We start from the raw sequence: 81703 nt of genomic DNA, 5'->3' as shown, positions 1-81703 counted from the left end.
GCCCTGGGCCCTGCTGCGCCTGCCGGTGTGGCGGGCCCGCTGGGTGCGCGGTGACCGTGGCGCCAGCCCCGCCACGGCCGCCCGGTGGCCGTCCTGCAGCGGCTGCGGGGTGGCGCTGTTGGCCGGTGTGTACGCCGCCGTGCTGCTGGCGCTGGGTGTGGGCAGTGTGTTCGGAAACTGGCCCTTTCCGGCCCTGTGGCCGCAGAGCTGGACCGGCAATGCCTGGCGCTCGGTGTGGGAGAGCCGTGGCACCGTGCTCACCACTGTGTGGCTGGGTGGGGGCAGTGCGCTGGCGGCACTACTGTGGGCAGTGGCCTGGCTGGAGATGGCCCCTGCGCGCTGGCACGCGAGCCTGCGCGGCGTGCTGCTGGTGCCGCTGGTGTTGCCTGCCGTGCTGTGGGTGGTGGGCCTGCACCACCTGACGCTGGCCTGGGGCCTGGACAGCCAGGGACCGGGGCTGTGGCTGGCGCACACGCTGGCCACGTTGCCCTACGTGCTGATGGCGCTGCACGGCCCCTACGCCGGCTTTGACCCGCGCCTGCGCCACGTGGCCGCCAGCCTGGGGCACGGACGCGGGGTGTTTCTGCTGCGTGTCAAATGGCCGCTGCTGCGCGCCGCGCTGGCGGCCAGCTTCGCCGTCGGCTTTGCCGTGAGCGTGGCGCAGTACCTGCCCACGCTCTACGTGGGCGGCGGGCGCTTTGCCACCGTGACCACCGAAGCCGTGACCCTGGCCGCTGGCGCGCAACGCTCGCTCACGGCCGCCTACGCCTGGCTGCAGTGGCTGTTGCCGGTGCTGGTGTTCGCGCTGGCAGCCCGCGCGGGACGGGCGCGGCGCTTCTGAAACCACGGCACCCGCGCCGGCAGGACGGCGGTTACCATCGCAACCCAGCCCGAACAAACCCATGCCAGCCCTGCCCCAAGCCCCCCTCTGGTCTGACCTGCCCCACGCGCCTGCACCTGGCGCATTGGTGGGCTCGCGTGACGCCCTGGCGGACGGCCAGGCCACCCTGCTGGCGCTGGACACCGGCGGTGGCGCCGAGCAACCATTTCGGCTGCTGCTGTTGCGCAGCGGGCTGGCGGTGCACGCCTTCGTCAACCGCTGCGCCCACTTTGGCGTGCCGCTGGCGGCCCGCCAGGAACACCTCATCCAGACACCGCTGGTTAGCCTCACCTGCAACGTGCACTACGCGCGCTACCGCTGGGCCGACGGCGTGTGCGAATGGGGCGACTGCGAGGGCGAGTCGCTCATCCCCGTGCCGCTGGACGTCGCCCGCGACGGCACCATCCGCATCGGCATGCACCCCACCGAGGCACCCCGCCCATGACACTGGCGATCGACCTGCACGCGCTCACCGCGCCCGGCACCACGCTGCTGCGTGCCCTGCAGCTGCAGGTGCCGCCCGGTGTGGTGCACACCGTGATGGGCGCCAGCGGCTCGGGCAAGTCCAGCCTGCTGTCGGCAGTGTGCGGCACGCTGCCCGAGGGGCTGGTGTTTGACGGCACGGTGCACCTGGACGGCCAGCGCATTGAAACGCTGCCCACACAGGCGCGCCGCGTGGGCATCCTGTTCCAGGAGGACCTGCTGTTTGCCCACATGACGGTGCGCGAGAACCTGCTGTTTGCCGTGCCCGCCGGTGTCCGCGCCGCGCGCGAGGCCCAGGTGGTGCAGGGTCTGGCCGACGTGGAGATGGACGCCTTCGCCCACGCCAACCCTGCCACACTCTCGGGCGGGCAGCGTGCCCGCGTGGCCCTGGTGCGCGCCCTGCTGGCGCAGCCGCACGCCCTGCTGCTGGACGAGCCGTTTTCCAAGCTCGATGCGGCCTTGCGCGCGCGCATGCGCGAGCTGGTGTTCGGCCTGGTGCGCCAGCGCCGGATTCCGGCCCTGCTGGTCACGCACGACCCCGGCGATGTCGCCGACCCGCAGCACCTGACGCAGCTGGATTGAACCGGACCGACCATGCTGGACCGCGTTGCCACCGCCCTCATCCGCCCCACTGTGGACGCCACGGCACGCGCCCTGGTACGGGCCGGCGTGCGGGCCAACACCATCACCGTATCCGGCTTTTCCATCGGCCTGGGTGCTGCTGTTTTGATAGCTATACACGCATATTCCATGGGTCTTGCAGCCATTTTCATATCCAGAATCTGCGATGCACTGGACGGCGCCGTGGCGCGCCAGACCCGCACCAGCGACGCCGGCGGCTTTCTGGACATTGCGCTGGATTTCGTGTTTTACGCCAGCGTTCCGCTGGCCTTCGCCGTGGCCGACCCCGCGGCCAACGCGCTGCCCGCCGCCGCGCTGCTGGCGGCGTTTGTGGGCACCAGTTCCAGCTTCCTGGCCTTTGCCGTGCTCGCGGCCAAGCGCGGCCTCGCCAGCCTGGCCTACCCCGACAAGTCGTTCTACTTTCTGGGCGGGCTGACCGAAGCCACCGAGACGCTGGCCTGCTTTTCCGCCATGTGCCTGTGGCCGCAGCACTTCGCACTCCTGGCCTGGGTGTTCACCGGCCTGTGCGCCGTCACCACCGTCACCCGCATCGGCTGGGGCTGGCGCACGTTCTCCTGAATCCGCGTCAACCGCGGGCTTAGATGTTTGGCCCATAAGCGCCATCGTTTTCTGTCGTTTGAATTTCGTGCCTCCGGAAATAGACTGCAAACCCTCTCGCGTTCATTCGCGTTGTTCCATTTTTTTAGGGGTCTGCATGCAATCCTATTTTTTGAAATTCATCCGCCGGATGTCGGCCGCTCTGGTGCTCGGCGCCGGCGCTTCTATGGCCGCCTTTGCACCGGCGGCACAGGCCACGACGGCAGCCGTCGACGGGGCATCCGTCGCGTTTTACCGGGACTGGATCGTCACCCCCCAAGCGGCCTTTGACCTGATCCAGCAAGGTGCGCTGGTCGTCGATGCACGGGGGCAGGATCTGAAGAAGAAGACGGGCGCCCTGGCCGGTGCCGTGGCGCTGGAATGGCAGGACCTGGCCGAGCCCAACCTGCCCACCAAAGGCCGTCCCCTGCCAGTGGAGCAGGCCAGCAAAAAGCTGCAGGCCCTGGGCATTTCCAGCAACCGTCCGATCGTCGTTGTCGCGGACTCGGTCAAGGGCTGGGGTGAAGACGGCCGGGTGACCTGGCTGCTGCGGGCGTGGGGCCACACGCGTGTCGTCCTGGTCGACGGCGGCCTGGGTGCGCTGGAACAGATCGGCAAGCTGGCCATCCAGCCGGCCGTTGCGCCAGGCAATTTTGTTGCCAGCGAACTCTCGCAGCTGGAAATCAAGAAGGAAGAAGTCAAGTCCAAACTGGAGCGCAAGGACGTGGCCTTCCTGGATGTGCGCGAGCCCCGCGAGTACCAGGGCCAGACCCCTTACGGTGAAAGGCGCGGCGGGCATCTGTCGCCTGCCCAGCACCTCTTCTTCAAGGATCTGCTGGACCGGAATGGCCGCCTGCTGCCCCGGGAAACCATCGAGAAGGTGTTGGCGTCCAAAGGCGTGACCCGGGACAAGGAAATCGTTTCATACTGCACGGGCGGCATCCGCTCCGGCTGGGTCACCACGGTTCTCAACGACATGGGTTACAAAGCCCGCAATTACGCCGGCTCCATGTGGGAGTGGTCGGCCCAGCCGGCGGAGCTGTATCCGCTGCAGAAATAATCCGTTCGAAGCCGTCCGGCGCGCACCCTGGTGCCGCCTCATGTGAAAGTTGGATATGAAATTGAAAAATACCCATGCGGGCGCCCTGGCCGTGCTGGCCATCCTGCTGGCGGCGGCTTTGCTCTACGCCCTGGTCACGCCCGTACGCTCGGCGGTCAACAACGCCGTGGCCATTCTGACCCTGCCTGACCCACAGGCGGCCATTGCCGCCTTTCGGGACTACCTGCTGGGCTTTGGGGCCTGGGCCGCCGTGGTGTCAGCAGCCCTGATGGTGTTCCAGGCGGTGGCTGCGCCGCTGCCGGCCTTTGTGGTGACCTTTGCCAATGGCCTGCTGTTCGGCTGGGCCTGGGGCGCGCTGCTGTCGTGGACGAGCGCCATGCTGGGCGCAGTCCTGTGTTTCTGGATTGCCCGCGCGCTGGGGCGACCAGCCGTGGAAAAGCTGGTCGGCGGCAGCCATGCGCTGGCGACATGGGACCTGTTCTTTGCGCGCTATGGCAACCGGGCCATTCTGGTGGCGCGCCTGCTGCCCTTTGTGTCGTTTGACATCGTGAGCTATGGCGCCGGCCTGACGTCCATCTCGCTGTGGAATTTTGTCTGGTCCACTGGCCTGGGGCAGCTGCCGGCCACCCTGCTGTATTCGTACCTGGGCCAGAACCTGACGGGTTCCATCCAGGTTCTGTTCTGGGTTTTCTCCATTACCGTTGCGCTGTTTGTCATTGGCTCGGCCCTTGGTCCCCGGGTACTGCGGAAAATCCGCGCGGCCCAGGCCTGCCGTGCGGGCGAAGGTGGGTGCGGGGTTGCCAAACCGGATGACCAGGCGGTGCAGCCATGATCACTAAAGAGAAAATTAGCTTGTGGGTCCGCATTGCCATCACGCTGGGTCTGCTGGCGACCTTGGCGTGGAAACTGGACTTTCAGCAGCTGCTCACCCGCCTGGCGGGGCTGAGCTGGCAGGGGTCGGTGCTGGCCTTTGCCGTGGTGCTGCTGGCCATTGCCATTTCGGCCGGGAAGTGGGGGCTGATCCTGCGGGCACGCCAGCACCCGCTGCCCTACCACGCACTGCTGCGTCTGTACTTCATCGGCCTGTTCTTCAACAATGTGCTGCCCACAGCCGTGGGGGGCGATGCCGTGCGGGCCTGGGAGACCACGAAGGAAACCGGCGAGGTGCCCGAAGCGATTGCCTCAGTGGTGTCCGAACGCCTGATTGCCGGCGTGGCCCTGGGTTTCACGGCGCTGCTGGGTCTGCCCTTCATGGATGCAGACGCCCGCACCGTGCAGATGGTGCTGGTCTTCCTGCTGGTGGATGTGGGCCTGGTGGCGCTGTTCCTGGTTCCCAGGGTGGCCGAAGGCATTGTCGGCAAGACGCTGCCCAACCGCTTTGCGCTGGTCCGGGACATGGTGACCCAGACCGTGCAGGTGGTGCGCGACACCCTGCGCCAACCGGGCTTGTTCCTGGTCATCCTGCTGCTGTCGGTCCTGTTCCAGATCTGCGTGGCCGGTGTCAACGCCGCCATTTTTTATGCGCTGGGAGCCCCTGTGTCGCTGGCGCAGTGCATCATCTTCACGCCCATGATTTTCACGGTGGCCATGCTGCCAATCTCCATCTCGGGCTTTGGCGTGCGGGAAGCCGCGTACTGGTACTTCTTTTCGCAGGTCGGCGTGACCCAGGGCGATGCCATTGCCACCTCGCTGCTGTTCTTTGTGGTGGTGGGTCTGTGCAGCCTGCCCGGTGCACCGCTGTTTGTCTTCTCCAAGAACAAGCTGCAGGCGGCTTGATGCGCTCAGGAGTTCCGCTGTGAATATTGCATTTTTACTTGTTGCTGCCGCCTTGGCCGGCTTTGCGTTTTGGCGCCTGACGCGCTATTTCTGGCTGAAGATCTACTACCGCTGGCGCGGTGTCCAGGACGTGGATGCTCTGAGCGCCCATGCACTGCGCCGCACCCGCAGCGTGCCCGTGCTGGACGTGCGCGAGCCGTTCGAGTTTGAAGCGGCCCACATTGAGGGGGTGATGCTCATCCCGCTGGGGGAACTGGCCAGCCGGGTCGGCGAGCTGGAGCACCTCCGGCAGGACACCTTGCTGGTGGTCTGCCGCGGTGGCGTGCGGTCGGCCCAGGCCTGCCTGATACTGGACCGGCTCGGTTTTTCCGCGCCCCGCAACCTGGCAGGCGGCATGAACGACTGGAAGCGGCACCGGCTTCCCTATATCGCACAGGCACAGCCCACGGCTTCATAGCCCCACGCGGGTGGGTGCGCCACTCATGGAACAATACGGCCCATGACTGCCGCAACCGCACCTGCGCCCCACAGCGCCCCGGACAGCACCCTACAGCGCCCCCGCCAGCTGGTTCTGCTGGGAGCCGGCCATGCCCATGTGCATGTGCTGTCCGCCCTGGCGGAGCACCCACTGGCCGGTGTGGAGGTCACGCTGGTGGCGCCCTACCCGCGCCAGATGTACTCGGGCATGGTGCCCGGTTTCGTGGCAGGGCACTACGCGCTGGAAGACTGCGTCATTCCGCTGGAGCCCCTGGTGCGGCGCGGCGGCGTGCGCTGGCTGCAGCGCAGCGTCCAGTCACTGGATGCGCAGGGCCAGACCGTGGAGCTCGATGACGGCAGCCGCCTGCCCTTCGACTGGGTGTCGGTCAACACCGGCCCCATCCAGGACCGCGAGCACATCGAGCGCGAGATTCCCGGTGCCCGCGAGCACGCGCTGTTCATCCGCCCGATCGAAGCCTTTGGCGCCCTGTGGCCCCAGGTGGCCGCGATGGGCGATGCCCGCCCGCTGCGCATCGCCGTGATCGGTGCGGGCGCCGCCGGGGTGGAAATGGCCCTGGCCGTACGCCACCGCCTGCCCCACGCAGCCGTCACGCTGCTGTGCGGCGACACCCCGCCCGGTGCCAACTACTCGCTGCGGGTGCAGCAGCGCCTGCTGCGGGTCCTGAAGGCGCGCAAGGTCGCGGTGCTGCAGGACCGGGCTGTGGCGCTCAAGCCCGGTGCCGTGCATCTGGGCTGCGGCGCCGACCTGGCCTGCGATGTGCCCCTGCTGACCACCGGCGCGCACGCGCCCGGCTGGCTGGCTGGCAGCGGGATGGCGCTGGACGAACAGGGCTTCATTGCCGTGGACATGTACCAGCGCTCCACCAGCCACAGCCGCGTATTTGCCGCCGGCGACGTCAGCACCCGCATGGACCAGCCCCTGGCCCGCAACGGCGCCTACGCGGTGCGGGCCGGCCCGGCCCTGCTGCACAACCTGACAGCAGCCATGGCCAGTGCCGCCCTCAAGCCGCACCAGCCCCCCACCGCCACCCTCAACCTGCTGGCGTGCGGCGACCGCTACGCCGTGGCCAGCTGGGGACGCACCAGCGCGCAGGGGCGCTGGGTGTGGTGGCTCAAGGACTGGATCGACCGCCGCTTCCTGGCGCGCTACACGCGCCTGGGCACCTGAACCGCGCCTAGACGATGTGCAGGTGCGCGCTGGCCGGCGCGCTGCCTGCCGGCAGCACCGAGCCGATTTCCGCGGCGTCGGCAAAGCCGTGGCGCCGGAAGGTTTCCAGCACGGCATCCACCGCCTCGGGCGCACAGCTCACCAGCAGGCCACCGCTGGTTTGCGGGTCGCTGAGCAGGGCCTGATTCACCGCGCCAAAGTCGGCTGGCAACGCAATCTCGTGCCCATAAGCCGCCCAGTTGCGCCCGGACGCACCCGTCACCATGCCGGCGCTGGCCAGGGCCTGCACACCGGTTATCAGTGGCACGCGTGACCAGTCCACCTGCACCACGCACTGCGCGCCGCGCGCAATTTCCAGCGCGTGGCCGGCCAGGCCAAAGCCGGTGACGTCGGTCAGCGCATGCACGCCCGCCAGCGCGGCCAGGTCGGGGCCCGGGGTGTTGAGCTGGGTGGTCACGGCCAGCATGCGGGCGTAGCCGGCATCGTCCAGCTTCTCTTTCTTCAGCGCGGCGGACAGGATGCCCACGCCCAGCGGCTTGCCCAGGATCAGCCGGTCGCCCACGCGGGCATCGGCGTTGCGTTTGACGCGCTGGGGGTGCACCAGCCCCATAGCCACCAAGCCGTAGATGGGCTCCACCGAATCAATGGTGTGGCCGCCGGCGATGGGGATGCCCGCAGCCTTGCAGACCGACGCACCGCCGGCCAGGATCTGGCCGATGGTCTCGGTGGAGAGCACGTTGATGGGCATGCCCACCAGCGCCAGCGCCATGATGGGCGTGCCGCCCATGGCATACACGTCGGAGATGGCGTTGGTGGCGGCGATGCGGCCAAAGTCGAACGCGTTGTCGACGATGGGCATGAAGAAATCGGTGGTGGCAATCAGCGCCTGCTCGGCATTGAGCTGGTACACGGCCGCGTCGTCCGCCGTCTCGATGCCCACCAGCAACTCGGGTGGCAGGGGCATGGCGGTGGTGGTCTTCAGGATCTGCGACAGCACACCGGGTGCAATCTTGCAGCCGCAACCGCCCCCGTGCGACAGGGAGGTCAGGCGAGGTTCGGGGCGGGCGCTGGAAGGGGTGGACATGGCGTTGGGGAAGGTGTTTCCAAAGGGCAGCAGGCTGCAAGTATCCCAAACTTCGGCCCACCCGGCGCTGCAGTGCGAGAATAGAGGGCTTTCTCCCTTCTCTTCGCTTCGGCGCCTCCCCTCCCGTGATCATTCGTCCCCGCCCCCACTGGGTGCATCTGCTTTTTGTCCGCCGTGGTTCTCTGATTCAGCGCATTCTGGGCCAGCAACTCTTCATCTTCATCCTGTCCAGCGCCGTCGTGGTGGCACACGGCCAGTTTTTCCACTGGAAAGTCACGCTCACGTCCAGCCCGTTCTCGCTCATGGGCGTGGCGCTGGCCATTTTTCTGGGCTTTCGCATCAACGCCAGCTACGACCGCTACTGGGAAGCCCGCAAGCAATGGGGCAGCATTCTGGTAGACACCCGCAACCTGGCGCGCCAGGCCCTGACCCTGATCGGCCCGGGCCGTGAGGCGCGTCCCTTTGTGCTGGGCCTGATCGGTTTTGCCACCACCCTGCGCAACCAGTTGCGCAACCAGCCGAGCGCCGCCCACACCGCCGGGCTCCTGCCCGAGACGCTGCGCACGCAGCTGCAGGACGCGCGCAGCGCCCCCACGCTGGTGCTGCTGTGGCTGGGCCAGTGGCTGCGCGAATGCCGGGAGACGGGAGCGCTGGAGCCGCTGCTGTCGCACAAGATGGAAGATTCGCTGAACGGCCTTTCGGCCGCGCTGGGCAGCTGCGAACGCATTGCCAACACGCCGCTGCCCTTCACCTACTCGGTCATCCTGCACCGCAGTGCCTACATCTACTGCATGCTGCTGCCCTTTGGCCTGGTGGACGATATCGGGCTCATGACGCCGCTGGTGGTGAGCTTTGTGTCCTACACCTTCTTTGCCCTGGAAGCCCTGAGCGACGAGATCGAGGAACCCTTTGGCACGGCTGCCAATGACCTGGCTCTGAACACTATGGTGGCGGGCATTGACGCCAGTCTGCGTGAAATGCTGGGGGAAACCCCGCCAGCGCCGCCGCAGCCCGACGCCAACTTCGTCCTGGACTGAGTCGCCCCCGGCCGGGCGGGCGCGGTATGCTTGTTGCATTGCCATCCTGGAAATTCCTCAGATGCCCGCCTCTGACGCCCTGACACCGGACCTGCTCTACACCGTCTGCGACCCCGCCACGCTGGGTTTCGGCAACACCCAGGAGCTGTCCGACCTGGACGCCTCCGCCATCCACTCCCGCGCCATCGAGGCCATGCACCTGGGGCTGGACATACGCCATGAGGGCTACAACCTCTTCGTGCTGGGGGACACCGGCAGTGGGCGCCACGCCATGGTGCGCCGCCTGCTGGAAGACGAGCGCCACCACGGCGATGCCGCTGCCGACTGGTGCTATGTGTACAACTTTGCCGACGCCACCCGGCCCCAGCTGTTGCGCCTGCCATGCGGACGCGGCCCGGCACTGCGCGACAGCATGCAGCACTTTGTGGAGCAGCTCACGCCGGCCATCAACGCGGTGTTCCAGAGCAACGAGTACCGGGACCGCATCTCCGCCCTGCAGGAAGAAGCCAAGCTGCGTGAGGAACAGGCCCTGAAGGCGTTGGGCGACGAGGCCGCCGCACTGGAGGTGGGGCTGGTGCGCACGCCGCAGGGCTTTGTGCTGGTGCCCATGAAGGACAAGGAAACGCCGCTGACGACGGACGAGTTCGCCGCGCTGCCGCCCGAGCGCCAGCAGACTTTCACCGACACCATCAGCACCCTGCACGAGCGCATGCAGAAATTGCTGAAAGAATTTCCACGCTGGCGCCAGGAGGCCGTGGGTCGCATGAAGCAAACCGGCAGCGACGCCCTGCACACGACGCTGGTGCAGTTGCTGGACGACATCAAGCCGAAATACGCCGATCTGCCGGAAGTGGCCGCCTACCTGGAAGCCGTGTTGCAGGACATCACCGAAACCGGCGAGTCGCTGCACGCTTCGTCCAAGAGCGAGGGCGACACCGAAACCACGACCTACACCGGTTCGATTTCCGTCCAGCGTTATCTGGTCAACCTGCTGGTGGAGAACTCCATCGGCGACGCGCGCCCGGTGGTCTACGAGGACCACCCCACCCTGCAAAACCTGGTGGGCCGCATCGAGCACCAGGTGCACATGGGCACGCTGGTCAGCGACTTCACCCTCATTCGCGCCGGTGCCCTGCACCGCGCCAACGGCGGTTTTCTCATCCTGGACGCGCTGAAGGTGCTGTCGCAGCCCTACGCCTGGGAAGGCATCAAGCGCTGCCTGCAGGCCGGGCAGGTCCGCATCGAGTCGCTGTCGGACCTGATCGGCCTGACCAGCACCGTGCAGCTGGAGCCTGAGCCTGTTCCGCTGGACCTCAAGATCGTGCTCATCGGCGAGCGGCTGGTGTACTACCTTTTGACCCAGTACGACCCGGACTTTGCCACGCTGTTCCGGATCAACGCCGACATGGAAAGCGACATCCGGCGCAACCCGGACAACACGCAGACCTACGCGCGCCTGGTGGCCACGCTGGCACGCAACGACGGCATGCGGCCCCTGACGGCTGCCGCCGTGGCCCGCGTCATCGAGCACGCGGCCCGGCTGGCCAATGACGCCCAGCGCCTGACCACGCAGACGCAACCGCTGGACAACCTGATCCGCGAGGCCGACCATTTCGCGCACGCGGCGCAGGCCCCGCTGGTGGACCGCGAACACATCGAGGCGGCGTTGGCAGCCCACCAGCGCCGCCATGCGCGCTTCCACGAGCGCTACCAGGAAGAAGTCCTGCGCGGCCAGCTGCTGGTGGACACGGCCGGCGTGCAGGTGGGGCAGATCAACGGCCTGGCCGTGGTGTCACTGGGCGACAGCACGTTCGCCCATCCGGTGCGCATCACCGCCACGGTGCGCGTGGGCGACGGCGAGGTGGTCGACATTGAACGCGAGGTCAAGCTGGGCGGCCCCATCCACTCCAAGGGGGTGTTGATCCTGTCGTCGTTCATTGCGTCACGGTTCGGTCGGCACATGCCGCTGTCGCTCAAGGCCAGTCTGGTGTTCGAACAGTCGTATGGCGGTGTCGAGGGCGACAGCGCCTCGCTGGCGGAGCTGGCGGCGCTGCTGTCGGCCATTGCCGGCGCACCGTTGCGCCAGTCGCTGGCGGTGACCGGCTCGGTCAACCAGTTTGGCGTGGTGCAGGCCGTGGGCGGCATCAACGAAAAGATCGAAGGCTTCTTCGACCTCTGCCAGGCCCGGGGACTGACGGGCGAACAGGGGGTGCTGATTCCGGCCAGCAACGTCTGCCACCTGATGCTGCGCCGCGACGTGGTGGAGGCCGTGCGGGCCGGACAGTTTTTTGTCTGGCCGGTAGCCACCATGGAAGAAGCCCTGGAACGGCTGACCGGGCTGCCCATGGGGACGCTGGACGCGCAGGGTCAGGCACCAGACGGCACCGTCTACGCCGCGGTGGCTGCTGGGTTGCGCCAGCTGGCCCGGCTGCGCCGGGAATTCAGCAAGCCGCCCGTGCAGGACGACGTGGGCGATTGATTCCGGTCCGGCCAGCGCGTCAGTTGCCGGCCTGCCGCAGAGTCTGCAGGATCATGCGGTACAGACTGTCCACGGCCTTGGAACCGCGCGACGCCGCGCTGCGGTAGACGGCGACCAGCATGGGCTCCAGCGGCCCGAGTCCCTGCTCCGCGCCCAGAATCTGCAAGTGCGCCGGCGCGCTGCACTGTGTGAGCGCCGCCACGGCCAGACCGCTTTCCACGGCCGCGATCTGGCCCGCTACGTTCGAACTGTTGTAGACCACCTTGTACGGCCGCCCCTGCAGGGTCAGGGACTCGATGGCACTGCGCCGCCCCAGGCTGGCTGCCTCGTACACGGCAATCGGCAGGGGGGAGCGGTTCCACACATCGAACCGCGCGGAGCCGACCCAGACCATGGGTTCATGGAACAGCGGCGTGCCACGACGGGCGTGGTCCTGTGAAATCAGGGCAAGGTCCAGGTCACCCCGGGCCACGCGGGGTATCAGTGAGGTGGATTGCTCGCAGTCCAGCTGGATTTCCACGCCGCTGTGCCGTGGGGCATAGCGCCTGAGGACCGGCGTCAGGTACTTGCCGGCGTAGTCGTCCGGCACGCCCAGGCGCACCAGGCCGGTAAGGGGTTGCTCGTGCAGCGCAGCCAGGGCCTCGGCCTGCAGGTCGAGCATGCGCCGGGCAAAGCCCAGCAGCACCTGGCCATCGTGCGTGAGGCTGAGGTGCCGGGGGCCGCGCTCGAGAAGCGTCCGCCCCACCGCCGCTTCCAGCTTCTTGATCTGCATGCTGATGGCGGACTGCGAGCGATGCACCTCCTGCGCCGCGCCCGACAGGGTGCCCGCGTCCACCGTAGCGACGAAGGCCTTGAGCCAGTCTGTCTGCAAGTCGCTCATAGATTCGATAATCGCATTGTATTCATGCGAATTATCCGCTTTTCTAAACATGGATGGACGGGCACAGTCAGTGCCTATGCCAAGCCTGTCCACACTCCCTGAGCATTCCACCCCACCGGTCCGGACCGCCCTGGCCCTGCAGCAGATCTCGCTCAAGGCCGCGGCACCTGCCATCAGCCCCATGCTGCTGGTCGCCCTACGTTCGCTGATGGCGCTGGCGCTGCTGGCCGTACTGATGCGGCGCACCGCCGAGGGACTGCACCGCAGGCATTGGCGGGCCGGGTCCGCCGTGGGGATTCTCTTTGCGCTGGAATACCTGCTGGTCTCGGAGGCGTTGCGCCTGACACAGGCTTCCCACGTCGTCGTGTTTCTCTACACCGCCCCCCTGTTTGCGGCCATCGGGTTGCACTGGCGCATTCCCGCCGAGCGTCTGGGCGCCGTGCCATGGGCGGGGATCTTGCTGGCGTTCATTGGCATTGCCATCGCCTTCGTCGGCGGCGACTCCCGGACTAGCGGCGTTGCCCTGCCGGGCGCGGTGATGGGCGATGCACTAGCTGTGCTGGCCGGCGCCATGTGGGGCGCCACCACCATCACCATCCGTTGCTCCACGCTGGCCACCGCGCCGGCGAAAGAGACACTGGCGTACCAACTAATGGGAGCCTTCGTGCTGCTGCTGCCGGCCGCGTGGCTCACGGGTCAGTGGCGCTTCGTGCCATCGCCACAACTGTGGCTGCACCTGGCCTTCCAGGGACTGGTGGTGTCCTTTGCCAGCTTTCTCCTCTGGTTCTCGCTGTTGCGCAGGTACCAGGCATCACGCCTGGGTGTCTATTCATTTTTGACACCCCTGTTTGGGGTGGTGCTGGGGGTCTGGCTGCTGGGCGAAGCCATCGAAACCGAGTTCGTCATCGGCAGCGCCCTGGTGCTGGCAGGCATTGGATTGGTCAACGCCGGGGCGGGGCTGCGCAGGCGCTAGACCACAAGGGGCACTGCACACTGCCCCGGCACGCCATGCGATCCGGGAGTACCATGCGGCCGATTGGGCTTTGGGGCAGGTCCGCCCCGATGTTCCCTCTGCAAGGAGGCACCAGATGACCCTGAGCAAAAACACCATCTGCCTGTGGTACGACGGCACCGCGCTGGACGCAGCCACGTTCTACGCGCAAACCTTTCCCGACAGCGCGGTGGTTGCCGTGCACCGCGCACCCAGCGACTACCCGGCAGGCAAGGAGGGCGATGTCATCACCGTGGAGTTCACGGTGATGGGTATCCCGTGCCTGGGCCTCAACGGCGGGCCGGGCATCCAGCACACCATCGCGTTCTCGTTCCAGGTGGCAACCGACGACCAAGCCGAGACCGACCGCCTGTGGAACGCCATCGTCCGCAACGGCGGACAGGAAAACGACTGCGGCTGGTGCCAGGACAAGTGGGGTGTGTCGTGGCAGATCACGCCGCGCGTGCTGACGGATGCGTACACCAGCCCCGACCGCGCCGCCGCCAAGCGCGCGTTCGCGGCCATGATGACCATGCGCAAGATTGATGTGGCCGCCATTGAGGCGGCGGTGCGCAGCGGAGACCAGCCATGACCCGCGTGCGTGTGGAGAGCTTCACCCTCTCGCTGGACGGCTACGGCGCCGGCCCCAACCAGAGCCTCAACAACCCGCTGGGCGAAGGCGGAACAGAGCTGCACCAGTGGCTGTTACCCACCCGCACCTTCCAGCGGGCCCTGTTCGGCAAGGACGACGGTACCACCGGTGTGGACAATGACTTTGCCGTCCGTGGCTTCCACAACGTGGGCGCCTGGATTCTGGGGCGCAACATGTTCAGCCCCCACCGTGGCCCCTGGCCGGACATGACCTGGAAAGGCTGGTGGGGCGACAACCCGCCGTACCACGTGCCGGTCTTCATCCTGACCCACTATGCGCGCCCTTCCATCGAGATGGAAGGCGGCACGACGTTTCACTTCGTTACCGGTGGCGTCCACGAGGCGCTAGCCCGCGCACGCGAGGCCGCCGCGGGCAAGGACGTGCGCATAGGCGGCGGGCCGGACACCATCCGGCAGTACCTGCGGGAGGGGCTGATTGATGAACTGCACATCGCCATCTCGCCGGTGTTGCTGGGGCGAGGTGAGGCCCTGTTCGCAGGGGTGGACTTGCGGGCGCTGGGGTATGCGTGCGTGGAGTCCGTGGGGACGGAGAAGGCTACGCATGTGGTGTTGCGGCGAGTTAGATGAAACAACCACAGCGTCAGATGAAACTCAACACCCCATTCCGGCATCGGCAAGCGCCACCCGAGCGCCCGACTTGAAATAGCCCAAAAAGGCTTTATCATTAGCACTCGTTGGGATGGAGTGCTAACAGCACCCGCCCCACAAGTTAATGAGCGCCCACTTAATCAGGTGGGCGTGCAGCAACCCCTGTTTCAACACCTAGGAGATTCCTCATGAAACTGCGTCCTTTGGCAGACCGCGTGATTGTTAAGCGCATCGAAAGCGAAACCAAAACTGCCTCTGGCATCGTCATTCCTGACAGCGCAACCGAAAAGCCCGATCAAGGCGAAGTGCTGGCCGTGGGCCCTGGCAAGAAGAACGACAAGGGTGAACTGATTGCCATGAACGTCAAGGTCGGTGACCGCGTTTTGTTTGGCAAGTACAGCGGCCAGACCGTCAAGGTGGCTGGCGACGAGCTGTTGGTCATGAAAGAAGACGACCTGTTCGCAGTCGTCGAAGGCAAGTAATTTCTCGCGCTATCGCGACCCATTTTTTTAACGAATTCGGAGAATACACATGGCAGCAAAAGACGTCATTTTCGGCGGCGAAGCCCGCGCACGCATGGTTGAAGGCGTGAACATCCTGGCCAACGCGGTCAAGGTTACCCTGGGCCCCAAGGGTCGTAACGTGGTGCTGGAGCGCTCGTTCGGCGCCCCCACCGTGACCAAGGACGGTGTGTCCGTGGCCAAGGAAATCGAACTGAAGGACAAGCTGCAGAACATGGGCGCCCAGATGGTCAAGGAAGTTGCTTCCAAGACGTCTGACAACGCTGGCGACGGCACCACCACCGCTACCGTGCTGGCCCAGGCCATCGTGCGCGAAGGCATGAAGTACGTGGCTGCCGGCATGAACCCCATGGATCTGAAGCGCGGTATCGACAAGGCCGTTGCCGCCCTGATCGAGCAGCTGAAGAAGGCTTCCAAGCCCACCACCACGTCCAAGGAAATCGCCCAGGTCGGCTCCATTTCCGCCAACTCCGATGCATCCATCGGTGAAATCATCGCCAACGCGATGGACAAGGTCGGCAAGGAAGGCGTGATCACCGTGGAAGACGGCAAGTCCCTGCAAAATGAACTCGACGTGGTCGAGGGCATGCAGTTCGACCGCGGCTACCTGTCGCCCTACTTCATCAACAACCCCGAAAAACAGGCTGCCCTGCTGGACAACCCCTTCGTGCTGCTGTTCGACAAGAAGATCAGCAACATCCGCGACCTGCTGCCCACGCTGGAGCAAGTGGCCAAGGCCGGCCGTCCCCTGCTGATCATTGCTGAAGATGTCGATGGCGAAGCCCTGGCAACTCTGGTGGTGAACACCCTGCGCGGCATCCTGAAGGTCGTGGCTGTGAAGGCCCCTGGCTTTGGTGACCGTCGCAAGGCCATGCTGGAAGACATCGCCATCCTGACCGGTGGCAAGGTCATCGCCGAGGAAATCGGTCTGAGCCTGGAAAAAGTGACGCTGGCCGACCTGGGCCAGGCCAAGCGCATCGAAGTGGGCAAGGAAAACACCATCATCATCGACGGTGCTGGCGCTGCTGCCGACATCGAAGCCCGCGTGAAGCAGATCCGCGTGCAGATCGAAGAAGCCACGTCCGACTACGACCGCGAGAAGCTGCAAGAGCGCGTGGCCAAGCTGGCCGGCGGTGTGGCCGTGATCAAGGTGGGCGCTGCCACCGAAGTCGAAATGAAGGAAAAGAAGGCCCGCGTGGAAGACGCCCTGCACGCCACCCGCGCTGCCGTGGAAGAAGGCATTGTGGCTGGTGGTGGCGTGGCTCTGCTGCGCGCCAAGCAAGCCGCTGGCGCCATCAAGGGTGACAACGCCGACCAGGACCACGGCATTGCCCTGGTGTTGAAGGCCATCGAAGCTCCCCTGCGCGAGATCGTGTACAACGCCGGCGGCGAAGCCTCGGTGGTGGTGAACGCGGTGCTGGCTGGCAAGGGCAACTACGGCTTCAACGCTGCCAACGACACCTACGGCGACATGATCGAAATGGGTATTCTGGACCCCACCAAGGTGACCCGCACGGCTCTGCAAAACGCAGCGTCGGTCGCGTCCCTGATGCTCACCACCGAGTGCATGGTGGCCGAGACGCCCAAGGCTGAAGGCGCTGCCGGCGGCGGCATGCCCGACATGGGTGGCATGGGCGGCATGGGTGGCATGGGCATGTAATTGCCTCCTGCCCTGGCAACCTGAAGCGCCGGTTAGCGCAAAAGCAAACCGGCGCCCACTTGCAAAAACCCGCACGGTGCAGACTGTGCGGGTTTTTTTATTGGGTATTTGCTCTGTTTTTGATAGCTGCCTGCGCAATATTTGCAAGGCTCACGGGGCTTTTTTATTCTCAAACCAGGCATCCAGCTCCGCCAGTGCCTGCGCCGCGGATGTGAAGTGAATGCCGTGCCAGCCCAGCGCCTGGGCGGCATGCACATTGCCTTTCAGGTCATCCAGGAACACGGTCTGCGCAGGCTCCAGGGCGTAGCGCGCCTCCAGCAGTTGGTAGATAGCAGGTTCGGGCTTGATGTGCTGCACGTCGCCGGAAAAAATACCGCCATCAAACCACTGCAGGAACGGGTGCAGGCGCTCCAGCGTGCGGGCGTAGGGCACCGGCATGTTGGACAGGTAGTACAGGCGCAGATCCGGTTGCCGGGCGCGCTGGCCATGCAAGTGCGCCAGCAGGTCCACGGACGGGGTGATGGGCGTCAACCGCACGCCAATGCTGTCGACCAGAGCGGTCAGCACCTGTGCATCCAGCCCCAGCCGCCCGGCGGTGCGCTCCACCACCGTGGCCATGGACAGGGTGCCGCGGTCAAAGGCATGCCAGTCGGCATGGCCAAACACCGCGTGGGCCAACTCCGCCGCGGCCTGGGGCGCGCCGGCCTCGTGGGGAAAACTCTGCGCCAGCAACTCGGCGGGCTTCCAGGTGAACAGCACGGCGCCGAAATCAAACACCACGTTCATGCGCTGCAGCCCGGTGTGGCTCACTCCTGCAGGCGGGCCAGCAAGCCCGCGGTGGAGCCGTCCAGCCCGGTGGCATCGCCACGCAGCAGGCGCGCCTCCACATCCTTGGCCAGCACCTTGCCCAGCTCGACGCCCCACTGGTCAAAACTGTTGATGCCCCAGACCGAGCCGCTGACGAACACACGATGCTCCTGCAGGGCAATCAGCGCCCCCAGGCTGGTGGGGGTGAGGTCGTCGAGCAGCAGGAAGGTGCTGGGCCGGTTGCCCGTGAAACGACGGTGGCCTTCCCCGCCGGTGTCGGGGTCGGTCTGGCCCAGCATCAGCGCCTGGGCCTGCGCCAGCGCGTTGGCCAGCAGCAGTGTGTGATGGCCTGTCAGGCCGTGGCGGGGCTTCTTGACGGCCACGAATTCAACCGGAACCACTTCGGTACCCTGGTGCAGCATCTGGAAGTAGGCATGCTGGCCGTTGGTGCCGGGCTCGCCCCACAGCACGGGTGCCGTGGCAAACGGCAAGGCCTTGCCACAGGTGTCCACGCGCTTGCCGTTGCTCTCCATCTCCAGTTGCTGCAGGTAGGCCGGCAGGCGGCGCAAGGCGCTGTGGTAGGGCGCAATGCTGCGGCTGGTGAAGCCGTGGAAGTTGCGGTACCAGACATCGAGCAGCGCCAGGCGCACCGGCAGATTGCGCTCCAGCGGCGCGGTGCGAAAGTGCTCGTCCATGTCGTACGCGCCAGCCAGAAAAGCCCGAAAGCCGTGTGCCCCGATGGCAATAGCCAGCGGCAGACCAATGGCGGACCACACCGAATAGCGTCCGCCCACCCAGTCCCAGAAACCGAACGTGGTGGTAATGCCAAAGGCATTGGCCGCCGCCACGTTGGTGGTCAGCGCGGCAAAGTGGCGGCCAATGTCTGTGCCACCCTGATTCTCGAACCAGCGCTTGGCCGACTGCGCGTTGGTCATGGTTTCGATGGTGGTGAAGGTCTTGCTGGCCACCAGGAACAGGGTGCTCTGGGGCTTGACGCGCGCCAGCGTGGCGGCCAGCTCGTGCCCATCCACGTTCGAGACAAAGTGAAAACGCTTGCCCGGCAGGGCAAAGGCATCGAGCGCCAGCACGGCCATCTGCGGCCCCAGGTCCGAACCGCCAATGCCGATGTTGACCACGTCGGTGATGGCGTCGTCGCTGCGCACACGCTCGGCAAACGCCAACATGGCGTCCAGCGTGGCGTGCACCTGCGCTTGCTCATCTGGTATGTTTTTGCTAGCGGGTTGCGCAGTATCTGCGTGCATCGGAGCCGGATTTCGCAACAACCAGTGCATCACCGCCCGCTGCTCGGTGCTGTTGATGGCCGCGCCCGCAAACAGGGCCTGGCGGTGCTCTTCCACACCGCACTGGCGCGCCAGTGCAAAGAGCAGGCACTCGATGTCCGCATCCAGCAGGTTCTTGGACAGATCGGCAAACACATGGGGGGCTTCCTGGCTGAAGCGCTCGAAACGCCCGGCGTCGCCCGCAAATGCGGCACGCACGTCCAGACGGTGGCCTTTGCCCTGAAAGACCGTCTGCAGCTCGCCCCAGGCAGCGGTACGGTCGCAACGGATGCGGGTCATGGTGGGCCGTACCGGGGTCAGGCTGCGAGCAGCAGGTGTTCGAGCTTGACGGCGTCGACGCAGAATGCGCGAATGCCTTCGGCCAGCTTCTCGGTGGCCATGGCGTCTTCGTTGAGGGCGAAGCGGAAGCCTGCCTCATCGAAGCTCACGTGGGCCAGGTCCATGGCCTGCGCCGCCTGGGCGTCCAGCGCCCGGGGCAGCGGGGCTTCGCTGACCGCCAGAGTGGCCAGCAGGTCGGGGCTGATGGTCAGCAGGTCGCAGCCGGCCAAGGCGGTGATTTGTCCGACGTTGCGAAAGCTCGCACCCATCACCTCGGTAGCGATACCGAACTTCTTGTAGTACTGGTAAATCTGGGCAACGGACTTCACGCCCGGGTCATTGGCACCGGCGTTGTCGGCCTCCACCCAGGCAGCGCCGGCGGATTTCTTGTACCAGTCGTAGATACGGCCCACAAACGGCGAGATCAGCTGCACCTTGGCCTGCCCGCAGGCTACCGCCTGGCAGAAGGAAAACAGCAAGGTCAGGTTGGTGTGAATGCCCTTGCGTTCGAGCTGCTGCGCAGCCGCAATGCCTTCCCAGGTGGCGGCCACCTTGATGAGCACGCGGTCCACGTGCACGCCCTGCGCCTGGTACAGCTCGATCAGCCGTTCCGCGCGGGCCACCGTGGCGCTGGTGTCAAAGCTCAGGCGGGCATCCACTTCTGTCGACACGCGCCCCGGAATGATGGACAGGATTTCGCAACCGAAGCGCACCAGCAGCCGGTCGACCAGCTCGTCCAGCGCGCGACCACGGAACTGGTTGACGGTGTCCTTGAGCAAAGGCGCGTAGTCGGGCTTTTGCACCGCCTTCAGGATCAGCGAGGGGTTGGTGGTGGCATCCTGCGGCTTGAAAGCGCTGAGTTGCTTGAAATCGCCCGTATCGGCCACCACGGTGGTGAATTGTTTGAGTGCATCGAGTTGGTTCATGGCTTGAATTATGAGTGAAACAAAGTTACATTACAACCTCCGTATTTATGTAACTCAAGAACCATGGGCTTTGATCTTGTCTTGTTTGGTGGCACCGGCGATCTGGCGTGGCGCAAGCTGATGCCAGCTCTGTTTCAGGCCTTTCGGCACGGCACCCTGCCCGAAGGCGGCCGCATCATCGGGGTGGGCCGCGACGACCTGAGCGACGACCAGTACCGGGCCCTCATGCAGTCCCGCTTTGACAAGGTCGAGCTGGCCAAGCGCCCCAGCGCGGAGGAGTTTGCGCGCTTTGCCGCACTGCTGGAATTCGTGCGCATGGACCTCTCCAAGCCCGAAGACTATGCACGCCTGGCCAGCACCCTGCAGGCCCGCAATGCCGACACCGTGGTGATGTACGTGGCGACGGCACCGGCACTGTTCACCACCGTGTGCGAGCAGCTGGCCGCCTCGGGCCTGAACACCGCCAAGACCCGCATCGTCCTGGAAAAACCGCTGGGCCATGACCTGGCCTCCAACCGTGCCATCAACCGTGCCGTGCGCCAGGTGTTTGAAGAGAAGCAGGTCTTTCGCATCGACCACTACCTGGGCAAGCCTGCGGTGCAGAACCTGTTTGCCCTGCGCTTTGGCAACGCCTTGTTCGAGCCACTGTGGCGGCGCGAGCACATTGCCAACATCCAAATCACGATTGCCGAAGACCTGGGCGTGGAAAGCCGTGGCGCGTTTTACGAGACCACCGGCGCCCTGCGTGACATGGTGCAAAACCACGCGCTGCAGCTGCTATGCGCCATTGGCATGGAGCCCCCCATCAATTCCCACGCCGACGCCATCCGCGATGAAAAACTCAAGGTGCTGCGCTCGCTCAAGCCCTGGACCCAGGAGTCTCTGGCGCAGGACGTCGTACGGGGGCAGTACGGCAGCGGAACCAGTGGGGGCGCCAAGGTGCCAGCCTACCGCGAGGAACCCGGCGTCAACCCACAGAGCAACACGGAGACCTTTGTGGCGCTGCGCACCGAAATCGCCAACTGGCGCTGGGCCGGTGTGCCGTTCTACATCCGCACCGGCAAGCGTCTGGCGGGGCGTGACGCGCGCATCGTGATCAACTTCCGCCCCACGCCGCACGCCATCTTCAATTCGCAAATGGGCATGGCCAATAGCCTAGTCATCAACCTGCAGCCCAAGGACGGGCTGGAGCTGCATTTGCTGGCGCAGGGGCAAAGCAACCGCCAGAGCCGCCATGCCGCCGCGCAGGCGCTGGCCCCCGTGCAACTGGATCTGGATTTTGACAAGCGCTTTGGCTCCGAGCGCGTGGGCGCCTACGAGCGCCTGCTGCTGGACGTGATTGACGGCCGCCTGAACCTGTTTGTGCGCAGCGACGAACAGGAAGAAGCCTGGCGCTGGGTGGAGCCCATACTGGACTTCTGGGCCAACGACGCCCAGGGACCACGCCCCTACGCCTCCGGCACCTGGGGACCCAGCGCGTCCAGCGCCATGATCGCGCGCGACAGTTTTTGCTGGTCGGAAGAAAGTTGAGCATGCTGGACCGCATCCTGGCCGCCCTCCCCTCGTTGGCTCCCGCCGAGCAGCGCGTTGGCAAGCTGTGCCTGGCCGACCCGCGTGCTTTTGCCCAGCTGCCCGTCACCGAGCTGGCCGACCGGGCCCATGTGAGCAAACCCACGGTCGTACGCTTTTGCCGCAGCGTGGGCTACGATGGCCTGTCGGATTTCAAACTGAAATTGGCCGGTACGGTGAACGAGGGCGTGCCCTTCATCCACCGCAGTGTGGACGCCGACGACAAGACCGGCGACGTCATGGTCAAGGTCATCGACAACACGGTGGCCGCCTTCCTGAAGTACCGCAACGATGCCAGCAGTGTCGCCATCGACAAGGCCGTTGGCGCCCTGGTCACGGCCTACCAGGCCCACAAGCAGATTCAGTTTTTTGGCGTGGGCAACTCGGGCATCGTGGCACAGGACGCACAGCACAAGTTCTTCCGTCTGGGGATCCATTCCGTGGCCTACAGCGACGGCCACATGCAGGTCATGAGCGCCTCCCTGCTGGGGCCGGGCGACTGCGTTGTGGTCATCAGCAACTCCGGGCGCACCCGGGACTTGATGGACGCCTGCGACATTGCCCGCAAAAACGGCGCCACCACCATCGTCATCACCGCCAGCGGCTCGCCGTTGGCCAGCGCCGGCCACATCCACCTCAGCGCCGACCACCCCGAGGGTTTCGACAAATACAGTCCCATGGTGTCGCGCCTGCTGCACCTGATGATCATCGACATCCTGGCCACCTGCGTGGCTCTGCGCATTGGGGGCAGCACACTGCAGCCCCTGCTGCGCGAGATGAAACACAATTTGCGCAGCAAACGGTATGCATGAAAAAGCCCCGGCAGTTTCCTGCCGGGGCTTGTCAGACGATCCGTGCCGGCCTACGCCGGCGGTGGATCAGAACGTGTGGGCCAGCAGAAGGCTGGTTTCGCTGGCTCTGTCAGAATATCCGAACTCGTTCAGGCCCGCAATGGAAGCGCCAGCCTTGGCTCTGGCACCCCAGGCTTCAAACTGCTCGTAGCCGCTACGGGTCCAGGTTGCGTACTTCAACGTCAGGCTCGTGCGCTTGCTCAGGTCGTATTTGGCACCAACGCTCACACTGTCAGCAGTTCCGTCCGCCCGCTGCATGGCAGACTTGAATAGCGCGTCAGCACCTGCACCGCCAGGGAAGACCGATACAGCCGCATCCGCAACGCCAGAAACTGTTGAGCGTCCGAAAGTCATGCCGAACGTCCAGGCGCGCACGGGGATCGACACGCCCAACATCATGTCAGACACCTTGGGCCCCACCGAAGCCGTGGTATTGACTATGCCAAAACCCAGCTTGGCTACCCCAAAATCGTAACCCGCCTGAATTGCAATCGCCTCGTTCTTGGTCAGCCCTTCAGCGGTAGCGACCGATACCGCGTTGCGGTTGTCATACGAGCGATAAACACCCACCAACTGCAGCGGGCCCTTGCCATAGACCACGGCAAAGTCACTGGTTCGCTGCCCCACGGTCACACCAGAGGTGCCGCTAGAGCCTGCGCCCAGACCCAGCCCTTTGGAGGACTCCGACAGCTTGTACTGGAAAATAACGGGGCCAATGGGCGCGGCGTAGCTGATGAAATCGCTGCTCGTACGGATCTCAAAGAGCTTGCCATCCATATCGATGACAGGCGCACCTGCAGAAGGGATGCCGCTGTTCACCGCGGCTTCCATCGTCGTACCCATCTGGATGCGGCCAAAAGCGTTGTTGGTGTAGGACAGCGTTGCATCACGGCCCGAAACCGCGTTGCCGGAACCGGCTGCAATGGAATTGGATTCGCCACTGCGGTCTGCTCCTGCAAGTGCCAACTTGGCTTCGACGCTTTGTCCCCCGCCCAGATTTTCGGTAGCAGTAATGTCAATTTCAGAAGTATCAACACCAAAGCCCGAAGCCTCTCCCCCAGCAACTGCGGCTGCATTAAGCCCTAAACCAGGAATACTAATGGCATTAGTTCCCGTAGATTTTGTGGCTTTGTAGCCCATGATCAGGCTACCGGAAATGGTGACTTCGGCAAAGGAAACGCCGCTCACCGCCAAGGCAGCCAGCGCAATCAGAGTTTTTTTCATGTCAGTTTTGTCTCTTCGTTGGATTTAAAAAGACCATGGCAAGGCAGCAACACCCCAATCCATGGCATCTTTGGCTCCGTGTCCCGGAGTTGACACTATTTGACCAAAAACTCAGAAAAAAAACACGATCGTGCTAAATAAAAACTAGGTTTTTTTAAGAAAACGATGGGATGTTGTCCCTATGCGACAAAAGCAATACGCAATAAAAAAACCCCGCTGTATTGCTACAGCGGGGTTTTGCATTCAACTACCCAGCTAGCTTACGCTAGCCGTGCAATTAGAACGAGTGCGACAGCAACAGGTTGAACTGGCTGGAAGTATCGTTACCGGCAACAGCAGTCCAACGAGCATAGTTACCAATCACGGCAGTACGCTTGCTCAGAGCATAGGTTGCTTGCAAGGAGGTACCAGTGATCGTGCCAACGCCTTGGCCGGTGAAGGCGACGTCGTCAATCTTGCGCTGAACGAATTCAGCACCCAGAGTCAGGGCACCCATAGGAGCGCTCAGGCCCAACAGCAGGTCAGTTGCCTTGCCGCCAGCGCCAGCGTCGGAAGCAGTAACCACACCACCCAGACCCAGCTTCACAGCACCGAAGTCATAGTTGCCAGACAGACGGGTTTGGCTCTTGGTTGCACCAACGTTGGAGTTGAAGTTCAAGTAGGTGAAGTTAGCATTGGCAGCGCCCTTGGCGTAGGTAGCACCCCACACAGTCAGGGATTGACCGGTCACGCCAGCAGTACCGGTGGTACCCAGGCCCAGACCTTGGTTTGCTTGAACCGAAGTTTCTTGGTACGAAGCGAACAGGGAAACAGCGCCCACGGGAACGATGTAAGTCACGGTATCGCGGTTGGTACGAGCGGACAGAACCTTGCCATCCCAGCCGTTGTAGTAAGCGCCAACGCCAGCGAAGCCAGCGGTCAGGCCTTGTGCGCCAGACAGGTAGTCAGCAGCGCGCACGGAACCCAGAACGATAGCACCAGCGTTGGTCGTCAGAGTTAGCGTTGCGTCACGGCCGGACACAGCGTTACCGACACCAGCGGCAACAGTGTTGGATTCGCCGCTGCGATCAGCACCAGCCAACGCCAGCTTGGCGGTAGCCTTCATGCCGCCGCCGAGGTCTTCGGTCGCTGCGAAATCGATTTCGGAAGTATCAACACCGAAACCAGCGGAATCGGAAGAAGTGCCAACAGCACCCGTGGTGGTGGCTTGGTAGCCCATGGCCAGGTTGCCGGAGATGGTGACTTGAGCGAAGGAAGCGCCGGAAGCAGCCAGAACGGCCAAGGCGATGAGGGTCTTTTTCATGTAGAAATACTCCAAGGTTAAACGAAGGGCTCCGGTCCGAGAGGTTCGGAACCCCGGGCCAACCTCCTAATTCAGGAAGTTGGATGTATTGCACCAGACGCTCCGGCTTTTGGCAAAGCAAAGCTCCCCAAAAAACCAAAAAAGCCCGGGTTAACCCCTTTTTCGTTGCTGGGGTGCAACAATTTGTCACACCCCGGCCCCAGTAGCCGGACCTGCCTCTTTAGGTCCGGCTAGACGTCGCTATCAGAACGTGTGGGAAAGCAGGAGCTGGAACTGGGTGGAGGCGTCGTTGCCCACCACCTGGGTCCAACGTGCGTAGTTGGCAATCAGCATGGTGCGCTTGCTCAAAGCGTAATCCGCCTCCAGGGCCGTACCCGAGATGGTTCCCAGTCCTTGGGCCGCCTTCACGCCTGCGCTGTTGGTATTGGAGATGAACGCGACATCGTCAATCTTGCGCGACGCGAACTGCGCACCCAGGGACAACGCACCCAGAGGGGCCTTGATGCCCAGCAGCAGGTCGGTGGCACGGCCACCCGCCGCATTGCCGGAGTTGCGTACGTTGGCGCCCAGGCCGACCTTGACGACGCCAAAGTCATACGAACCTGCCAGGCGAGATTCGTCCTTGTACGTGCTGCCTTGGTTGGCGTTGACGGAGTAGTAGGCGAAGTTGGCAGCAACCGGGCCTTGGGTGTAAGTCGCCGACACGCCGACCTGGGATTGGCCGGTGGTGGCGGCAGCCCCGGTGGTACCAGCGCCCAGACCCAGCAGGTTGGAAGCTTCCTGGTAGGTGGCCGACAGCGCGAACGCGCCAACGGGAACGGTGTAGGTCACGGAATCGCGGTTGGAGCGATCATTAAAGACCTTGCTGTCAAAACCTGCGTAGTAGGCACCAACGCCGGCAATGCCACCCGACAGATAGTCTGCACCGCGGGCGGTGCTCAACGAAATGACGCCTGCGCTGGTGGTCAGGGCCAAGGATGCGTCACGGCCTTGAACCGCGTTGCCGGAGCCTGCAGCCACGGCGTTGGATTCACCGCTGCGGTCTGCACCAGCCAAAGCCAGCTTGGCAACGGCCTTCATGCCGCCACCGAGGTCTTCGGTCGCTGCAAAGTCGATTTCGGACGTTTCAACACCGAAACCAGCGGAATCGGAAGAGGTACCAACCGCACCAATGGTGGTGGCCTGGTAGCCCATGGCCAGCTTGCCGGAGATGGTGACTTGTGCGAAAGAAGCGCCGGAAGCAGCCAGAACGGCCAGGGCGACAAGGGTTTTTTTCATGGGGAAATACTCCAAGGTTAAACAGAGGGCAGCGAATCACAGGACTCGGTACCCAGGGCCAACCTCCTGAATCAGGAAGTTGTATGGAGTACACCAGTGCACCCTGTTTTTTTTGATGTCAGTTTCGTGACGCGTGAAAGGTGAATCCGCACAAACCCGTATTCGTTGTTGGATTGCAACAATTGGCGCCTTCTAGCTCCTACGGCCAGGGCCTGCCCCATGCAGACCCTGGCTATGCCAACCGCTCAGAACGAATGGGACAACAGCAACTGGTACTGGCTGGAAGCGTCGTTACCCACGGTCTGGGTCCAGCGCGCGTAGTTGCCAATCAGGCTGGTGCGCTTGCTCAGGGCATAGCTGGCTTGCACCGCGGAACCGGAGATCGTGCCGACGCCCTGGGTCGTGAACGCGACGTCGTCAATCTTGCGCTGCACAAACTCAGCTCCCAGCGTCAAGGCCCCCATGGGAACACTCACCCCCAGGAGCAGATCCGTTGCACGCCCGGTCGCAGGTGCCGTGTTGGCATTGGTCACCACAGCCCCGAGCCCCAACTTGGCCACACCAAAGTCGTACGAACCGGACAGGCGCGTCTGGTCTTTCAGGCGCCCGACATTGCTGTTGAACGACAGGTAGGTCAGGTTGGCGGCAACTGCGCCACTGGTGTAGGTTGCCAGCAAGCCTGCCAGGCTTTGCCCGGTCGTCGCGGCAGTGCCCGTTGTGCCGGCACCCAGGCCTTGCAGGCCGGCCGCCTCCTGGTAGGTCGCCGCCAGCTCCAGTGCACCCACCGGAATCGAATAGGTCACGGTGTCGCGGTTCACGCGGGCATCGAACACCTTGCCGTTGAAGCCGCTGTAGTAGGCACCCACCCCCGCAATGCCGCCCGACAGGTAGTCAGGCGCCTGCTCCGAAGCCAATGTCAAGGTTCCTGCGCCAGTGGCCAAGGCCAGGGAAGCATCACGGCCGGACACCGCGTTGCCGGAGCCCGCCGCCACGGTGCTGGATTCCCCGCTGCGGTCGGCGCCGGCCAACGCCAGCTTGGCCGTGGCCTTCATGCCGCCGCCGAGGTCTTCGGTCGCCGTGAAATCGATTTCGGAGGTATCCACACCGAAGCCGGCGGAATCCGCAGAAGAGCCGACACCACCGGTGGTCGCCGCCTGATAGCCCATGGTCAGATTGCCCGTGACGGTGACTTGGGCAAAGGAAACGCCCGATGTGGCCAGAACAGCCAGGGCAACAAGATTTTTTTTCATGCAGGAGTACTCCAGGTTGGAACAAAGGACTTTCGTCCACAAGGGACAGTCCGTCTCCGCAAAAACCGTGCCACGCTAAACTAGCCGCTGGATTGATTCAAAGCCCCAAAATGGACGCGCTACTCACCTCGCTGGACACCGCCTTGCGCACCCTGTTTGCCAAACCGCACGCGTCGCAGGTCTGCCCCACGCTGGCGGACCAGGTCACCACCCTGACACCCGAAGAGCGCCGCCGCGCTGCGGGGCTGATGCGCGTGAACCACGTGGGCGAGGTATGCGCCCAGGCGCTCTACACCGCGCAGGCACTGGCCACACCCAACCCGGCGTTGCGCGCGCACTTCAAACGTGCCTGCACCGAAGAAACCGACCACCTGGCCTGGACCGCCGAGCGGCTGGAGGAACTGGGGGAACGCCCCTCCCTGCTCAACCCGCTGTGGTACGCCGGCGCCTTCGGACTGGGCCTGCTGGCCGGCCGCCTGGGGGACCCGGTCAGCCTGGGCTTCGTCGTGGAAACCGAACGCCAGGTCGGCGCCCATCTGCAGAGCCACCTCGACCTGCTGCCCGAAAACGACCACGCCTCACGTGCCATCGTGGTGCAGATGCACGACGATGAACTGCGCCACGCCCAGGACGCGCAGGACGCCGGCGCGGTGGAGCTGCCTCAGCCAGTGAAGGAACTGATGCGCACCGCCGCCAAGGTCATGACGACGGTGGCGCAGCGGATTTAGGCCTCGACCAGCTCGAAACTGGTGGTGATTTCCGCCGTCTTGGCCAGCATGATGCTGGCCGAGCAGTATTTCTCGTGGCTCATGGCGATGGCGCGCTCCACCGCCGCCGCCGGCAGCGCCTTGCCCGCCACCGTGAAATGCATGTTGATCCGGGTGAACACCTTGGGGTCGGTTTCGGCACGCTCGGCCGTGAGCTTGACCGTGCAGCCCTGCACCGCGTGGCGGCCGCGCTTGAGGATCAGCACCACGTCATAGGCCGTGCAGCCGCCGGTCCCCGCCAGCAGCAGCTCCAGGGGGCGGGGCGCCAGGTTCATGCCGCCGTTTTCCGGCTTGGCGGCATCGGGTGCACCATCCATCATGAGGGTGTGACCACTGCCGGTTTCGGCCACAAAACCCATGCCCGAGCGGGTGTTCAACCCGCCGGTCCAGCTGACTGTGCATTCCATTGTGTAACTCCTGCGCACCGGGCGCGCTGCCTGTTCAAAGTAGGACGGGGATTATCATCTGTAGATCACACCGTACCCGCCATGACGACCAAAGCCCCCAAATCCCCCCAGCCTCTGACACCCGCCGATTACCTCAAGAAAATTCTGACCGCCCGCGTCTACGACGTGGCCAGCGAGTCGACCCTGGAGCCGGCCCGTGCCCTGAGCAAACGGCTGCATAACACCGTGCTGCTCAAGCGGGAAGACCAGCAGGTGGTGCGCAGCTTCAAGCTGCGGGGGGCCTACAACAAGATGGCGCACCTGAGCGCCGAGCAGCTCAAGAAAGGCGTGATCTGCGCCTCGGCCGGCAACCACGCCCAGGGCGTGGCCCTGAGCGCGCGCAAGCTGGGCACCCGGGCGGTCATCGTCATGCCCACCACCACGCCCCAGCTCAAGATCGATGCGGTAAAAGGATTTGGCGGCGAGGTCGTGCTGTTTGGCGACAGCTACTCCGACGCCTATGCCCATTCCGTGACCCTGCAGAAGAAACAGGGGCTCACCTTCGTCCACCCCTTCGATGACCCGGACGTGATTGCCGGCCAGGGCACCATTGCCATGGAAATGCTGCGCCAGGTGCAGACCCTGGGCGGCACGCACAACGGCATGCGGCTGGACGCGGTGTTTGTGGCCATCGGCGGCGGCGGTCTGGTGGCGGGCGTGGCCAACTACATCAAGGCGGTGGACCCGCGCATCAAGGTCATTGGCGTGCAGATGAACGACTCCGACGCCATGATGCAGTCAGTCGCCGCCAAAAAACGCGTCACCCTGCCCGACGTCGGCCTGTTCTCCGACGGCACGGCCGTCAAGCTGGTGGGCGAGGAGACCTTCCGCATTTCCCGCGGTCTGGTCGATGAGTTCATCGCCGTGGACACCGACGCCGTGTGCGCCGCCATCAAGGACATCTTCGTGGACACCCGCTCCATCGTGGAGCCCGCCGGCGCACTGGCCGTGGCCGCCATCAAACAGTACGTGGCCCAGCACAAGACCAAGGGCGAGACCTACGCCGCCATCCTGTGCGGCGCCAACATGAACTTCGACCGCCTGCGCTTCGTGGCCGAGCGCGCCGAGGTGGGCGAGGAGCGCGAAGCCTTGTTCGCCGTCACCATCCCCGAAGAGCGCGGCAGCTTCAAGCGTTTCTGCGAACTGATCGACCAGCTGCCCGGCGGGCCGCGCAGCGTGACGGAATTCAACTACCGCATCAGCGATGGCGCCAAGGCCCATGTGTTCGTGGGCCTGACCACCCACGGCCAGGGCGAGTCGCAGAAAATTGCCAAGCACTTCAACAAGCACCGCTTCGCCACGCTGGACCTCACGCACGACGAACTGGCCAAGGAACACATCCGCCACATGGTGGGCGGCCACTCCACCCTGGCCCACGACGAGCGCCTCTTGCGCTTCATCTTCCCCGAGCGCCCGGGTGCCCTAATGAAATTCCTGAGCCTGATGCGCCCAGGCTGGAACATCAGCCTGTTCCACTACCGCAACCAGGGCGCCGACTACGGCCGCATCCTGGTCGGCCTGCAGGTGCCCAAGACCGACGACAAGGCCTTTGCCCAGTTCCTGCAGACGCTGGACTACCCTTATGTGGAAGAAACCGCCAACCCGGTGTACCGCATGTTCCTGCAGCAGTGAGCGCGCAGGCTCTGTCTGCTATGGAATGCATAGCAGTCTGCGCAGGATCTACGCCGCCTAGAACCCTTTTTTAGCACCAATCGGTGCTGACATGTCCAGCACTAGGACGGTGGCATCCGCCGAATCCTTCTGCGCCAGCACGGCGCGGCGCGCCTGCACCGCACGCAGCACCCAGCCATCGCCCACCGCAGCGCCCACCACAAAGGGTTTGGGTGGCTTGCCATCCACCGCAATCAACGCCGCGCCGGCCTGGCTCGCGCCCGCCACCACGCCGGTCAGGGCAAAGCGGCTGGACGCCAGGGCTGGCGCCGCCAGGGCCGGATTGCCCCCGCCAACGCCCGCACCACCGGGGGCTCCCAGCGCCCAGGCCACGGCCGCTGCAGGGGCCTGTACCGGCGGCTGCAAATCGGCAGCCGCCACGCCGGACGGTGCCGCCGGCGCTGGCCATTGCAGCACCCAATAAGCGGCACTGCCCGCCGCCACCGCCGCCAGAGCGAAGGCAACGATGCGGGGCAACCAGAGCGTGCGGGGTGACAGGGTCATGGGGCGCATTATCATGGAAGCCCCTAGCGTTTACCGGTCACCCCGCAACACACCATGCCACGAACCGCCCGATTGCTGTCCCGCCGCCTTGTCAAAGGCTTCACGCTGATTGAGTTGATGGTGGTGCTGGTCATCATCGGCGTGCTGGCTGCCCTGATCGTGCCCAACGTGCTGGACCGCGCCGACGACGCCCGCGTCACCGCTGCCAAGACCGATATTGCCAACCTGGTCCAGGCACTCAAGCTCTACAAGCTCGACAACCAGCGCTACCCCACGGCCGAGCAGGGCCTGCGCGCCCTGGTTGTCAAACCCGCCAGCGGCCCGGCCCCCACCAACTGGCGCCCCTACCTGGACAAGCTGCCCAACGATCCATGGGACCGCCCCTACCTCTACATGAACCCCGGCATCAAGGGCGAAATTGACGTGCTGTCCTTCGGCGCCGACGGCCAGGCCGGCGGCGAAGGCAAGAATGCCGATATTGGCAGCTGGCAGTAGGTGGCCCCGCAGGGCGCCGTCTCGCGGCTTCACCCTGCTGGAACTGCTGATCGTGGTGGCCATTGTGGCCCTGGCGTCGGCGGGCGTCAGCCTGGCACTGCGCGACTCGGCCCAGTCCCGCCTCGATACCCAGGCCCAGCGCCTGGCCGCCTTGCTGGAATCGGCCCGCGCCCAGTCCCGCACGCTGGGGGTACCGGTGCGCTGGCGTGCCACACCCAACGGCTTTGCGTGGGATGGCCTGCCCGCCACGGGCCCATCGCCGCTGCCCACCGGCTGGACGGAAGACGGCGTTTCCGCCAGCAGCGCCCAGCCCGTGCTGCTGGGACCCGAACCCCTGATTCCGCCGCAAAGCGTGCGCCTGTGGCTCCCCGACCAGCCCGAGCGCAGCCTGCAGGTGGGCACCGACGGCGTACGCCCCTTTGCCGTGCAGCCCCCCGGAGCCGCGCCACCATGACCCGTGCGCGCGGTTTCACGCTGATCGAGGTGCTGGTGGCGCTGGCCATCGTGGCCACGGCGCTGATCGCCGGCCTGCAGGCCACCAGCGCCCTGACCCGCAATACCGAGCGCCAGAGCGACCGCGTCCTGGCCCAGCTGTGCGCGGAGAACGCCCTGGCCCAGATCCGGCTATCGCGCCAGTTGCCCGATGTCGGCGACCGCACCGCACCCTGCGAGCAAGCGGGTCGCACGCTCGACCTGCAACTGGTGGTGCAACCCACCCCCAACCCCAACTTCCGCCGGGTCGAAGTCCGCTTGCTGCGCGCACAGCAACCTCTGCTGCAACTCAGCACCGTGGTGGGGCGCTACTGATGTTGAGCCGCACCCGCACCCCCCGCCCCGCGCAGGGCGGCTTCACCCTGATCGAGCTGCTGGTGGCCATCGGCATCCTGGCGTTGATGGCGGTCATGGGCTGGCGCGCCCTGGACGGCATGCAGGTCGCCAATGCCCGCACGCGCGACCACACCGATGCCGTGCTGACGCTGGAAGCCGGGCTGGCCCAATGGGGTGCCGATCTGGACGCCCTGCTGGAACTGCCCCAGACCACCCCCATCGACTGGGATGGCCGCGTGCTGCGCATCACCCGTCGCTCCAGCACGGATACCACCGAGGGGGTTCTGGTGGTTGCCTGGACACGCGCCAACCGCAACGGCACCGACCAGTGGCTGCGCTGGCAGTCCACCCCTGCACGCACCCGAGCCGACTGGCAGACGGCCTGGCAGGCCGCCGCGCAGTGGGCGCAAAGCCCCGGCGACACCGCCCGCCAGCGCGAAGTGGCTCTGGCGCCGCTGGCACAGTGGCAGCTGTATTACGCCCGGGGAGGCGCCTGGAGCAATCCGCTCTCCAGCGCCGGCGCGCCCGCTGCCGGGGCCAGCCCCGCCGGCAACGCCCCCGTGCCCGACGGCGTGCGCCTGGTCCTGCAACTACCCGCTACGCATCCCCTGGCCGGCACACTCACCCGCGACTGGGTGCGGCCCACCCTGAGCAGCAGCACGCCATGAGCCCCCGGCCCCTTGCCCGCACCCAACGCGGCGCCGCCATTCTGGTGGCCATGCTGCTGGTCACTCTGGTGGCCGTGCTGAGCACCACCGCGCTGTGGCGGCAATGGCGGGGCGTGGAGGTCGAGACCGCCGAACGCGCCCGGGTGCAATCCGGCTGGCTGCTGCAGGGCGCGCTGGACTGGGCCCGCCTCATCCTGCGCGAAGACGCCCGTGCCGGCAGCACCGACCACCTGGCCGAACCCTGGGCCGTGCCCCTGCAGGAAGCGCGGCTGTCTGCGTTTCTGGCCAGCGCCCAGGGCCACAGCGACACCACCGACACGCTGCAGGCGGCATTCCTCTCCGGCAGCATCACCGACCTGCAGGCCCGCCTCAACGTGACCAACCTGGTGCAGGACGGCCGCCCCTACGCTCCGTCGGTGCGGGCCTTTACCCGCCTGTTTGCCGCGCTACACCTGCCCGGCGCCGAACTGACAACCCTGGTTCAGAACCTGCAACGGGCACTGGAGCCCGACAGCCCCGCGCGCGGCCCGGCCCCAACAGGCGCGCCCAGCGCCACCTACACGCCCCTGCTGCCCCGCAGCACCGATCAGCTCACCTGGCTGGGCCTGTCGCCCCAGAGCCTTGCCGTGCTGCAACCCTACATCACCGTGCTGCCCGAGCGCACGCCCGTCAACCTCAACACGGCACCCGCGCTGGTGCTGCATGCCTGCATCAGCAGCCTGGACCTGGCCGGCGCGCAGGGGCTGGTCACCGCACGGGCGCAGTCCCATTTCCGCACCCTGGGCGATGCCACCCGCGCCATGGGCGCCGCCGACACCGCACTCGACGAGGGCGAACACAGCGTCAACTCCCGCTACTTCGAAGTGCGCGGGCAACTGCGCCTGGATGACCGGGTGGTGCAGGAACGCTCAGTGCTCCAGCGCGACGGTCTGGTGGTCCGGGTCCTGTGGCGCGAACGGGGTGCCCAGGCCCCGTTGGCCTCCGTACAATGAGCCGCAAAACGCCCCCCATGACCACGCTACTCATCACCCTTGCACCACCCAACGCCCCCGCCACGGCGCTGGACTACGTGCTGTCCCGGGACGGCCATGCGGTTACGGCCCACGCCAGCGGCACGGCGGCGCAACTGGCGGCGGTTGCGGGTACCGCCACCCAGACCATCGCCATGGTGCCGGGCAGCGCGCTGTCATGGCACCGGGTGCAACTGCCGACGGGAACCCTGCCCCGCGGCTTGGGGCCCCAGCGCCAGGCGCCGCGCCTGCGCGCCGTGCTCGAAGGCCTGCTGGAAGACCATTTGCTCGACGACCCGGCCCAGCTCCACTTTGCCTTGCAGGCCCCGGCGCAGGCCGATGGCGCGGTGTGGGTCGCCGTGTGCGACCGGCCCTGGTTGCGCAGCGCCTTGCAGGCCCTGCAGCAGGCCGGAATCACACCCGACCGTGTGGTGCCCGAATGGGCGCCCGGCAACCAGGCGACATCCGATCTCTGGGTTACCGGCTCGCCCGACGCCGCCCAGCTGGTCTGGATCGATTCCGACGGCGTGCACACCCTGCCAGTTGCGGCAGACCAGCCCCTGCCCCGCCAGCTCCCCGACACCCTGCGCGCCAACGCCACCCTGCGTGCCGAACCGGCTGTGGCCCAGCGCGCCGAACAGCTGCTGCACCGCCAGGCCACTATCGTCCCGCCGGCCCAGCGCCTGCTGGACGCCGCGCAGACCGACTGGAACCTGGCGCAGTTCGACCTGGCCCGCCAGAACCCCTGGCTCGCCCGTGTGGCCGCCGCCGCCACCAGCTTCTGGACCACTGCCGCCTGGCGGCCGGCCCGCTGGGCCGCGCTGACCCTGGCAGTAGTACAGGTGCTGGGCCTCAACGCCTTTGCCTGGCGCGCCCAGACCCAGCTGGAGCAGCAACGCGCCGCCATCCGCAACACGCTGCTCGCCACCTTCCCCCAGGTCACCGTGGTGGTGGACGCCCCCTTGCAAATGGCACGCGAGGTGGCGGCCCTGCAGCAGGCCGGCGGCATGGCCTCGCCCCGCGACCTGGAAGCCCTGCTCGGCGCCCTGGGCACTTCCGGCCCGCCCACCCTCCCTGCCCTGGCCCCCACCGCCCTGGAATTTTCCGCCGGTGAATTGCGCCTGAACGGCCTGCAAATCAACCCCGCGCAGGCTGACGCACTGGACCAAGCCCTGCAGGCCCAGGGCATGCGCAGCCACCTGGACGGCGCCACGCTGGTGCTGCAAACCCGGAGCACCCCATGAACACCCCTGCCCTGCACGCCTGGTGGAGCCAGCGCCCGCCCCGGGAAAAGACCCTGCTGCGCAGTGGCGGCGTGCTGCTGGGTCTGGCCCTGTTGTGGGCGGTGGCGCTGGCGCCGGCCCTGCGCACCCTGCGCGGCTACGAACCCCAGCGCGCCACCCAGCAAGCCCAGCTGCAAACCATGCTGCGCCTGCAGGCACAGGCGCAGGCCGCACAGGCCCTGCCCCGCCTGACACCGGCCGCCGCAACGCAGGCGCTGCAGGCCTCGGTCGCCCAAGCATTCGGTACGCGGGCGGAACTGGCCCTGGCCGGCGGCACCGCCACCGTCACCCTGCGCGGCGTGGACGCCACCGCTTTGGCCCAGTGGCTTGCCAGCGCCCGCACCAATGCGCGCTCGGCACCAGTGCAGGCCCGCCTGACCCACGCCGCCAACGGCTGGAGCGGCACCCTGCAAATGGCCCTGCCCCAACCGTAAACCCACCCCATGCGCCCACCACGCACCCTTGCCACTCCCCGCTCCCGCCACGGCCGCGCGCCCTGGGGCTGGGCTGCGGCGGGTGTGCTGCTGGGCGGCCTGCTGGGTACCGTTGCCTTTGCTCCGGCACGCTGGCTGGCCGCCAGCGTCGCGCAGGGCAGCGACGCCCGGGTCCAACTGCTGGCCTCCCAGGGTACGGTCTGGAACGGCTCCGCCGAGCTGGCGCTGGGCGCCGGTCCTGGCAGCCAGGACGCCACCGCCCTGCCCGGGCGCCTGGCCTGGCGCATCCGCCCCACGCTGAGCGGGCTGCAGCTGGCCCTGCAGGCGCCTTGCTGCCTGCCCGGCCCGTGGGTATGGACCGCCAGAGCGTCGTTGGCCGGCCTGCAACTGCAGCTGTCCGACCTGAGCGACGCCCAGCCGGCGCACTGGCCCAGCGCGCTGCTGGCTGGCCTGGGCACGCCCTGGAACACCCTGCAGCTGCAGGGCACACTGGCGCTTTCAAGCCAGCAGCTGGCGCTGCACTGGCAGCGCGCCGGCTGGAGCGTGAGCGGGCAGGCCCGGCTGGACGCCACCCGGATGTCCACCAGCCTGTCTACCCTCAAGCCCGTGGGCAGCTACCGCCTGACCCTGGTGGGCGGCCCCTCTCCCGTGCTGGACCTGCGCACGCTGGACGGCAGTCTGCAACTCAGCGGCAGCGGCCGCTGGAACGGCGGGCAGCTACAGTTCAGCGGCGAAGCCCGCGCCGCACCGGAGCGCGCCGACGCGCTGGCCAATCTCCTCAACATCATTGGTCGTCGCGACGGCGCGCGTTCCATCATCAAAGTGGGTTAGATCGCATGCATTACCACACACCACCAATGGCCACCTCCCGGACTTTTGCTATTGTTTCCATAGCTGTCTACGCAGCATTGACGGCATCCATCGGCACTTTTGGCACGGAATTGCGGGCACAGACAGTGGCCACACCCAAGCGCGGCGAACCGGTCACGCTGAACTTCAACAACGCCGAGATCGAGGCCGTGGCCCGCACCATGGCCACGCTCACCGGGCGCAACGTGGTGGTAGACCCGCGCGTCAAGGGCAGCATGACCCTGACCACCGACACGCCGGTATCCCCCACCGTGGCCTACAACCAGTTCCTGGCCCTGCTGCGCCTGCAGGGCTATGCCGTGGTGCAGACCGACGGGCTGGACAAGATCGTGCCCGAGGCCGACGCCAAGCTGCAAGGCGGCCTGGTGGCCTCCAGCGACACCAGCAGCAGCGGCGCCGTGGGCAACCAGCTGGTCACCCAGGTCATCCGCCTGCAGCATGAAAACGCCAACAACCTGGTGGCCGTGCTGCGCCCGCTGATCAACCCCAACAACCCCATCAACATCAACCCCGGCAACAACGCGCTCGTCATCACCGACTACGCCGACAACCTGCGCCGCCTGGCCCGCATCGTGGCGGCACTGGACGTGCCCAATGCCACCGACCTCGACGTCATCCCACTCAAGAACGCCAGTGCGCCCGATCTGGCGCCGCTGGTGCTGCGTCTGCTCGAATCCGGCGGCACCGGCGCCGCCGGCCAGGGCGACGCCAGCTACAAGACCACCATCCTGGCCGAGCCGCGCTCCAATGCCCTGATCGTGCGCGCCGCCAACCAGGCGCGCCTGGCCCTGGCCCGCTCGCTCATCGACAAGCTCGATCAGCCCCTGGGCAACAGCGCCAACGGTGCGGCCGGCAACATCTACGTGGTGTACCTGAAGAACGCCAGCGCCACGCAGCTGGCCACCACGCTGCGCGCGGCCCTCAGCGGCGAAGCCCGACCCGCTGCCACAGCCAGTGGCACCAGTGCCGCTCCGGCGGCGGCCGGGGCGACTGCCGCCACTGCGGCTGGCGGAGCCAACACCGGCGGCCAGATTCAGGCCGACCCGGCCACCAACTCGCTCATCATCACGGCCAGTGAACCGCAGTACCGCCAGTTGCGTGCCGTCATCGACAAGCTTGATGCCCGCCGCGCCCAGGTGTTTGTGGAGAGCCTGATTGCCGAAGTCAGCGCCGACAAGGCGGCAGAGTTCGGCATCCAGTGGCAAGGCGCTTCCGGCGGCACCGGCGACAGCGTGGTCGGCTTGATGGGCACCAACTTCGGCACCGGCGGCAGCAACATCGTGAACCTGGCCATCCAGGGGGCCAGCGGTACCGTCACCCCGTCGCACGGCCTGAACATCGGTGCCGCCCAGAAAACCAACGGCGTCTATGTGCTGGGCTTTCTGGCCCGTTTCCTGGAGCAAAGCGGCGCCGGCAACGTGCTGTCCACCCCGAACCTGCTGACGCTGGACAACGAGGAAGCCAAGATCGTGATCGGCCAGAACGTGCCGTTTGTCACCGGCCAGTTCACCAACTCGGGCGCCGCCAACGGCTCGGTCAACCCGTTCCAGACCATTGAGCGCAAGGACGTGGGCCTGACCCTGAAGGTGCGCCCGCAGATCAGCGAGAGCGGCACCGTCAAGCTCGCCATTTACCAGGAAGTCTCCAGCGTGCTGGCCTCCACCATCAATGCGCCCAACGGCCCCACCACCAACAAGCGCACCATCGAGTCCAACGTGCTGGTGGAGGATGGCGCCATCGTCGTGCTCGGCGGGCTGCTGCAGGACGAGTACGCGGGCAACCAGGAGAAGGTGCCCGGCCTGGGCGACGTGCCCTTCTTCGGCGCCCTGTTCAAGAGCGAAGGCCGTTCGCGCAAGAAGACCAATCTGATGGTGTTCCTGCGCCCGGTGGTCGTGCGTGACGCCACTGCCACCGACCGGCTCTCGGTCGACCGCTACGAGTCCATGCGCAGCGGCCTGCAGGCGGCGCAGCCTGAACCCAGCACCACCGTGCCCATCAACGAGGCCGCCACGCTGCCCCCGCTGCCGCGCAACGCGCCGGCACCGGCCAAGGCCCCCTGAGCCCGCACACCACCGCCATGCGCTACCCCCTGCCCTACGCCTTTGCCCGCACCCAGCAGCTGCTGCTGGAGGACCAGTCGGGGGCGCTCACGCTGTGGGTGCACGCCGCCACGTCTCCTTCCGCCCTGGGCGAGGTGATACGCAAATTTGCCCCGCACGCGGTGGAGACGCTGGATGCGCCCGTGCTCACACAGCGCATCAGCGCCGCCTACGCACAGGGCGAGTCCAGTGCCGCCACCGTGATGAGCGAGGTGCAGGGCGACGCCGATTTTTCCCGCATGATGCAGGAGCTGCCGGCCGTGGAAGACCTGCTGGAGACGGCCGACGACGCGCCCATCATCCGCATGCTCAATGCGCTGCTGACCCAGGCCGCGCGCGATGGCGCCAGCGACATCCATATCGAGCCCTACGAGCGCCATTCCAGCGTGCGCTTCCGGGTGGACGGCACGCTGCGCGAGGTGGTGCAGGCGCACCGTGCGCTGCATGCGGCACTGATCTCGCGTCTGAAGATCATGGCCGACCTGGACATCTCCGAAAAGCGCCTGCCGCAGGACGGCCGCATTTCGCTGCGCATCGGGACCCGCGCGGTGGATGTGCGGGTCAGCACCCTACCCAGCGCCCACGGCGAGCGTGCCGTGCTGCGCCTGCTGGACAAGAGCCAGGACCACCTCAGCCTGGAGGCCGTGGGCATGCAGGGCGATGTGCTCGCCCGTTTTGAAGGGCTGGTGGCCCAACCCCACGGCATCATCCTGGTGACAGGCCCCACCGGCTCGGGCAAGACCACCACGCTGTACGCGGCGCTGGGCCGCCTGGACGCCGCGCGCCAGAACATCATGACGGTTGAAGACCCCATCGAGTACGAGTTGCCCGGTGTCGGCCAGACCCAGGTCAACCCCAAGATCGACCTGACCTTTGCCAAGGCCCTGCGCGCGATCCTGCGCCAGGACCCGGACGTGATCATGATCGGCGAAATCCGCGATTTCGAGACCGCGCAGATCGCCATCCAGGCCTCGCTCACCGGCCACCTGGTGCTGGCCACACTGCACACCAACGACGCGGCCAGCGCCGTCACGCGCCTGACCGACATGGGCGTGGAGCCGTTCCTGCTGAGCTCGTCCCTGCTGGGCGTGCTGGCGCAGCGCCTGGTGCGCAAGGTCTGCCACGCCTGCGCCGGCAAGGGCTGCGGCACCTGCGGCCATACCGGTTACGCCGGCCGCACGGGGGTGTTCGAACTGCTGGTGACCAACGACGCCATCCGTGCCCAGATCCACAACCAGGCCTCCGAAGCCGACATCCGCACCGCCGCCCTGGCCAGTGGCATGGCGCTGATGCGCGAGGACGGTGAACGGCTGGTGCGTCAGGGCATCACCAGCCGCGAAGAACTGGTGCGCGTCACCCGCGACTAGCCCTACTCGTAGGCCGCCAGCCGGGGGCGTTCCTCGGCGCTGAACTGCGACTGCTGCAGCTGGCTGAGCGCCGCCTGGCGCTCGGACTCGCTCGCATTGGCCAGCGTTTTGAGCAACTTGCCGCGCTCGCTCTGGTACTGGGTGATACGGTTTTTCCAGGCCGCTTCCTCGCGGTCCAGATCGGCCAGGCGCGAGGCGGCTGCCGGGTCGAAGGCCTTGGCGCGCATGCGGAAGATGTCATCCTCGCTGGCGCCGTTGGCCCGCATCTCCTGGGCTTTCTGCTCGGTGCGCAGCACCACGCGCGGCGCTTCGCGATCGGCCCGCAAGGCCGCGGGCATGGCGGCGTCCAGCGCCGCCAGTTGCTCGCGCTTCTGCGCAGCGCTCAGGGCCGGGTTCTGGTCAATTTCCAGGCGCGCCAGGGCGTCGGCGTCGTACATGTCTTCAAAGGCGAACAGGCCCTGTTCCTCGGCCGCGTTGAAAAACCGGGCCCGCAGGTCCTGCATGGCGACAAAGCGCTTGCGCAGGGCCTGCACGCCAGTGGGGCCGGCGCCCAGTTCCTTCTCCAGTGTCACCAGTTCCCGCTTGAACGCAAGGTACTGGCCCAGCAGGCGCTTGGCCGCCGGCGCCTGGGCAGGCGACAGGCGCTGGTCCAGCACGGTGCGGATCTGCTGCGCGATAGTTTCGATGCTTTGCTCCCCCACCGCGCTCAGGTAGTAGTCGAACAGGCGTTTGAGTTCGGCGTAGGGCAGCGCCCCGGCCGCTGCGCCGGTACCAGGCGCAGCCAGCGCGGACAACAGATCACCATCGGGGGCGGTGCCCTCCATGGACCGCACAAAGGCGCCGCCCGGTGCCGTGCCGGACGCGACGCCGTCGGCCGGGCCCTCGCCCGGACCGGACGGCCACAGCCACCAGCCGGCACCCAGCAACGCCAGCCCCAGCAGGCCCGCGCCTGCCAGGGTTCTTCGCGACGCCATGGGGTTTACAGACCCGCGTTCTTCAGGCGGTTGGCCTGCTGGCGGAACAGGGTGACCGGGCTGGTCTCAAACAGGTTCACCAGGCCAATGGTCTGGTTGACCTCATCCATGTGGTTCATGGCGTAGTCGTCGCGGATCACGCGGCCCAGGCGCGAGGAGCAGCTGCTCACCAGGCCGTCGTTCTTGGCACCGCTGAATGCCAGCGAGGTCAGCGCCAGCGCCGGGTCCATCACGTCGAGCAGGTTGGTGTAGGGCTTGGCGCCACTCCAGGAGTAGTAGGCCACGCCGCGTGCGGTATAGGCACCCTCACCGCAGGCGGTGGTGGGCACGCCCTCGGGGTGGGCCGCATTGAACTGGGCCGAGCCGGCCGTGCTGAGCGACTGTGCCGCCGCCAGCGAGTTCTGTGTCTGGCCGGCACCGCCGGAGAGGAAGTCGATGATGGTACCCAGACCGTTGGTGATGGACACCAGTACGGTATTGGAGAACGAGCCAGCAGGCGCCACGCCCAGAATCAGGTCCGCCACCGCAGAGCCCTTGTTGACGCCGCCGATCGAGGTGACGGAAGCGACCAGATCCGGCCGCACCGACGCCACGTAGCGGGAGGTCGGGCCGCCGTGGCTGTGCCCCATCAGGTTCACCTTGGCGGCGCCCGTGGCAGCCAGGATCTGCTTGACCTGGGTGAGCAGCTGCTCGCCACGCACTTCGGTGCTGTTGGCGGCGGAAACCTGCACCACGAACACCTTGGCACCGTCGGCCCGCAGCGCCGAGGGAATGCCGTAGAAATACTCGACCGGACCAATGTTGTCAAAGCCGAACAGGCCATGCACCAGCACGATGGGATAGGCGGTTTGCGTGTAGCCCGCCGCCTGCGCCGACAGGGGCCACAGCGGCAGCGCCAGCAGGGCAGCAGCCAGCCAAGTCATCAACGTTTTCTTCATATGTGTCTCCTCGTGACCTCTGAGGGTCTGTGGTTGTGAAGGAATACCGACTGAATAACCGGTGCGACCTCTGGGGTGGGGGCGCTGTCGCGGGCTGACCCGCTGCCCACCGCGGGTACGGGCGGGCACGGATCAAACTAGCACGGTCGTGCTATTTTTGAAGCATAAGGATTCCGGCCGGTCCTGTCATGGTGGAAAACCCGCAGCAGGCGCGGCGCTACCATTGGGACCATGCCTGCCTACTCCTACGAAGCCCTGGACGCCAGTGGCAAGACCCGCACCGGCGTGCTGGAAGCCGACTCCGCCCGCGCGGCGCGCAGCCTGCTGCGCACCCAGGCGTTGGTGCCCCTGGCGGTGGCGGCGCTGGGCAGCGCCACGCCAGCGTCCCCGGCCCCGCGCTGGCAGCGCCGGGCCTTCACAGCCACCCAGCTGGCCATCTGGACCCGCCAGCTGGCCGGGCTGGTGACGGCCGGCCTGCCGCTGGAGCGGGCGCTGACTTCGCTGGCCGATGAGGCCGAATACCCGGCGCAGCGCGACCTGGTGGCCACCATCCGCGCCGAGGTCAACGCCGGCTCCGCCCTGGCGGCGGCGCTGGCACACCACCCGCGGGAGTTTTCCGGCATCTTCATTGCAGTGATTGGCGCGGGCGAGCACAGTGGCCAGCTCGGCCTGGTGCTGGAGCGCCTGGCCGACGAGCTGGAGGAGCAGCAGAACCTGCAGGCCAAGCTGCTGGGCGCAGCGCTCTACCCGGCCATCGTCAGTGCCGTGGCGCTGGCCATCGTGCTGTTCCTGCTGGCCTATGTGGTGCCGCAGATTGCCAATGTGTTTGCCAGTTCCAAACAGGCCTTGCCCCTGCTCACACGCATCATGCTGGGCATCAGCGGTTTTGTGCGCCACTACGGCTGGCTCCTGCTGGCTGCTCTGCTTTTCATAGCAGTTGGCGCACGTTTGGCCTGGTCCAGGGCCGTATTCCGTGAGCAATTTGACGCGACCTGGCTGCGCCTGCCGGTGCTGGGCCGCATGGCGCGCAGCTACAACGCGGCTCGGTTTGCCAGCACGCTGGCCATGCTGGGCGGCGCCGGTGTGCCGATTCTCAAGGCCCTGCAGGCGGCGGCCGAAACCCTGTCCAACCGCGCCATGCGCGCCGACGCGCTGCAGGCGCTGGCCCTGGTGCGCGAAGGCGCGCCGCTGGCCAGCGCCCTGGCGCACCGTGCACGCTTTCCGGCGCTGCTGGCCATGTTCGCCCGGCTGGGCGAGCAGACCGGGCAGCTGCCCGCCATGCTGGACCGCGCCGCCCTCCAGCTGCGCACCGAGGTGCAGCGCCGGGCCCTGCAACTGGCTACCCTGCTGGAGCCCCTGCTGATTGTGGCCATGGGCCTGGTGGTAATGCTGATCGTGCTGGCCGTGCTGATGCCCATCATCCAGCTCAACCAGCTCGTCAAGTGAATATGAATGTGCCTGCGCACGCGAAGGAAACCCCATGGCGATGACTCTGGACGACAAACTGGTGGTGGCCATCTCCAGCCGTGCCCTGTTTGATTTTGAAGAAGAAAACGAAGTCTTCGAGCAGGGCGACGACAGCACCTACATGGGCCTGCAGCTGGAACGGCTGGAAACGCCGGCCAAGGCCGGCGTGGCGTTTTCCATGGTCAGGAAGCTGCTGGCCTTCAACACCACGTCGTCCCAGCAGGTGGAGGTGGTCATCCTCTCGCGCAACGATCCGGTGAGTGGCCTACGCGTCATGAAGTCCGCCGAGCACTACACCCTGCCCATCATCCGCTGCGTATTCACCCGCGGCGCGCCCCCCTGGCGCTACCTCAAGCCGCTGCGGGCCAACCTGTTCCTGAGCACGCACCTGAGCGACGTACGCGCCGCGCTGGCCGCCGGCGTGCCGGCCGCACAGGTGTACCCGCGGTCAGCCCACGCCACGGACGCGCACCCCACCGAAGTGCGCATTGCCTTTGACGGCGACGCCGTGCTGTTCAGCGACGAGGCCGAACGGGTGTTCCACGCCCAGGGCCTCAACGCCTTCCAGCAGCACGAGACCGACAAGGCCGCCCTGCCGCTGCCGGATGGTCCATTCAAACCCCTGCTGGTGGCGCTGCACCGGCTGCAACAGGCGGCCACACCGCAGATGCGCATCCGCACCGTGCTGGTGACGGCCCGCAGCGCTCCGGCGCACGAGCGCGCCATCCGCACCCTGATGGACTGGAACATCGCCGTGGACGAAGCCATGTTCCTGGGCGGCCTGGACAAGGGCGAATTCCTGCGCGAATTCGAACCCGACTTTTTCTTCGATGACCAGACCGGCCACATCGAATCGGCCGCGCGCCATGTGCCCTCGGGCCATGTGGCCAGCGGCGTGCGCAATTTCTGACCCCCTCTTGCGAGCCTCCACGCCATGCCCCCTGTTTCCGTTACCGGCGCCAAATGGGCGTCGTTCCAGTTGCTGGTGCGCCGCGTGCTGGCGCTGTCGCGGCCCTACTTTTCTTCCGAGGAGAAATGGAAGGCGCGCGGCCTGCTGGCTGCCATCGTGCTGCTCAACCTGGGGGCGGTGTACATGCTGGTGCTGCTCAACGACTGGAACCGCCTGTTCTACGACGCCCTGCAGAACAAGGACGCCGGCGTGTTCTGGACCCAGCTGGGGCGCTTCACCTACCTGGCCTTTGCCTTCGTCCTCATTGCGGTCTACAAGTTCTACCTGACGCAGCTGCTGGAAATGCGCTGGCGGGCCTGGATGACCGGCCACTACCTGGAACGCTGGCTCGCCCACCAGGCCTTCTACAAGCTGGAACTGGCCCGCTTTGCGCCCAACCATGGCAACGGCGGCAGCCCGGACAACCCCGACCAGCGCATCCAGGAAGACGTGGGGCAGTTCACCAGCTACACGGTGTCGCTCACCATGGGCCTGCTCAATGCGGTGGTGACGCTGCTGAGCTTTGTCGGCATCCTGTGGAGCCTGAGCGGCAACTTCGCCTTCACGCTGGGCGGGCAGGCCTTCGACATTCCCGGCTTCATGGTCTGGGCAGCCGTGCTGTACAGCGTGGCGGGCAGCGTGGCGTCGCACTACATCGGGCGCCCGCAGATCCGGCTCAACTTTGAGCAGCAGCGCCGCGAAGCCGATTTCCGCCACCACATGGTCCGCGTGCGCGAATTCAGCGAGTCCATCGCCCTGGACCGCGGCGAGCCGGCCGAGCGCGTGCAGCTGGAGCGGCGCTTTGCCGGCGTGCTGCGCAACTTTCTGGCCCTGCTCAAGGCGCAGAAGAACCTGACCTGGTTTACCGTGGGCTTCGGCCAGGCGGCGGTGGTCTTCCCCTTCATCGTGGCGGCACCGCGCTTTTTCAGTGGCGCCATCCAGCTCGGCGAGCTGATGCAGATTGCCTCGGCCTTCGGCCAGGTGCAGGGTTCACTGAGCTGGTTTGTCGACAACTACAGCAGCTTGGCCACCTGGCGCGCCACGACCGACCGCCTGACCAGTTTTGAAGAAGCCATGACGACCGCAGCCACCGCAAATCCTGCGCTGACCGCTACGGATTCCATAGCAATTGACAGCACCGACCTGACCATTGCCCTGCCCACGGGCGACACCCTGCTGGCCGGCGCCGTGCTGCACGCCCGGGGCGGCGAGCGGATTCTGCTCAGTGGCCCCTCGGGCAGCGGCAAGTCCACGCTGTTTCGCACACTGGCCGGTATCTGGCCCTTTGCCCAAGGTCACCTGGAACGCCCGGCGGACGCCATGTTCATTCCCCAGCGCCCGTATTTCCCCAACGGCCCGCTGCGCGACGCCCTGGCCTATCCGGAGCCCGCCAGCCACTACGCCGACGCCGCCTTGCAACAGGCGCTGCACGAGGCCCTGCTGCCGCAGCTGGCCAGCCAGCTGGACCTGGCCGACGCGTGGAGCCAGAAGCTCTCCGGTGGGGAGCAGCAACGCCTGGCGATCGCCCGCGTGCTGCTGAAGAAACCACAATGGGTGTTTGCAGACGAAGCAACCAGCGCGCTGGACGCCGCGGCCGAAACAACGCTGTACCAGCGCCTGCTGGCCCTGGTAGCCGAACGCCAGGGCGGGCTGGTGTCTATCGCACACCGTCCCAGCGTGGCGGCATTCCACACCCGCCAGTGGGTGCTGGTGCCTCAGCCGCAGGGCGACGCGGCCCGGTTCACGCTCTGCGAAAAACCCGCGTAACCGTTGGCCCGCAACAGGCAGGCCGGGCACTCCCCGCAGCCGTAGCCCCAGGGGTGGCGGTGCGTGCGGTCGCCGAGGTAGCAGGTGTGGGTGTGCTCCACGATCAGGTCCACCAGCGGCTGGCCGCCCAGCGACTGCGCCAAGGCCCAGGTGGTGGCCTTGTCGATCCACATCAGTGGGGTTTCGATCAGGAAGCGCTTGTCCATGCCCAGCGAGAGCGCCAGCTGCATGGCTTTCATGGTGTCGTCACGGCAATCCGGGTAGCCCGAGAAATCGGTCTCGCACACGCCGGTGACCATGACCTGTAGGTCACGCCGGTAGGCCACGGCGGCCGCCAGCGTCAGGAACAGCAGATTGCGTCCGGGCACAAAGGTGTTGGGCAGGCCACTGGCCTCCATCTTGAAAGCCGTGTCGCGGGTCAGCGAGGTTTCGCTGACGGCCCCCAGCACGGCCAGGTCCAGCAAGTGGTCTTCGCCCAGCTTGGCCGCCCACTGCGGGAACCGGCTGCGGATTTCGCGCAGCACCGCCAAGCGGGCGTCGAGTTCCACGCTGTGCCGCTGGCGGTAGTCAAAGGCAATGGTTTCCACGCGTGCATAGCGTTCGAGCGCGTAGGCCAGACAGGTGGTGGAGTCCTGGCCACCGGAAAAGAGAACAAGGGCGGAGGTGTGCATGGCCGAAATGGTAGACCATGCGGGAGAACGGCTGCTTAGAGGTTCTCGGTCTTTTTGATCTTGCTGGGCGTGTACGTCAGTGCTTCCCGCGCCAGCTCGCCCGGCACGGCGGTGGGCGACGTCGGAATGGGCGGGGTCATCTGGTCTTTCACCTGCTCCAGTTGCGCGGCAGCGGCGCTGGCCGTCCACATGGCCCGCAGGTGCTCGATGAGCATCTGCGCGATCGGCTTCTTGGGCGGGTCTTCCACTTTCTCGGGGGCCGGGCGGTGGATGGTCCAGTCCTTGGGCGACGTGGCCGCCTCCGAGCCGCGCTGGGCGGGGTCCGAAACACTGGTGTACAACGCCTCGCCCTCGTTGGGCTTCTTCGCCATGTTCACCATGTTGACGACACTGGGGGTCGGTTCAAGGGACGGACTGGCGCTCACCGACGGGTTGACGGGCGCCACCGGGATCACCTTGTTTGCCGCGGGCGAAGCCAACTCTACGCCGGCAGGGCGCATGCTGGGGTTTCGATCGATAGAAGGCAATTGCATTGGGTGTAAGGCTCCAGGCCCCTCCGGTGTCTTTTCTGGCTAGACGTACGATTGGTAACGGCAGATTTAGGGGGTTATTTAGGGTTATTTTTAAAAATTCAGGCTTTTTTCGGAAAAAACAGGAAAAAGTACACAAAAACGCACCACGAAGGTGCGTTTTGACTGCAATTCCCGACGCGGTCGGAGCCGGTTCAGGCGCTCAGGAGGTGGTGCCGGGCACCCTGAGTGATAGCCACCACGCAGGGGTGGGTGATGCGGCGTTCGACCGAGATGGCAAAAAACTCCTCCACCAGCTCCGCGGTCCGGCCAATCACCTGCACGCCATATTGGGCGCAGATCTCGTCCTCCAGCGCGCTGGGCGACATGAACACCCCGCGTCCTTCACGGCCAAAGGCTTTCATCAGCGCGGCATCGTCAAACTCCCCCACCGGTTGGGGCCGCAGCCCCCGCTCGGAGAGCCACAAGTCCAGTCGCTGGCGCATGGCCGACGCCCGCCCCTGGATCAGCATGGGGGCTTGGTCCAGACACTGGGGAAACGTGCCCTGCAAGGTGGACGCCAACTGGGCTGTGGCAAAAAATGCCATGCTGGTGGTACCCAGCCGGTGGCTGAAGGCCTTGACGCTGGTGCGCTTGCTCATGGCCTCGTCGGCAATCACCAGGTCCAGCCGATGGACCGACAACTGCGCCAACAGGTCCTGCAGCTTGCCTTCATGGCAGATCAGCCGCACGGGCGTGCTCACCGTCAGCGCAGGTTCCAGCAAGCGGTAGGCGATGGCCTTGGGAATCGCGTCGGCCAGGCCCACGCGGAACGTCAGGCCCTGCGCCGCGTCACGGGAACGCCCCAGCGCTGCTTCCAGTTCGCTGCCCAGCGCAAAGATCTGGTCCGAGTACCGCAGGGCGATGCGGCCATCGTCGGTCAATTCCAGCCGGCGGCCGGTCTTGCGAAACAGGGCGCACCCCAGACGCGCTTCCAGCAACTTGATCTGGCCAGACAGGGTTTGCGGCGAGATGTGCAGTTGCTCGCCCGCCCGCACGATGCCCCCTGCCTTGGCGGTCGCCCAGAAGTAATACAGGTGCTTGAAGTTCATGCAACGGTCCTTGTGAAAGGTCTAACTATGCGGTTTTTTCGAATTGAATGCTATGTAAATTCGAATTTACCAAAATAGTGAATTCCATTACCTTCAACGCCTGACCCCATTACGGCCGGTGAACGGCCCCTATAGCCATGGAATTTCTTGTCGACCCGAATATCTGGCTTGCCTTCGGCATGCTGACCGCCCTGGAGATCGTCCTGGGCGTGGACAACATCATCTTCATCTCCATCCTGGTGGGCCGCCTGCCGCAAGAGCTGCGCGACAAGGCGCGCCGGCTGGGCCTGGGTTTTGCCATGGTCTCGCGCCTGCTGCTGCTGTTCTCACTGAGCTGGGTCATGGGCCTCAAGGCCGACCTGTTCACCGTGTTTGATCAAGGTTTCAGCGGCCGCGACCTGGTGCTGCTGGCTGGCGGCCTGTTCCTGCTCTACAAGGCCTCGCACGAGATTTTTGTGGAAGTGGAAGCGCGGGAGGAGGACGGCCCCCCCGCCACCGACCGCGCCGCCCTGCAATCGGCGGGGCGCAAGCTGTTCTGGACCATCATCGGGCAGATTGCCGTCATCGATGTCGTGTTCTCGCTGGACTCGGTGATCACCGCGGTGGGCATGGTGGACCAGCTCGGCGTCATGGTGGCCGCCGTCGTGACCGCCGTAGGCGTGATGCTGGTGGCCGCAAAGCCCATTGGCGACTTCGTCGACCGCCACCCTTCGGTCAAGGTGCTGGCGCTGGCCTTCCTCGTCATGGTGGGCATGGCGCTCACCGGCGAAGCCTTTGGCCTGCACATCCCCAAGGGCTATCTCTACGGCGCCATGGCGTTCTCGCTGGCGGTAGAAGCGCTCAACATCCGGGCCCGCGGCAAACGGCTGGCCCACCGGGCGCCCGGACCCCAAAGCGCCTGACCGCCCCCACAACCCCGCTTTTTCCCTGTTCCATCCACTAGAAAGGAAACACCATGAACACCTCCCTGCAAACCTACGGCACGGCCCCGCGAACCCTGGGCGCCTCCGCGGCCGAGCGCAACCGCGTACTGCGCAACACCTACTGGCTGCTGGCCCTCTCCATGGTGCCCACGGTGCTGGGCGCCTGGCTCGGCGTGAGCACCGGCATCACCCGAGCCCTGTCGCCCATGGTCAGCCTGGTGGTCTTCATGGCGGGCGCCTTTGGCCTCATGTTCGCCATTGAGAAAACCAAGAACTCCGCCGCGGGCGTGCCGGTGCTGCTGGCGTTCACTTTCTTCATGGGCCTGATGCTGTCGCATCTGGTGGGTACGGTACTGGGCCTGTCCAACGGCGCGGGCCTGATCATGACGGCCTTTGCCGGTACGGGCGCCATCTTCCTGGGCATGGCGTCGCTGTCCACGGTGATCAAGCGCGATCTATCCTCCATGGGCAAGTGGCTGTTTGTGGGCGTCATCGGCCTGCTGGCCGTGGGTATTGCCAACATCTTCATCCAGTCCAGCGCGCTGGTACTCACGCTGTCGGTCCTGTCGGTGGGCATTTTCTCGGCCTTTATCCTGCACGACCTCAAACGCGTCCAGGACGGCCACGAAACCAACTACATCACGGCCACGCTGGGCGTATACCTCAGTCTGTACAACGTGTTCCAGTCCCTGCTTGCGATCCTGGGCATCGTGGGCGGCAACAACGAATAACGGGGCCTGGGGGGCTCTCCCCCTGCCGGCCAGTCGCAACGCTGTTTGGTCCGCGGTCGGACATCAGATTCCCCCGCGTTGCGAATTATCAAAAAACAGACGGCGAACGCGGGGAAACAATGGGTGTACTTCAAGGAGCACACCATGCGGCGTCCCGCAATCATCCACAAGCGCCCTGCGGATTGGACCGTTCCGCCCAACCTGGTGGACCATGCGGCAACCTGCGCACACTTTTCCTGGGATGCGGCCCGGCGCGAGCTGGCAGGCCTGCCCGGTGGCGGCTTGAACATTGCCCATGAAGCAGTGGACCGGCATGCGCAAGGGCCCCGCGCCGACCATGTGGCCTTCCGCTTTCTGGGCAGCCAGGGACAGCGCGACATCACCTACAACGCGCTCGCCCGCCTCACCAACCGTTTTGCCAATGTACTGAAGACACTGGGCGTGCAACGCGGCGAGCGCGTATTTGTGCTGACCGGGCGCATTCCCGAGCTGTACACGGCCGTGCTGGGCAGCTTCAAGAACGGCTGCGTCGTCTCGCCCCTGTTCTCGGCTTTCGGCCCCGAGCCTTTGGCCACCCGGCTCACCCTGGGAGAAGGCGCCGTGCTGGTCACCACCGAAAGCCTGTACGAACGCAAGGTCGCCAAGATCCGCAACCAGCTGCCGGCCCTGCGCCACGTGCTGCTGGTGGGTGACGAAGGCGCGCCCACCAGCGTGCCCGGCACGCAGGATCTGGCCAGCCTCATGGCGCAGGCACCGGAGACATTTGACATCGTGGCCACCCAGCCCGAGGACCCGGCCTTGCTGCACTTCACCAGCGGCACCACCGGCGCACCCAAAGGCGCCATGCACGTGCACGGCGCCGTGGTGACGCACTGGGCCACCGGCCGCTACGCCCTGGACCTGCATGCAGACGACGTGTTCTGGTGTACCGCCGACCCAGGCTGGGTCACCGGAACGTCCTACGGCATCATTGCACCGCTGCTGCATGGCGTGACCTCCATCGTTGACGAGGCCGAATTCGATGCCGAACGCTGGTGGCGCATCCTGCAGGAGCAACAGGTCAGCGTCTGGTACACCGCGCCCACCGCCATCCGCATGCTCATGAAAGCTGGCGCCGACCTGGCCCGCCGCTACACCTACCCCAAGCTGCGCTTCATCGCCAGTGTGGGGGAACCCCTCAACCCCGAGGCCGTCTGGTGGGGCAAGGATGTGCTGGGGCGGCCGATTCACGACAACTGGTGGCAAACCGAGACGGGCGGCATCATGGTTGCCAATCTGCCGGCACTGGACATCAAGCCGGGCTCCATGGGGCTGCCGCTGCCGGGCGTGGAAGCGGCCATCGTGCACCAGCAACCCGACGGTTCGGTGCGGGTACTGACCGAACCGGGTCAGGAAGGTGAACTGGCGCTCAAACGCGGCTGGCCGTCCATGCTGCGCGGCTACCTCAACAATGCGGAACGCTACCGGAAGTGTTTCGCGGGCGACTGGTATCTCACCGGCGACCTGGCCCGGCGGGACGCCGACGGCTACTACTGGTTTGTGGGCCGCATGGACGATGTCATCAAGTCGGCCGGGCACCTGATTGGCCCCTTCGAAGTGGAAAGTGCGCTGATGGAACACCCCGCGGTGGCCGAGGCCGGCGTCATCGGCAAGCCCGACCCCATGGTGGGCGAAGTGGTCAAGGCCTTTGTCTCGCTGAAAGCGGGCTTCGAGCCCGGTGAAGCCCTGCGCATGGAACTGTTGGGGCATGCGCGCAAAAAACTGGGGGCCGCCGTGGCACCCAAGGAAATTGCCTTTTTGCCGACCTTGCCGCGCACGCGCAGCGGCAAGATCATGCGCCGCCTGCTCAAGGCGCGGGAACTGGGCCTGCCCGAAGGCGACACGTCAACGCTGGAGGCCGGAGCATGAACACCCGGAAAACCGCGCCGGACAGCACCACGCACGCGCGACAGCTGCTGGCGGACATGCTGCGCGTTCGCCGCATGGAAGAAAAATGTGCCGAGGTGTACGGCGCCGGCAAGATCCGCGGCTTCCTGCACCTCTACATCGGTGAGGAGGCCTGTGCCGTGGGGGCTGTGAGCGCACTGGCTGCCGACGACAACGTGCTGGCCACCTACCGCGAACATGCCCACGCCCTGATGCGCGCCATCCCCATGCGCGCCATCATGGCCGAGATGTATGGCAAGGCCGCAGGGTGCTGCCATGGCCACGGCGGCTCCATGCACCTGTTCGACGCCAAACGGCGTTTTTATGGCGGCAATGCCATTGTCGGCGGAGGTCTGCCACTGGCGGCAGGGCTGGCCCTGGCAGACAAATTGCAAGGCATCCAGCGTGTGACGGCCTGCTTCTTTGGCGAGGGCGCGATGGCCGAGGGTGCGTTCCACGAGTCCATGAATCTGGCAGCGCTGTGGCAACTGCCCGTGCTGTTCTGCTGCGAAAACAACCTGTATGCCATGGGCACCGCGCTGGACCACTCAGAGTCCCAGACCGACCTGTGCGCCAAGGCCGCCAGCTACAGGGTGCCCACCTTCAAGGTCGACGGCATGGATGTGCGCGCGGTGCACGCCACCACCCTGCAGGCTGCACAGCAGGTGCGCGCCGGGAACGGACCGGCCTTCGTGGAATACGCCACTTACCGCTTTCGCGCCCATTCCATGTTCGACCCCGACCTGTACCGCGACAAGGCAGAGGTGGAGCAGTGGAAACAACGGGGGCCCATCCACAGCTTCACGGCGCAACTCAAGGCGGCGGGCCAGCTGACCGAGGACGATTTTCTGGCGCTGGACGCGCAGGCCGAAGCGGAGGTGGCCGATGCCGTGGCCTTTGCCGAGGCCGCCGAGCCGGAACCAGTCAGCGCCCTGCTGCAGGATGTCCACACACCGCAGGAGGTAGCATGAAGATCACCTACCGTGAAGCCCTGCGGCAGGCATTGCAGGAAGCACTCGTCGCCGACCCCCGCGTCTTTCTGATGGGAGAGGACGTGGGCCGCTATGGCGGCAGCTACGCCGTCTCCAAGGGCCTGCTGGAGACGTTTGGGCCGGAGCGCATCCGCGACACGCCGCTGTCGGAGCTGGGCTTTGTCGGCGCCGGGGTAGGCGCTGCACTGGGGGGCATGCGGCCCATTGTGGAGGTCATGACGGTGAACTTCAGCCTGCTGGCCCTGGACGCCATCGTCAACACGGCCGCCACACTGCGCCACATGTCGGGGGGCCAGTTCTCCGTTCCGCTGGTCGTGCGCATGGCTACCGGCGCCGGCCGCCAGCTGGCGGCCCAGCATTCGCACAGTCTGGAGAACTGGTACGCGCATGTGCCCGGCATCCGCGTGCTGGCACCCGCAACGGTAGGCGATGCGCGAGGTATGCTGGGCGCGGCCCTGGCCGACCCCGACCCGGTGGTGATCTTTGAGCACGCCCAGCTCTACAACCTGGAAGGTGAACTGCCTGGCGACTGGCGCTGCGACATCCGCCATGCCGCGGTGCGGCGCGCCGGAACACAGCTCACCCTCGTGACCTACGGCGGCAGTCTGCCCAAGGCCTTGCAGGCCGCCGAACAGCTGGCAGGTGAGGGCATGGACGTGGAAGTACTCGACCTGCGCGTGCTGCGCCCGCTGGACACCGCAGCGCTCACTGCCTCGCTGCGCAAGACGCACCGCGCCGTGGTGGTGGACGAAGGCTGGAAGACTGGCAGCCTGGCCGGCGAGATCATGGCGCGCATCATGGAAGAGTGCTTCTATGAGCTGGATGCCCCTGTGGCCCGCGTCTGCAGCCAGGAAGTCCCCATCCCCTATGCCAAGCACCTGGAAGATGCGGCACTGCCCCAGGTTCCCGACATTGTGGCGGCCGTCAAAGGGGTGCTGCATGTTTGAATTCAAGCTGCCCTCGCTGGGGGCCGACATGGACGAGGGCACGCTGCTGGAATGGAAGGTGGCGCCCGGCGACAGCGTGCACAAGGGCGAGGTCGTGGCCGTCGTGGACACATCCAAGGCAGCCATCGACATCGAGATCTGGCAAGACGGCACCGTGCAGGAGTTGCGGGTGCAACCAGGCACCAAAGTGCCAGTGGGGGCCGTATTGGCAATGATGCGGGCCCCCGGCGAGCATGCCGGCCCGGAGCCGGTTCCGGCCGTGGCAGCCGCCCCACGCCAGCACGTCAGTCCCGCCGCGCGCCGGAAGGCGCAGGCCCTGGGCGTGGCCTTGTCCACATTGACCGGCAGCGGACCGGACGGCGCCATCACGCTGTCCGACGTGGAGCGGGCTGCAACTGCAACTGCAACTGAAGCCACAGCCGGAAAGCAGGCCACCACGCCAGATGACCGCACCCTGGCCATGCGCCAGACCATTGCGGCGGCCATGAGTCGGTCCAAACGCGAGATCCCCCATTACTACCTGCTGGAGACCATTCCCATGCAGCGGACCCAGCAATGGCTGGAAGAACACAACGCGGAGCGTCCCATCACCGAACGGGTATTGATGGCCGTGCTGCAACTGAAGGCCGTGGCGCTGACGCTCAAACAATACCCGGAATTCAACGGCCTGTTCCAGAACGGAGAGTTCAAGCCTGCCACCGCAGTGCACATCGGCGTGGCCATTGCCCTGCGACAGGGTGGCCTGATTGCCCCGGCCCTGCACGACGTCGACAGCAGGCCGCTGGGCGCGCTGATGCAGGATCTGGCCGACCTCGTCAAGCGCGCGCGCGCCGGGTCGCTGCGCAGTTCCGAAATGTCCGACGCCTGCATCACCGTGACCAACCTCGGGGACCAGGGCGTGGAAGCCGTAATGGGGGTTATCTACCCGCCCCAGGTAGCGCTGGTTGGCTTTGGCAACATCGCCCGACGGCCGTGGGTGGGGCCGGATGACACGCTCTGCGCCATGCCGACCGTCACCGCCAGTCTGGCCGCCGACCACCGCGTGTCCGATGGCCATCGCGGAGCCCTCTTCCTCGCAGAGCTGCGTGAGTGCCTGCGCCAGCCCGAAACCCTGTTACCCTGACCCCGCACATCCGTCACCCCACCCGAGACGCCTGCACATGAACGATTCCGAACTGCGCACCGTCGTGTGCGCCACGCTCCAGTCCATCGCACCGGAAGTGGATACAGCATCGCTGCGCGACAGCCGGCCCTTGCGCCTGCAGGTGGATCTGGATTCAATGGACTGGCTCAATTTCCTGATCGGGCTCAGTCAGCGGCTGAAGGTGGACATTGCAGAGTCGGACTACGGGCAACTCGTCACCCTGAACGATGTGATGGCCTACTTGCGGGCCCGACTGCCGGGCTGACCCCACCGCGGCACCCCGCGGGTCCGCAAGTCAATCCGCTTTGGTCTCCGGGATGTCAGCCCCGGGGAACCCCACCGTCTGTGACAGCAGAATTTGTTCATCCGGACCAAGGCCCATGGCCCGGGTCAGGGCGGTGCGATCAAACCAGGCCCGGACCACCCCCACCAGCCCTGCCGACGCACAGTAGAGCGCGATGTTCTGCGCCATCGCACCCGCCGCAACCGATGCGTAGGCCTCCCGCTTGGACGCGGGCACCAGCTTCATGCGCGCATGGTCCGCCACAAATATGAGATCCAGCGGTGCATCGTCCACAAAGTCCTGGTACCCGGTCGCCCGCCGGACGTCCTGTTCCACCCGGCGCTGCAAGCCATGGTGCCCGGGGTCGTAGCGGTACAGGCCCTGCGGCAGGGCCAGGTACACGTCCACCTCCTGGGCGTTCATGGCCGACGGCGCGGTCCGCCCGCCCACATCGCTGCGGTTGATGCCACACGCTGCCCACAGCAGGTTGGACAGCATCTGCGACTCCAACGCCCGCGGCAAAAAACGGCGCTCCGAGTGGCGCCTGCGCAAGGCCTCCATCAAGGGCAAGCCACCCGTCGTCTCCGCCGGCGGCAAGGCCACCACGGGTTGGGACTCTCCGGACGGAGGCTTCGGTGTGAGGTGCCCCATCAAACCCAGCGCCATTTTGGTCAACGTATCCACGGTGCCTCCCACTGCAAAACGCAAGTCAACGCACAAGGCTCGTCTTTGCACAAAGCGATGCATTGACAAAAATCAACGGCAGCTACAGGGCCTCCTTTGCGTTCTGTCAAGTTGCACCGGAACCGGGACCCCACCATGGACGGTCTGTGCACCTCTCCGAAAGGACGGATATGAAACGCTCACCTTTCTCCGTAGTTGCCTTGGTTGCCTTGGCGATCAGTTGCTCTGCATGCGACAGGTTCAAGCCTGCCTTGCCCGAGGTGGAGAAGCCCCCCGCGACGGCGGCGCAGGCCGACCCGTCCGCCAAGGAGCGCGCCGCGTTCACACAGGAAGCGCAAAAAGACCTCGATGAATTGCGCACCATGGTTGCGAATCTCAAGGTGCAGGCAGCCAAGGCCGGGCGCGAGACCAGCGCCAGCCTGCAGGCCGATATCGAGAAAATGGAAACCGAATTGCGTGACGCCCAGCAACGGCTGACCGCCTTGAAGGCTGCCACGGAAGACACCAGGCAACAACTCAAGGCCGCATTTGCCACCTCGCTGGAGCAGCTCAAGTACGCCATCGAGAAGGCACGCAAATCGGCGGAGTGAGGAATGGGAAAAAAGCCCACGGCGCCAGCCATCTTCGCGGTTGCGTATTGTCAAAACCGGCCCCGTCGATTGACCTAGCATTTGCACAAATCGAGTGGATATTCAGCCATGCCCGCCAAACAACTGGTCTTTCACGACTCCGCACGCGACCATATCCGCCGGGGTGTGGATGCATTGGCGGACGCCGTGCGGGTGACGCTGGGGCCACGGGGACGAACCGTCATTCTGGAGCGGGAGTTCGGTCCGCCACAGATTGTCAATTCCGGGGTGGTTGTCGCCCGGTCGGTGGAGCTTGAAAACCGGTTCGAGAACATGGGTGCGCAGCTGCTGCGCGAGGTGGCCGCCCGCACCAGCGAAATGGCCGGGGATGGAACCACCACGGCCACCGTGCTGGCCCACGGCATGATCCACGAAGGTTTGCGCTACCTGGCAGGCGGCATGAACCCGATGGACTTGAAGCGTGGCATCGAGCAGGCCATCCAGGCCGTGGTAACCGAGCTCAAGCACATGGCCAGACCCTGTGCGTCGTCCCAGGAAATAGCGCATGTGGCGGCCATTTCGGCCAACAATGACCGCTCCATCGGCGATCTCCTGGCCAATGCCATTGACAAGGTCGGCCGTGAGGGCGCCGTTTCCATCGAGGACGGGTCCGGACTGGTAAGTGTTCTGGAAATCGTGGAAGGCCTGCAGTTCGACCGCGGATTTCTTTCTCCCTATTTCATCAACAATGCGGAGCGCCAGAGCGCCGTGCTGCAAGACGTTGCCGTCCTGCTGTGCGATGGCCGGCTGTCGTCACTGAAAGACCTGTTGCCGTTGCTGGAAGAGGTCGTCAAGTCCGGACGCCCCCTGCTGGTGATCGCCGAGGAAATTGACAACGATTCACTGGCGGCACTCGTGATCAACACGATGCGGGGTTCGCTGAAGACCTGTGCCGTGAAGGCCCCCGGTTTCGGGGATCGCCGCAAAGCCATGCTGCAGGACATTGCCATACTGACCGGCGGTCGCGTCGTCAGCGAGGAAGTTGGCTTGCCGTTGGCCAAGGTTCAGTATGCCGACCTGGGCCGCGCAGCGCGCGCCGAAGTCGGCAAGGAAAACACCACGCTGATCGGCGGTGCCGGGTCGCCCGCAGCCATTCAGGAGCGCATCGCCACCATCCGCAAGGAGCGCGCATCGGCTACCAGCGACTACGACCGCGAAAAGTTGGACGAACGCGCCGCCAAGCTCGCTGGTGGAGTGGCCCTGATCAAGGTCGGCGCCGCAACCGAAACAGAACTCAAGGAGCGCAAGCTGCGGGTGGAAGATGCCTTGCACGCCACACGGGCAGCTGTCGAAGAGGGCATCGTTCCGGGCGGCGGCGTTGCTTTGCTGCGGGCCCGCCGTGTGCTGTCCGGATTGGCGGGCAGCAATCTGGACGAGACATCGGGCATCCGCTTGGTGGCACGCGCGCTGGAGGCGCCCCTGCGCTGCATTGTCGGCAATGCGGGAGATGAACCCTCTGTGATCCTGAACCGGGTAGATGAGTCGAGCGACCCGTCCTTTGGCTACAACGCAGCCACCCGCACGTATGGCGACCTGTTGCAAATGGGGGTGATAGACCCCGCCAAAGTCACGCGGCTTGCCCTACAGAATGCCGCATCCATTGCCAGCCTGATCCTCACCACCGACTGCATGATTGCCCTGCCTCCCAGGCAGGCAACTGGTGATTCCACCCTGGCGTCCGGGGGCGAAATGCCCATGCTTTGATGGAAACTACTGTGCCGACATACCTAAAAAAAACCCTGAAGCACGGGCTGGAAAATGTGCGCGTTGGAGACCTGGCCCTGCCCGGCGAGTTGGAAGTTCCGCAGAATCCCCTGGGCATTGTGGTATTTGCCCATGGCAGCGGCAGCAGCCGCCACAGCCCGCGCAACCAGTATGTTGCGCGGGTGATGCAGTCTTACGGCCTGAGTACCCTGCTGTTTGATTTGTTGACCGAAGCCGAGGCCCGGGATCGGGACAATGCCTTTGATATCGCGCTGCTGGGCGAGCGCGTCATGGGCGCACTGGCCTGGCTGGCGCAGCGTCCCGGACTGGAAAACATGCCCATCGGTCTCTTCGGCGCCAGCACCGGTGCCGCCGCCGCCTTGGTGGCAGCGGCCCGCACTCCCTCCATCTGCGCCGTCGTGTCACGCGGAGGACGCCCCGATCTCGCGGGGAAATACCTCTCCAACGTACAGGCGCCCACTTTGCTGATCGTGGGCGGCGAAGACCGCGAGGTGCTGGCCCTCAACCAGGCAGCCATGCGCATCTTGCCATTGCCATGCCCCAAGAAACTGGAAATCGTGCCGGGGGCCACCCACCTGTTCGAGGAGCCGGGCACACTGGAAATTGCGGCCAGCCTGGCAGGCCATTGGTTTGAGCACCATTTCTCAAGAAACCAGACGAACTGAATCAGGCCTTCCGCAAAGGTTAACCGGGAACCAGAACCGCCGCACCATCAATCGCACCCCGCCGGAGCGCCGTCAGGGCCTCATTGGCCTGCACGAGCGGATAGGTCTGCACGTGCGTGTGTATCGGGTGGCGCGCAATGCAGGCAAAAAAGGCCTCTCCATCCTCTCGGGTAAGGTTGGCAACCGATCGGACCGTGCGCTCCCCCCACAGCAAGGCGTAGGGAAAGGAGGGAATGTCACTCATGTGAATTCCGGCACAGACCACCACGCCGCCCTTGCGGGTTGCACGCAGCGCGGCCGGAACCAGCGCGCCGACAGGGGCGAAAATCAGGGCGGCGTCCAGTTCATGCGGAGGTCTCGACTCAGAAGACCCGGCCCAGCAGGCCCCCAATTGCAAGGCAAAGCGCTGGCTTTGCAGATCGCCCGCGCGCACAAAGGCATAGACATGCTGCCCCTGCGACACCGCAATCTGGCACATGATATGGGCCGCCGCGCCAAAGCCATACAGCCCCAGACGCATGCGACCCGTGACGCCCGAGAGCCGGTAGGCACGGTACCCAATCAGGCCCGCGCACAGCAAAGGCGCAGCATGCACATCGTCATAGGCGTCGGGCAGGGCAAAGCAAAAGCGTTCATCGGCTACTGCGAACTCGGCAAAACCACCGTCCCGGTCGTAACCGGTGAACACCGGTGTATCGCACAGGTTTTCCCGATGCCCGTCGCAGTAGGCACAGTGCCCGCAGGCCCCGCCCAGCCAGGGAATTCCGACCCGGGTCCCCAAGGGAAACCGGGTGGCCAGAGCCCCACGTGCCACCACCCGGCCAACGATCTCATGCCCCGGCACCAACCCCGGCGGCCTAGGCGGCAAATCCCCATCGACGATATGCAGATCGGTACGACACACACCGCAGGCCAGGACCTGGACCCGCACCTCGTAGTCCTCGGGCTCCGGCAGCGGAACCTGTGCCGCCACCAGCGGCTGCCCGGCACCGGTCCATTGCATGGCCAGCATGGTGACCACCCTGTCAGGTCCTCACACCTCACCCGACCACAGGCAAGGCGTTCCACCCGTATCAATCGCGACGTGGTCGCAACCCTGTTTCTTGGCATAGCTCAGTGCCTCGCTGGCACGCTTGAACAGGTCGGAAAACGAAGCGTCGTTCAACATGCTGCTGGCCCCGATGCTGACCGTGCAGACCTGGTCCTTGTCCCCCATGCCCGCCATGCTGGAAGTGACCACCTCCGCAATGCGCAAGGTCAGCGCCCGCCCGCCTTCCACGGTCGTATCCGGCAGCAGTACCGCAAACTCATCGTCACCAATGCGCCCGATCACGTCCGACGCGCGCAAAACCTTGTTGATCGATTTCACACAGGCAGCCAGCGCGGCATCCCCTGCTGCATGGCCATGCAAATCGTTGATCACCCTGAAGCGATCCAGGTCCAGCGCCAGGACCATGAGCGGCAGCCGGTTGCGGACGGAACGGGCCCATTCGCGTTCAGCCACATTGAAGAAGTTGCGCCGGCTCAATGCCCCGGTCAGATCGTCAAAATTGGCCAGCCTCAAGGTCTCCAGTTCCGAGGCCCTGAGCATCGTCACATCCTGGTGGCTGACCACCACGCGCCCCAGTCCGGCCCCAACGGGCGTCACCTTCAAGATGAACCAGTGGGTTTCATTGGCCGCGCGGCAGGAATACTCCATGGTGAAACCGGACGTTGAACCGGAGATCACGTCCGCAATACCTGCCAACGCGGTATCCACCGTGTTTTGCACCCCCCCCATCATGGCGGTCAGCGCATCTACATACTCGGCTCCGGCCTCGCAATAATGGCCAGGCACACCGTTGTTCCGAACGTAGGTGTCCCACGCCGAATTGGTTTGCACGATGCGTCCGTTGCGATCCAGAACCACCAGCTTCACGGGCAGGGCGTCGAAAACCACCTGATGCAAAGCACTGGTGGTCCGCAATGTTTCTTCCAGCGTCTTGCGATCGGTGATGTCCACCTGAGTGCCGAGAATCCGCACCGCCGAGCCGTCCCCGGCACGCGCGAATACGGCGCCCCGGGCCAGTATCCATTTCCAGCTACCGTCCTTGGTCAGCCCCCGGTGCTCGTTGGAATAACTGTCGGTCTGTCCCGTCAGACACTTTTGCAGCGATGCCATGACCTGCTGGCGGTCTTCCGGGTGAATGCGTGAACTCCAGTTTTCCAGACTGGCCCCAAGCTCCTGGACAGAAAATCCGTACAGCTGCTCGAACTGGGGTGAATAACTCACGGTACCGGCCTGCACATTCCAGTCCCATACACAATCCCCCGAAGCACCCAGCGCAAACTTCCACCGCGTCTCGTTCTCCAGCAGGCGTTGCTCCAGGAGACTGCGTTCCGTGATATCCAGCAGAACGACGTTGCAGCCCAACCCGTGCCCCAAGGGGCCAATCTCTGCGCGCACACGCTTGGCAGAGCCTCCCTTGCCCAACACCGACAGGTCACCATGCTGCACATCGCCCGATTTTTCCGCCGAATGGAGCATGGCATGCAGGCTTGCGCGATCGGCATCTGAAAAAAACTGGTCCAGCCGGCTGCCCAGAAGGTGCACACGCTCCTGCCCCAGCAATCGCGCACCGGCCAGGTTCAACTTGACAATGGTTCCGGCATGGTCAACGCTGAAACTGCCGACCGGCGAAAAATCATAGAGTTCACGGGCCTGGTTCAGCGCCAGTTCCAGCTGGGACCGGGCTTCGTTCAGGTGTGCGTTTTGTATCTCCAGCTCAATCTTGCTGACAGCCAAGTCTTCAAGCAGCTGCTGCACCTGCTCCGGCGAAAGTTCAGAAAAACCCTGCTCATTGGGGGGAGCAAACTGCTGGCGTGCAAGCCGATGCAACTCCCCGGAATCCAGTGGATTTTTCTTAAAACTCATGCCGTCCCGCTCTTTTGCTATCGTGCCCTCTACCCCTCATACGCATGCAGCGCCTCCCGGGAGAGGATCGTGATTTCCCGACTCGCCACCTCAATAATGCCAAGGTTATGCAATGCAGACAAGGCCCGGCTGACAGTTTCCAGCGTCACGCTCAGGTAACTGCCAATGTCCCGCCGTGTCATGGGCAAGGTAAAACGCCGGGGCGAATAGCCCAGCGCAGAGAAACAGTTCGATTGCATGAGCAGAAAACGGGCAACCCGGACTTCCGACTTGGATGCATGCGACAGCGTGTAAGACATCTGCTCCTTGACGACTTCCCGGCTGATGGCCCAATAAGCCATGCGCTCCAGTTCATTGCAGCCACGCCCAGGCATGAAGAGCTCCGATGCCGGTAGCCGGATCACTTCACAGTCGGTCAGGGCAACCGCTTCCGTGCAATATTGGTCCTTGCAAATGCCGTCGGTCCCCATCAGATCTCCTTTCATGGAAAAGGAGAGCACGTGCTCGCTGCCGTCGTCATGGATCACGACCGTCTTCAGGGCGCCCAGACGCACCACGTACAGACCGTCAAAAGGCTGGCCCATCAAAAACACGGACTGCCCCGCCTTGACACGGCGGCGGCGAAACAGCTGCCCATTGGCAGCCTCGCTGGCATGTCCGTCATACAGCAGCAGATCCATTACCTCCTGCAGGCTCGACCAGTCCCCTTCGCTGCGCCGGGGGCGCTCCGGCACCCGAATGGGCGAGTACGCCCGGGGCGCTGTTCCCGGTACTGCCTGTAGGTTCATCATGGTCGTCTCCCGCTGGATCGTGTGCCCGGCGGACACCTCCATCAACCCTGCAGAAGCACTGTAGGCGTGGCACGGCCCAACGTCTGTAGGGAGTTCTTGACAGAACGTGCCGGCAGGTATGAATACATCGCCCTATTTGCGGCGCGCCTGCGCACCGGTCAGAGCGTTCCGTCGTCGACCAGTTTGCAGCGGATGGCCAGCCGCACCAGCCCGGGTACGTCCCCCACGCCCAACTTGGCCATCAGGCGGCTGCGGTAGGTGGCAACCGTTTTGGGCGAGAGATGGAGTTCCGTGCCGATTTCAGCACTGGATCGCCCCCGAACCACCATTTCAATGATTTGCCGCTCACGCGGCGACAACGTCGCCAGGGGATCTGCGTCCTCGTGGTGGGTAAAAGACTGCACGGCAAGATCGGCCACATCGGCACCCAGGTGGCGTTTGCCCTGAACGGCGGCCTCAATCGCCTTGGCCAGCTCACTTCCCGCCGAACCCTTCAGCACATACCCGAGCGCTCCCATGCGCAACGCCTCCGCCACGTTGCGCGGTTGGGCCGACATCGTCAGCACAATGCAGCGTGTCGCCACATGGCGGCGCTGCATTTCCGCCAGCAGCTCAAAACCCGAGCGCCCCTCCAGGTTGAGGTCCAGCAGCAGAATCTCGGGTTTCAGACGCTGGATATCAGCCAGCGCCTGGGTAGGGTCGGCCGACTCGCCCACGATCGTATGTCCCCACGCCTGCAGCAAGGCCCGCAGCCCTTCCCGCATGATCTGGTGGTCGTCGACCAGATAAACCTGGGTCATGGCGAGGGCTTCCAGCGCAGACACACGCGTGTGCCGCCCCCGTCAGCGGGGCCCACCTCGACCGACGCACCCACCGACCGGGCCCGTTCCACCATACCCGCAATGCCCAGGTGCCCCGCACGCGGCTTGCCTCCCGACGAAAGCCCCACACCGTTATCGCGCACCACCAACTCCAGCGACAACGGCCCGCCCAACAACTGGACGGCCACAGAGGTGGCATCGGCGTGGCGCAACGCATTTTCGACCGCTTCCCGGGCGATCATGAACGCGGTGTATTCCACTGCACTGGGCCAACGCATGGCGGCGACGTTAGGCTCTACCTCCAGGGCAATGTGCATGCCCATGTGCGTCAGTGCGCGGTTGCGCAGTTCGTTGTCCAGCGCCGCTGCCAAACCATGTTCATCCAGCAACGGCGGATGCAGCTCAATCAGGACCTGCCGAACCTGCCGATTGGCCTGCTGGATCAGGGCACTAAGCTGCTGGTCAAGCCGGGCGATCTGCGGTGACACTTGGTCCTTCTGCAATACCGCGATGGTCTCGTGAACCATCCGCATGGCTGCCACGGTTTGCCCCAACTGGTCATGCATGGCCTGGGCGATGCGCTTGACGAGCTCCTTCTCCTGCGTCATCAACTTGTTGGCCAATTCGGAGAGTTGCGAGCGAGACTCCTGTCGCTCCACTTCGGCCCGCATATCGGCAGTGACATCCCGCAAGGTGGTGATGAGCAGTTGCGCATCTCCGATGTTGACCTGCGTGATCGTGCCTTCCAGATCCATCTCCTGCCCGTCGGCGCGCAGTCCCTTGACCAGTCGCAGCCCCATCATCCGCGAGGGAGACTTCGCCTCCGCAAAGTGGCGCCGGTGCTGCGCGTGCGCGGCCCGGAAACGCTCGGGCAGCAGCAGGTCCACACTCCGGCCTTCCATGTCTGCACGACCAACGCCAAACATGCGCTCGGCACCGGGACTGAATGTACGTATGCACCCCTGGACATCGGTGCTGATGATGGCATCGTGCGACGCATTCACTACCGCCGACAGCATTTCGTGCTCGGTACGGGCCTCCTGTTCGAGCAGGCGGCGCTGTGTCACATCACGCACCAGCACAATACGCGCCCGGGTGCCATCCAGATCCACGTCTTCGGTATCGATTTCAACATCAATCAGATTGCCGTCACGGTGCTGGTGGCGCCACAAGCGCTGCGCTGCGCGCTCATCCGCAGGAAGTTGCAGATGCACCTGCACCTGCGGCCAGTCGTCCTGGTGATGGAGATCCGACAGGTGCAGCTCCGCGAACGCCTCCGCGCTGTGGCCGTAGCAGGCCACTGCAGCCTGATTGGCGGCGAGCAGACGCAGCGTGTCCACGTCGTAGACCAGCATGGGCAGGGGGTTGCGCTCAAAGAGAAGCTGGTAGCTCGTCTGTAGCCGGTTCAACGCATCATCAAACTGGAGGTCCATATCAGCGACTCCGCGAAGTGGGTTGCAGACTGGAGGAAAACCAGGTCCGCGACGGTGCCTTGCTCAATTTCGTTGCGTGGTGATCAGGTTAGCACAAGCGCTTACCCGTCCATTGTATGCGGCACACACCCCCAGCAGAAGCCACGCGAGACAGACGCATGTCGTCCCAGGACGCCTTGGCCGCCCAGAGCGGCGCATTCAGCCAGCCAGAACGTCTATTCGATTTGCGCCCGGTGCGCACGAACCGCCGCCAGCACAATGTCCCGAATGCCGTTGGCGTCCGTACGGTCCACTTGCTGCAGCAGAGCCCGGCGCATGCGCGGATCCCAGAATTTCTTGAGGTGCATGGCAACACCATCCAACGCCTCCTGGCGATCAGGCATGCTCTCGAAAAAGATGCCGATCTGGTTGGCCATGCGGATCAAATTGTCGTCATAAGTCATTGCGCGTCCAGTTTCAAACGTTCGGGGTGGCTGTAAATGGACCCATCGTCGCCACGGGCGAATCCGACCAGGGTCAGCCCCGCATCCTGGGCAACTTCAACCGCCAGCGCGGTAACACCCGATACCGCCACCAGCAGAGAAACTCCCACCGAGGCGGTTTTCTGCACCATCTCGTAACTCGCACGGCTGGTGATGACCACAAACCCTTCGCCGGGCAGGCCACGGGACCGGACCAAGGCCCCCGCCAGCTTGTCCAGCGCATTGTGCCGCCCCACGTCTTCGCGGAGCAGCGCAATCTGCCCATCGGCCGTGCACCAGGCCGCCGCGTGCGTGGCTCCCGTTACTGCCAGCAGAAGTTGTCGCGTGCGCAGGCCGGCGACGGCCCTGGCCACGGATCGGGCATCAAACCTGCCCCCCCCGGTCAAGGCAAGCGGACCGCGCACGGCATGCGCCAGGCTTTCGGTCCCGCACAGGCCGCACCCCGTGCGCCCCGTGAGGTTGCGCCGCATTTCCTTCAGGCGATGGAAGCAGGACGCAGCGATGGTGAGATGCACGGTGTAGCCGCGCTCCGAAGACGTGCACTCGCAATCGTAGATCTGCGAAGCCGTGTCCACGATCCCCTCGGTCACCGAAAAGCCGCAGGCAAAGTCCTCCAGGTCGTCCGGTGTGGCCATCATCACGGCGTGGGCAACGCCATTGAATTCAAGGGCCACTGGGACCTCTTCCGCCACGCAATCCTGCACCTCGCGCCAGTGACCGGAACGCACCTCGCGAACCGGTAGCGCGCGATAAACCTGCGCAGCAGGCTGGGGCACGTCGGACATGTCCATGGCCGTCAATCAGCGCGCAGCCAAGGCGGCACCCTGGGACGACGGATGCGCAGCGTCCAGCAGCGCCAACTGCTCCGCATTGAACCGTGCATAGGTTTGCTGCCACTCCGACGGCTGCGCAACCGGCTTCACCTGCACGGCCGTCACCTTGTATTCCGGGCAGTTGGTGGCCCAGTCGGAGTTGTCGGTCGTGATCACATTGGCACCCGACTCCGGAAAATGGAAGGTGGTGTAGACAACGCCCGGTTGCACGCGCTCGGTTACCTCGGCACGCAGCACGGTCTGGCCGGCGCGGCTTTCAATGCCCACCCAATCATCCTGCCGGATGCCCCGTTCCTCGGCATCGTGCGGGTGGATTTCCAGTCGGTCTTCGCTGTGCCATTGCGTGTTCTCCGTGCGCCGGGTCTGCGCACCCACGTTGTACTGCGACAGGATGCGCCCCGTGGTGAGGATCAGGGGGAACTTGCGTGTCACCTTCTCATCCGTGGCCACGTATTGCGTGATGATGAAGCGGCCCTTGCCGCGCACAAAATGGTCGACGTGCATGATCTCGGTTCCCAACTCGCCTGTGCTCTCGTTGCAAGGCCACTGCACGCTACCATGTTTCTCTATCTTTTCATAGGTCACACCCTGGAAGGTCGGTGTCAGCCGCGCGATCTCCGCCATGATGTCCCGCGGATGGGCGTAGTGCATGGGGTAGCCCAGGGCATTGGCCAGCTTGACGGTCACCTCCCAGTCCGCCAGGCCGGCCTTGGGCGGCATGACCTTGCGGACGCGGGAAATCCGCCGCTCGGCATTGGTGAAGGTTCCGTCTTTCTCCAGGAACGAAGATCCGGGCAAGAAAACGTGGGCGTACTTCGCTGTTTCGTTCAGGAAAATGTCCTGCACCACGATGCATTCCATCGCACGCAGGGAGGCGGTCACGTGCTGGGTGTTGGGGTCTGACTGGACAATGTCTTCCCCTTCGCAGTACAGGCCCATGAAGGTGCCCGCCTGTGCAGCGTCGAACATGTTGGGGATGCGCAGACCCGGCTCAGGGTCCAGCGTTACACCCCAGGCGGCCTCGAACTGCGAGCGCACGGTGGTGTCTGAAATATGGCGATAGCCCGGCAGCTCGTGCGGGAACGATCCCATGTCGCACGAACCCTGCACATTGTTCTGGCCCCGCAACGGGTTGACGCCCACCCCTTCGCGCCCCACATTCCCCGTCGCCATGGCCAGGTTGGCAATGCCGATGACGGCGGTGGAGCCTTGGGCATGTTCCGTCACTCCCAGGCCATAGTAAATGGCGGCATTGCCGCCCGTGGCGTACAAGCGTGCGGCAGCGCGAACGGTGTCGGCCGGCACGCCAGTGACCAGCGCCACGGCTTCCGGCGCATTTTCCGGGCGCGCCACGAACTCACGCCATTCGCGGAAAGACTTCTCGTCGCAGCGGGCGTCAATGTAGTCCTGGTCCAGGAGCCCTTCCGTCACCACCACGTGGGCCAGCGCCGTGATGACCGCCACATTGGTCCCGGGCTTGAGTTGCAGGTGGTAGTCCGCCTGGATGTGGGGGGCGTCCACCAATTCGATCTGGCGCGGGTCGATCACGATCAGGCGCGCGCCCTCCCGCAGACGCCTCTTCATGCGCGATGCGAACACCGGATGCGCAGCCGATGGGTTGGCGCCCATGACCAGGATCACATCGGACTTCTCCACCGACTTGAAGGTCTGGGTGCCGGCCGAGGTGCCATAGGTCTGCCCCAGACCGTAGCCCGTAGGCGAATGGCAGACACGGGCACAGGTGTCCACGTTGTTGTTGCCAAACGCGGCACGCACCAGCTTCTGGACCAGATAGGTTTCCTCATTCGTGCAGCGCGAGGATGTGATGCCACCCACCGAATCCTTGCCGTATTTGGCCTGGATGCGCCGGAACTCGCTGGCAGCGTAATGGATGGCCTCATCCCAGCTCACTTCCTGCCACGGATCGTCGATGTGCTTGCGGATCATCGGCTGGGTCATGCGGTCCTTGTGGGTGGCATAGCCCCAAGCAAACCGGCCCTTGATGCACGCATGGCCTTCATTGGCTTTGCCGTCCTTCCATGGCACCATGCGCACCACTTCATTGCCTTTCATCTCGGCCTTGAAGGCGCACCCCACACCGCAGTAGGCGCAGGTGGTGATCTTACTGTGCTCGGGCTGGCCCAGCATGATGACCGTCTTCTCCTGCAGGGTCGCCGTGGGGCAGGCCTCCACGCAAGCGCCGCAGCTCACGCATTCGGAATCCATGAAGGGCTGGTCCTGCCCCGGCGACACGCGTGAGCCAAAGCCCCGACCACTGATCGTGAGGGCAAACGTCCCCTGGGTCTCCTCACACGCCCGCACACAGCGGTTGCACACAATGCATTTGGATGCGTCGTAGGTGAAATAGGGGTTGGACTCGTCCTTGTGGCAGTCCAGGTGGTGCGCGCCACCGTACTGGCCGCCCACGCCATACCGTACCTCGCGCAAGCCGGTCACGCCGGCCATGTCCTGCAACTCGCAATTGCCATTGGCCGAACAGGTCAGGCAGTCCAGCGGGTGGTCAGAAATGTACAGTTCCATCACGCCTTTGCGCAGGTCTTGCAGCTTGGGCGTCTGGGTTCTCACCTTCATGCCGGCTTCCGCCGGCGTGGTGCACGAGGCCGGGAAGCCCTTGCGGCCTTCAATTTCAACCAGGCACAAGCGGCAGGACCCAAACGGCTCCAGGCTGTCCGTTGCACACAGCTTGGGCACCTGGATGCCCGCATCCACTGCGGCCCGCATCAGCGAGGTGCCCGCGGGAACGGTCACGCTCTCGCCATCGATTTCCAGTGTAATTTCCTGCGTTGACTCACGACGCGGTGTACCAAAGTCGGTTTCCTTGAGATGCTCAAGCATGGGTTTCTCCTGCGGAAGATTTCTCAGGCGCTTTCGGTCGATGGCGCAGCCAGTCCGAAATCCTGCGGATAGTGGTTCAGCGCCGACAGCACGGGGTTGGGCGTCATGCCCCCCAACGCGCACAGGGAGCCGTGCAGCATGGTGTCGCAGAGATCACGCAGCAGCTTGACCTGCGGGAGCGGGTTTTCGCCCCGGGTGATGCGGTCTATGACCTCGACACCACGGGTCGAGCCAATGCGGCACGGCGTGCACTTGCCGCACGATTCGATGGCGCAAAAATCCATCGCATAACGGGCCAGCTGCGACAGGTCCGCCGTGTCGTCATGCACCACGATGCCGCCGTGCCCCACGGTCGCACCAATGGCCGCATAGGCTTCGTAGTCCAGGGGAACGTCCCAATGCGCCTCGGGCACGTAGGCCCCCAGCGGCCCGCCCACCTGCACCGCCTTGATGGGGCGGCCCGAAGCGCTGCCTCCGCCAAAGTCGAACAGGAGCTGGCGCAGCGTGACGCCAAAGGCCTTCTCCACCAGCCCGCCGTACTTGACGTTGCCCGCCAGCTGGATGGGCAAGGTGCCGTGCGAGCGTCCCACACCGTAATTTTTGTAGAAGGCGGCGCCGCGTGCCAGGATGATGGGTACCGAGGCAAAGGTAATCACGTTGTTGATGACCGTGGGCTGGCCAAACAGCCCCTGCAACGCGGGAATGGGCGGCTTGGCGCGAACCACGCCGCGCTTGCCTTCCATGCTCTCCAGCATGGCGGTTTCTTCACCGCAGACATAGGCGCCCGCCGCCTTGCGCACTTCCAGCTGGAAGCTGTGCCCTGAACCCAGAATGTCCGATCCCAGATACCCCGCGGTCGTGGCGATTGCAATGGCCTTCTGCAGTGTGGCCACCGCATGCGGGTACTCGGAGCGGATGTAGACATAGCCCTGCGTCGCGCCCGTGGCCAGTGCCGCAATGGTCATCCCCTCCACCAGCATGAAAGGGTCACCCTCCAGGGTCATGCGGTCTGAATAGGTACCGGAGTCGCCTTCATCGGCATTGCAGACCACATATTTCTGTGTGGCCTGCGCGGCCGCCACGGTCTTCCATTTGATGCCGGCCGGAAACGCCGCACCACCCCGCCCCCGCAAGCCGGCGTCCAGCACCTGTTGCACCACGTCGGCCGCAGGCAGCTCCAGCGCACGGCGCAGGCCGGCAAAACCGCCATGGGCTTCAAAATCGTTCAGCGACAGGGGGTCAATGACCCCCATGCGGGCAAAGGTCAGACGCTCCTGCTGGCGCAAGTAGGCGATGTCCTCCGTCGGCCCCAGGCGCAAGGCGTGGGCGGCACCGGTCTGGAACCCCGCATCGAAAAGACTGGCCACGACCTGCGGCGTCACCGGCCCGTAGGCGATGCGGCCTGCATCGGTCACGACCTCAACCAGGGGTTCCAGCCAGAACATGCCCCGCGAGCCATTGCGCACCAACTCAATATCCACGCCGCGCTGGTGCGCTTCCCGGACCATGGTTTGCGCCACATCGTTCGCCCCCAGTGCCAGTGCTGCGGAGTCGCACGGAACAAAAACCTTGATGCTCATGCCGCGCTCCTTGCGGTGCCCACTAGGCGATCGAATGTGTCGGCATCCACCCGGGCATGCACCTTCTCGTTCAGCGCCAAGGCCGGGGACGTGGCACACAGGCCCAGGCAATACACCGGCTTCAGGGTGACGGAGCCGTCCTCGGTGGTGGCGCCATGCGACGCCTGTTCCGGATCAACACCCAGCTGGGTGCAGGCGTGTGCCCACAAACGCTCCGCGCCCATGGACTGGCACGCCTCGGCGCGGCAGATCTGCACCACGTTGTGCCCCTGCGGTTCGGTCCGGAAGTGGTGGTAGAAAGTGACCACCCCATGCACCTCTGCCCGCGACAGGTTGAGCGCCTGGGCGATGGTGCCGACCGCCTGCTCCGGTATGTAACCCAGGGCGTCCTGGATGCCATGAAGAATGGGAAGCAGCGCCCCGGGCAGGTGCTTCTGGGCCTCCACCACATTCTGGATGGTCTGGTCGGTTGTATCTGTCGGCATATTCTCTTGTCTGGAAGGAAAGGGGCCCTACGTTGCCCGGCACCGGCCGGGCAACCGCAGCAGCCCGTTGTCAGAAGAACTTGGCGACGGTCAGGGAGGTTCGGTACACGCCCCAGGCCAGCGGAATACCCACTGCGGCCCAGGCCAGCACCAGGAACACCGGGCTGCTGGGTGCGTCGTGCACATGACTGCCATCACCTTGCACTTCGGAAGCCTTGACCTTTTCGTGAGCCAGGCGCTTCTCGGTCTCCAGTTCCTCTGGCGTCATGAACCACTTGGGGTTCAAGGGGCGCACCAGCAGATTGCAGATCAGGCCGACCACCAGCATGCCCACCAGGATGTACATGGTCTGGTTGTAGACCTGCTCACGCGGCAGCCCCAGGCCCAGTTGGTATTCCCGCATGTAGTTCACCACCACGGGGCCCACGATGCCCGCCGTGGCCCAGGCCGTCAGCAACCGGCCGTGAATGGCACCCACCATCTGCGTTCCGAAAATATCGGCCAGGTAGGCCGGAACGGTGGAAAAACTGCCCCCGTACATGCTCAGGATCACGCAGAATGCGGCGACAAACAGCACCTTGGAACCCGCTGCGGCGCTGCCCGGAATGCTGAAGTACAGAACACCGCCCAGCAGGAAGAACACCACATAGGTGAGCTTGCGGCCGAGCTTGTCGGAAATGGTGGCCCAGAAAAAACGCCCCCCGATGTTGAACAGGCTCAGCAGCGCGGTAAAGCCCGCGGCCACACCGGCAATGGCCGCCAGTTCGGTCTTGTCCAGCTCGCCAAACTTCTTGGCCACACCGATCAGGGAACCACCAAACACCTCCTGCAGCATGGGCGAGGCCATGCCGATGACGCCAATACCAGCGCTCACATTCATGCACAGGACCATCCAGATCAGCCAGAACTGCGGGATGCCCCAGACCTTGCTCACATGCACATGGTTCTGCGTGATCATGGCGTTGCTGACCTGGGCTGGCTTCGGTGTCCAGCCGGCCGGCTTCCAGCCGGTCTCCGGGATGCGGTAGCCGAAGGCGCCCGCCATCATGAACACGAAGTACACCAGGGCCATCACCAGAAAGGTCTGTGTCACGCCCACGCTGGTCGGGGTGGCAAAGTACTTCATCAGGTCCGAGGCCAGCGGCGAGCCAATCATGGCGCCGCCACCGAAGCCCATGATGGCCATGCCAGTCGCCATGCCGCGACGGTCCGGGAACCATTTGATCAGCGTGGACACGGGTGAGATGTATCCCAGCCCCAGCCCGATACCACCGATCACCCCCGAACCCAGCACCATCAGCCAGAACTGGTGGAGGTAGACGCCCAAGGCGGAGATCAGCATGCCGCCGCACCAGCACAAGGCCGACACAACGCCCACCTTGCGGGGACCCACGCGCTCCAGCCAGCCGCCCCAGATCGAGGCGGAAGAGCCGAGCAGCACAAAGAACAGCGTGAACATCCAGCCCAGGGTGGAAATTTTCCAGTCGCAGGAGGTGGTGAACAACTCCTGGAAGAAGCCCACCTCCGGGCCGCACTTGATGGATTCCTTGATCCCCAGCGCCTTGGACAGCGGCAGCCAGAACACCGAGAAGCCGTAGGCCATGCCGATGCACAGATGGATGGCCAGTGCCGCGGGGGGAACCAGCCAACGGTTGAACCCGGGGCCCGCAACGATGTGCTCCTTGTCGAGCACCCCTAATCGATCCTTCGGGAACGCGGACGTCCCATCCAGTACTGCTGACATGCTGTCTCCTTAGTAATTAATGCCCACTTGTTGCGAGCTGGCGGCAGTGTCACGGAGACGCCTCTCGCAAGCAAATTTATTCTGCACATGGCCCGATACAGGATCTGAATTTAGGTACAAACCCTGCCCCATTCAAACCCGCGGCAGCCACGGGGCGGGTGGCACCCTAGGGCTGCAGCAACCCGGTATGGGAGCGGACGTGGCGCTGCCAGTCGGCATCGGCCGCCATTTCCAGGGCCGCACGCAAGGTGTGCGAGGGGCGATCCGACGCGGGGAACATGAACCCGATGGGCGTGAGCACCTCGGGTCCGACCAGAGGAACGGCTTCCAGTTCCGGATACCCGCGCAAGGCGCCCACCAGCGCGCCGGGCAGGATGCTGCAGACCTCGCCCACGACAACACTCAGGCCCAGAGCCAGGATGGAGTTGGTTTCAATCACCGCCCTAGGGCTTGCCTTGGCCTCCCGGAACGCGCCGTCCACGATGCTGCGGTTGTGCATTTCGGGCGTCAGCAGGCTCAGCGGCAATTGCGCCGCGGCCTCCCAAGTCATGGCCTGCTCCACAATGCGCAGGCCCGACGGGCCCGGTTCGGCGGCACGGCGCAACAGGAAATACCGCTCGGTGTACTGGGCGATGGTCGCGACCTTTGCCCCACGGAACTTCAGCCGGTCGGTATACCCCAGCGCCAGGTCCAGCGAAAGGTTCTCCAGGCCCGCATCGATCTCCGGCGAACTCATGGACCGCAGGGAAAGGGAAATGCCCGGATGGCGCCCCTGCAGCAGGCCCACAAACCGGGCGGCAATGGGCATCACCGAGGGCACGGCCCCCAGCGCCAGCGTGCCCACCGGCTTGTCCGCGGCGCTTTTGAGCGCCTGCCGCAGCAACTCCTGCTCATGCAGCACCCGCTGGGCGGTGACAAAGATCTGCTCGCCTTCGGGCGTAAAGCTCTCAAAGGCGCGGCCCCGCTTGACGATAGCCGTTCCGAACTCCACCTCCAGCGCGCGAATCGCATTAGACAAGGCCGGCTGCGTGATATGGCAGGCCTCTGCCGCACGCCCGAAATGCTTGTGCTGATGCAGCGCCACCAGGTAATGGAGTGATGTGAACAAGCTCATGGGGGGCAATGATATCTTTGCCTCCCACATTACCATTGCGCTAGCCTGCACCCACCCGAAGGTCCCACGACGTGCCACAAGAATTCCCGATCCGTTACATCGCTCCCGTGTTTCGCCCGCCCAGCGAGGCCCAGTCACTGATCCTGCCGGTCACCAACGGCTGCTCCTGGAACCGGTGCACCTATTGCGAGATGTACACCGCGCCACAGAAGAAGTTCGCCGTGCGCGACGAGCAGGAAATGCTGGATGCCATCACCCGCAGCGGCGCGCTCTACGGCAGCCAGGTCCAGCGGGTCTTTCTGGGGGATGGCGACGCCATGGCGCTGTCCACGCGGCGGCTCATGACCCTGCTGACCGCGATCAAGGCGCAGCTGCCCGCCGTGCGACGCATTTCCAGCTACTGCCTGCCGCGCAACGTGCGCAGCAAGACGGTCCAGGAATTGACGGAGTTGCGCCAGACGGGGTTGACGCTGGCCTACATAGGCGCCGAGTCGGGCGATGACCAGGTTCTGCAGAAGGTCAACAAAGGGGAAACCTTCGAATCCACCCGCGAAGCGCTGGAGAAACTGAGCGCAGCCGGCATCAGCCGCTCCGTCATGCTGCTCAACGGCCTGGGCGGGCGGGTGCTGTCGCGGGAACACGCCGCCCACTCCGCCCGGCTCGCCAACCTGACCCAGCCCGAGTTCCTGGCTACCCTGGTGGTCAGCTTCCCGCAGGGCGAAGAACGGTTCCGCCAAGCCTTTCCCGAGTGGGAGCCGCTGGACCCGCATGGACTGTTCTGCGAAACCGAACAGCTCCTGCAGGCCCTGGAACTCCGGCGCACCGTGTTCCGCAGCGACCACGCGTCCAACTGGCTGGCACTCAAGGGCAACCTGGGTGCCGAAAAGGAACGGCTGCTGCGCGAGGTGCGCCAGGCCATCGACGCCCCGCAGTCCGCCCCGCTGCGTCCCGCCTGGCAGCGGGGGCTTTAGCCCGCAGGGCCCGGTTGCTCAGAGGCCGCGGCCAGGTCACGCAGGCGCTGGTGCGCGGCGTCGTCCCAATCCGGTGGCACTGCCCGCTTGGCATTCAGGTAGTGGTTGGTGAATACGTCCAGGTAGGCCTCCAGCGTGGCGGCGGCATGCTGCTCGCCCGCCAGGGCCAGGCACAGGGCGGCGACCTCCGAAGTGCACAGATGTTCATCGCGCGTGGAACGGCGCAGACGGTAACGCGAGAGCTGTTCGGGCTGCAGGCTGAGCACCGGCAGGGAGTCCAGATAGGGGCTTTTTCGAAACATCTTGCGGGCCTCCGACCAGGTGCCGTCCAGCAACACAAACAGCGGCCGCTTCCCGGGATGCACCGCCACCTCGGAGACCACGCGCTGTGGCGCCGCATACTCACCCGGAAAGACCACATAGGGGTCCCATTGCGGATCGGCCAAAAGCGCCGGCAAGGCCGGGTCCACCACCGTGCGCGCCCAGCCAAAGGCGGCCGTGTCCGGCACCACGTCGGCTATCAGCCACCCGGTGTTGGTGGGCTTGAGCGGCTCGGTTCCGCTCATCAGCAGGCACATGCCCGAGCGGGTGGACACCTGCGGCCGCAAGGCACACAGGCAGTGGCTGAAGATCACCCGGCAACCGGGGCAACGCGGCGCACGCGAATTCCGGGAAACGAAGGACGGATCACTGCCCACCAGCTGTGCTGCGCGCAACCGGGCTACGGCATGGCGCATGCGGCATCCCACGGGCAGGAAAAAATGGAAAACATCGTGGCGTCAATCGGTAGGTAAAAGGCGGGGCTGGCCTGCTGGGCTGCCGCGAACCGACCCAGTCTAAGCGAAACCCCAACCCGTATGCGCCGCGCAAGCCAGCGCATCTGCCCACCCGGCAGGGGTGAACCCCACACACGCCATCGATGCCGTCAGAAACCGTAGCGCAAAGTCATTCTCAGACTGTTGGCGCGATAGGCGTTGGCACCCATGGTCCCCAACCACGCAACGTTGGCCTGCAAGCCGCGACGGTTCCTGAAACTCAATCCCAGCCCCAAAGACTGCATATCGTTCGGCATACCTGTCACGATCGCGTTGTAAATCGATCCACCGGCACCCGAATCCGTGTAGTACATGGATTGAACGACATCACTGCTGGCACTGCTTGAGAACTGCAGCTTGAATGACGGCGTCAACTGGCCGCCAGCAAAGACATAGTCCCTGGAAATATCCAGGCCACCCGTGAAGCTGGTACTGGTAAAGCTGCTATCGTTGTAGGTCAACGCCAAGGCGCTGCCTTGCTCGGAGTAGCTGTCCAGCTTCACATTGACAACATCCGCGCGGCCAAATGGAGACACCCGAACCTTTTGCAGCGTCATTTCGCGTGTCAGGCTCAGGGAGCCGTATACAACCTTTCCTTTGCGGTCACCCGATAGCAACACCTTATTGGTGCTGTCCCAGCGGCGGTTGTCATATGCGACGTCACCGACTCCCAGTGCGCCGTCCACAAACCAGTGTTTCTCCGGTTTGTAGGACAGGTACAGCGAGCCCGACAACTGCTGCGCCTTGCTCTCACTGCCAACGTCATCAAAAGTGGCGTTGTCTCTGGCGTAGCCCACCGAGGCGCCGACAATCAATTTGGGACTGACCTTCACATCCATGCCAAACGTCAGCCCCCTGCTGGAGAACTTGGTCAGCAAGCCATCTAGTCCATCCACAGAGCCGACCTCAATGTTGCCTGCGGTCCAGAAGGCCGTGGGCATATCGGCAATGCGAGGCAGTGCGCTGTTCGTGACGGGCTCGTGATCCGCTTCTTCGTCTTCTGCAGGATTCTGCTCATTCTGCAAGGCCGCACCACCTTGCGCAAATGAGACCTTTTGAAGGCGTTGGTATTCCGTCGTCTTCAATTTCTGTTCTTCTGCCGGGAGAACATTCCGGTCTTGGGCTCCGCCCAAGTCGTCGAGGATTTTTGCACCGGCCATCCGCAGCGTGTCCAGGTTGGGTGCGGTAAAACTGGCACCAAAACGGTTACGGATGCTGAAGTCGCTGTGCAAGATTTGCACATGGTTGTAGATGTTGCTCATCTGGGCCACGGTAAAGCGTTGCGCGGTGGCCGCCTGGTAGACGACGTTTTGTGCCACAACAGGATTGTTGGCGGGGTCCGGTCGCACATTCACACTCACAACAACCACCCCACTGGTGGAGCCGGCTGTGCCTGCATCGCCTGAATACACCACGGTCAGATTGTGGCTGCCAACCGCAAGGGCAGAAGTCACGACGCTGGCAACGCCACCGCTGATACTGGCGCTTCCAATAACAGTCGCGCCATCCTTGAAACTGGCGGTTCCCGTTGCGGTGGAAGGAGTGAGCGTTGCTGTCAGATTGACACTCTGCCCCACCATGGGATTGAGCGAAGAACTCGCCAAGGTGACCGTTGACACAGCCTGGTTCAGGACCTGAACGCTGACCGTTGCGGTTGCTGCGCTGTAGCTCGCATCGGCGGCCTTGGTTGCCGTGACCACGCAGGTTTCGGCAATGCTGCCAGCACTGAGAACACTACCAGTGACCGAGCAACTTCCGGTTGTGACCGCATAGCTGATCGCACCGGTACCTGAGCCGCCTGCAGTGGTCAGCGTGGCGGTGCCTGTCACCTTGGTCACGCCGGTCTTATCACTGGTAACGGTGAGCGCCGCCTGGGCATTCTTGCCTACCGTCAACAGGTAGCTTTGCGTCGCCTGGGCATTGACACCGACCACTGCCGCTTGCGTCGCGGTGATTGTGCTGGTCCCTGCACTGACGGGCGTGACCACGCCACTGGCACTTACCGTTGCCACCGCGGTATTGGAACTGCTGTAACTGATGGCGCCGTAGCTGCCGCCAACCAGCGTCGAGGCCGCAACGTTTGTGAGACTGGATCCCATCGTTACGGATGCCGCACTGGGTGTTGCAAACGTCAGCACGCCAACGGCCTCGCTGACGGAGAACGTTTGCGTGACCGTTGTGGCCGCCAGATAGGTTACGTTACCCGACTGGTCGGCGTTGATGCTACATGTACCAGACGAAACAAAGGTCAATACACCCGCAGAGGTCACCGTGCAGACACCGGGAGTCACGGAGGTAAACGTCGGCACCAAGCCGGAACTGGCCATTGCCACCAAGGTCGGAGACGTGCCGTAAGTTTGCGCGCCAGGGTTGTTGAAGGTAATGGCTTGCGCTGACTTGGGCGTGACCGCTGCAGAAGCGGACGACGCACTGCCCGTACCGGCAGAGTTTGTCGCAGTCACCGTGAAGGTGTAGGCCGTACCGTTCGCAAGACCCGCTACCATAATCGGGCTGGCAGAACCGGAGCCGGTGAAGCCACCGGGGCTGGAAGTCACGGTATAGCCGGTAATGCTGCTGCCGCCGTTCGATACCGGAGCAGTGAATGCCACGCTGACCTGGCCGCTGCCTGCGGTGCCGACAGGACTGGTTGGTGCGCCTGGCACGACGGCATTCACGGCAAAAGTCTGCCCGACCGTAGTTGCTGCCAGGTAGGTTCCGTTGCCTGCCTGATCGGCAGTAATCGTACAGTTGCCCGCGGTGACAAACGTCAGCACCCCACCGGAAGTGATCGTACAGATGCCTGTCGTGACTGAGGTGAACGTGGGTGTCAGGCCAGACGAAGCTGTGGCCGTCAAGGTCGGGCTGGTGCCGAAATTTTTCGCGCCGGGATTCGTAAAGGTGATCGTTTGTGCAGATTTCGGCGTCACTGCAGCCGAGGCTGACGATGCGGAACTGGTACCCGCAGAATTTGTTGCAGTTACCGTGAAGGTGTAAGCCGTACCATTGGCAAGACCCGCTACGATAATCGGGCTGGCCGCACCAGAGCCAGTGAAGCCACCGGGGCTGGCCGTCACGGTATAGCCGGTAATGCTGCTGCCGCCATTCGATACCGGAGCAGTAAACGCCACGGTGACTTGGCCGCTACCAGCGGTACCAACCGGGCTGCTTGGTGCATCTGGCACGACAGCATTCACGGCAAAAGTCTGACCGACCGTCGTTGCGGCCTGATAGACGGCATTACCCGCCTGGTCGGCATTAATCGTACAGTTGCCCGTGGTGACAAACGTCAGGACGCCACCGGAAGTAATCGTACAGATGCCGGTTGTTGTTGAACTGAACGTTGGTGTCAGACCGGAGGACGCCGTTGCCGTGATGGTTGGGCTGGTGCCGAAATTTTTCGCACCGGGATTCGTAAAGGTAATGGTTTGCGGTGCTTTCGGTGTCACCGCATTCGACGCCGCAGAGGCGGTACCGGTACCAATCGCGTTAGTTGCGGTGACGGTGAAGGTATAAGACACACCATTTGTTAAACCTGTCACGCTTATTGGGCTGGATGTACCGGTGCCGGTGATGTTGCCGGGGCTGGACGTCACGGTATAACCAGTGATTGCGCTGCCGCCATCGGATGCGGGTGCCGTGAAGGCGACCGATGCCGTGGTGTTGCCGGCCGTGGCCGTGCCTATGGTTGGCGCGCCGGGTGCACTGGTCTGCGCAGGGATGGTGACCGTTACCGTACTGGTACCGGTAGCGTTGCCATCGACAAAGAAAAATGTGTCTGTTGTATTCGATAATCCGGTAGGAATGGTGTAGTAGAAACCACTGAAGTCATTTGAACCACTATTGTTCACCGAATGGATAATCACATTTCCCGAACCTTTGGTGCTGCTGATATATTTGCTGGTATTCGTGACCACACCTTCATCGTTCATCGCCGTTGCGATGCCATTCACGTCGTTTATCCCGAATAAATTCGCGTCCCCGCAAGCAGTATTGTCTGAGGGGGAAAATAAAAATTTATACCTTGCGGGCTGTCCGGCAAATTGCGAGTTTGCTGCTTCGAACGTTACCGTTCCGCCGGCTGCGGCGGTGAAACTGATGTTACAAGTCGCAGATGCTTGCCCGTAGGCCAGCAAGCAAAAAACCACCATGAGCAGCTTGCCCACGCCGCTACACACCCCTTTTTTGACACGCGACCGCACCGTTGCGCACGTTGACTGCATTGCATTGCTCCCTGAATTTGATGTTGCGCACGGCCGTGACAGTGGCCTGGATTCCTGGTCCGCCGCGTCCGTTTTGGGACGGGGGCGCCCTGCACTTGTATGCTTGCGCCCGTTGGCGGCCAGTTCCACCATTGCTGCCAGTCCATCGTATGAAGCGACCGTCACAAGAACGCAATAGACCAAGCAGCGCTGCGCCACTGCAACTCAGCCTGCTGGGCGGCTGGCGACTGGAGCTGCTCGGCCAGGCGGCACCGGGCCTGGCCTATGAGAAAGGACGCGCCCTGTTGGCGTACCTGGCCATGGAACGCCGCTGGCACCCGCGTGACCAACTGGCGACCCTGTTCTGGCCGGAGTCCGCCGGGCCGCGCGCCAATCTGCGCCAGGTTCTGGCCAATCTGCGTACCGTGCTGGGGGATGCCCAGGCGCCCACTCCCTGCCTCCTCGTCGAACGGGATGCCGTGCGCTTCAACCCGGACTGCGCGCTGGCCCTGGACGTCACCGCCTTCACCGCAGAAGAGCTGCACGACAGCGCCAACACCCCAGACCTGCCCACCCGGCTGGAGCAGCTTGAGCGCGCCATCGCGCTCTACCAGGGCGAGTTTCTGGCCGGCCTCACGCTGCCGGATTGCCCGGAATTTGAAGACTGGCGCCAGTTCCAGCGCGAGGCCCTGCACCGCCACGCCCTGTCGCTTCTGACACAGCTGGCCGAAGGCCATACGCAGACCGGCCATCCGCAACGCGCGCTGGCATTTGCCCGCCGCCATGTGGCGTTGGAACCCTGGGATGAACCCGCGCAACGCCGTGTCATGGAGCTGTACGTAGCTACCAACCAAAGCCTGGCCGCACTGCAACACTATGAAGCGTTTGCACAGCAGTTGCAGGCCGAGCTTGGCGTGCAACCGGAAGAAACCACGCGCGGGCTCTACCGGTCTTTGCGCGACCAGCGCCCCGGAGAGTCTCCCACGCCGGCGCCACTCCCGACGGCGGTGCCTGCGTCCAGGCCGATCCCGGACGCCCTCCCCGAGCGCCGCCAGGTGACGGTGCTGTACTGCGAGCTGACCGCTACCGCCAGCGATCCGGAAGACCGGGCGGAGCAGTTGCGCGAGCCCCAGCGATACACCATGGACCGCATTACCCGCGCCGGCGGCCATTTGGTGCAGGTGCACGGCGGCGGCTTCCTGGCCTATTTCGGCTACCCCATGGCCCAGGAAAATGCGGCCGTCCTGGCCGTGCGTACAGCCCTTGCCATTGCGCAGGACAGCGGACCCGCCGTGCGGGCACGATTGGGTGTGCACACCGGGATGATCGTCACCAGTGCAGACCCCCATGCCCCGGACACCGTGG

At 64.9% G+C, this 81703-nt stretch carries 76 protein-coding genes and 1 pseudogene (1 of these 77 only partly in view); 46 read left to right on the top strand and 31 right to left on the bottom strand.

Annotation, left to right across the window (positions count from 1 at the left end; translation table 11 throughout):
* The 9 genes from AC1Q5W_RS13970 to AC1Q5W_RS13930 all read left to right on the top strand — a co-directional run.
* Window positions 1–841: ABC transporter permease family protein (locus tag AC1Q5W_RS13970; RefSeq protein ID WP_492704217.1), on the top strand; the 841-nt coding region annotated here is incomplete at its 5' end.
* Between the two features lie 61 nt (window positions 842–902).
* A complete protein-coding gene (locus tag AC1Q5W_RS13965) occupies window positions 903–1325 on the top strand; it encodes a Rieske (2Fe-2S) protein (RefSeq protein WP_492645215.1) in 423 nt (140 codons plus the stop codon).
* A complete protein-coding gene (locus AC1Q5W_RS13960; RefSeq protein ID WP_492645214.1) occupies window positions 1322–1945 on the top strand; it encodes an ATP-binding cassette domain-containing protein in 624 nt (207 codons plus the stop codon). Before AC1Q5W_RS13965 ends, AC1Q5W_RS13960 begins: the two co-directional genes overlap by 4 nt.
* 12 nt (window positions 1946–1957) lie before the next feature.
* A complete protein-coding gene (locus tag AC1Q5W_RS13955; protein ID WP_492645213.1) occupies window positions 1958–2563 on the top strand; it encodes a CDP-alcohol phosphatidyltransferase family protein in 606 nt (201 codons plus the stop codon).
* 136 nt (window positions 2564–2699) lie between these two features.
* The gene (locus AC1Q5W_RS13950) at window positions 2700–3641 is read left to right on the top strand and encodes a sulfurtransferase (RefSeq protein ID WP_492645212.1); all 942 of its coding nucleotides are present in this window, start codon (window positions 2700–2702) and stop codon (window positions 3639–3641) included.
* 55 nt (window positions 3642–3696) lie between these two features.
* Window positions 3697–4473 carry a TVP38/TMEM64 family protein gene (locus AC1Q5W_RS13945; RefSeq protein ID WP_492645211.1) on the top strand — a complete coding sequence of 259 codons (777 nt, stop codon included), beginning with the start codon at window positions 3697–3699 and terminating at the stop codon, window positions 4471–4473.
* Window positions 4470–5417: a lysylphosphatidylglycerol synthase transmembrane domain-containing protein gene (locus AC1Q5W_RS13940; protein WP_492645210.1), complete on the top strand. Its 948-nt coding sequence runs from the start codon at window positions 4470–4472 to the stop codon at window positions 5415–5417. The genes AC1Q5W_RS13945 and AC1Q5W_RS13940 overlap by 4 nt, the downstream gene beginning before the upstream one ends.
* A gap of 19 nt (window positions 5418–5436) precedes the next feature.
* Window positions 5437–5874 carry a rhodanese-like domain-containing protein gene (locus tag AC1Q5W_RS13935; RefSeq protein WP_492645209.1) on the top strand — a complete coding sequence of 146 codons (438 nt, stop codon included), beginning with the start codon at window positions 5437–5439 and terminating at the stop codon, window positions 5872–5874.
* A 42-nt stretch (window positions 5875–5916) separates the two neighbouring features.
* Window positions 5917–7083 carry an FAD-dependent oxidoreductase gene (locus tag AC1Q5W_RS13930; RefSeq protein ID WP_492645208.1) on the top strand — a complete coding sequence of 389 codons (1167 nt, stop codon included), beginning with the start codon at window positions 5917–5919 and terminating at the stop codon, window positions 7081–7083.
* Between the two features lie 7 nt (window positions 7084–7090).
* Here the strand turns inward: AC1Q5W_RS13930 and selD are convergent, their stop codons facing one another.
* A complete protein-coding gene (gene selD / locus AC1Q5W_RS13925) occupies window positions 7091–8167 on the bottom strand; it encodes a selenide, water dikinase SelD (RefSeq protein ID WP_492645207.1) in 1077 nt (358 codons plus the stop codon).
* Window positions 8168–8292: 125 nt separating this feature from the next.
* Here selD and AC1Q5W_RS13920 point away from each other — a divergent pair, with 125 nt between their 5' ends.
* The 3 genes and pseudogenes from AC1Q5W_RS13920 (at window position 8293) to AC1Q5W_RS13910 (ending at window position 11683) form a co-directional block, all read left to right on the top strand.
* A complete protein-coding gene (locus tag AC1Q5W_RS13920) occupies window positions 8293–9204 on the top strand; it encodes a bestrophin family protein (protein ID WP_492645206.1) in 912 nt (303 codons plus the stop codon).
* A gap of 61 nt (window positions 9205–9265) precedes the next feature.
* Window positions 9266–10879: pseudogene (locus AC1Q5W_RS13915) on the top strand (AAA family ATPase); the annotation flags it as partial.
* 285 nt (window positions 10880–11164) lie between these two features.
* A complete protein-coding gene (locus AC1Q5W_RS13910) occupies window positions 11165–11683 on the top strand; it encodes a S16 family serine protease (protein WP_492646164.1) in 519 nt (172 codons plus the stop codon).
* 19 nt (window positions 11684–11702) lie between these two features.
* On the opposite strand, the gene AC1Q5W_RS13905 is transcribed toward AC1Q5W_RS13910, so the two are convergent.
* Window positions 11703–12563, bottom strand: a complete 861-nt coding sequence (locus AC1Q5W_RS13905; RefSeq protein WP_492645205.1) for a LysR family transcriptional regulator — start codon at window positions 12561–12563, stop codon at window positions 11703–11705.
* Window positions 12564–12639: 76 nt separating this feature from the next.
* Between AC1Q5W_RS13905 and AC1Q5W_RS13900 the strand changes: the two genes are divergently transcribed.
* The 5 genes from AC1Q5W_RS13900 to groL (AC1Q5W_RS13880) all read left to right on the top strand — a co-directional run bounded on the left by AC1Q5W_RS13900 (window position 12640) and on the right by groL (AC1Q5W_RS13880) (window position 16995).
* Window positions 12640–13536, top strand: coding sequence for a DMT family transporter (locus tag AC1Q5W_RS13900; protein ID WP_492645204.1), 897 nt, complete (start codon window positions 12640–12642; stop codon window positions 13534–13536).
* Between the two features lie 115 nt (window positions 13537–13651).
* Window positions 13652–14146: a VOC family protein gene (locus tag AC1Q5W_RS13895; protein WP_492645203.1), complete on the top strand. Its 495-nt coding sequence runs from the start codon at window positions 13652–13654 to the stop codon at window positions 14144–14146.
* Complete coding sequence (locus AC1Q5W_RS13890; RefSeq protein WP_492645202.1) at window positions 14143–14793, top strand: dihydrofolate reductase family protein; 651 nt, start codon at window positions 14143–14145, stop codon at window positions 14791–14793. Before AC1Q5W_RS13895 ends, AC1Q5W_RS13890 begins: the two co-directional genes overlap by 4 nt.
* Before the next feature lie 209 nt (window positions 14794–15002).
* The gene (gene groES, locus AC1Q5W_RS13885; protein WP_492645201.1) at window positions 15003–15296 is read left to right on the top strand and encodes a co-chaperone GroES; all 294 of its coding nucleotides are present in this window, start codon (window positions 15003–15005) and stop codon (window positions 15294–15296) included.
* A gap of 49 nt (window positions 15297–15345) precedes the next feature.
* Entirely contained in the window at window positions 15346–16995 is a 1650-nt protein-coding gene (gene groL, locus AC1Q5W_RS13880) for a chaperonin GroEL (RefSeq protein WP_492645200.1), read from the top strand.
* A 150-nt stretch (window positions 16996–17145) separates the two neighbouring features.
* On the opposite strand, the gene AC1Q5W_RS13875 is transcribed toward groL (AC1Q5W_RS13880), so the two are convergent.
* The 3 genes from AC1Q5W_RS13875 to tal are packed head-to-tail and all read right to left on the bottom strand — an operon-like array spanning window position 17146 to window position 20347.
* Window positions 17146–17805, bottom strand: coding sequence for an HAD family hydrolase (locus AC1Q5W_RS13875; protein ID WP_492645199.1), 660 nt, complete (start codon window positions 17803–17805; stop codon window positions 17146–17148).
* Window positions 17802–19382, bottom strand: coding sequence for a glucose-6-phosphate isomerase (gene pgi, locus AC1Q5W_RS13870; protein WP_492645198.1), 1581 nt, complete (start codon window positions 19380–19382; stop codon window positions 17802–17804). The genes AC1Q5W_RS13875 and pgi overlap by 4 nt, the downstream gene beginning before the upstream one ends.
* 17 nt (window positions 19383–19399) lie before the next feature.
* Window positions 19400–20347: a transaldolase gene (gene tal / locus AC1Q5W_RS13865; protein WP_492645197.1), complete on the bottom strand. Its 948-nt coding sequence runs from the start codon at window positions 20345–20347 to the stop codon at window positions 19400–19402.
* A 63-nt stretch (window positions 20348–20410) separates the two neighbouring features.
* On the opposite strand from tal, the gene zwf reads away from it, so the two are divergent.
* The gene (gene zwf, locus AC1Q5W_RS13860) at window positions 20411–21877 is read left to right on the top strand and encodes a glucose-6-phosphate dehydrogenase (protein ID WP_492645196.1); all 1467 of its coding nucleotides are present in this window, start codon (window positions 20411–20413) and stop codon (window positions 21875–21877) included.
* Window positions 21878–21879: 2 nt separating this feature from the next.
* Complete coding sequence (locus AC1Q5W_RS13855) at window positions 21880–22728, top strand: MurR/RpiR family transcriptional regulator (RefSeq protein ID WP_492645195.1); 849 nt, start codon at window positions 21880–21882, stop codon at window positions 22726–22728.
* Between the two features lie 66 nt (window positions 22729–22794).
* Here AC1Q5W_RS13855 and AC1Q5W_RS13850 read toward each other — a convergent pair whose 3' ends face one another.
* The 4 genes from AC1Q5W_RS13850 to AC1Q5W_RS13835 all read right to left on the bottom strand — a co-directional run bounded on the left by AC1Q5W_RS13850 (window position 22795) and on the right by AC1Q5W_RS13835 (window position 27822).
* Window positions 22795–23991 carry a porin gene (locus tag AC1Q5W_RS13850; protein ID WP_492645194.1) on the bottom strand — a complete coding sequence of 399 codons (1197 nt, stop codon included), beginning with the start codon at window positions 23989–23991 and terminating at the stop codon, window positions 22795–22797.
* Window positions 23992–24268: 277 nt separating this feature from the next.
* Window positions 24269–25294, bottom strand: coding sequence for a porin (locus AC1Q5W_RS13845; RefSeq protein WP_492645193.1), 1026 nt, complete (start codon window positions 25292–25294; stop codon window positions 24269–24271).
* A gap of 243 nt (window positions 25295–25537) precedes the next feature.
* Window positions 25538–26572: a porin gene (locus AC1Q5W_RS13840; RefSeq protein WP_492645192.1), complete on the bottom strand. Its 1035-nt coding sequence runs from the start codon at window positions 26570–26572 to the stop codon at window positions 25538–25540.
* 245 nt (window positions 26573–26817) lie between these two features.
* Window positions 26818–27822 carry a porin gene (locus tag AC1Q5W_RS13835; RefSeq protein ID WP_492645191.1) on the bottom strand — a complete coding sequence of 335 codons (1005 nt, stop codon included), beginning with the start codon at window positions 27820–27822 and terminating at the stop codon, window positions 26818–26820.
* Between the two features lie 110 nt (window positions 27823–27932).
* On the opposite strand from AC1Q5W_RS13835, the gene coq7 reads away from it, so the two are divergent.
* The gene (coq7, locus tag AC1Q5W_RS13830) at window positions 27933–28550 is read left to right on the top strand and encodes a 2-polyprenyl-3-methyl-6-methoxy-1,4-benzoquinone monooxygenase (protein ID WP_492645190.1); all 618 of its coding nucleotides are present in this window, start codon (window positions 27933–27935) and stop codon (window positions 28548–28550) included.
* Here coq7 and AC1Q5W_RS13825 read toward each other — a convergent pair.
* Window positions 28547–28996, bottom strand: a complete 450-nt coding sequence (locus tag AC1Q5W_RS13825; RefSeq protein ID WP_492645189.1) for an OsmC family protein — start codon at window positions 28994–28996, stop codon at window positions 28547–28549. The genes coq7 and AC1Q5W_RS13825 overlap by 4 nt on opposite strands.
* 81 nt (window positions 28997–29077) lie before the next feature.
* Here AC1Q5W_RS13825 and ilvA point away from each other — a divergent pair, with 81 nt between their 5' ends.
* Window positions 29078–30667, top strand: coding sequence for a threonine ammonia-lyase, biosynthetic (gene ilvA / locus AC1Q5W_RS13820; protein WP_492645188.1), 1590 nt, complete (start codon window positions 29078–29080; stop codon window positions 30665–30667).
* A gap of 57 nt (window positions 30668–30724) precedes the next feature.
* Here the strand turns inward: ilvA and AC1Q5W_RS13815 are convergent, their stop codons facing one another.
* Complete coding sequence (locus tag AC1Q5W_RS13815) at window positions 30725–31210, bottom strand: type II secretion system protein N (RefSeq protein ID WP_492645187.1); 486 nt, start codon at window positions 31208–31210, stop codon at window positions 30725–30727.
* 54 nt (window positions 31211–31264) lie between these two features.
* Here AC1Q5W_RS13815 and gspG point away from each other — a divergent pair, with 54 nt between their 5' ends.
* Genes gspG through AC1Q5W_RS13765 form a run of 10 tightly spaced genes read left to right on the top strand, consistent with a single transcriptional unit; the run spans window position 31265 to window position 40264 of the window.
* A complete protein-coding gene (gene gspG, locus AC1Q5W_RS13810; RefSeq protein WP_492645186.1) occupies window positions 31265–31705 on the top strand; it encodes a type II secretion system major pseudopilin GspG in 441 nt (146 codons plus the stop codon).
* A complete protein-coding gene (locus AC1Q5W_RS13805) occupies window positions 31680–32159 on the top strand; it encodes a pilus assembly FimT family protein (protein WP_492645185.1) in 480 nt (159 codons plus the stop codon). The genes gspG and AC1Q5W_RS13805 overlap by 26 nt, the downstream gene beginning before the upstream one ends.
* Window positions 32156–32512, top strand: a complete 357-nt coding sequence (gspI, locus tag AC1Q5W_RS13800; RefSeq protein ID WP_492645184.1) for a type II secretion system minor pseudopilin GspI — start codon at window positions 32156–32158, stop codon at window positions 32510–32512. Before AC1Q5W_RS13805 ends, gspI begins: the two co-directional genes overlap by 4 nt.
* Window positions 32512–33201 (top strand): PulJ/GspJ family protein, encoded by a 690-nt coding sequence (locus tag AC1Q5W_RS13795; RefSeq protein ID WP_492645183.1) that lies wholly within the window; start codon window positions 32512–32514, stop codon window positions 33199–33201. Before gspI ends, AC1Q5W_RS13795 begins: the two co-directional genes overlap by 1 nt.
* Entirely contained in the window at window positions 33198–34193 is a 996-nt protein-coding gene (gspK, locus tag AC1Q5W_RS13790) for a type II secretion system minor pseudopilin GspK (protein ID WP_492645182.1), read from the top strand. Before AC1Q5W_RS13795 ends, gspK begins: the two co-directional genes overlap by 4 nt.
* A 17-nt stretch (window positions 34194–34210) precedes the next feature.
* On the top strand, window positions 34211–35455 hold the full coding sequence (gene gspL, locus AC1Q5W_RS13785) for a type II secretion system protein GspL (protein ID WP_492645181.1): 1245 nt from the start codon (window positions 34211–34213) through the stop codon (window positions 35453–35455).
* A complete protein-coding gene (locus AC1Q5W_RS13780) occupies window positions 35452–35928 on the top strand; it encodes a type II secretion system protein M (RefSeq protein WP_492645180.1) in 477 nt (158 codons plus the stop codon). The genes gspL and AC1Q5W_RS13780 overlap by 4 nt, the downstream gene beginning before the upstream one ends.
* 9 nt (window positions 35929–35937) lie before the next feature.
* Window positions 35938–36759: a type II secretion system protein N gene (gspN, locus tag AC1Q5W_RS13775; RefSeq protein WP_492645179.1), complete on the top strand. Its 822-nt coding sequence runs from the start codon at window positions 35938–35940 to the stop codon at window positions 36757–36759.
* A 26-nt stretch (window positions 36760–36785) separates the two neighbouring features.
* Window positions 36786–38858, top strand: coding sequence for a type II secretion system secretin GspD (gspD, locus tag AC1Q5W_RS13770; protein WP_492645178.1), 2073 nt, complete (start codon window positions 36786–36788; stop codon window positions 38856–38858).
* 17 nt (window positions 38859–38875) lie between these two features.
* The gene (locus AC1Q5W_RS13765) at window positions 38876–40264 is read left to right on the top strand and encodes a GspE/PulE family protein (protein WP_492645177.1); all 1389 of its coding nucleotides are present in this window, start codon (window positions 38876–38878) and stop codon (window positions 40262–40264) included.
* A 2-nt stretch (window positions 40265–40266) separates the two neighbouring features.
* Here the strand turns inward: AC1Q5W_RS13765 and AC1Q5W_RS13760 are convergent, their stop codons facing one another.
* Both AC1Q5W_RS13760 and AC1Q5W_RS13755 read right to left on the bottom strand, forming a co-directional pair.
* Entirely contained in the window at window positions 40267–41238 is a 972-nt protein-coding gene (locus AC1Q5W_RS13760; protein ID WP_492645176.1) for a lipase secretion chaperone, read from the bottom strand.
* 5 nt (window positions 41239–41243) lie between these two features.
* Window positions 41244–42176, bottom strand: a complete 933-nt coding sequence (locus tag AC1Q5W_RS13755; RefSeq protein ID WP_492645175.1) for a lipase family alpha/beta hydrolase — start codon at window positions 42174–42176, stop codon at window positions 41244–41246.
* Window positions 42177–42407: 231 nt separating this feature from the next.
* Between AC1Q5W_RS13755 and gspF the strand changes: the two genes are divergently transcribed.
* From gspF to AC1Q5W_RS13740, 3 genes are read left to right on the top strand one after another with little or no spacing between them, the layout of a single operon-like run.
* On the top strand, window positions 42408–43622 hold the full coding sequence (gspF, locus tag AC1Q5W_RS13750; protein ID WP_492645174.1) for a type II secretion system inner membrane protein GspF: 1215 nt from the start codon (window positions 42408–42410) through the stop codon (window positions 43620–43622).
* 34 nt (window positions 43623–43656) lie between these two features.
* Window positions 43657–44553: a 5'-nucleotidase gene (locus tag AC1Q5W_RS13745; RefSeq protein WP_492645173.1), complete on the top strand. Its 897-nt coding sequence runs from the start codon at window positions 43657–43659 to the stop codon at window positions 44551–44553.
* Window positions 44554–44577: 24 nt separating this feature from the next.
* Window positions 44578–46359, top strand: coding sequence for an ABC transporter ATP-binding protein/permease (locus AC1Q5W_RS13740; protein WP_492645172.1), 1782 nt, complete (start codon window positions 44578–44580; stop codon window positions 46357–46359).
* On the opposite strand, the gene queC is transcribed toward AC1Q5W_RS13740, so the two are convergent.
* The 3 genes from queC to nhaR all read right to left on the bottom strand — a co-directional run bounded on the left by queC (window position 46308) and on the right by nhaR (window position 48651).
* Window positions 46308–47030, bottom strand: coding sequence for a 7-cyano-7-deazaguanine synthase QueC (queC, locus tag AC1Q5W_RS13735; protein ID WP_492645171.1), 723 nt, complete (start codon window positions 47028–47030; stop codon window positions 46308–46310). The two genes, AC1Q5W_RS13740 and queC, sit on opposite strands and share 52 nt — an antisense overlap.
* A gap of 35 nt (window positions 47031–47065) precedes the next feature.
* On the bottom strand, window positions 47066–47563 hold the full coding sequence (locus AC1Q5W_RS13730) for a hypothetical protein (protein ID WP_492645170.1): 498 nt from the start codon (window positions 47561–47563) through the stop codon (window positions 47066–47068).
* A 191-nt stretch (window positions 47564–47754) separates the two neighbouring features.
* Window positions 47755–48651: a transcriptional activator NhaR gene (nhaR, locus tag AC1Q5W_RS13725; protein ID WP_492645169.1), complete on the bottom strand. Its 897-nt coding sequence runs from the start codon at window positions 48649–48651 to the stop codon at window positions 47755–47757.
* Between the two features lie 137 nt (window positions 48652–48788).
* On the opposite strand from nhaR, the gene AC1Q5W_RS13720 reads away from it, so the two are divergent.
* The 7 genes from AC1Q5W_RS13720 to AC1Q5W_RS13690 all read left to right on the top strand — a co-directional run bounded on the left by AC1Q5W_RS13720 (window position 48789) and on the right by AC1Q5W_RS13690 (window position 55579).
* Entirely contained in the window at window positions 48789–49553 is a 765-nt protein-coding gene (locus tag AC1Q5W_RS13720) for a TerC family protein (protein WP_492645168.1), read from the top strand.
* Between the two features lie 53 nt (window positions 49554–49606).
* Complete coding sequence (locus tag AC1Q5W_RS13715) at window positions 49607–50305, top strand: Bax inhibitor-1/YccA family protein (RefSeq protein ID WP_492645167.1); 699 nt, start codon at window positions 49607–49609, stop codon at window positions 50303–50305.
* 144 nt (window positions 50306–50449) lie between these two features.
* The gene (gene acsA / locus AC1Q5W_RS13710) at window positions 50450–52213 is read left to right on the top strand and encodes an acetate--CoA ligase (RefSeq protein ID WP_492645166.1); all 1764 of its coding nucleotides are present in this window, start codon (window positions 50450–50452) and stop codon (window positions 52211–52213) included.
* On the top strand, window positions 52210–53202 hold the full coding sequence (gene pdhA, locus AC1Q5W_RS13705; protein WP_492645165.1) for a pyruvate dehydrogenase (acetyl-transferring) E1 component subunit alpha: 993 nt from the start codon (window positions 52210–52212) through the stop codon (window positions 53200–53202). Before acsA ends, pdhA begins: the two co-directional genes overlap by 4 nt.
* Complete coding sequence (locus AC1Q5W_RS13700) at window positions 53199–54170, top strand: alpha-ketoacid dehydrogenase subunit beta (RefSeq protein WP_492645164.1); 972 nt, start codon at window positions 53199–53201, stop codon at window positions 54168–54170. The genes pdhA and AC1Q5W_RS13700 overlap by 4 nt, the downstream gene beginning before the upstream one ends.
* Entirely contained in the window at window positions 54163–55293 is a 1131-nt protein-coding gene (locus AC1Q5W_RS13695) for a dihydrolipoamide acetyltransferase family protein (protein ID WP_492645163.1), read from the top strand. The genes AC1Q5W_RS13700 and AC1Q5W_RS13695 overlap by 8 nt, the downstream gene beginning before the upstream one ends.
* A gap of 37 nt (window positions 55294–55330) precedes the next feature.
* Complete coding sequence (locus tag AC1Q5W_RS13690; RefSeq protein WP_492645162.1) at window positions 55331–55579, top strand: acyl carrier protein; 249 nt, start codon at window positions 55331–55333, stop codon at window positions 55577–55579.
* Between the two features lie 30 nt (window positions 55580–55609).
* On the opposite strand, the gene AC1Q5W_RS13685 is transcribed toward AC1Q5W_RS13690, so the two are convergent.
* Entirely contained in the window at window positions 55610–56281 is a 672-nt protein-coding gene (locus AC1Q5W_RS13685) for a SagB/ThcOx family dehydrogenase (RefSeq protein WP_492645161.1), read from the bottom strand.
* A gap of 170 nt (window positions 56282–56451) precedes the next feature.
* Here AC1Q5W_RS13685 and AC1Q5W_RS13680 point away from each other — a divergent pair, with 170 nt between their 5' ends.
* From AC1Q5W_RS13680 to AC1Q5W_RS13670, 3 genes are all read left to right on the top strand, one after another.
* A complete protein-coding gene (locus AC1Q5W_RS13680; RefSeq protein WP_492645160.1) occupies window positions 56452–56871 on the top strand; it encodes a sll1863 family stress response protein in 420 nt (139 codons plus the stop codon).
* A 108-nt stretch (window positions 56872–56979) separates the two neighbouring features.
* Complete coding sequence (gene groL / locus AC1Q5W_RS13675) at window positions 56980–58614, top strand: chaperonin GroEL (protein WP_492645159.1); 1635 nt, start codon at window positions 56980–56982, stop codon at window positions 58612–58614.
* Between the two features lie 11 nt (window positions 58615–58625).
* Window positions 58626–59300, top strand: a complete 675-nt coding sequence (locus AC1Q5W_RS13670; protein WP_492645158.1) for a dienelactone hydrolase family protein — start codon at window positions 58626–58628, stop codon at window positions 59298–59300.
* Between the two features lie 19 nt (window positions 59301–59319).
* On the opposite strand, the gene AC1Q5W_RS13665 is transcribed toward AC1Q5W_RS13670, so the two are convergent.
* The 12 genes from AC1Q5W_RS13665 to AC1Q5W_RS13610 all read right to left on the bottom strand — a co-directional run bounded on the left by AC1Q5W_RS13665 (window position 59320) and on the right by AC1Q5W_RS13610 (window position 74353).
* Window positions 59320–60312: a zinc-dependent alcohol dehydrogenase family protein gene (locus AC1Q5W_RS13665; protein ID WP_492645157.1), complete on the bottom strand. Its 993-nt coding sequence runs from the start codon at window positions 60310–60312 to the stop codon at window positions 59320–59322.
* Between the two features lie 21 nt (window positions 60313–60333).
* Complete coding sequence (locus AC1Q5W_RS13660) at window positions 60334–62214, bottom strand: sensor domain-containing diguanylate cyclase (protein WP_492645156.1); 1881 nt, start codon at window positions 62212–62214, stop codon at window positions 60334–60336.
* A 29-nt stretch (window positions 62215–62243) separates the two neighbouring features.
* Window positions 62244–63005 carry a Crp/Fnr family transcriptional regulator gene (locus AC1Q5W_RS13655; protein WP_492704213.1) on the bottom strand — a complete coding sequence of 254 codons (762 nt, stop codon included), beginning with the start codon at window positions 63003–63005 and terminating at the stop codon, window positions 62244–62246.
* A 158-nt stretch (window positions 63006–63163) separates the two neighbouring features.
* Complete coding sequence (locus AC1Q5W_RS13650; protein ID WP_492645154.1) at window positions 63164–63805, bottom strand: response regulator; 642 nt, start codon at window positions 63803–63805, stop codon at window positions 63164–63166.
* Entirely contained in the window at window positions 63802–65259 is a 1458-nt protein-coding gene (locus AC1Q5W_RS13645) for a PAS domain-containing sensor histidine kinase (RefSeq protein ID WP_492645153.1), read from the bottom strand. Before AC1Q5W_RS13645 ends, AC1Q5W_RS13650 begins: the two co-directional genes overlap by 4 nt.
* A gap of 215 nt (window positions 65260–65474) precedes the next feature.
* Window positions 65475–65702, bottom strand: coding sequence for a formate dehydrogenase subunit delta (locus AC1Q5W_RS13640; RefSeq protein ID WP_492645152.1), 228 nt, complete (start codon window positions 65700–65702; stop codon window positions 65475–65477).
* Window positions 65699–66532 carry a formate dehydrogenase accessory sulfurtransferase FdhD gene (gene fdhD, locus AC1Q5W_RS13635; protein ID WP_492645151.1) on the bottom strand — a complete coding sequence of 278 codons (834 nt, stop codon included), beginning with the start codon at window positions 66530–66532 and terminating at the stop codon, window positions 65699–65701. The genes AC1Q5W_RS13640 and fdhD overlap by 4 nt, the downstream gene beginning before the upstream one ends.
* A 9-nt stretch (window positions 66533–66541) precedes the next feature.
* Complete coding sequence (gene fdhF, locus AC1Q5W_RS13630; RefSeq protein WP_492645150.1) at window positions 66542–69430, bottom strand: formate dehydrogenase subunit alpha; 2889 nt, start codon at window positions 69428–69430, stop codon at window positions 66542–66544.
* A gap of 23 nt (window positions 69431–69453) precedes the next feature.
* On the bottom strand, window positions 69454–71010 hold the full coding sequence (locus AC1Q5W_RS13625; RefSeq protein WP_492645149.1) for a formate dehydrogenase beta subunit: 1557 nt from the start codon (window positions 71008–71010) through the stop codon (window positions 69454–69456).
* Complete coding sequence (locus AC1Q5W_RS13620) at window positions 71007–71495, bottom strand: formate dehydrogenase subunit gamma (protein WP_492645148.1); 489 nt, start codon at window positions 71493–71495, stop codon at window positions 71007–71009. Before AC1Q5W_RS13620 ends, AC1Q5W_RS13625 begins: the two co-directional genes overlap by 4 nt.
* A gap of 70 nt (window positions 71496–71565) precedes the next feature.
* On the bottom strand, window positions 71566–73239 hold the full coding sequence (locus AC1Q5W_RS13615; RefSeq protein WP_492645147.1) for an OFA family MFS transporter: 1674 nt from the start codon (window positions 73237–73239) through the stop codon (window positions 71566–71568).
* Window positions 73240–73405: 166 nt separating this feature from the next.
* Window positions 73406–74353 carry a LysR substrate-binding domain-containing protein gene (locus tag AC1Q5W_RS13610; protein ID WP_492645146.1) on the bottom strand — a complete coding sequence of 316 codons (948 nt, stop codon included), beginning with the start codon at window positions 74351–74353 and terminating at the stop codon, window positions 73406–73408.
* 71 nt (window positions 74354–74424) lie between these two features.
* On the opposite strand from AC1Q5W_RS13610, the gene AC1Q5W_RS13605 reads away from it, so the two are divergent.
* Entirely contained in the window at window positions 74425–75324 is a 900-nt protein-coding gene (locus AC1Q5W_RS13605) for a radical SAM protein (protein ID WP_492645145.1), read from the top strand.
* Here AC1Q5W_RS13605 and AC1Q5W_RS13600 read toward each other — a convergent pair.
* Window positions 75321–76061, bottom strand: coding sequence for a tRNA-uridine aminocarboxypropyltransferase (locus AC1Q5W_RS13600; RefSeq protein ID WP_492645144.1), 741 nt, complete (start codon window positions 76059–76061; stop codon window positions 75321–75323). The genes AC1Q5W_RS13605 and AC1Q5W_RS13600 overlap by 4 nt on opposite strands.
* A gap of 188 nt (window positions 76062–76249) precedes the next feature.
* Complete coding sequence (locus tag AC1Q5W_RS13595) at window positions 76250–80302, bottom strand: autotransporter domain-containing protein (protein WP_492645143.1); 4053 nt, start codon at window positions 80300–80302, stop codon at window positions 76250–76252.
* 206 nt (window positions 80303–80508) lie between these two features.
* On the opposite strand from AC1Q5W_RS13595, the gene AC1Q5W_RS13590 reads away from it, so the two are divergent.
* Window positions 80509–81703, top strand: partial view of an AfsR/SARP family transcriptional regulator gene (locus AC1Q5W_RS13590; RefSeq protein ID WP_492645142.1) — the 5' end (the start) only. The gene runs 2591 nt beyond the window's last position; 1195 of the gene's 3786 nt are visible here — the first part of the coding sequence; it begins with the start codon at window positions 80509–80511; its stop codon lies beyond the right edge, outside the window.

The organism is Rhodoferax sp. MLSD5-FHT05B10, from assembly GCF_058793415.1.
The sequence above is the reverse complement of the archived record's forward strand: the minus strand, read 5'-3'. Positions and strand labels throughout refer to the sequence as shown.

What these genes read in the sequence shown, in the direction of transcription:
- AC1Q5W_RS13760 (WP_492645176.1), bottom strand. Translation starts at nt 41,238, where the DNA reads ATGGCGTCGCGAAGAACCCTGGCAGGCGCGGGCCTGCTGGGGCTGGCG.
- AC1Q5W_RS13900 (WP_492645204.1), top strand. Translation starts at nt 12,640, where the DNA reads ATGCCAAGCCTGTCCACACTCCCTGAGCATTCCACCCCACCGGTCCGG.
- pdhA (WP_492645165.1), top strand. Translation starts at nt 52,210, where the DNA reads ATGAACACCCGGAAAACCGCGCCGGACAGCACCACGCACGCGCGACAG.
- gspK (WP_492645182.1), top strand. Translation starts at nt 33,198, where the DNA reads ATGAGCCCCCGGCCCCTTGCCCGCACCCAACGCGGCGCCGCCATTCTG.
- nhaR (WP_492645169.1), bottom strand. Translation starts at nt 48,651, where the DNA reads ATGAACTTCAAGCACCTGTATTACTTCTGGGCGACCGCCAAGGCAGGG.
- fdhF (WP_492645150.1), bottom strand. Translation starts at nt 69,430, where the DNA reads ATGCTTGAGCATCTCAAGGAAACCGACTTTGGTACACCGCGTCGTGAG.
- AC1Q5W_RS13930 (WP_492645208.1), top strand. Translation starts at nt 5,917, where the DNA reads ATGACTGCCGCAACCGCACCTGCGCCCCACAGCGCCCCGGACAGCACC.
- groL (WP_492645159.1), top strand. Translation starts at nt 56,980, where the DNA reads ATGCCCGCCAAACAACTGGTCTTTCACGACTCCGCACGCGACCATATC.
- AC1Q5W_RS13700 (WP_492645164.1), top strand. Translation starts at nt 53,199, where the DNA reads ATGAAGATCACCTACCGTGAAGCCCTGCGGCAGGCATTGCAGGAAGCA.
- acsA (WP_492645166.1), top strand. Translation starts at nt 50,450, where the DNA reads ATGCGGCGTCCCGCAATCATCCACAAGCGCCCTGCGGATTGGACCGTT.
- AC1Q5W_RS13620 (WP_492645148.1), bottom strand. Translation starts at nt 71,495, where the DNA reads ATGCCGACAGATACAACCGACCAGACCATCCAGAATGTGGTGGAGGCC.
- gspD (WP_492645178.1), top strand. Translation starts at nt 36,786, where the DNA reads ATGGCCACCTCCCGGACTTTTGCTATTGTTTCCATAGCTGTCTACGCA.
- AC1Q5W_RS13895 (WP_492645203.1), top strand. Translation starts at nt 13,652, where the DNA reads ATGACCCTGAGCAAAAACACCATCTGCCTGTGGTACGACGGCACCGCG.
- AC1Q5W_RS13730 (WP_492645170.1), bottom strand. Translation starts at nt 47,563, where the DNA reads ATGCAATTGCCTTCTATCGATCGAAACCCCAGCATGCGCCCTGCCGGC.
- AC1Q5W_RS13950 (WP_492645212.1), top strand. Translation starts at nt 2,700, where the DNA reads ATGCAATCCTATTTTTTGAAATTCATCCGCCGGATGTCGGCCGCTCTG.
- groL (WP_492645200.1), top strand. Translation starts at nt 15,346, where the DNA reads ATGGCAGCAAAAGACGTCATTTTCGGCGGCGAAGCCCGCGCACGCATG.
- AC1Q5W_RS13910 (WP_492646164.1), top strand. Translation starts at nt 11,165, where the DNA reads ATGCCGCTGTCGCTCAAGGCCAGTCTGGTGTTCGAACAGTCGTATGGC.
- AC1Q5W_RS13780 (WP_492645180.1), top strand. Translation starts at nt 35,452, where the DNA reads ATGAACACCCCTGCCCTGCACGCCTGGTGGAGCCAGCGCCCGCCCCGG.
- tal (WP_492645197.1), bottom strand. Translation starts at nt 20,347, where the DNA reads ATGAACCAACTCGATGCACTCAAACAATTCACCACCGTGGTGGCCGAT.
- selD (WP_492645207.1), bottom strand. Translation starts at nt 8,167, where the DNA reads ATGTCCACCCCTTCCAGCGCCCGCCCCGAACCTCGCCTGACCTCCCTG.
- AC1Q5W_RS13905 (WP_492645205.1), bottom strand. Translation starts at nt 12,563, where the DNA reads ATGAGCGACTTGCAGACAGACTGGCTCAAGGCCTTCGTCGCTACGGTG.
- AC1Q5W_RS13650 (WP_492645154.1), bottom strand. Translation starts at nt 63,805, where the DNA reads ATGACCCAGGTTTATCTGGTCGACGACCACCAGATCATGCGGGAAGGG.
- AC1Q5W_RS13815 (WP_492645187.1), bottom strand. Translation starts at nt 31,210, where the DNA reads ATGACCCTGTCACCCCGCACGCTCTGGTTGCCCCGCATCGTTGCCTTC.
- AC1Q5W_RS13795 (WP_492645183.1), top strand. Translation starts at nt 32,512, where the DNA reads ATGTTGAGCCGCACCCGCACCCCCCGCCCCGCGCAGGGCGGCTTCACC.
- AC1Q5W_RS13640 (WP_492645152.1), bottom strand. Translation starts at nt 65,702, where the DNA reads ATGACTTATGACGACAATTTGATCCGCATGGCCAACCAGATCGGCATC.
- AC1Q5W_RS13625 (WP_492645149.1), bottom strand. Translation starts at nt 71,010, where the DNA reads ATGAGCATCAAGGTTTTTGTTCCGTGCGACTCCGCAGCACTGGCACTG.
- AC1Q5W_RS13835 (WP_492645191.1), bottom strand. Translation starts at nt 27,822, where the DNA reads ATGAAAAAAAATCTTGTTGCCCTGGCTGTTCTGGCCACATCGGGCGTT.
- AC1Q5W_RS13840 (WP_492645192.1), bottom strand. Translation starts at nt 26,572, where the DNA reads ATGAAAAAAACCCTTGTCGCCCTGGCCGTTCTGGCTGCTTCCGGCGCT.
- AC1Q5W_RS13745 (WP_492645173.1), top strand. Translation starts at nt 43,657, where the DNA reads ATGGCGATGACTCTGGACGACAAACTGGTGGTGGCCATCTCCAGCCGT.
- gspG (WP_492645186.1), top strand. Translation starts at nt 31,265, where the DNA reads ATGCCACGAACCGCCCGATTGCTGTCCCGCCGCCTTGTCAAAGGCTTC.
- gspI (WP_492645184.1), top strand. Translation starts at nt 32,156, where the DNA reads ATGACCCGTGCGCGCGGTTTCACGCTGATCGAGGTGCTGGTGGCGCTG.
- AC1Q5W_RS13740 (WP_492645172.1), top strand. Translation starts at nt 44,578, where the DNA reads ATGCCCCCTGTTTCCGTTACCGGCGCCAAATGGGCGTCGTTCCAGTTG.
- AC1Q5W_RS13955 (WP_492645213.1), top strand. Translation starts at nt 1,958, where the DNA reads ATGCTGGACCGCGTTGCCACCGCCCTCATCCGCCCCACTGTGGACGCC.
- AC1Q5W_RS13715 (WP_492645167.1), top strand. Translation starts at nt 49,607, where the DNA reads ATGAACACCTCCCTGCAAACCTACGGCACGGCCCCGCGAACCCTGGGC.
- AC1Q5W_RS13645 (WP_492645153.1), bottom strand. Translation starts at nt 65,259, where the DNA reads ATGGACCTCCAGTTTGATGATGCGTTGAACCGGCTACAGACGAGCTAC.
- gspL (WP_492645181.1), top strand. Translation starts at nt 34,211, where the DNA reads ATGACCACGCTACTCATCACCCTTGCACCACCCAACGCCCCCGCCACG.
- AC1Q5W_RS13855 (WP_492645195.1), top strand. Translation starts at nt 21,880, where the DNA reads ATGCTGGACCGCATCCTGGCCGCCCTCCCCTCGTTGGCTCCCGCCGAG.
- AC1Q5W_RS13765 (WP_492645177.1), top strand. Translation starts at nt 38,876, where the DNA reads ATGCGCTACCCCCTGCCCTACGCCTTTGCCCGCACCCAGCAGCTGCTG.
- AC1Q5W_RS13680 (WP_492645160.1), top strand. Translation starts at nt 56,452, where the DNA reads ATGAAACGCTCACCTTTCTCCGTAGTTGCCTTGGTTGCCTTGGCGATC.
- AC1Q5W_RS13615 (WP_492645147.1), bottom strand. Translation starts at nt 73,239, where the DNA reads ATGTCAGCAGTACTGGATGGGACGTCCGCGTTCCCGAAGGATCGATTA.
- fdhD (WP_492645151.1), bottom strand. Translation starts at nt 66,532, where the DNA reads ATGGACATGTCCGACGTGCCCCAGCCTGCTGCGCAGGTTTATCGCGCG.
- pgi (WP_492645198.1), bottom strand. Translation starts at nt 19,382, where the DNA reads ATGACCCGCATCCGTTGCGACCGTACCGCTGCCTGGGGCGAGCTGCAG.
- AC1Q5W_RS13890 (WP_492645202.1), top strand. Translation starts at nt 14,143, where the DNA reads ATGACCCGCGTGCGTGTGGAGAGCTTCACCCTCTCGCTGGACGGCTAC.
- AC1Q5W_RS13665 (WP_492645157.1), bottom strand. Translation starts at nt 60,312, where the DNA reads ATGCTGGCCATGCAATGGACCGGTGCCGGGCAGCCGCTGGTGGCGGCA.
- AC1Q5W_RS13825 (WP_492645189.1), bottom strand. Translation starts at nt 28,996, where the DNA reads ATGGAATGCACAGTCAGCTGGACCGGCGGGTTGAACACCCGCTCGGGC.
- AC1Q5W_RS13965 (WP_492645215.1), top strand. Translation starts at nt 903, where the DNA reads ATGCCAGCCCTGCCCCAAGCCCCCCTCTGGTCTGACCTGCCCCACGCG.
- AC1Q5W_RS13845 (WP_492645193.1), bottom strand. Translation starts at nt 25,294, where the DNA reads ATGAAAAAGACCCTCATCGCCTTGGCCGTTCTGGCTGCTTCCGGCGCT.
- AC1Q5W_RS13850 (WP_492645194.1), bottom strand. Translation starts at nt 23,991, where the DNA reads ATGAAAAAAACTCTGATTGCGCTGGCTGCCTTGGCGGTGAGCGGCGTT.
- AC1Q5W_RS13655 (WP_492704213.1), bottom strand. Translation starts at nt 63,005, where the DNA reads ATGATGAACCTACAGGCAGTACCGGGAACAGCGCCCCGGGCGTACTCG.
- AC1Q5W_RS13940 (WP_492645210.1), top strand. Translation starts at nt 4,470, where the DNA reads ATGATCACTAAAGAGAAAATTAGCTTGTGGGTCCGCATTGCCATCACG.
- gspF (WP_492645174.1), top strand. Translation starts at nt 42,408, where the DNA reads ATGCCTGCCTACTCCTACGAAGCCCTGGACGCCAGTGGCAAGACCCGC.
- ilvA (WP_492645188.1), top strand. Translation starts at nt 29,078, where the DNA reads ATGACGACCAAAGCCCCCAAATCCCCCCAGCCTCTGACACCCGCCGAT.
- AC1Q5W_RS13720 (WP_492645168.1), top strand. Translation starts at nt 48,789, where the DNA reads ATGGAATTTCTTGTCGACCCGAATATCTGGCTTGCCTTCGGCATGCTG.
- coq7 (WP_492645190.1), top strand. Translation starts at nt 27,933, where the DNA reads ATGGACGCGCTACTCACCTCGCTGGACACCGCCTTGCGCACCCTGTTT.
- AC1Q5W_RS13690 (WP_492645162.1), top strand. Translation starts at nt 55,331, where the DNA reads ATGAACGATTCCGAACTGCGCACCGTCGTGTGCGCCACGCTCCAGTCC.
- AC1Q5W_RS13695 (WP_492645163.1), top strand. Translation starts at nt 54,163, where the DNA reads ATGTTTGAATTCAAGCTGCCCTCGCTGGGGGCCGACATGGACGAGGGC.
- queC (WP_492645171.1), bottom strand. Translation starts at nt 47,030, where the DNA reads ATGCACACCTCCGCCCTTGTTCTCTTTTCCGGTGGCCAGGACTCCACC.
- AC1Q5W_RS13805 (WP_492645185.1), top strand. Translation starts at nt 31,680, where the DNA reads ATGCCGATATTGGCAGCTGGCAGTAGGTGGCCCCGCAGGGCGCCGTCT.
- gspN (WP_492645179.1), top strand. Translation starts at nt 35,938, where the DNA reads ATGCGCCCACCACGCACCCTTGCCACTCCCCGCTCCCGCCACGGCCGC.
- AC1Q5W_RS13960 (WP_492645214.1), top strand. Translation starts at nt 1,322, where the DNA reads ATGACACTGGCGATCGACCTGCACGCGCTCACCGCGCCCGGCACCACG.
- groES (WP_492645201.1), top strand. Translation starts at nt 15,003, where the DNA reads ATGAAACTGCGTCCTTTGGCAGACCGCGTGATTGTTAAGCGCATCGAA.
- AC1Q5W_RS13755 (WP_492645175.1), bottom strand. Translation starts at nt 42,176, where the DNA reads ATGAAGAAAACGTTGATGACTTGGCTGGCTGCTGCCCTGCTGGCGCTG.
- zwf (WP_492645196.1), top strand. Translation starts at nt 20,411, where the DNA reads ATGGGCTTTGATCTTGTCTTGTTTGGTGGCACCGGCGATCTGGCGTGG.
- AC1Q5W_RS13660 (WP_492645156.1), bottom strand. Translation starts at nt 62,214, where the DNA reads ATGAGTTTTAAGAAAAATCCACTGGATTCCGGGGAGTTGCATCGGCTT.
- AC1Q5W_RS13610 (WP_492645146.1), bottom strand. Translation starts at nt 74,353, where the DNA reads ATGAGCTTGTTCACATCACTCCATTACCTGGTGGCGCTGCATCAGCAC.
- AC1Q5W_RS13600 (WP_492645144.1), bottom strand. Translation starts at nt 76,061, where the DNA reads ATGCGCCATGCCGTAGCCCGGTTGCGCGCAGCACAGCTGGTGGGCAGT.
- AC1Q5W_RS13945 (WP_492645211.1), top strand. Translation starts at nt 3,697, where the DNA reads ATGAAATTGAAAAATACCCATGCGGGCGCCCTGGCCGTGCTGGCCATC.